At 63.1% G+C, this 105,646-nt stretch carries 95 protein-coding genes, 1 tRNA gene and 3 pseudogenes; 61 read left to right on the forward strand and 38 right to left on the reverse strand.

Translation table 11 applies throughout. From position 1 onward, the window contains the following. Window positions 1-138: 138 nt before the first annotated feature. Together ACN2XU_RS20030 and ACN2XU_RS20035 are read right to left on the reverse strand one after the other, a co-directional pair. The gene (locus ACN2XU_RS20030; protein WP_419412124.1) at window positions 139-1,206 is read right to left on the reverse strand and encodes an ABC transporter permease; all 1,068 of its coding nucleotides are present in this window, start codon (window positions 1,204-1,206) and stop codon (window positions 139-141) included. A 212-nt stretch (window positions 1,207-1,418) separates the two neighbouring features. Further along, on the reverse strand, window positions 1,419-2,444 hold the full coding sequence (locus ACN2XU_RS20035; RefSeq protein ID WP_419412217.1) for a sugar ABC transporter substrate-binding protein: 1,026 nt from the start codon (window positions 2,442-2,444) through the stop codon (window positions 1,419-1,421). A 268-nt stretch (window positions 2,445-2,712) separates the two neighbouring features. Between ACN2XU_RS20035 and ACN2XU_RS20040 the strand changes: the two genes are divergently transcribed. The 6 genes from ACN2XU_RS20040 to ACN2XU_RS20065 all read left to right on the forward strand — a co-directional run bounded on the left by ACN2XU_RS20040 (window position 2,713) and on the right by ACN2XU_RS20065 (window position 9,732). After that, entirely contained in the window at window positions 2,713-3,837 is a 1,125-nt protein-coding gene (locus ACN2XU_RS20040) for an ROK family transcriptional regulator (protein WP_419412125.1), read from the forward strand. Window positions 3,838-3,967: 130 nt separating this feature from the next. Next, entirely contained in the window at window positions 3,968-5,320 is a 1,353-nt protein-coding gene (gene hmgA, locus ACN2XU_RS20045) for a homogentisate 1,2-dioxygenase (RefSeq protein ID WP_419412126.1), read from the forward strand. Between the two features lie 16 nt (window positions 5,321-5,336). Further along, window positions 5,337-6,599 (forward strand): fumarylacetoacetase, encoded by a 1,263-nt coding sequence (fahA, locus tag ACN2XU_RS20050; protein ID WP_419412127.1) that lies wholly within the window; start codon window positions 5,337-5,339, stop codon window positions 6,597-6,599. A 55-nt stretch (window positions 6,600-6,654) separates the two neighbouring features. Beyond that, a complete protein-coding gene (locus tag ACN2XU_RS20055) occupies window positions 6,655-7,605 on the forward strand; it encodes an MBL fold metallo-hydrolase (protein WP_419412128.1) in 951 nt (316 codons plus the stop codon). 304 nt (window positions 7,606-7,909) lie between these two features. Continuing rightward, a complete protein-coding gene (locus ACN2XU_RS20060; protein ID WP_419412129.1) occupies window positions 7,910-9,529 on the forward strand; it encodes an FAD-dependent oxidoreductase in 1,620 nt (539 codons plus the stop codon). Window positions 9,530-9,531: 2 nt separating this feature from the next. Continuing rightward, window positions 9,532-9,732, forward strand: coding sequence for a DUF2783 domain-containing protein (locus ACN2XU_RS20065; protein ID WP_419412130.1), 201 nt, complete (start codon window positions 9,532-9,534; stop codon window positions 9,730-9,732). Between the two features lie 65 nt (window positions 9,733-9,797). Here ACN2XU_RS20065 and ACN2XU_RS20070 read toward each other — a convergent pair whose 3' ends face one another. Next, window positions 9,798-10,829: an alpha/beta fold hydrolase gene (locus ACN2XU_RS20070; protein WP_419412131.1), complete on the reverse strand. Its 1,032-nt coding sequence runs from the start codon at window positions 10,827-10,829 to the stop codon at window positions 9,798-9,800. A gap of 104 nt (window positions 10,830-10,933) precedes the next feature. Between ACN2XU_RS20070 and ACN2XU_RS20075 the strand changes: the two genes are divergently transcribed. Next, window positions 10,934-12,778 (forward strand): hypothetical protein, encoded by a 1,845-nt coding sequence (locus ACN2XU_RS20075; RefSeq protein ID WP_419412132.1) that lies wholly within the window; start codon window positions 10,934-10,936, stop codon window positions 12,776-12,778. Between the two features lie 48 nt (window positions 12,779-12,826). After that, entirely contained in the window at window positions 12,827-15,139 is a 2,313-nt protein-coding gene (locus ACN2XU_RS20080; protein WP_419412133.1) for a GMC oxidoreductase, read from the forward strand. Between the two features lie 136 nt (window positions 15,140-15,275). Here ACN2XU_RS20080 and ACN2XU_RS20085 read toward each other — a convergent pair whose 3' ends face one another. From ACN2XU_RS20085 to ACN2XU_RS20110, 6 genes are all read right to left on the reverse strand, one after another. Beyond that, the gene (locus ACN2XU_RS20085) at window positions 15,276-16,001 is read right to left on the reverse strand and encodes a hypothetical protein (protein ID WP_419412134.1); all 726 of its coding nucleotides are present in this window, start codon (window positions 15,999-16,001) and stop codon (window positions 15,276-15,278) included. Continuing rightward, complete coding sequence (locus ACN2XU_RS20090) at window positions 15,998-16,888, reverse strand: SDR family oxidoreductase (protein WP_419412135.1); 891 nt, start codon at window positions 16,886-16,888, stop codon at window positions 15,998-16,000. The genes ACN2XU_RS20085 and ACN2XU_RS20090 overlap by 4 nt, the downstream gene beginning before the upstream one ends. Before the next feature lie 29 nt (window positions 16,889-16,917). Next, a complete protein-coding gene (locus ACN2XU_RS20095) occupies window positions 16,918-17,115 on the reverse strand; it encodes a hypothetical protein (RefSeq protein WP_419412136.1) in 198 nt (65 codons plus the stop codon). Window positions 17,116-17,125: 10 nt separating this feature from the next. Then, window positions 17,126-17,488 carry a glycine zipper family protein gene (locus ACN2XU_RS20100; protein WP_419412137.1) on the reverse strand — a complete coding sequence of 121 codons (363 nt, stop codon included), beginning with the start codon at window positions 17,486-17,488 and terminating at the stop codon, window positions 17,126-17,128. A gap of 106 nt (window positions 17,489-17,594) precedes the next feature. Continuing rightward, on the reverse strand, window positions 17,595-18,620 hold the full coding sequence (locus ACN2XU_RS20105; protein ID WP_419412138.1) for an AraC family transcriptional regulator: 1,026 nt from the start codon (window positions 18,618-18,620) through the stop codon (window positions 17,595-17,597). A 634-nt stretch (window positions 18,621-19,254) separates the two neighbouring features. Next, window positions 19,255-19,497, reverse strand: a complete 243-nt coding sequence (locus ACN2XU_RS20110; RefSeq protein ID WP_419412139.1) for a hypothetical protein — start codon at window positions 19,495-19,497, stop codon at window positions 19,255-19,257. A gap of 150 nt (window positions 19,498-19,647) precedes the next feature. Here ACN2XU_RS20110 and ACN2XU_RS20115 point away from each other — a divergent pair, with 150 nt between their 5' ends. Continuing rightward, window positions 19,648-20,382, forward strand: coding sequence for a Crp/Fnr family transcriptional regulator (locus ACN2XU_RS20115; RefSeq protein ID WP_419412140.1), 735 nt, complete (start codon window positions 19,648-19,650; stop codon window positions 20,380-20,382). Between the two features lie 59 nt (window positions 20,383-20,441). Here the strand turns inward: ACN2XU_RS20115 and ACN2XU_RS20120 are convergent, their stop codons facing one another. From ACN2XU_RS20120 to ACN2XU_RS20130, 3 genes are all read right to left on the reverse strand, one after another. Continuing rightward, window positions 20,442-20,630, reverse strand: a complete 189-nt coding sequence (locus ACN2XU_RS20120; RefSeq protein ID WP_419412141.1) for a hypothetical protein — start codon at window positions 20,628-20,630, stop codon at window positions 20,442-20,444. Window positions 20,631-20,804: 174 nt separating this feature from the next. Further along, complete coding sequence (locus tag ACN2XU_RS20125) at window positions 20,805-21,179, reverse strand: hypothetical protein (protein WP_419412142.1); 375 nt, start codon at window positions 21,177-21,179, stop codon at window positions 20,805-20,807. Between the two features lie 77 nt (window positions 21,180-21,256). After that, complete coding sequence (locus ACN2XU_RS20130; RefSeq protein WP_419412143.1) at window positions 21,257-21,682, reverse strand: hypothetical protein; 426 nt, start codon at window positions 21,680-21,682, stop codon at window positions 21,257-21,259. Window positions 21,683-21,951: 269 nt separating this feature from the next. On the opposite strand from ACN2XU_RS20130, the gene ACN2XU_RS20135 reads away from it, so the two are divergent. From ACN2XU_RS20135 to ACN2XU_RS20170, 8 genes and pseudogenes are all read left to right on the forward strand, one after another. Further along, window positions 21,952-22,266 (forward strand): hypothetical protein, encoded by a 315-nt coding sequence (locus ACN2XU_RS20135; RefSeq protein WP_419412144.1) that lies wholly within the window; start codon window positions 21,952-21,954, stop codon window positions 22,264-22,266. Next, entirely contained in the window at window positions 22,263-22,607 is a 345-nt protein-coding gene (locus ACN2XU_RS20140; RefSeq protein WP_419412145.1) for a hypothetical protein, read from the forward strand. Before ACN2XU_RS20135 ends, ACN2XU_RS20140 begins: the two co-directional genes overlap by 4 nt. A gap of 107 nt (window positions 22,608-22,714) precedes the next feature. Next, window positions 22,715-23,782, forward strand: coding sequence for an FtsH protease activity modulator HflK (hflK, locus tag ACN2XU_RS20145; protein WP_419412146.1), 1,068 nt, complete (start codon window positions 22,715-22,717; stop codon window positions 23,780-23,782). Beyond that, window positions 23,779-24,858 (forward strand): protease modulator HflC, encoded by a 1,080-nt coding sequence (gene hflC / locus ACN2XU_RS20150; RefSeq protein WP_419412147.1) that lies wholly within the window; start codon window positions 23,779-23,781, stop codon window positions 24,856-24,858. The genes hflK and hflC overlap by 4 nt, the downstream gene beginning before the upstream one ends. A gap of 1,122 nt (window positions 24,859-25,980) precedes the next feature. Next, entirely contained in the window at window positions 25,981-26,364 is a 384-nt protein-coding gene (locus ACN2XU_RS20155) for a transposase (protein WP_419412148.1), read from the forward strand. A 26-nt stretch (window positions 26,365-26,390) separates the two neighbouring features. Further along, a pseudogene (tnpB, locus tag ACN2XU_RS20160) lies at window positions 26,391-26,549 on the forward strand (IS66 family insertion sequence element accessory protein TnpB); the annotation flags it as partial. Window positions 26,550-26,819: 270 nt separating this feature from the next. Continuing rightward, window positions 26,820-28,500, forward strand: a pseudogene (tnpC, locus tag ACN2XU_RS20165) (IS66 family transposase). A 305-nt stretch (window positions 28,501-28,805) separates the two neighbouring features. Beyond that, window positions 28,806-29,078 (forward strand): hypothetical protein, encoded by a 273-nt coding sequence (locus tag ACN2XU_RS20170; protein ID WP_419412149.1) that lies wholly within the window; start codon window positions 28,806-28,808, stop codon window positions 29,076-29,078. A 177-nt stretch (window positions 29,079-29,255) separates the two neighbouring features. Here ACN2XU_RS20170 and ACN2XU_RS20175 read toward each other — a convergent pair whose 3' ends face one another. Genes ACN2XU_RS20175 through ACN2XU_RS20185 form a run of 3 tightly spaced genes read right to left on the reverse strand, consistent with a single transcriptional unit; the run spans window position 29,256 to window position 31,684 of the window. Then, window positions 29,256-30,470 (reverse strand): CaiB/BaiF CoA transferase family protein, encoded by a 1,215-nt coding sequence (locus ACN2XU_RS20175; protein WP_419412150.1) that lies wholly within the window; start codon window positions 30,468-30,470, stop codon window positions 29,256-29,258. After that, the gene (locus ACN2XU_RS20180; protein WP_419412151.1) at window positions 30,467-30,895 is read right to left on the reverse strand and encodes a PaaI family thioesterase; all 429 of its coding nucleotides are present in this window, start codon (window positions 30,893-30,895) and stop codon (window positions 30,467-30,469) included. The genes ACN2XU_RS20175 and ACN2XU_RS20180 overlap by 4 nt, the downstream gene beginning before the upstream one ends. Before the next feature lie 3 nt (window positions 30,896-30,898). Continuing rightward, entirely contained in the window at window positions 30,899-31,684 is a 786-nt protein-coding gene (locus tag ACN2XU_RS20185) for an IclR family transcriptional regulator (protein ID WP_419412152.1), read from the reverse strand. 148 nt (window positions 31,685-31,832) lie between these two features. On the opposite strand from ACN2XU_RS20185, the gene ACN2XU_RS20190 reads away from it, so the two are divergent. The 10 genes from ACN2XU_RS20190 (at window position 31,833) to ACN2XU_RS20235 (ending at window position 43,467) form a co-directional block, all read left to right on the forward strand. Beyond that, window positions 31,833-33,392 (forward strand): acetate--CoA ligase, encoded by a 1,560-nt coding sequence (locus ACN2XU_RS20190; RefSeq protein WP_419412153.1) that lies wholly within the window; start codon window positions 31,833-31,835, stop codon window positions 33,390-33,392. Window positions 33,393-33,428: 36 nt separating this feature from the next. After that, window positions 33,429-34,568, forward strand: coding sequence for an FAS1-like dehydratase domain-containing protein (locus ACN2XU_RS20195; RefSeq protein ID WP_419412154.1), 1,140 nt, complete (start codon window positions 33,429-33,431; stop codon window positions 34,566-34,568). Between the two features lie 36 nt (window positions 34,569-34,604). Next, window positions 34,605-35,090: a TRAP transporter small permease gene (locus ACN2XU_RS20200; RefSeq protein WP_419412155.1), complete on the forward strand. Its 486-nt coding sequence runs from the start codon at window positions 34,605-34,607 to the stop codon at window positions 35,088-35,090. Between the two features lie 25 nt (window positions 35,091-35,115). Continuing rightward, window positions 35,116-36,117, forward strand: coding sequence for a TRAP transporter substrate-binding protein (locus ACN2XU_RS20205; RefSeq protein WP_419412156.1), 1,002 nt, complete (start codon window positions 35,116-35,118; stop codon window positions 36,115-36,117). A gap of 81 nt (window positions 36,118-36,198) precedes the next feature. Then, entirely contained in the window at window positions 36,199-37,491 is a 1,293-nt protein-coding gene (locus ACN2XU_RS20210; RefSeq protein ID WP_419412157.1) for a TRAP transporter large permease, read from the forward strand. Between the two features lie 156 nt (window positions 37,492-37,647). Next, window positions 37,648-39,192, forward strand: a complete 1,545-nt coding sequence (locus ACN2XU_RS20215) for a carboxyl transferase domain-containing protein (RefSeq protein WP_419412218.1) — start codon at window positions 37,648-37,650, stop codon at window positions 39,190-39,192. A 2-nt stretch (window positions 39,193-39,194) separates the two neighbouring features. Continuing rightward, window positions 39,195-41,189, forward strand: coding sequence for an acetyl/propionyl/methylcrotonyl-CoA carboxylase subunit alpha (locus ACN2XU_RS20220; RefSeq protein WP_419412158.1), 1,995 nt, complete (start codon window positions 39,195-39,197; stop codon window positions 41,187-41,189). After that, window positions 41,186-42,067, forward strand: coding sequence for a hydroxymethylglutaryl-CoA lyase (locus ACN2XU_RS20225; protein ID WP_419412159.1), 882 nt, complete (start codon window positions 41,186-41,188; stop codon window positions 42,065-42,067). Before ACN2XU_RS20220 ends, ACN2XU_RS20225 begins: the two co-directional genes overlap by 4 nt. Continuing rightward, a complete protein-coding gene (locus ACN2XU_RS20230; protein ID WP_419412160.1) occupies window positions 42,064-42,855 on the forward strand; it encodes a crotonase/enoyl-CoA hydratase family protein in 792 nt (263 codons plus the stop codon). The genes ACN2XU_RS20225 and ACN2XU_RS20230 overlap by 4 nt, the downstream gene beginning before the upstream one ends. Window positions 42,856-42,864: 9 nt before the next feature. Next, window positions 42,865-43,467 (forward strand): biotin transporter BioY, encoded by a 603-nt coding sequence (locus ACN2XU_RS20235; RefSeq protein ID WP_419412161.1) that lies wholly within the window; start codon window positions 42,865-42,867, stop codon window positions 43,465-43,467. Between the two features lie 17 nt (window positions 43,468-43,484). Here ACN2XU_RS20235 and ACN2XU_RS20240 read toward each other — a convergent pair whose 3' ends face one another. Together ACN2XU_RS20240 and ACN2XU_RS20245 are read right to left on the reverse strand one after the other, a co-directional pair. Next, on the reverse strand, window positions 43,485-44,369 hold the full coding sequence (locus ACN2XU_RS20240; RefSeq protein WP_419412162.1) for an aldose epimerase family protein: 885 nt from the start codon (window positions 44,367-44,369) through the stop codon (window positions 43,485-43,487). Continuing rightward, window positions 44,366-45,244, reverse strand: a complete 879-nt coding sequence (locus ACN2XU_RS20245) for an NAD-dependent epimerase/dehydratase family protein (protein WP_419412163.1) — start codon at window positions 45,242-45,244, stop codon at window positions 44,366-44,368. Before ACN2XU_RS20245 ends, ACN2XU_RS20240 begins: the two co-directional genes overlap by 4 nt. 323 nt (window positions 45,245-45,567) lie before the next feature. On the opposite strand from ACN2XU_RS20245, the gene ACN2XU_RS20250 reads away from it, so the two are divergent. From ACN2XU_RS20250 to ACN2XU_RS20300, 11 genes are all read left to right on the forward strand, one after another. After that, window positions 45,568-47,514: an ABC transporter substrate-binding protein gene (locus ACN2XU_RS20250; protein ID WP_419412164.1), complete on the forward strand. Its 1,947-nt coding sequence runs from the start codon at window positions 45,568-45,570 to the stop codon at window positions 47,512-47,514. Window positions 47,515-47,590: 76 nt separating this feature from the next. Beyond that, the gene (locus tag ACN2XU_RS20255; protein ID WP_419412165.1) at window positions 47,591-48,577 is read left to right on the forward strand and encodes an ABC transporter permease; all 987 of its coding nucleotides are present in this window, start codon (window positions 47,591-47,593) and stop codon (window positions 48,575-48,577) included. 5 nt (window positions 48,578-48,582) lie between these two features. Next, window positions 48,583-49,728: an ABC transporter permease gene (locus ACN2XU_RS20260; protein ID WP_419412166.1), complete on the forward strand. Its 1,146-nt coding sequence runs from the start codon at window positions 48,583-48,585 to the stop codon at window positions 49,726-49,728. Next, complete coding sequence (locus ACN2XU_RS20265) at window positions 49,728-51,470, forward strand: dipeptide ABC transporter ATP-binding protein (RefSeq protein WP_419412167.1); 1,743 nt, start codon at window positions 49,728-49,730, stop codon at window positions 51,468-51,470. The genes ACN2XU_RS20260 and ACN2XU_RS20265 overlap by 1 nt, the downstream gene beginning before the upstream one ends. 9 nt (window positions 51,471-51,479) lie before the next feature. Further along, the gene (locus tag ACN2XU_RS20270) at window positions 51,480-52,688 is read left to right on the forward strand and encodes a mandelate racemase/muconate lactonizing enzyme family protein (protein ID WP_419412168.1); all 1,209 of its coding nucleotides are present in this window, start codon (window positions 51,480-51,482) and stop codon (window positions 52,686-52,688) included. A 6-nt stretch (window positions 52,689-52,694) separates the two neighbouring features. Continuing rightward, window positions 52,695-53,708 carry a lactonase family protein gene (locus ACN2XU_RS20275; protein WP_419412169.1) on the forward strand — a complete coding sequence of 338 codons (1,014 nt, stop codon included), beginning with the start codon at window positions 52,695-52,697 and terminating at the stop codon, window positions 53,706-53,708. Window positions 53,709-53,735: 27 nt separating this feature from the next. Further along, on the forward strand, window positions 53,736-54,479 hold the full coding sequence (locus ACN2XU_RS20280; RefSeq protein ID WP_419412170.1) for a ribonuclease activity regulator RraA: 744 nt from the start codon (window positions 53,736-53,738) through the stop codon (window positions 54,477-54,479). Then, window positions 54,472-55,539, forward strand: coding sequence for a DUF475 domain-containing protein (locus ACN2XU_RS20285; RefSeq protein ID WP_419412171.1), 1,068 nt, complete (start codon window positions 54,472-54,474; stop codon window positions 55,537-55,539). Before ACN2XU_RS20280 ends, ACN2XU_RS20285 begins: the two co-directional genes overlap by 8 nt. 84 nt (window positions 55,540-55,623) lie before the next feature. Further along, a complete protein-coding gene (locus ACN2XU_RS20290) occupies window positions 55,624-56,343 on the forward strand; it encodes a GntR family transcriptional regulator (protein WP_419412172.1) in 720 nt (239 codons plus the stop codon). A gap of 216 nt (window positions 56,344-56,559) precedes the next feature. Continuing rightward, window positions 56,560-57,552 (forward strand): D-2-hydroxyacid dehydrogenase, encoded by a 993-nt coding sequence (locus ACN2XU_RS20295; RefSeq protein ID WP_419412173.1) that lies wholly within the window; start codon window positions 56,560-56,562, stop codon window positions 57,550-57,552. Between the two features lie 46 nt (window positions 57,553-57,598). Continuing rightward, entirely contained in the window at window positions 57,599-58,480 is an 882-nt protein-coding gene (locus tag ACN2XU_RS20300) for a 2-hydroxy-3-oxopropionate reductase (protein ID WP_419412174.1), read from the forward strand. A 288-nt stretch (window positions 58,481-58,768) separates the two neighbouring features. Here ACN2XU_RS20300 and ACN2XU_RS20305 read toward each other — a convergent pair. Both ACN2XU_RS20305 and ACN2XU_RS20310 read right to left on the reverse strand, forming a co-directional pair. After that, window positions 58,769-59,931, reverse strand: a pseudogene (locus ACN2XU_RS20305) (IS3 family transposase). Between the two features lie 368 nt (window positions 59,932-60,299). Then, window positions 60,300-61,397, reverse strand: a complete 1,098-nt coding sequence (locus ACN2XU_RS20310) for a tyrosine-type recombinase/integrase (protein WP_419412175.1) — start codon at window positions 61,395-61,397, stop codon at window positions 60,300-60,302. A gap of 56 nt (window positions 61,398-61,453) precedes the next feature. Between ACN2XU_RS20310 and dusA the strand changes: the two genes are divergently transcribed. The 3 genes from dusA to ACN2XU_RS20325 all read left to right on the forward strand — a co-directional run bounded on the left by dusA (window position 61,454) and on the right by ACN2XU_RS20325 (window position 64,618). After that, entirely contained in the window at window positions 61,454-62,470 is a 1,017-nt protein-coding gene (dusA, locus tag ACN2XU_RS20315; protein ID WP_419412176.1) for a tRNA dihydrouridine(20/20a) synthase DusA, read from the forward strand. Further along, entirely contained in the window at window positions 62,467-63,288 is an 822-nt protein-coding gene (locus tag ACN2XU_RS20320) for a sulfite exporter TauE/SafE family protein (RefSeq protein WP_419412177.1), read from the forward strand. Before dusA ends, ACN2XU_RS20320 begins: the two co-directional genes overlap by 4 nt. Before the next feature lie 118 nt (window positions 63,289-63,406). Then, window positions 63,407-64,618 (forward strand): calcium-binding protein, encoded by a 1,212-nt coding sequence (locus ACN2XU_RS20325; protein WP_419412178.1) that lies wholly within the window; start codon window positions 63,407-63,409, stop codon window positions 64,616-64,618. Between the two features lie 2 nt (window positions 64,619-64,620). Here the strand turns inward: ACN2XU_RS20325 and ACN2XU_RS20330 are convergent, their stop codons facing one another. The 3 genes from ACN2XU_RS20330 to ccmI are packed head-to-tail and all read right to left on the reverse strand — an operon-like array spanning window position 64,621 to window position 66,590. Next, complete coding sequence (locus ACN2XU_RS20330) at window positions 64,621-64,863, reverse strand: DUF1289 domain-containing protein (RefSeq protein ID WP_419412179.1); 243 nt, start codon at window positions 64,861-64,863, stop codon at window positions 64,621-64,623. Between the two features lie 9 nt (window positions 64,864-64,872). Then, entirely contained in the window at window positions 64,873-65,340 is a 468-nt protein-coding gene (ruvX, locus tag ACN2XU_RS20335; RefSeq protein WP_419412180.1) for a Holliday junction resolvase RuvX, read from the reverse strand. A 20-nt stretch (window positions 65,341-65,360) separates the two neighbouring features. After that, window positions 65,361-66,590, reverse strand: coding sequence for a c-type cytochrome biogenesis protein CcmI (gene ccmI / locus ACN2XU_RS20340; protein ID WP_419412181.1), 1,230 nt, complete (start codon window positions 66,588-66,590; stop codon window positions 65,361-65,363). A 183-nt stretch (window positions 66,591-66,773) separates the two neighbouring features. On the opposite strand from ccmI, the gene ACN2XU_RS20345 reads away from it, so the two are divergent. From ACN2XU_RS20345 to ACN2XU_RS20370, 6 genes are all read left to right on the forward strand, one after another. Next, window positions 66,774-68,039 (forward strand): sarcosine oxidase subunit beta family protein, encoded by a 1,266-nt coding sequence (locus ACN2XU_RS20345; RefSeq protein ID WP_419412182.1) that lies wholly within the window; start codon window positions 66,774-66,776, stop codon window positions 68,037-68,039. 133 nt (window positions 68,040-68,172) lie between these two features. Next, the gene (locus ACN2XU_RS20350; RefSeq protein ID WP_419412183.1) at window positions 68,173-68,502 is read left to right on the forward strand and encodes a sarcosine oxidase subunit delta; all 330 of its coding nucleotides are present in this window, start codon (window positions 68,173-68,175) and stop codon (window positions 68,500-68,502) included. A gap of 76 nt (window positions 68,503-68,578) precedes the next feature. Further along, window positions 68,579-71,602 carry a sarcosine oxidase subunit alpha family protein gene (locus tag ACN2XU_RS20355; RefSeq protein ID WP_419412184.1) on the forward strand — a complete coding sequence of 1,008 codons (3,024 nt, stop codon included), beginning with the start codon at window positions 68,579-68,581 and terminating at the stop codon, window positions 71,600-71,602. After that, a complete protein-coding gene (locus ACN2XU_RS20360) occupies window positions 71,595-72,161 on the forward strand; it encodes a sarcosine oxidase subunit gamma (RefSeq protein ID WP_419412185.1) in 567 nt (188 codons plus the stop codon). Before ACN2XU_RS20355 ends, ACN2XU_RS20360 begins: the two co-directional genes overlap by 8 nt. 148 nt (window positions 72,162-72,309) lie before the next feature. Next, entirely contained in the window at window positions 72,310-72,732 is a 423-nt protein-coding gene (locus ACN2XU_RS20365) for a hypothetical protein (RefSeq protein ID WP_419412186.1), read from the forward strand. 143 nt (window positions 72,733-72,875) lie between these two features. After that, window positions 72,876-73,475: a superoxide dismutase gene (locus ACN2XU_RS20370; RefSeq protein WP_419412187.1), complete on the forward strand. Its 600-nt coding sequence runs from the start codon at window positions 72,876-72,878 to the stop codon at window positions 73,473-73,475. An 89-nt stretch (window positions 73,476-73,564) separates the two neighbouring features. Here ACN2XU_RS20370 and ACN2XU_RS20375 read toward each other — a convergent pair whose 3' ends face one another. Together ACN2XU_RS20375 and ACN2XU_RS20380 are read right to left on the reverse strand one after the other, a co-directional pair. Beyond that, window positions 73,565-74,041, reverse strand: a complete 477-nt coding sequence (locus tag ACN2XU_RS20375) for a VPLPA-CTERM sorting domain-containing protein (protein ID WP_419412188.1) — start codon at window positions 74,039-74,041, stop codon at window positions 73,565-73,567. Beyond that, window positions 74,025-74,426, reverse strand: coding sequence for a hypothetical protein (locus ACN2XU_RS20380; protein ID WP_419412189.1), 402 nt, complete (start codon window positions 74,424-74,426; stop codon window positions 74,025-74,027). The genes ACN2XU_RS20375 and ACN2XU_RS20380 overlap by 17 nt, the downstream gene beginning before the upstream one ends. 174 nt (window positions 74,427-74,600) lie before the next feature. Here ACN2XU_RS20380 and ACN2XU_RS20385 point away from each other — a divergent pair, with 174 nt between their 5' ends. From ACN2XU_RS20385 to rarD, 3 genes are all read left to right on the forward strand, one after another. After that, window positions 74,601-74,831, forward strand: coding sequence for a hypothetical protein (locus ACN2XU_RS20385; protein WP_419412190.1), 231 nt, complete (start codon window positions 74,601-74,603; stop codon window positions 74,829-74,831). After that, window positions 74,831-75,280 carry a host attachment family protein gene (locus ACN2XU_RS20390; RefSeq protein ID WP_419412191.1) on the forward strand — a complete coding sequence of 150 codons (450 nt, stop codon included), beginning with the start codon at window positions 74,831-74,833 and terminating at the stop codon, window positions 75,278-75,280. Before ACN2XU_RS20385 ends, ACN2XU_RS20390 begins: the two co-directional genes overlap by 1 nt. Window positions 75,281-75,550: 270 nt before the next feature. After that, window positions 75,551-76,465, forward strand: a complete 915-nt coding sequence (gene rarD / locus ACN2XU_RS20395; protein WP_419412192.1) for an EamA family transporter RarD — start codon at window positions 75,551-75,553, stop codon at window positions 76,463-76,465. Here rarD and ACN2XU_RS20400 read toward each other — a convergent pair. Then, complete coding sequence (locus ACN2XU_RS20400; protein WP_419412193.1) at window positions 76,408-76,959, reverse strand: LOG family protein; 552 nt, start codon at window positions 76,957-76,959, stop codon at window positions 76,408-76,410. The two genes, rarD and ACN2XU_RS20400, sit on opposite strands and share 58 nt — an antisense overlap. A gap of 137 nt (window positions 76,960-77,096) precedes the next feature. Between ACN2XU_RS20400 and ACN2XU_RS20405 the strand changes: the two genes are divergently transcribed. Continuing rightward, the gene (locus tag ACN2XU_RS20405) at window positions 77,097-78,683 is read left to right on the forward strand and encodes a LysM peptidoglycan-binding domain-containing protein (RefSeq protein ID WP_419412194.1); all 1,587 of its coding nucleotides are present in this window, start codon (window positions 77,097-77,099) and stop codon (window positions 78,681-78,683) included. Between the two features lie 74 nt (window positions 78,684-78,757). Continuing rightward, window positions 78,758-80,572, forward strand: a complete 1,815-nt coding sequence (locus ACN2XU_RS20410; protein ID WP_419412195.1) for an ABCB family ABC transporter ATP-binding protein/permease — start codon at window positions 78,758-78,760, stop codon at window positions 80,570-80,572. Between the two features lie 138 nt (window positions 80,573-80,710). Here the strand turns inward: ACN2XU_RS20410 and ACN2XU_RS20415 are convergent, their stop codons facing one another. The 3 genes from ACN2XU_RS20415 to ACN2XU_RS20425 form a co-directional block, all read right to left on the reverse strand. Next, window positions 80,711-83,263, reverse strand: coding sequence for a Hint domain-containing protein (locus ACN2XU_RS20415; protein ID WP_419412196.1), 2,553 nt, complete (start codon window positions 83,261-83,263; stop codon window positions 80,711-80,713). A gap of 255 nt (window positions 83,264-83,518) precedes the next feature. Then, entirely contained in the window at window positions 83,519-85,753 is a 2,235-nt protein-coding gene (locus ACN2XU_RS20420) for a xanthine dehydrogenase family protein molybdopterin-binding subunit (RefSeq protein ID WP_419412197.1), read from the reverse strand. Window positions 85,754-85,756: 3 nt separating this feature from the next. Next, entirely contained in the window at window positions 85,757-86,209 is a 453-nt protein-coding gene (locus ACN2XU_RS20425) for a (2Fe-2S)-binding protein (protein ID WP_419412198.1), read from the reverse strand. A 90-nt stretch (window positions 86,210-86,299) separates the two neighbouring features. On the opposite strand from ACN2XU_RS20425, the gene ACN2XU_RS20430 reads away from it, so the two are divergent. Next, the gene (locus ACN2XU_RS20430) at window positions 86,300-86,896 is read left to right on the forward strand and encodes a TetR/AcrR family transcriptional regulator (RefSeq protein ID WP_419412199.1); all 597 of its coding nucleotides are present in this window, start codon (window positions 86,300-86,302) and stop codon (window positions 86,894-86,896) included. Window positions 86,897-87,046: 150 nt separating this feature from the next. Here ACN2XU_RS20430 and ACN2XU_RS20435 read toward each other — a convergent pair whose 3' ends face one another. Then, a complete protein-coding gene (locus ACN2XU_RS20435) occupies window positions 87,047-87,796 on the reverse strand; it encodes an SDR family NAD(P)-dependent oxidoreductase (protein ID WP_419412200.1) in 750 nt (249 codons plus the stop codon). Between the two features lie 146 nt (window positions 87,797-87,942). Here ACN2XU_RS20435 and ACN2XU_RS20440 point away from each other — a divergent pair, with 146 nt between their 5' ends. From ACN2XU_RS20440 to ACN2XU_RS20455, 4 genes are all read left to right on the forward strand, one after another. Next, the gene (locus tag ACN2XU_RS20440) at window positions 87,943-88,893 is read left to right on the forward strand and encodes an MBL fold metallo-hydrolase (protein ID WP_419412201.1); all 951 of its coding nucleotides are present in this window, start codon (window positions 87,943-87,945) and stop codon (window positions 88,891-88,893) included. Window positions 88,894-89,051: 158 nt separating this feature from the next. Further along, on the forward strand, window positions 89,052-89,501 hold the full coding sequence (locus tag ACN2XU_RS20445) for a methyltransferase family protein (RefSeq protein ID WP_419412202.1): 450 nt from the start codon (window positions 89,052-89,054) through the stop codon (window positions 89,499-89,501). A 141-nt stretch (window positions 89,502-89,642) separates the two neighbouring features. Further along, a complete protein-coding gene (locus ACN2XU_RS20450) occupies window positions 89,643-91,214 on the forward strand; it encodes a Re/Si-specific NAD(P)(+) transhydrogenase subunit alpha (RefSeq protein ID WP_419412203.1) in 1,572 nt (523 codons plus the stop codon). 15 nt (window positions 91,215-91,229) lie between these two features. Beyond that, window positions 91,230-92,660, forward strand: a complete 1,431-nt coding sequence (locus ACN2XU_RS20455; protein ID WP_419412204.1) for an NAD(P)(+) transhydrogenase (Re/Si-specific) subunit beta — start codon at window positions 91,230-91,232, stop codon at window positions 92,658-92,660. 93 nt (window positions 92,661-92,753) lie between these two features. Here ACN2XU_RS20455 and ACN2XU_RS20460 read toward each other — a convergent pair whose 3' ends face one another. Then, window positions 92,754-93,224, reverse strand: a complete 471-nt coding sequence (locus ACN2XU_RS20460; protein WP_419412205.1) for a hypothetical protein — start codon at window positions 93,222-93,224, stop codon at window positions 92,754-92,756. 302 nt (window positions 93,225-93,526) lie between these two features. Between ACN2XU_RS20460 and ACN2XU_RS20465 the strand changes: the two genes are divergently transcribed. After that, the gene (locus ACN2XU_RS20465; RefSeq protein WP_419412206.1) at window positions 93,527-94,132 is read left to right on the forward strand and encodes a biotin transporter BioY; all 606 of its coding nucleotides are present in this window, start codon (window positions 93,527-93,529) and stop codon (window positions 94,130-94,132) included. 99 nt (window positions 94,133-94,231) lie between these two features. Here ACN2XU_RS20465 and ACN2XU_RS20470 read toward each other — a convergent pair whose 3' ends face one another. Next, window positions 94,232-95,455 carry a bifunctional alpha/beta hydrolase/OsmC family protein gene (locus ACN2XU_RS20470; protein WP_419412207.1) on the reverse strand — a complete coding sequence of 408 codons (1,224 nt, stop codon included), beginning with the start codon at window positions 95,453-95,455 and terminating at the stop codon, window positions 94,232-94,234. 97 nt (window positions 95,456-95,552) lie between these two features. Here ACN2XU_RS20470 and ACN2XU_RS20475 point away from each other — a divergent pair, with 97 nt between their 5' ends. Continuing rightward, a complete protein-coding gene (locus ACN2XU_RS20475) occupies window positions 95,553-96,434 on the forward strand; it encodes an endonuclease/exonuclease/phosphatase family protein (protein ID WP_419412208.1) in 882 nt (293 codons plus the stop codon). Here ACN2XU_RS20475 and ACN2XU_RS20480 read toward each other — a convergent pair. The 6 genes from ACN2XU_RS20480 to ACN2XU_RS20505 form a co-directional block, all read right to left on the reverse strand. Beyond that, complete coding sequence (locus ACN2XU_RS20480) at window positions 96,419-97,183, reverse strand: heme-dependent oxidative N-demethylase family protein (protein WP_419412209.1); 765 nt, start codon at window positions 97,181-97,183, stop codon at window positions 96,419-96,421. The two genes, ACN2XU_RS20475 and ACN2XU_RS20480, sit on opposite strands and share 16 nt — an antisense overlap. 58 nt (window positions 97,184-97,241) lie before the next feature. Continuing rightward, window positions 97,242-98,108, reverse strand: coding sequence for a hypothetical protein (locus ACN2XU_RS20485; protein WP_419412210.1), 867 nt, complete (start codon window positions 98,106-98,108; stop codon window positions 97,242-97,244). Between the two features lie 283 nt (window positions 98,109-98,391). After that, on the reverse strand, window positions 98,392-99,216 hold the full coding sequence (locus ACN2XU_RS20490; RefSeq protein ID WP_419412211.1) for a lytic murein transglycosylase: 825 nt from the start codon (window positions 99,214-99,216) through the stop codon (window positions 98,392-98,394). Between the two features lie 118 nt (window positions 99,217-99,334). Beyond that, window positions 99,335-100,108 carry a hypothetical protein gene (locus tag ACN2XU_RS20495; RefSeq protein WP_419412212.1) on the reverse strand — a complete coding sequence of 258 codons (774 nt, stop codon included), beginning with the start codon at window positions 100,106-100,108 and terminating at the stop codon, window positions 99,335-99,337. Between the two features lie 271 nt (window positions 100,109-100,379). Further along, a complete protein-coding gene (gene glnA / locus ACN2XU_RS20500; protein WP_419412213.1) occupies window positions 100,380-101,786 on the reverse strand; it encodes a type I glutamate--ammonia ligase in 1,407 nt (468 codons plus the stop codon). 102 nt (window positions 101,787-101,888) lie between these two features. Continuing rightward, window positions 101,889-102,227 (reverse strand): P-II family nitrogen regulator, encoded by a 339-nt coding sequence (locus ACN2XU_RS20505; protein ID WP_419412214.1) that lies wholly within the window; start codon window positions 102,225-102,227, stop codon window positions 101,889-101,891. 174 nt (window positions 102,228-102,401) lie between these two features. Between ACN2XU_RS20505 and ACN2XU_RS20510 the strand changes: the two genes are divergently transcribed. Further along, window positions 102,402-104,015, forward strand: a complete 1,614-nt coding sequence (locus ACN2XU_RS20510) for an NAD(P)H-hydrate dehydratase (protein WP_419412215.1) — start codon at window positions 102,402-102,404, stop codon at window positions 104,013-104,015. Window positions 104,016-104,096: 81 nt separating this feature from the next. On the opposite strand, the gene ACN2XU_RS20515 is transcribed toward ACN2XU_RS20510, so the two are convergent. Continuing rightward, a complete protein-coding gene (locus ACN2XU_RS20515) occupies window positions 104,097-104,606 on the reverse strand; it encodes a Hint domain-containing protein (protein WP_419412216.1) in 510 nt (169 codons plus the stop codon). A 404-nt stretch (window positions 104,607-105,010) separates the two neighbouring features. Between ACN2XU_RS20515 and ACN2XU_RS20520 the strand changes: the two genes are divergently transcribed. Beyond that, window positions 105,011-105,094: transfer RNA gene (locus tag ACN2XU_RS20520), tRNA-Leu, on the forward strand. The last annotated feature ends 552 nt before the right edge of the window (window positions 105,095-105,646 follow it).

Consider the following 105,646-nt stretch of genomic DNA (forward strand, 5'->3'; position numbering starts at 1 on the left):
CCCCGCGTGCGGTGTCGTCCGCATTCGGCAGGAGATCGTTCATGCAGGTCATGCGGAGACCTTTCTGATCCATTGGTCTCCCGCGGGTTTCCCCGCGTGCGGTGTCGTCTGCATTCGGCAGGAGATCGTTCATGCAGGTCATGCGGAGACCTTTCTGATCCATTGGTCAACGGCGACTGCGGCAATGATCAGTGTTCCGATGAGCAGAAACGTCCATTGGGGGTCGGCGCCGGCCATACGCAGGCCAAGCTCGAACACGCCCACGATCAGCGCTCCGAAGAATGCCCCGACGATGGAGCCGCGTCCGCCAAAGAGCGAGATGCCCCCGATGACCACGGCCGTGATGGCCTGGATGTTGCCGATGACACCCGTGGTTGCGGAGGGGGAGACGGAGCCATAGCGCCCGATCATCACCCATCCCGCCAGAGCGCAGATGAAGCCGACAAGCATGTACACCGACATAAGCGTCTTGTGCACGTTCACGCCGGCCAGTTTTGCGGCCTCGGGATCATCCCCCACGGCATACACGTGGCGGCCCCATGCAGTCGAGCGCAGCGCGTAGGCAAGGCCAAAGACAAGCGCGATCATCAGGACCACGCCAAGCGTCAGGGTGGCGCCGCCGATCTGCATCTTGGTCCCGAGGAACTGCAGGAACGGCGCATCGGCTTCGATGTCCTGGCTGCGGATGGTTTCGTTGGACGAGTAAAGGTAGTTCGCGGCCAGAACGATCTGCCACATGCCGAGCGTCACGATGAAGGGCGGTAGCTTGACCCGGCTGACGAGCCAGCCGTTGACCGCGCCAATGGCGGTGCCGATGGCAAGGCCACAGGCCACGGCGACCACGGGGGGCAGGCCGTATCGGAAGGAGAATTGCCCCATGATCACCGAGCACAGAACCGCAATGGCACCGACCGACAGGTCGATGCCGGCGGTCAGGATGATCAGCGATTGCGCCGCTGCGAGCACGCCCACGATCTGAACCTGTTGCAGGATCAGCGTCAGGGCAAAAGGAGAGAAAAACCGCGATCCGAGAACAAGCCCGAAGACGATGATGGCACTGACCAGAACGATCAGCGGTATGAGCGCCGGGTTCACATGCAGCAGGTGCTGCATCTTGCCGAGCATTCCCTTGCCGTCATCGGCGAAGGATGCCACCTCGCTGGTGGCCCCGCTGGCGGCGGATTCGTAATTGTCCGTCTGGGACATGATCCTCTCCCTTTTTGGAATAGGTCCGCGCACTCCCCGACGCGGAATACATTGGGCGCGGATGGACAAGCGCCCGCCGCATACCGGGAGTGTGGTGTTTCTGATTGGGCTTGGTCAACCGGGAGCACGGATGCGCATCGCATCGCGCCGTGAAGGCGGGCCCCGGGAATCAGGAGGTCCGGGGCGCATCTGGTGCGCCCCGGTTGATCAGATCAGCCCCAGCAGAGGTCCGTGCCTTCGGCCGTGTCGATGGACTCGACACCATCGACAGGCTTGTCAGTGACCAGCGCCACGCCCGTGTCAAAGAAGTCCTTGCCGTCGGTTGCGGAGGGCTTCACGCCGTCCTTGGCCCATGCCGCGATCGCTTCGATGCCCTTGGAGGCCATCAGGAGCGGGTACTGCTGCGAGGTCGCGCCAATCACGCCTTCCTTGACGTTCTGCACGCCGGGGCAGCCGCCGTCGACAGACACGATCAGTACATCGTTCTCACGGCCAATGTCCTTCAGCGCCTCATAGGCACCGGCGGCGGCAGGTTCGTTGATCGTGTAGACCACGTTGATGTTCATGTCCTTGGCAAGCAGGTTCTCCATCGCCTTGCGACCACCTTCTTCGTTGCCCGAGGTCACGTCGTTGCCGACGATGCGCGGATCGGTCTCGTCGCCCCACTTGCTCGGATCTTTGACGTCGATGCCAAAGCCGGTCAGGAAACCTTGATCGCGCAGAACGCCGACGGTCGGCTGGCTGATGCCCAGGTCGAGCATGCCGATCTTGGCGTCTGCGGCAGCATCGCCCAGCTGGGCCGCGGCCCATTGACCGATCAGCTCACCGGCAAGGAAGTTGTCGGTGGCAAAGGTCATGTCGGCGGCGTCAATCGGGTTCAGCGGCGTATCAAGCGCGATCACCAGAAGACCGGCGTCGCGGGCCTGCTGGACGGAGGGCACGATGGCGGAGGTGTCGGAGGCGGTGATCAGGATGCCCTTTGCACCGTTGGCGATGCATGTCTCGATGGCCTGAACCTGGGTCTCGTTGTCGCCGTCAACCTTGCCGGCATAGCTGTTGAGCGAAATGCCCAGCTCTTCGGCCTTGGCCTCGGCGCCTTCGCGCATCTTGACGAAGAACGGGTTGGTGTCGGTCTTGGTGATCAGGCACGCGCTGATCGAATGGCTGGCTGCGGAGGCGGCACCTGCGAGGGCAGTAAAGGCCAGTGCGGATGCGCCAACAGTCAGCGTTTTCTTCAATGTGGTCACGTTTTTTCCTCCCTAAGGTCGTTTGAAAGTTTGCGACCGGATCGTCCTCCGGACCGTTTGATCGCGTCTCTCAACCCAGACAAAACCGGGATTCGCCGCCAGAGTCAATAAATAAATAACCATGATTTATTTATTGACAGACGCCGCCCGCCACGCACATTCTCGCCCTCAGGGAGGACACGTTTTGGAGAACGAGACGTCGACGCAAGCGGTTGAAAATACGCTTGAAGTTTTGTCAAAGGGATCAAATCAGAGCGGTATGCGTGCGCATAACGAACGGTTGGTCCTGACGATTCTGCGCCGCCATGGCCCGATGGCCAAGGCAGAAATTGCGCGGGCGACAGGCCTTTCTGCCCAGACGGTCTCCGTGATGATGCGGCGGCTGGAGGAGGAGGGCTTTCTACGCCGGGGCGAGCCGCAACGCGGCAAGGTCGGTCAGCCGTCGGTGCCGATGCGCCTTGCTGGATCGGGGGCCTATTTCGGCGGTCTCAAGATCGGGCGCCGAAGTGCGGATCTCGTGCTGACCGATTTTCTCGGCCGCATCCTGTCGCGCGCGCGGATAACCTATGATTTCCCGCGCCCCGAGGCGACGGTGCGCTTTGCCCGTGACAGTTTCGAGCAATTCACCGCACAGCTGAGCCCGGAGCAGGCGTCGCGCATTGCCGGGCTTGGGGTTGCGATGCCGTTCCGGCTTTGGGACTGGGCGGTGCCGCTGGGGCTCAAGCCGGAAGAAATGGAGGGTTGGCGCAAATTCGACATCGCACAGGAACTGCACAATGATCTGGGCTTGCCGGTCTTCATGCAGAACGATGCCTCCTCGGCCTGCGGGGCGGAGCTCGTCTTTGGTGCGGATGACCGGGCGAGTGATTTCCTTTACTTCTATCTCGGTTACTTCGCTGGCGGTGGCGTGGTGCTGAACAATCAACTCTACACCGGGCGCAGCGGCAATGCCGGGGCGCTTGGCTCGATGCCGGTGCCGGATGGCAAAGGCGGGCAGGTGCAGCTGATCGACCGCGCCTCCCTGTGCGTTCTGGAGCGCGCGATGCGCGCGGCGGGCTATGCTACGGACAGCCTCTGGGAGCCGCCCGCCGCCTGGCAGGTGCCTGATGACATCCTTACGACCTGGATTGCGGAGGCGGGGCGCGGGTTGGCCCATGCGATTGTCTCGGCGGTTTGTGTTCTGGACCTGCCGGAAGTGATGATCGACGGCTGGCTGCCGCCGCAGGTGCGCGCGGCGCTTGTCGAGGCGACCAATGCCGAGCTTGATCGTATGGACCTGTCCGGGGTGCAAAGGCCGCTGGTCCGGCCTGGGCACGTGGGGCATGACGCGCGGGTGATGGGCGCGGTCAGCCTGCCGTTGTCGCATCGTTTCCTGATCGAATAGGGTTTCCGCGCCGCCGCTGCCGGACCGGGAAAAGACAATTCTCCTTGACATCATTGCAAGTGCAACGTTTATTCGGCCCGAGGAATTGCAGCGGGTTTCGGCCCGTTTCAGGCTGGTGAGGAGAGATCGCATGACCCGTTTCGCGCTGCCGCAAGGCATGGTGCGTGCGCCGCAAGCTGTCGGGGCACATGAGGGCTATATGCCCGGATTTGCTAATGATTTCGAAACCGAGGCACTGCCGGACGCGTTGCCCCAAGGGATGAACTCGCCGCAAAAGTGCAACTATGGCCTCTATGGCGAGCAACTGTCCGGAACCGCGTTCACCGCCAATCCCCCAGAGCGCACCTGGACGTATCGCATCCGCCCATCGGTCAAGCATTCGACACGTTACACGAAAATTGTTCTGCCCTATTGGAAGAGTGCGCCCAATGTCGATCCGGACGCGATCAGCCTTGGGCAGTATCGCTGGGATCCGATCGAGACGGCTGGAGAGAGCACCTGGTTGACTGGCATGCGCACCATGACCACGGCGGGGGATGTGAATACGCAGGTCGGCATGGCGAGCCATGTCTACCTGGTGACCCAGTCCATGGTGGACAGTTATTTTTTTAGCGCTGACAGTGAGTTGCTGGTCGTTCCGCAAGAGGGTCGCCTGCGGTTCTGTACCGAACTCGGCATCATCGACCTGGAGCCAAAGGAGATCGCCATCCTGCCGCGCGGGCTGGTTTATCGGGTGGAGGTTCTGGAGGGGCCGTGTCGCGGGTTCGTCTGCGAGAACTATGGCCAGAAATTCGAGTTGCCGGGACGCGGACCGATTGGGGCGAATTGCATGGCCAACCCGCGTGACTTCAAGGCGCCGGTCGCGGCCTTCGAGGATCGCGAGGTGGCGTCAACCCTCACGGTGAAATGGTGCGGGCAGTTTCACGAAACCAGGATTGGGCAGTCGCCGCTCGACGTGGTCGCCTGGCATGGCAACTACGCCCCCTACAAGTATGATTTGCGGACATATTGTCCGGTGGGGGCCGTGCTGTTCGATCATCCGGACCCGTCGATCTTTACCGTTCTGACCGCGCCCTCCGGCGTGCCGGGGACTGCGAATATCGACTTCGTTCTGTTCCGGGAGCGGTGGATGGTGGCGGAGAACACGTTCCGCCCGCCATGGTATCACAAGAACATCATGTCCGAGCTGATGGGTAACATCTATGGCCAGTACGATGCAAAGCCGAAGGGGTTCATTCCCGGCGGTATGAGCCTGCACAACATGATGTTGCCGCACGGACCCGATCGGAACGCTTTCGAAGGGGCCTCGAACGCGAATTTGACAGCGGAGAAGCTGGACAACACGATGTCCTTCATGTTCGAGACGAGGTTCCCGCAGCATCTTACTGAATTTGCTGCGAAAGAAGCGCCTTTGCAGGATGACTACATCGATTGTTGGGAGAGCCTCGAAAAGAAGTTCGACGGCACACCGGGCAAGAAATAACCGCAGGAGACACTCCATGCCGCTCATGCGCAGCTGGGTTGAGACCGCCAATTCGTCGGACACGGATTTTCCTTTGAATAATCTGCCTTACGGCTCGTTCCTTACGGAAGACGGGGAGCAGCGATGCGGCGTCGCCATTGGTGACATGATCCTCGACGTGACCGAGATGGAGGCCGATGGCCTGCTTGTCGTCGCGCCGGATGAGGACGAAGTGCTGTTTTTCGGGGATTGGACGGAATTCATGGCGCTTGGCCCGGCCGTTTGGGAGAGTTTCCGCGCAGAGCTTACAGAGCTGTTGTCAGAAGGGAACGGCGCGGCGGAGGAGCTTGTGCCCTATATGGTGCCACAGGTCGGCACGCGGATGTTGATGCCGTTTTCGGTTGCGGAATACACCGATTTCTACGCCAGCAAACATCACGCCAGCAACGTAGGAACCATGTTCCGCGGACCGGAAAATGCCTTGCCGCCCAATTGGTTGTCGATGCCGATCGGGTATAATGGCCGGGCGTCCTCGGTTGTGGTTTCGGGGACTGACATCCGGCGGCCCTGGGGGCAGCTCAAGGCGCCGGACGCGGACCTGCCGCGCTTTGCGCCCTGCGACCGGTTTGATTTCGAGCTGGAGCTTGGCGCTATCGTGGGTCAGCCGTCGGATGGCCCGGTGAGTGTCGCGCAGGCGGATGCGATGATATTCGGCTATGTCCTGCTAAATGACTGGTCTGCAAGAGATATTCAAGCCTGGGAGTATCAGCCGCTGGGACCGTTTCAATCGAAGGCGACCGCGACGGGGATCAGCCCTTGGATCGTTCCAAAGGCCGCGCTGGAGCCGTTCCGATGCGACACCCCGGAGCGGGAGCGGCCCTTGCTGGACCATCTCAAAGCGCCGCGGCCGATGCTCTATGACATTGACCTCGATGTTGGGCTGGCGCCAGACGGACGTGAGGAAACGATCATAACCCGCACAAATTACAAGGAAATGTACTACTCCTCAGCGCAGCAGTTGGCGCATCACACCACCTCCGGGTGCCCGATGCGCGTGGGTGATCTGCTCGGGTCCGGAACAATTTCCGGGCCGGAAAAACACCAGCGTGGCGCGCTGCTGGAGCTGAGCTGGAGTGGGAAAGAGCCGATCACCCTCGACACGGGTGAGACGCGTTCGTTTCTGAAAGATGGCGACACCGTAACGTTGCGCGGTGCGGCGCGGGGTGATGGCTATCAAGTGGGCTTCGGAGCGTGTAGCGGCACGGTGTTGCCCGCGCTCGATGATCCTTACGCGAACTGATGAATGAAAGTGAAACGCACCGTGCGAACCGGGGCGATGACAGGAAGGAAACGCAATGAGCAAGGCATTTGCCTCCGCAGGCGACATGGCGGAAAAAACCATAAGTTTCAGTGAGGTCGGAGATGGTCTTTATGCGTTCACCGCAGAGGGTGACCCGAATACGGGGGTGATTGTCGGCGACGAGAGCGTGATGATCGTGGAGGCGCAGGCCACTCCGCGTCTGGCGCGCAAGGTGATCGACTGCGTGCGCAGCGTGACGGACAAGCCGATCAGCCACCTTGTCCTGACGCACTATCACGCCGTGCGCGTTCTGGGCGCGAGTGCCTATGGCGCGAAGGAAATCATCATGTCCGACACCGCCCGTGCCATGGTGGCCGAGCGTGGGCAGGAAGATTGGGACAGCGAGTTCGACCGCTTTCCGCGGCTGTTCCAGGGACATGAAGAAATCCCCGGACTGACCTGGCCTACAACGACTTTTTCGGATTCCATGACCGTTTATCTCGGCAATCGCCGGGTGGATATCATGCATCTTGGCCGGGCGCATACTGCAGGCGACGCGGTGGTTTGGGTGCCGGATCAGGAGGTCATGTTTACCGGCGATATCGTTGAATATCACAGCGCTTGTTACTGCGGTGACGGCCATTTCGCCGACTGGGAAGACACGCTTGCCAATATCGCGGCGTTCGAGCCGAAGAGCATTGCGCCCGGCCGGGGTGATGCGCTTGTTGGTGAAGACATGGTTGCGCAAGCCATTGCGAATACGGCGGATTTCGTCAATTCCACCTACAAGCCGATTGCCCGCGTCGTGGCGCGGGGCGGCAGCCTGAAGGAGGCTTGGGAGGCCTGCCGGGCGGAATGTGATCCGAAATTCAAGGAGTATGCCATCTACGAGCATTGCCTGCCGTTCAACGTCGCGCGGGCCTATGACGAAGCGCGGGGCATCGAGACGCCGCGGATCTGGACGGCGCAGCGGGACAAGGAAATGTGGGCCAGCTTGCAAGGTTGATACAGCGCGCGGTGGGGTTAACGCACCGCGCGGCACTAGATCCTGTGGCGCGGCGGTTTGCGCATACAAGGGCAAACCGCGATCAGGCCGGCGGGGACAGGGTGCGGAGCGGAGTTTGGTACGATTCTCGCCGAGTTTGGTACAAAACCCGTTTTCATCCCGTCTCCGGGCGGCTCTCATTTGGACGATCTGCGAAAAACACGGGGTTTTTTGGTTAATGGCGGGGTGACGCGGTGTCATCGCGCCGTGAGCGGAGGAGCGGGCGCGGCGCTGGAGGGCGCGGCCCGGTTTGGGAGGCAAGGCGATGATTCACGACCGATACCAATTGGCGTTCCGGCTTTATCCGTATGAGCGGTCCGCCGACCAGGACGCCGCGCAGCCGGTGCGCCATCCGGTGGTGATCATGGGCGGCGGTCCGGTTGGCATCGCCGCCGCGCTCGACCTTGGCTTGCAGGGCATTCCGGTTGTGGTGCTCGACGATCACGAGGGCATCGGGCAGGGCAGCCGCGCGATCTGTTTCGCGAAACGCTCTCTGGAGATCGCGGATCGCTATGGCGCGGCGGCGCCGATGGTCGAGAAGGGCGTGGTCTGGAGCCTTGGCAAGGTGTTCCACGATGACCGCAAGGTCTATGACTTCAACCTGCTGCCGGAGGCGGGCCACAAGTTTCCGGCCTTCATCAATCTGCAACAGCCCTATTTCGAGCGGTTCCTGGTGGAGCGTGTGCGGGCGGCGCAGGCGGATGGCGCGCCGATCGAGATCCGGGGCCGCAACCGGGTGGACGGCGTCGAGGTCACGGATGCCGGGGCGCGGCTGGAGATCAGCACACCGGAGGGGCCCTATGCGATCGAAGCCGATTGGCTGATCGGCTGTGACGGGGCGGGCAGCCCCTTGCGCGGGATGATGGGTCTGGATTTCGAAGGCCGGGTCTTCGAGGACAGCTTTCTGATCGCCGACATTCGCATGACCAATGACGATTTCCCGACGGAGCGCTGGTTCTGGTTCGAGCCGCATTTCAAATCCGGGGCGTCGACGCTGCTGCACCGGCAGCCGGATGGCATTTGGCGGGTGGATTTCCAGATCGGCTGGGACGTGGATCGCAAGGAAGAGCTGAAGGAAGAGAATGTGCGCGCGCGGCTCGATGCGATGCTCGGCGATGTGGATTATGAGATCGTCTGGACATCGATCTACACGTTCCAGTGCCGCCGGATGCAGAAGTTCCGCCATGGCCGGGTGCTGTTCGCCGGGGATTCGGCGCATCAGGTCTCGCCCTTCGGGGCACGGGGCGCGAATTCGGGGATGCAGGACGTCGACAACCTGGGCTGGAAGCTGGGGATGGTGATCCGGGGCGAGGCGCCGGAGCGGCTGCTGGACAGCTATCACGAAGAGCGGGCGTATGGTGCGGATGAGAATATCCTGAACTCCACGCGCGCCACCGATTTCATCACGCCGAAGTCGACGGTCAGCCATGTGTTTCGCAATGCGGTTCTGGACCTGGCGGAGCATCACGCCTTTGCGCGGCCTTTGGTGAACAGCGGTCGGCTGTCGGTGCCTTGCGTCTATGACGGGCTGTCCCTGACCGGGGCGGATGCGCTGCATGCGGGGCCCGGGCGGAGCCGTCCGGGCGCGCCCTGTCCCGATGCGCCGCTTGGCGCGGGGTTCTTGCTGGAGCAACTCGGCGGAGGCTTTGTGTTGCTCGGGCTGGGCGTTTCGGTGCCGTCGGCGTTGGATGTCGGCGGTGTTGCGGTGGCAGGGCTGTGTGTGGAGGCGGAGACCTCCGCCGCCCTGGCGGAGCGATACCTGGGGGTGGAGCCTTCGGCGGTCTATCTGATCCGGCCGGATCAGCATGTGGTGGCCCGCTGGCCGGGCTTTGATGACGATGCGGTGCGGGCGGCGGTGCGGCTGGCCTGCGGATGGGAGGAGTAGGCATGGCGGATCTGGTGCTGGAGCCGAATATTGCCGACCCGGATGGGTTCTATGCGGAGCTGATCGCGGTGCATGACGGGCTGGACGATGCGGCGAGCGCGGCGCTCAATGCGCGGCTGATCCTGCTTCTGGCGAACCACGTTGGGGACCGGGTGGTCCTGCGGGCGGCGCTTGATGAGGCGCGCCGCTGCGCATCCGGCTGAGGCTTTGCGGGTCTCGCCTTGCCGCGATCAGCGATTTGGTCAAGCGGCCGCGCCGTGGCCGCGCCTCAGGACAAGGCGGCGATCATGCGCGGAAAGACGTCCCGCGCGGCGGATTTGCCCATGAACATGTCGAGGTGGCTATAGCCGGGCAGGATCTGCAGGCCGTGTTTGCCGGGGGCGTGGCGGTCGAACCAGGCAAAGCTGGCCGCCTGGCTTTCGGGGAGGAAGCACTTGTTCTCGCGTCCGGCGAAGAAGGTCCAGCGCGCGTCGGTTTGCGGCGGCTGGGCGGTGAAGTCCCGAGGCAGCGTGCCATGGGTTTGCAGGCTGACGAGGTGCCCCGCCGCCTCGCAGGCGCGGATATGGCGAAAGAAGCTGAGTGGCACATGGCCGAATTCGGCCTGGATGAACCGCGCGTGCGTCTCCTCGTTCAGGTTGTCATGTTCCCAGAGCGCGGGCGCCCCGGCGCCGTAGGTGAAGCTGACCAGCCTGCAGGCGGTATTGTCGCATTCGCGGTGCGTGGCCCGGGTCAGCAAAGCCAGCAGGCGGGGCAGGCCGCGCGGCGTCTCATCGCCCCAACCGGGGTTCATCGACCGCATCAGCCGGGACAGAAGCGGCACCGCGAGGCGCAGTTTCAGCCGCGACAAGGGCGGCACGATCGGATGCAGCGAAACGGCGTTGGAGACGATGGTGTCGACCTGCGGCACCAGCCCGGCAAGCGCGGACATGGTGAAGGAGGTGCTGCCCTGGCAATGGATGATCGCCTTGATCGTCTCGGCGCCGGTCTCGCGCAGGACGGTCTGGACGGCGGCGGGGTGATCGTAGACGGCGGCCTGATCCAGCGTCCAGTCGCAGAGCGGGAAGTCGATGCTGGCGCGCCAGTTCTCCAGCCAGACATCGAAACCGGCGGCCAGCAGCGCATCGATGATCGTGGTTTCGACCGGGGCATTGAAGATATTGCCGCGCACACCGGCGCCATGGACCAGCAGCACGGGCGATCGCGTCGGGGGCGTGGGGCCGCGCAGGTTCGTGACGCTGAGCGTGAGGCCATCGGCGGTGCGGAAGGGAATGGTGCGGGTGTCGTAGTGGCTGGAATTCATGAGGGGCCTGTTGAATGACGGGAAAGAGACCGCGAAGGGTTGAAAGACTGTGTTGAGTTCGCCTTAAAGTAACCGTGTTGTTCCCAAAGTCATAGTGATCCGCCATGGCCCGCCCCGAGATGACCCACTGGTATACCCCGAAGCTGGCGTTGAAGACGGGGGTGCGTGTTCTGCTGTCGTCGATTTTCGGCAATTTCGCGGACCGGCGCGAGATCATGGCGCTCGATGCGCCGGTCTCTGACGCCGCACTGGATCCGGCGATGGATTACAGCGCGGAGGGGGGCGCGGCGGGGTTCTGGTTCGACTATATGTCCGACACTGGCGATGGCTATGACGCCACCTATGCCATGGCGCGGCTGCTGAGCGATCCGGCCTTGCTGGTGCGCGGGCTGGATGCGCCGCTGCCGCAGGCGCGGGTTGTGGTTCTGGGCGGGGACGAGGTTTACCCTGATCCCTCGCAGCAGGCCTATCAGGAGCGGTTCATCGCGCCGCTGGAGCAGGCGACGGCGGATGAGTTGCCGTATCGGGAGCGTGATTACGGAACCGAAGGGCCGGACCTTTATGCGCTGCCGGGGAACCATGATTGGTATGATGGTCTGATCGCTTTTGGCCATTTGTTCTGTCGTCGGCGTCTTGCCATCGACGGGCAGGCGACGGTGCCGCGTCCGGGGCGCATCATCGGCAATTGGAGCACGCAGCAGACCCGCAGTTATTTCGCGCTGAAGCTGCCGGGGAACTGGTGGCTCTGGGCGGTGGATTCGCAACTGGCGGGGTATCTGGACAAGGCGCAGGTGGAGTATTTCGCCTATGTCGGGCGAAACTGGATGCCGCCGGCGGCGCAGGTGATTGTGGCCGTGGCCAGCCCGGGATGGATCGGCGCCGCGCAGGCGGTGGATCAGACGGCGTTCGAGCAATTCGATTATGTCTCGACGCTGGCGGAGCGTATCCGCGACGGTGCGGGCACTCCGATGGGGCACCGGGTCCGGCTGATCCTGACCGGCGACCACCACCATTATGTGCGCCATGAGGAAGAGGGCACCGGGGGGACGGCGGAGAGCGCGAGCAGCGTGCAGCCACGTGCGCGCACGCTGATCGTGGCGGGCGGCGGCGGCGCGTTCCTGCATCCGACGCACCACCTCAACCCGGTCGAGCGCCATCCGCTCGGCCGCCGCGCCGAAGAGCGCAACGGTCTGCGCGAACGGGTGTTCCGGATCGCGGCGCAGGACGGGCAGGAGGCGGTTTACCCGCCCCGCGACGTCTCGCGCGCGATGACATGGAGCGCGCTGGGGTTTGCGGCGCTGAACCCGGGATTCACCGGGGCGATCTTTGGCATCTACCTGCTGTTCATCTGGACGCTCTCGCTGTGGAGCGAGGCGCTGCAGGACAGGACGCTCTTGGCCCATATCGCACAGTTCGATGGCTGGTGGCCGGCGTTGAAGGGCTATGGCGCGCTGCTCGTCGATGCGCCGCTGCACCTCGGGATCGTGTTGGTGAGTTTTGCCGCCTATTTCTATTTTGCCGGACGCGTGCGGCCCATGGTGCGCTGGCTCAGCGGCGGGGCGCATTGGGCGGCGCAGTCGATCGGGGCGCTGCTGTCGGGATGGATGACGGTGCGGGTGATGGCGCCGCCTTCGGTGATGGATGGGTCTGCCGGTGCGGGCTGGGAGGCGGCGACGCTGGTGCTTGGGGCCGGGGTGGCGGCGGTGGTCTCGGGGACGATCTTCGGCGCCTATCTGCTGATCCAACTCAATGGCTTCGGGCGACATTTCAACGAGGCCTTCTCGGCGATCCGCATCGACCGCTATCGCAATTTCCTGCGGATGAGGATCGACGCGGACGGCGGTCTGACGCTGTATCCCATCGGCCTGCGCGAGGTGCCGGCGACCGTCGGCAGCCGCGTCCCGCTCGACCCGGAACTGATTGAAAAACCGATTTATTTCGAGCCATAGGCGGGCACGCTGCCGCGCCGGTTCACACCTGCACAGGAGGATGCCGATTTGCAAGGATTGTCACAGCCGTTGACGGCGCTGGAGGGGCAGTACGATGCCATCGTGATCGGGTCGGGGTATGGCGGCGGTGTCGCGGCGTCCCGGCTGGCGCGCATGGGGTTTCGGGTTGCGGTGCTGGAGCGCGGGCGGGAGTATCTGCCCGGCGAATTTCCCGACACCGCATTGGAGGCGGCGCGGGCGTTTCAGGCGACATCGCGGCTGGGCCAGGTGGGCGATCGCGCGGGCCTGTTCGATCTGCATGTGAGTGATGATATTTCGGTGCTGGTGGGCTGCGGCCTTGGCGGCACGTCCCTGATCAATGCCAACGTGTCGTTGCAGCCCGACCCAAGGGTGTTTGACGATCCGGTCTGGCCTGCGGCGCTGCGGGCGGAGGCGGGCAGTGGGGCGCTGGCCGAGGGGTTCAGGCGCGCGGAGGCGATGCTGCAGCCGACGCGCTATCCGGAGGACTGGCCGTCCCTTGCCAAGTTCGAGTCGCTGAAGACCTCGGGCCGGGCCATGGGTACAGAGGCGGAGCGGGTGCCGATCAATGTGCGCTTCGAGAGCGGGCCGAATGCGGCGGGTGTGGAGCAGGCGGCCTGCACCCTTTGCGGGGATTGCTGTTCGGGCTGCAACATAGGGGCCAAGAACACCACGGCGATGAACTACCTTGCCGATGCGGTGGCCCATGGCGCTCAGGTGTTTTGCGGGGTCGCTGTGGATCATGTCAGCCAAAGCGGCGCGCGGTGGTGCGTGCATTGGACCATGACGGAGGGCGCGCGCGGGCGGCTGGCCGATGCGCCGCTGCACATCCATGCGGACCGGGTGGTTCTGGCTGCCGGTGCGCTGGGTTCGACGCGCGTCCTGTTGCGATCGCGCGAGGAGGGGCTTGGGCTTTCGCCGGAGCTTGGCGCGCGGTTCTCCGGCAACGGGGATGTGCTGGGATTTGGCTACAACAACGACGTGGCAATCAACGGGATCGGGCAGGGGGAATGGGCGATGGGCGGCGATCCGCGCGGCCATGACCGCCCGCCCGTCGGGCCGACCATCGTGGGCGCCATCGACCGGCGCGACAGGCCGGAGCGCGACGATGGCATGATCATCGAGGAGGGGGCGATCCCCGGCGCGCTTGCCGGGTTGTTGCCAGCGGTGATGGCCGCCGCGGCGGCGGGGCTGGGCGAGGATACGGACAGCGGCGATTGGGCGCCGGAGCGGCTGCGCGAGCTGGTCAGCCTGCTGCGCGGGGGGCATCATGGCGCGGTGGCGCATACGCAGACCTATCTGGTCATGTCGCATGACGGAGCGGACGGGCGGCTGGCGCTGGATGGCGGGCGGCTGGCCATTCACTGGCCGCAGGTCGGGCACCGCCCGCAATTCGAGAGCGTGGCCAAGGCCCTGCGCGCCGCAACGGCGGCGACGGGCGGGACCTATGTGCCCAATCCGGTCTGGACCGATCTGATGGACAAGGCGCTGATCACCGTGCATCCGCTGGGCGGCTGCCCGATGGGAGAGAGCGCCGGGAGCGGTGTTGTCGACGGCGATTGCCGGGTTTTCGACGGGCTGGGCGGGGTACATGACGGATTGTTCGTTTGTGATGGTTCGGTGTTGCCGCGCTCTGTCGGGGTCAACCCATTGTTCACCATCAGCGCCGTGGCGGAGCGGGCGATGATGCGGCTGGCGCAGGCCGAGGGGCGGGCTTTGGATACGGATGCGCCGACGCCGACCCTTCCGGCGCGCGCGCCTGCGCCCATCGGACTGCGCTTTACCGAGAAGATGGCGGGACAGATGACCCCGGCCGGGAGCACCACACCGGTCGACTGCCACTTCGTGGCGACGATCACCATGCCCAACGCGCAGGCGTTCTTTGCCGATCGCGATGCGGCGGCGGAGATGACTGCGACGCTTGTCGCGCCGTGGGTGTCAGAGCGGGCCATGGCGGCGGTGGACGGGCGGTTCCGGCTGTTTTCCCGTCATCCGGAGGTGCCGGGGGCGCGGGCGATGGAATACAGCATGCCGCTTGTCACCGGCGATGGGCGCGCGGTTTTGTTTGTCGGGCGCAAGACCCTTCGCGATGATCCGGGCTTTGACGTCTGGGCCGATACGACCACCCTGTCGTGCCGCATCATCGACGGGCATGATCCCGGAGGCGCGGTGCTGGCCACGGGAACGCTGGGCATCGCCATCCCGGATTTCATCCGGCAGTTGTCGACCATGGAGGTGCTTCATGCGCCGAGCGTGGCGGCGCGGCTGAAGACCATGGGCGGCTTTGCGCGGCTGTTCGGCGGCCATCTTGTGGCGGCGTACGGGCCTGACGGGCTGCGCTGAGGGGCAAAGCGCGGTGGGTGCAAGCAGGGCTGATGCTTGCGATCGTCCGGTGCGGCGGCGGCGGCACTGCCGTTGACACCGGCCTGATTTACCCCGGCTTGCCCCTGCGGGATCCCATGTGGCCGGGCGCTTTGGCCTAGTCTGCCTTGATCAGGCTTTGCGGGTCTTGCGGGGGTCTGTTCCTGCGTCTTGTTGCGGGCGCGGCTGTGCCGGTTTTCAGGATCAGCCTCAGACCGACCGCGATGAACCAGGCAATCGCGCCGAGGCCAAAAACGCTGCCTGCAAGCTCACCCAGCGGCGGCAGGATCGTCAGCATCCCGCTCACCCCGGTGAGCAGCCCAAGCGCGACCACGGCTTTGCCGAACGCAGGGCGCACCCTCCCCGCAAGGCTCACGCAGAGGATCCAGACGCCACCGGCGATTTCATTGCCGCCGCCAAGGCCAAGCTCGACGGCATGCAGGATGTCCCATGTCTGCACGGCCCTGTCGAAATCCCGTTCGGCCAGCGAGACCGCGCGTTCGGTGGCCACATTGGCAATCATGCCAGCCGCGAGAACAAGCGTGCTCCAGATCAGGCCGAACGCGCGTGTCAGGGCGGACCAATGCGGGGCGCGCGATTTCAACCGGCCCGCCAAGGTGACGACCAGGACCGCGAGGGCCACTGCGTTGACGATATAGATGACGGTGTTCCAGGTGATCATGATTGCCGTGTGGTCCACGCTGAAACGCACCACGGCGGCGGCGTCGACCTCGTTTGTGCCGAAACCCAGCCCGGACAGCACCGTGACAAGAAGAGCAAAGCCGAAGATATAGGTGCCGGCGCATGTCAGGGCCGCAATGCCGCCGATGTGGTCCAGTCTCATGATCCGCTCCGATCTGTCTGACGGGGGGCGCGGGGCGGCGTACCGGAGGCGGCCAGGAGGGTATCAAAGTGCTCCTTCAGATGACGGGTGCCATGGCGCGTTCCGACCATGTCGATCGCCAGGGCGCGCAGAAAAAAGCGGGCGGGGCCGCTGATGCGGCGCGGCGCACAGGGCAGAAGCCACAGGGCCATCCGTCGGAAGACATCCGGCAGAAAGGTAATCCTCGGGGGGTTTCCCAGACTGGCAAACGCCAATTGCGCCAGCGCCGTGTGGGTGAACACGTCCGGGCCGCCGACATCACGCCATGCGTCCTGCGCCTCGACCGCATCGGCCGTCGCGACGGCAAGATCGGCGCCATGGATCGGGTTTATCCGTTTCTCGCCGTCCCCGAAGAGCCAGACACGCCCTGACTGTGCCATGGTCAGAAAGTCGCCCATGTCGGAGAAATAGCCGGTGGGAGCGACGATCGTGGCGGCAACCGGGCTGCGCTTCAGCTCCGCCACAAAGGCCGATTTTGCGGCGACCATCGGCACATCGGCCAGTTCGGCGGCGCGCAGCACGTGAACATAGGCAAATCGTTCGACGCCCGCGCGCTCTGCCTCGCGCACCAGGTTGAGGTTGGCCTGATAGTCCACGTCCCAATAGCCAAGCCCGTCCACCTGCCGGGTGATGCCAAGGCAGGAGACCACCAGATCGACCCCGTCCATGATACCTTTGAGTGTCGCGGGTTCGGTCGCTTGCGCCGTGACCAGTTGGTCGGCCGCAATCGGGTCGGCATGGGGCGTCTTGCGGACAAGCGCGATCACATACCATCCGCGCCTTTGATACTCGGCGCAAAGGTGGCGCCCGAGGTAGCCGGTCGCACCGGCGATGAAGACACGTTTCATGGAAGGGGCTCCTTCTTTCAGGCCAGCGGCTATGATCCGGCCCGGTTGCCGCAAAGGTTGGGTGACCTGTCGGGGCGTTCGGGGTGTGATGATCCCGGCAGGCTCATGGTCCGATGCAAGACATCGGGATTTCCCGGCTGACCGGGGCGCTCCGGGAAGGCGCGACCGGTCAGCAGGGCGTAAAGGGCGTCAAACCGCCGTGCGCGATAGCGAATGATGTCCGTCATTGCCGCCCCCTCAACCAACGACCCGATGGCCGCGACCACGCAGGCATTCGATGATGATGGCTTCTCTACGTTCGCTGGCATCAACGGTGCCCGCGATCCCGCCGGCGAGGGCACCCGCCGCGGCGCCGCCCAGGGCATCACCACTCTCGGCTTCGCCAACGGCGGCACCGATGCCCGCGCCAAGAACCGTTGCGCCCATGGTTTCGCGATCGAACTGGTCCTGATTGCGGGCAAGTGCCTGACAGGCCGCCAGATCGGCCTGATACGCGGGTGTCGGCGTGCCATCGAGGATCGGTGTGTATTTGGCACCGCTGTTGCCACAGGCTGCCATGAGGACCAACCCGGCGGCGGAAACAAAAGCTGCTGTTTTCATTGTCTGACCTTTCTCGTTTCATTGTCGAGAAAGCAGATAGTCCGTCGCGCCCCGTCCCGGCATGACCGCAGGTATCAATCAATTGACACTTCGTACCACAGGGCCGTCAGGCGGCCTGATTGAGGTAGGCGGTCGGGCTTGACCCGGTCCAGCGCTTGAACGCCCGGACAAAAGAGGAGGCTTCGGAAAACCCCAGCAGATAGGCGGTTTCATTCACGGTGACTTTCTGACTTTCGAGGTAGTCCATCGCCATGCGCTGGCGCAGGTCATCATGGATTTCGGCGAATGTGATGTTCTCCTGCTTGAGCCTGCGATAGAGGGTCTGGCGGCTCATCCCGATCTCTCTGGCCACGCGATCCATGGAAATACTGCCCTCGTGCAGTTTGGGCAGGATGCGGGACTCTATTTGAGCACGGATCGAAGGATCGGCCTGCAGCTTTGCCAGCATGGCATCGGCATGGCGGGTAAAGACGCCAAAGGCATATGCGTTGCCCGGCTCGAAGCGGGTTTCGGGGCTGTCCCAAACGGGGTCGATCTGCAGCGCGTTGCGGCTGGCATTGAACTGCACCGGCACGCGGAAAAGCTCGGGGTAGGCGTTGGCGTGGGGCGGGGGAGGAAATGTGACCTCCATTCCAATCTCGAATGTCGCATCCGGGAAAGACCTGCGAAATTCACTGATAAAGCGTGCAAAAGACGCCTCGATCCCCAAATACTCGCCCTGTGGGACGACCAGATGATCAATGATCCACAGGCCCGCGTCGGTATGCTTCAATTCGAACCGGTCAACGCCCGGCGGCAGATTGACATCGGCCATCAGGCGCAAATAGCGGTTCAACTGGTCTATGGAGTGACCAAGCGACGCCGAAGAATGGACGATCTGCCCAACCACGGACATGGTCTCCAGCCGCGAGTCCAATGTCTGTCTGAGCAGCAAGGCCGTATCCCCGGTCTGCCGGATCGCGGCTCCGATCAGCGCCTGATAGGAGGCCACGGGAATGCGATTGTCCTGATCCGACAGATCGTCCTCGGTCAGGCCGCTGTGCTGCAGCAAGGTGTCGCGAGTGGCCCCCTTGCCGCAGGCGTAGTCCGCAAATGCCGCCGCAAACCCGGCGGCCATGGTCTGTTCCGCCACGAATGGCCCCTCGATCCTGTGTCGTGGGCGCAGTATAGGTCCACGGTCCGGTTGCGATCAACCGCTGCCGGACGCGCTTGTGAGCTTGGATCAAACCGGCGGTGCTTGATGTCGCATCACACGGGGTGCTCGATCAAAGGTTGTGCGGCGGTAATTCCGGATCTGCGGTTCGCCGGAGACATCCGCCCTGTCAGATCCGGTCAGGTCAGGCGGCGTCCCGGCACGCAACGGGCTTCGGATCGGTGCGGCTGACGCGCGCGGCGCCGCGCGGCAAGCGACAAGAGGCAGCGGCGCCTCCCGTGCCGGAGGTGGCGCTGGGCGGAGGGGCGCGTTGGCCGATGCAGCTTGCGTTTGCTCCGTGCCGGGATCGAGTGATCCCCTATGCCCATGGCCCGGTGATGAAACGCAATTCGACCGGCCAAATGACGGGCAGGGTGGATGCCGATATTACCGGCCGCGCAGCGTAGAGCGCTGCTTCGTGACGTTTCCGGTCCTGTTCGTGCTGCTGGCCGGGCTCTTGAATTGAGGCCGGATAAGGCGGAAGCACGGGCTGGGGCTCTCGCCGCAGGCGGGTCCTGTTGGACGCAGGGGACGAAAGCTTCGCCTGGTAAGGTGATCCCGTGTGGCGGAGCGTTTACGCCTGCGGCCTCCGCACGGAGTTGCCGCCTGCGATGATCTGGTTGATCAGGGCCGCAACGGCGCGGTGCGTTTGCGTTTCGGCCTCCGATCCCCTGGCGTTCTCATGGGTTGCCGCAGCGTCGCGAAGAACACCCACGATCTCGTGCTCCGGCAGCACGCCGCGATCGTTCATGGCCAGCAGAAGGGCCTCGCAGATCGTAAGGGCAGCCAGTCCTGAATACTCGTTCACCATAGACATTCCCGGGTTTCCCTTCTCGTTTCGTGATCCGGCCCGAATTCGCTGCGAACCTTTGCGTACATCTGGCAGAAACCACGCTATGCTGGACTGATCGAGAGCAGTCGAAGACTGGATTTGAATGTGGCGGCAAGACCTGTCAGGGAAAAAACGATGACATCCTTCGCGACCAGCCCTCTTACCCGAAAGCTGTCGGCTTTTGTCGCTTTGTCAAAGACAGAGCTGGATGTTCTGGACCGCCTGCACCAGCGCCGCCGCTCCTTCGTCGCCGGGCGCGATATGGTGCATCAGGGGCAGTCGGATCAGGCGGCCTATATCCTGTCCGAAGGGTGGGTGTGTTCCTACAAGCTCCAGCCCGACGGGACGCGGCAGGTTGTCGATTTTCAGATCCCCGGTGATTTCCTCGGCTTGCGCAGCGTGCTGTTGCGCACCTCGGATCACAGTTTCGAACCCATCGTCCCGATCGAGGCCGCCGAAGTGTTCAAGAGCGATCTTCTGACGGCTTTCGCGCAGACGCCGCGGCTTGCGGCGGCCATCTTCTGGGCGGCATCGCGGGACGAGGCGATGGTGGTCGAACATCTGGTCGGGATCGGCCGGCGTGACGCGGATGCCCGCATGGCGCATTTCCTGTTGGAAATGGGTTCGCGGCTGGCTCTGGTGAGTCTGGGCACGAAGGAGGGATACGACTGCCCGCTGACCCAGTATCACCTCGCCGATGCGCTGGGGCTCAGTGCCATCCATGTGAACCGCGTCCTGCGACAGCTGCGCGAAAGTGGGCTGGTGACCTTTCGGGACGGTCGCGTGTCCTTTGAAGATCATGCCGGGCTGGTAGATCTGGCGGAGTTCGATCCAGCCTATCTGGATCAGACCGGGCCGCTCTTGAAATAGAAAGGGCCGCCGGCCAAGGATTGGCGGGCGACCCCGGTGGTCAGCTCAGACGCTGGATATCAAGCGAGCGCGTGGCTCGCCGCATCGAGTTCCTTGTTCGTTTCCGCGTCGTTCTTGGCCTTGTGGGCCGTCTCGGCCGCGCGGTAATGCTTCAGGGCCGCATCTTTTTTCGGACCGGACGGTGCCTTGTCCCAGGCGGCTTTGACGGATGTCATCTTTTCGGCGGTCTTGGTTTGATCGGGTGTCATTGGATTTGTCCTTTCATGGACTTTCCGAGAAATAAAAAGCGTGTGGGCGGGCCGGTCTGTTGGGGATCAACACGCCCACACGCTTTTCAGGAACTTGGAAATGTATTGTGCCGCCAAATATTCGGCGGGTACTCATGACCTAGCCAATCTCGGGCCGCACCGCACTGACGCAGGTTAGCCCACGCGTTTTTGGCGGATTGGTTGCGCCGTCGGCTTACCAGTCACCGCCGTTTGCTGATGGGAAATCCGCAGCCATGTGGCATCATCGCGAAGGTACGTCGATGCGCAGAGCGCCTTGTAGATCGGCACGTCGGTTTTTTCAGCCGAGACCCGGTAAGTGAGGATCGCGATGTCATCGCATCGGGTTACGCGCCGCTCGGCCATGACGATGGAACGCCAGCCGGTCCTCTGGCGCAGCTGCCGCCAGATGAGTTCCCCCTGGAGGATGCCGGGCGGATAGGGAAAAATCATCACGGCGTTGCTCGCTGTCGTTGCGCGCGCGTTTTCGGCGCCACTGGTCCAGAAATGCTCTTCCATGTCCCAGAGCACGCCCTGTTCGTCCGGAGAAGGGGGTCCGGATCTGTGCGCGGCATGGGCCTGTCTGTGCGCTGTCACGGTTGAGACGCTCATTCGCCCGACCCCGACCCGCCAACAAGCAAGAATTGAAACAGCACGAAGATGATCGCGAGCACTGCCCAGATCGCGCCGCTTGTTCCCAGGTGGCTGTCCGCTTCGGACGAGGCCGCCTGTTTCGCGCGTCCCGGCGTCCGGCCTTCGGGCAGCAACTGGCTCAGGTTCCGTGCGATCCTGCCGTGATCGCTGGCGAGAGCGGGAACATCCCGAGAGCGGGCAAGCAGGTTCGCCAACCGCGCCCGGGCCGCGTCGTGTCCCAGCGTCACCAGTTCAGCGGTTTCCTTCCAGGGATCAAGGCCGAGCCGTGCCAGCGTGGAGAGCACGGTCACGGCATAGCCGTTTCGATCCTCGCCGACGAAGGCATAGAGAAACCGGTCGAACTCGGGGGGGTGCGGGTTGAGTACATTGGATTTGGCCATTGTCATTCCAGTCCTTTTGCCGGGGCGCAGATCGCCCCTTTTGCCAAAGGATACGCGCGGGCCGATCTCACCGCCCTTACACAGGTCAGTGTTGGCGGCTGCCGCCGGGACGGGGCGAAACCGGTTCGGTGTCCGGGACTAACATGTATCAGCCCTGGTCGGATGATCGCTATGTAGAACAGGGGCGATCGTTCGGCTGGTCAGCTCCGCATCCCAAGGGGCCGCATCAGTGGTGAGCGACGGATTTGCCAATATCGCGGAGACCAGAGATGACCATGCGGTCGACCAGATCGACGGTGACGTTTTCAAACCCGTTCACCGTGCCGGGATATCCGGGCGAACTGCCCGCGGGCAGTTACGAGCTTCTCGTCGAAGAGGAGCTGCTCCAGGGGCTGAGCTTCGAGGCCTACAGGCGGACGGCGACCTACCTGAGGGTGCGCGGACAGGACGGTCAGGCGGGGCGAAGTGAGCTTCGGGAGACAACCGAGGCCGACCTGAAGGCGGCGCTCCGCCGGGACGCGGACACAGCCGAAGCGAACAAAAATAGCGAAGCGGCGCTTTCTCCGCAGGAGGACTTGGAATGAATACTCCCGAATGGCTCAAACCCGGCATCTTTGGTGCCGTGATCGGTGCCGTCGTTGTCGGCATCGTCGGCTTCACCTGGGGCGGCTGGGTGACCGGCGGGACGTCGAATGACAGGGCGATGGCGATGTCCCGCGACGAGGTCGTGGCCTCGATGGTGCCTGTCTGCCTCGACATGGCGCGATCAGACCCGGCGCGGGCGGACAAGCTTGCAACGATCCGGGCCGCCTCAACCTACCAGAGGCGCGACGCTCTGATGACGGCCGGCTGGGCGACGATGCCAGGAGCCGATGCCCCCGACCGGGACATTGCACAGGCCTGCCTGAAGGAGCTGGACCTCTGAGGTGATGCAGTTCGAAGCCGACGACATGATGGTGCAAAACGGGTCGCATCGTCCAACCCGCGAGCCAGGCACTGCCCCGAGTGCCCCAACCAGGATAGGCGCGTGCGATGTCTTCTGATGACACTGGGCCGGAGGATCGCGGCCCCTGGAAAAACAAGCAGAACCGTGGTCGCCCCGAGGCCGGCGCAATTCTCAGGCGGGGCCGGACCCGGCTGCAGGGTATTCTGCCGGACGGTCTGCCGCCGGTGAGGCGTCTTGCCATCGGGGCCGCCATCGCGCTTGCGGTGCTTGGGGCGTGGTCCTCCTACTACACGGTGCCGAGCGATTCTGTCGCGATTGTGCAACGGTTCGGGAAGTACCGCGCCGAGGTCCCTCCGGGGCTGCACTTCAAGATCCCGTTCGGGATCGACGCGACCACGCTGGTGCCGGTCAAGCGCCAGCTGAAACAGGAATTCGGCTTCACGACTCCGGGTGCCACCGATCCCTATCAGAGCCCGACGGACGGTCGCCGCGAGACCGAGATGGTGACGGGCGATCTCAATGCCGCGCTCGTGGAGTGGGTGGTGCAGTACCGGATTTCCGAACCCAGGAAGTTCCTGTTCGAAGTGCGCGAGCCGAGCGCGACCCTGCGCTACGTGTCGGTGTCCGTCATGCGCGAAGTCGTGGGAGACCGCACGGTCGACGAGGTGATCACCGTCGGGCGTCAGGAAATCGAAAGCGAAGCCCTGCTGAAGATGCAGGCGCTCGCGATCAAATACGCGATGGGCATCAGCATCGACCAGGTGCAGTTGAAGAACATCAATCCGCCCCAGCCGGTTCAAGCCTTGTTCAACGAGGTCAACCAGGCGCAGCAAGAGAAGGAGCGGATCATCAACGAGGCCCGCCGCGAATACAACCGCGTCATCCCCCTGGCCGAAGGCGAAAAGGATCAGCGCATCCGCGAAGCCGATGGCTATCGCCTGCGGCGGATCAATGAAGCCGAGGGCGATGCGGCCCGGTTCACCGCCTTGCTGACGGAATTCCGTCTGGCTCCCGAAGTGACCCGGCGCCGAATCTATATCGAAACCCTTCAGGATGTTCTTCCGGGAATTGGCTCCAAGATCATCGTCGACGGATCCACGGCAAGCATCCTGCCGCTTTTGAGCCTGGATCGCCGGACAGGAGAGCAACGATGAAGACCCTTACGTTTATTGCCGCCGGGGTCGCGGTTGCCGGGCTCGTCGCGGCATCCTCCGCCGTCTACACGATCGGCGAGGTCGAACAGGCCATCATCACCCAGTTCGGCAAGCCGGTCGGCGCGCCGATCACCGAGGCGGGCCTCAAGTTGAAACTGCCCTTCGTTCAGGCGGTCAACCGGATCGACAGCCGGGTTCTGGAGTGGGATGGCTCGCCATCGGACATGCCCACCAAGGACAAGCTCTATATCTCGGTCGATCTCTTTGCGCGCTGGACGATCACCGATCCTTTGCAGTATTTCTTGCGCCTGCGCGACGAGCGCAGCGCCCAGTCGCGCCTTGACGATATCCTCGGCAGCGAGACGCGCAACGCCGTCGCCAAACACGAACTCATCGAGATCGTGCGCACGACAAGGGGGCGGACGCCGCTTCGGGACACGCTCCTGACCGATCAGGAGCTTGCGCAGGACATTGGCGCATTGGTTCCCATCACGAAGGGGCGGGCACTGGTCGAGCAGCAGATCTTCGAGGCGGCGGCCGAGAAGGTGCGCGTCTTCGGGATCGAGCTTCTCGACATTCGTTTCAAGCGCATAAACTACAACGAAAGCGTGCGGCCCAAGATCTATGACCGCATGATCTCGGAGCGGCGGCAGATCGCCGAACGGTTCCTGTCCGAAGGCAACGGTGAGGCGGCCCGTATTCAAGGCAACAGGGTGCGGGATCTGAACAAGATCCAGTCTGAAGCCTATCGCGCCGTCGAAGAAATTCGCGGCACCGCCGATGCCGCAGCGGCAGCAATCTACGCGGGCGCCTACAATGTCGATGCTGTCTCGGTTGAGTTCTACGGTTTCACCCGGACCATGCAGGCCTACGGCGACATGATCTCCGATGACACGACGCTTGTCCTGACGACGGACAGCGATCTGTTCCGGTTCCTGCGCGGCATGCAGCGCGCGCCAGACCCGGCCCGCGAGCCCGGCAGCGATGCGGGCGAGGCGGCTGGTGTGGCCGCAACCGGCAGGGCCCGACTTGCGCAAGACGTCGCGCGTTTTTGGCGGCCTTTGTTCCGGGAGTGACGCCCCTTGCTCCGAAGGCGGACAGGCATTGCCCTGTCGCACCGGTCGCAGGCACAGGACCCATTCAGAGCCGGGTCATGACGGCGGGATGCCGTGCCGGGCGATGGATGCCACCTCTCTCACGCCGCATCGCGGGACTTCTGGCTGATCGGGGCTGTGATGCCGAGTGATCCCGCGAACCTGTCCCGGACAGGGCGGGGCACGCCTGCCTGCCCGGCCATCGCCCTGGCGGCAATCCTGATCTTCTGGCGATGAATGGCAGTGTGTCCCGCCTGCTGGGTCGCGGGCTTTCTTCTGCGTTGTGGTTTCCCGCCGGCGCAGAAGTCGTCTATTGGCCGGCGCGCGGCGGATGACTTGTCCGGTGACGGGCCCTGATCGACACGCGTCCGCGCCAGCGCGAGCCGCCCTTGCGTCTGCTCCGGACTCGGTTTCCACCGAATGAAGGCTTGCCTGTAGTGGCCAAATCGCGCGTGCTGAGTGGTCGACGAGGGGCAATTCAGGGGATGTTGCGGCGTATTCCGGCGCAGCGGCATCCACCGTCAAGAGTTTGAAGATACACGAAAAATGCAAACAGATCAAAACGCCAAACTCTCTGCCGCGCCGATCATGGATCGTGGAGGCGTGATTTTATCGTTAAATGTCAGGGGTTTGCAGTAAATTCTGGGTCGAATTAGCCCGCTTGTGGCTCAGGGCAAAGACCAATTGTCATAGATTGGTGTTCGTTTGCGCCCGGTTTCATGATTGTACTTTGGCACCGGCGGAAGGGGGCTCTCCGCGCAGCCAAGCATTCTTGTTTCCAAAGGAAATTCCGCCGCCACCGTGCGCCGGTTCGAGCCCGACACCAGAATGGGCCAGGAGACGTGCCGTACATCGGGCATCAATTCAAGCACGGACTATCGCGAAATTTCGTAGATTGTGGATGCCCTCTGCCAAGTAAGATTTTTTGAGTGAGTTCGGGGTCCGCCTTTTCCGCCGCCGAAGCGACGTGTCCATCTTTGAACCATGGCTGTGAGGTTTTGCTGGTTCGCCGAACGGTCGTGACCGATGTTTTTTCCCCATCTGCCGCGCGGCTTCCTGATCTGAGATCGGCTCCTTCGAAGAGGATCAAGACGGCGTTGCTCCATGGATGCTACATTCGAGGTTCTCACGGAGGATGGAGGCGATCGGCGCAATCGCAAGTTGCCTGATATCGTGAAGGCGCGGATCGTGGCCGAGACCTTTGCGCCCGGTGCGACGGTTGCTGCTGCTGCGCAGTTACACGGGGTCAAGGCAAACCATTTGCCGGCATGGCGAAGGCTGGCCCGCAAGGGCAAGCCGGTGTTGCCTGAGCCGGAAGACGAGGTTGAGTTCGCGGCGATGGTGATGGCGGCCCCATTGGCGGATGCCGAGCCAAGCGTGGACGAGCCCGTAGATATCATCGTGGGCGCGGTCACGATCCGGCTGGACGCAGCGACGTCGGCAGCGCGTATCGCGGCGATCGCCCATGCGCTGGCACAGACGGCATGATCTTTCCGTCGAGCCGGGTGCGGATCATGGTCGCGACCAAGCCCGTGGACTTCCGCAATGGGTACAACGGTTTGGCGGCGTTGGGGGCGAACGCGTTGCGCAAGGAGCCGTACACCGGAACCGCCTTCGTGTTCAGGGTCAAGCGGGCGGATCGGCTGAAGCTGCTGTTCTGGGACGGCACCGGGTTGGTCTTCGCCATCGGTCTCGAACGCATGGCGACGTGCTGGCTAACCCTACTAGAGGCTGGAGGAGCACAACTTTATTTGGCCCGCGATCCGGGACGGGTTGATGACGCGGAGCCATACCCAGTGCGAGGCGCTGTTCTCGGGGCTCGACTGGCGCCGCGTCCGCGCCATCGAAGCCCGCGCGCCCGAGGCGGTGGAATGACTGCGGCAGGATGACTCGGGCGTGGGTTTGCGCGGGTAGCCAGATGGCCGATCTTGTAGGTCGCGGCCATGCTGAACGACGCCGATCTTCCTGACGATATTGCCGCTCTGAAGCCACTGTGGTTGCCGCCGAGGCGCGCAATTTGCGCAAGGATGATCGCATTGAGCGTCTGGAAAAGCTGGTAGATGCGTTCCGGCGGGCCGCCTTTGGACACAAGTCCAAGAAGCGTGACCCCGAACAGTCCGAACTGGCGTTCGAGGACCTCGAGACTGCCATCGCATCGGTCCATGCCGAGGAAAAGGCGGACGCACCGGTCAGGAAACGCCACACCCGCCCGCGTGCTGCCAATCGCGGATCACTGCTCAGGCATCTGCCACGCATCGAAGAGGTGATCGAGCCCGAGCGCCTGGTCTGTGCCTGTGGTGGCTGCCTGCACTGTATCGGCAGAGCGGCGGGACGTGATCCCGGCGCAGCTCCGCGTGATCCCTTGCCCGGCAGTGCATTCCGAAGGCCTGTCACGAGAGGGTTCCCCGCAGCCCGAAATACGCCTGCCGCGCCTGCACCGACGGGGCAGTCCATTGTGGCGCCTGTTCTGGTCAGCAAGCCTAAGGGAACCGTGGCTCTGGTGGGGCAGCGTAAGCCCCGAAGACACCGACCACCGTCCCCAGTATCGCCAGGCACAGACCTACAGCCGTCAGGGCTTCGATCTCGAGCGCTCCACCTTGGCCGACTGGGGCGAAAACCGGTCCCGAAGGGATTGAACCGTCCAGTGGAGGGTTCAAAGGGATGAACGCGCGAAGCGCCGGACGGACGGGCCGCCTTCAAGTTGCGGCCGGTCTTCAATGCGCTGATCGCGGATCTGAAGCGCTCGACCAAGCTGTTCATGCCCTCCCGGCAGCATCGGGTCGCGATGCGCCTGCCGGGTGGTCGATGAGACCTGTGCCCCGGTGCGCGACCCCGGGCGGCCGAAGAGGAAGACCGGTTACTTCCGGGCGTTGGCGCGGGATGATCGTCCCTGGGGTGGCGGCGCGCACCCTGGTGTCGCCTTCAGCTATGCGCCCGGGCGCGGCGGTCAGCACGCCGAGCAGATCCTGCGTGGCTTCAGGGGCATCCTGCAGGTGCCCTCTCATGGTTTGCAGGCAAACCACTGCCGGGTGACAGACAGCTATGCCGGATACAATCGCCTTCTCAAGCCGGAGCAGGACATCAGGCTGGCCTGCTTTTGGGCGCACGCAAGGCGTAAATCAGTGGAGATCACCCGGACCGGCCCCGCGCCGATCGCGAAAGACGGCGTGAAACGCATCGGTGAACTCTATCGCATCGAAGCTGACATCCGAGGCGTCGATCCTGCTGCACGCCTTGCCGCGCGACGGGACCGTTCGGCGTCCATCATCGGCGACTTCGAGGCGTGGCCTGGCCAGCACCGCGCCCGTGGATCGAGAAAGTCTCCCCTCGGCGAAGCGCTTACCTACATCGCCAAATTCCGGGATGGCCTCTGCCTGTTTCTGACCGATGGCAGGGTCGAGCTCGACAACAACACCGTCGAACGCACCATCCGCCCCATCGCGCTGAACCGGAAGTACGCCCTTTTTGCAGGGCACGATGCCGGGGGCCAAGAACTGGGCCGTCATCGTATCGCTGATCGAGACCTGCAAGCTGAACGCCGTCGATCCGCATGCTTGGCTGGCAACAACCCTGTCAGCCATCGCTGGAGATCGCATGCAAAGCAAGATCGGCCGAAGAAATTGATCGCATCGTTTCTCACGGCGAAAGTTCCGCAGTCGCCCGTCTTGCGACCGGGTGTAGCGGTTGCCGCCGCAAGCTGGGTGGGTATTCATCCGGAGATTACGCCGCCCTCAACATTCCACCACGTCCGAGATACGATCCCTTGAAGTCGAAGCTGTCCACTTCCCGGGCAGCAATGTCAGGAGAGGGGAGGCTCTTGGTGGCCGGGAATTTGGCCGCGTTCTGCGCCTTCAAATGGTCCCCCGGACCCTTTGATCTGCCGGCGCGAACCAGCTTGAACTGCGGCGCTCGACCATCCGTGGTTCGCGATGGATCAACTCCTATTCGACCGGGCGCGTCCGGCACTGGACATGGTTCAAGCCTTCTGCGGTGCATTGGCGTGCCACCTTCTGTTACTGGCACAGGAATGCCGGTCGCTTCAGCCTCTTGAGGTGATGCTCCAGCAGGATCTCGGGGGCATGCGCTTTGACACCGAGGAAGCAGCCATCGCGCTGGGCAATGACAGCGGCTACGGCCTTGGCTCCGGCGTGTCCACCCGCGATCTGGTCCGGGCATCTTACGGATTACAACCGACCGTGTGATCTCGCCCATCGCCTCGTTCGGCAGCTTTGGCCAGTCGGGCTATGGGCGTGAGGCGGGGATGCAGGCCATCCTCGACAATACCCGCACCCCGCACCACATGGATCGACACCACCGGCGAGCCGATGGTCAACCCGTTCATCATGCGCTGACGGTGCAAGGTTTGTGGCGCCCGCGCTTCATGTCGGATCTGCGATGGCGCCCTGTGCCCGGAGGCGTTCGATCTCGGTTTCTTCATAGCCGAGAGCATGCAGGATGCTGTGCGTATCTTGTCCGAGAAGGCTTGGCGCTTCCGCCGGTGAGGGACCTTTGCCGTCGAAGCGGATCGGACCACGCACCATGCGAAGATCGCCTTCGGTCGGGTGCCGGGCGGTTTCAACCAGGCCGCGCGCCGCGACATGGGGCTGCTCCAGTGCGTCGCCAATCGAAAGTATCGGGGCGTTGGGCACGTCGAACTCGCTGAGACGTTGCAGCCAGAAGTCCGTCGTGTCGCAGGACATCCGTGCGTGGATGATCTCCTGCAAGGCATCCCGGTTGGCAAGCCGGGCCTCGTAGAGGGCGAAACGCGGATCCTCGATCAATTCTTCATGGCCGAGGCAGCGCGCGAAATTGTGCCAGAACCGTTCCGTCAGGCAGGCAACGATCACGTGGCCATCCGATGTCGGAAAGGAGCCGTAGGGCACGATGCTGGGATGTTGGGTTCCGACGGGCTGCGGACTTTGGCCCGTCACGAAGTAGATTTGCGACAGGTAGCCTTGCAACGCAATGAGGCTGTCCAGCATGGCGACCTCGACGTGACGACCCTTGCCGGTGGCGTTGCGCTCATGCAGGGCGGCGAGCAGGCCGAACAGGGAAAAGATGCTGCCGGCCATGTCGCCCAAGGGGACGCCCAGCTTGTTCGGCGCCTGACCTGGTTCGCAATTGACGCTCATCACACCGGATAGGGCCTGCGCCACGATGTCGAAGGCGGGCTTGTCGCCCAGTGGACTGTCCTGACCGAATCCGGTGATCGAGCAATAGATCAGGCGCGGGTTGTCCTGCCGCAGGGTTTCGTAACCGATGCCCAGACGGTCCATGACGCCGGGGCGAAAGTTTTCCAGCACGATGTCGCTTTGTCCTGCAAGGTCGCGCGCGATCTGGACGCCTTCGGGCGATTTGAGGTTCAGCGCGATGCTCTGCTTGGAGCGGTTCAGCGCGATGTAGTAATGGCTGAGTTTGCCGTGGAACGGTGGAAAACTACGGGTTTCGTCGCCCTTTTCCAACGGTTCGATCTTGATCACCTCGGCGCCGAGGTCGGCCAGCACCATGCTGGCATAGGGTCCGGAGAGGATCCTGGAGAAATCCAGAACCTTGACCCCGGCCAGCGGCCCCGAACGCGTGTTTGTAGAAGTCATGCTGTTTGCCCCGTTTGTGACGATATTTTCATGATGGCCGATGCGGATGCGACCGGCCCGTTGGCGGACGTGATGTCGGCATCGACAAAGATCAGGGATCGCGTGCCGTGGCGGATCGTGGCGCGCGTTTCAAGAAAGTCTCCCGCACGGGCTGCCCCCAGGAACCTGGTATCCATCTGGACCGTGACCGTCGGCTGACGATCGGCAGAATTCCACGCAACAAGAGCGATCACCTGGTCCAGTAGGCTGGTCAGAACACCGCCATGCACAAGGCCGATATGGTTCTTGTGCCCTTCGTTTGTCTGCAAACCGTAGGTATTTCGGTCCTCGATCCTGGTCGAGCGCAGAAGGGGCCCGATCTGCCCCATGAAGCCCTCGATCCGGATGGGCTTCCAGCCGTCCGGTGGAATGTCCTGATCTGTCAATTCTCAACTCCCTGTGTCGATTTGAAGGTCCTGAATGTGGTCGCGGACCGATTGCATGGCTTTTGCGAGCTTCGGGATTTCCTTGTCTTTCAGCCGCTCCGAAATGCCGATGGCGACGATGGACCGCGTCATCGTGCCCTTCAGGCCAAAGACCGGGACCGCGACCACGGTCACCCCCGAAATGTATGTCCCCTGATCGACGGAATAGCCGCGTTCCCGCGCCTCACGGACTTCGTCCTGCCATGTCTCAAAGGCGGGCGGGTGATCCCATACCAGCTTGTCGAACCCGCTCCGAAGTTCCGATCCGTCGGATAGGTTGAAGGCCGCGAACAGGCGGCCCGTCGCGCTGATGAGCGCGGGAAAGCGGCTTCCCAAATCGACCTGAAGGCGGAACGGCAGGTTCGATTGCGACAGGGCCACCACGATCATCTGGTTCGGCTCAGCCAGTTGCGTGGCGATGCTGGTGACACCGAATTTCTCTGAGAGGTTTGACAGTCGCGGCTGGATCAGGGTCGAGAACGTATTGCGCTGTAGCGCCGATCTGGCCAGCGGCAGGATGCCGATTCCGATCGAGTAGCGCTTGGTGTTCGAATCGAAATCCACGAGACCCTCATCCTGCAAGACGCGCAGGATGTGAAGACAGGTGCTGGGCACCAGGTCCAGTTCGCGCGCCATCGGATTCACGCCGACCGGTTCCGGCGAACGTGCCAGAAATCTGAGTATTGCCAAGGCCCTGGATACGGCCGGGACCTGTCGCTTGGTCGATGAGCTGGTTTCATTTGTGGTCATTTTTTGCCTCGGTCACGCTGAAATTCATTGTCTATATACAATAAGTTTAGCGTATTGACAATACTTGCCTGCGATCCTTACCGTTGTCAACGAACCGGATGACCGCCCCGCGGCAAACCGGAAGACGAGACTTGGGAGGCAGACCGGAATGACCCGCCTGACGGATTTCACATCCTACGCAGACGCACAGAAGCACTATTCGAAGGAGGGTCTGTGGGCGCTTTTCGACGGCACGAAAGAGCGCTTCAATATCGCCCATGAATGCATTGACCGGCACGTGAACGGCGATGCCGTGGCCCTGAGGGTCGCGCATTCGGACGGTGCGGACGAGATCGTCACGTTCGAGGAAATCTCGCGCCGATCCTCGCAGATCGCGCATTTCCTGAAGGGCAGGGGGATCGGCAAGGGCGACCGGGTCGCCGTCATGATCGACCCGTCGCTGGCGTTTTATTGCGCGCTTTTCGGCGTGATCAAGGCCGGGGCCGTCGCGGTGCCGATGTTCTCCCTCTTCGGTCCGGACGGCATCCGGCTGCGGGTCGGCGACTGCAAGCCCGAGATCTTTTTCACCAATGCCGAGAAGGCCCCCGAAGCCGTCGAAGGCGGCGCGAAGAGCGTCATCGTGGTCGACCATGACTTCCTGACCGGGCTGGACGATCTTCCCGCGACGTTCGACTGGGACAGCGCGGGGCGCGACCTTGCGGTGCTGCAATACACCTCGGGCACGACCCGCGCGCTGCCTGCCGCGGTCGAACACAGCCATCAATCCATCGTCACGCTGATGGTGGCGGCGCTTTATGCCACCGGCATCCGGCCGGGCGACCGTTTCTTCTGTCCGTCCTCCCCGGCCTGGGGCCACGGGTTGTGGCACGGGACGCTTGCGCCGCTGGCAATGGGTGTCTCGACCGGCACCTTCAGCGGCAAGTTCGATCCGGTCCGCCTGCTCAAGGCCTTGCAGGATTTCAGGATCACCAACCTGACCGCCGCCGCCACGCATTACCGCATGATGCGCAATTCCGGCGAGGCCGAGAAATTCACCTATTGCTTCGACAAGCTGTCCTTCACCGGCGAGCCCATCGATTCAGAGACCGCCGCCTATGTCGAAAGCCTGTTCGGCACCAAGGTTCGCTCGATGTACGGCACGACCGAGATCGGCGTAATCATCGCGAATTACCCCGGTGCGGATGATCTGGACGTGCGCGATGGCGCGATGGGCAAGGCCGTACCCGGCGTCGAGGTCGAGGTGCAGCGTGCCGACGGCACCCCGGCAGATCCCGGCGAAACCGGTGAGCTGATGGTCAAGAAACGCGGCGAATGGTTCCCGACCAAGGATCTCGGCCGTGTCGACGAGGACGGGTATTTCTATCACGGCGGCCGCGCCGATGACGTGATCATTTCGGCCGGCTGGACGATCGGCGCGGTCGAGGTCGAGGATGCGCTTTTGAGCCACCCGGCGGTGGCCGAATGCGGCGTGGTCGGATCCCCCGACGCCGTGCGCGGTCTGGTGGTGAAGGCCTTCATCATTCTCAAACAGCCCGAGACCGACGGATTGGTAGAGGACATCCAGAACCACGTCCGCGCCCGCCTCGCGCGGCACGAATACCCCCGTCAGATCGAGTTCGTCACCGAGCTGCCGAAGACACCAGCCGGCAAGGTCAATCGCAAGATCCTGCGCGACCGCGAAGCCGAGAAATCCCACGCCGCGGAATGATCCGCGCCGAATAAAGAATCCGAGGAGAAGAAGACCATGAACGACATGACCCACAAGAAATTCCCCAAGATCACGCAGGAGGGGCTGGACGATCTGCGCCAGCGCATCGGCGTGAAGATCGAAAAGACGGTCGAGCCCTGGTGCTACGAGGCGACCCGCGACAATATTCGCCACTACGCCCACGGCATCGGCGACGACAACCCGCTGTGGTGTGATCCCGAATACGCCAAGACCACGAAATACGGCGATGTTGTCGCGCTGCCCAGCTTCCTGTTTGCGACCAACCGGATCATTTCCGGCTATGTTGGCGGTTTGCCGGGTGTGCACGCGATGTGGTCGGGGGCCAACTGGAACTGGCACAAGACCATCACGCGCAACATGGAATTCCGCACCGAAGCCGTGCTGAAGGACCTGATCGAGCACGAGACCCGCTTTGCCGGCAAAGCCGTGCAGCAGATCTATCATGTGGATTTCTATGACGCGGCGACCGGCGATCTTGTGGCCGACGCGGACAGCTGGTGCTTCCGCACCGACCGGGATCAGGCCCGTGAGAACGGCACGAAGTACACCGAGGCCAAGGCCAAGGGCCGCAAGGTCTGGACCGAGGAAGAGCTTCAGGAATACTACAAGTATTACGAGCAGGAGACGATCCGCGGCGCCGAGACCCGCTATTGGGACGACGTGGCCGAGGGCGAAGAACTGCCCACCATGGTCAAGGGGCCGATGACCGCGACTGGCTTTATCGCCTATGCACAAGGCTGGGGTGGTCTGTACATCCGCGCCAACAAGCTGGCCTGGCAGCTTCAGCAAAAGCATCCCAGCGCCGGTCCGAAGAACAAATTCGGCATTCCCGACTGCCCCGAGCGCGTTCATTGGGAAGAGGAATTCGCTCTCGAAGTCGGCGCACCGGGCGCCTATGACTATGGCCCGGAGCGGACCTCTTGGCTGACACACCAGATCACCAACTGGATGGGCGATGACGGTTTCCTGCGTCAGGCAAAGTGCCAGGTCCGCCGGCACAATCCCGAAGGCGATATCATTTTGATCAATGGCACCGTTGTACGGAAATTCGAGGAAGACGGTCGTTACCTGCTGGAGATCCAGCAGCGCGCGGAACAGCAGGACGGCGAGTTCTCGGCCATGGGCTCGGCCATCGTCGAGCTGCCAAAGCGCTGAGACCGGCAACTGCAACGGCAAGGGGAGGCAAGGCCGATGCTTGAAAAGGTTCTGAGCAAGGTGGAGGACGCGCTGCATCTCGCGGGGTGTCTCAGCCTCGTCGCGGTGGCAGTTCTGATCAACGGCGACATCCTGTTGCGTCTGATCGCCAACCGTCCGGTGCAGATCCAGTTCGAATTGACCGAACTGTACCTGATGCCAGCGCTTGCCACCCTGTCGCTGTCGCGGGTCTTCCGCGATGGCGGCCACCTGGCGCTGGAATTCACGCCCGAACGCCTTCCGGGCGCGTTCGGTGCGGTGATTTCGAAACTGCGCCTTTTGCTGCCGGCGGCCTTTTTTGCCGCCGTCACCATCATGTCCGGAAAGTTCGCCTTTGGCGCCATTGCCCACGGGGACGTGGAATATGGCGTGGTCGACTGGCCGCTTGGGTGGGCCTATGCCCTCATCCCGCTGGGATGTGGCGTTCTGGTCCTGCGGCTCCTGCACGATGCGCTGAACCCGCGCGTTGCGGCGGACACCTGAAAAATTCCATGGGAGGAGAAACACAATGAAGACGATGAATACATTCGTCGCGGCGCTGACGGCCGCGGTTGCGCTGGGAACCACGGGCCTGCAGGCGGAAACCCTGCGGCTGGGCGATTTCCAATCCACCAGCCATATCGTGTCAATCGAGGGGACGTCGAAGTGGATGGCCGCTGTCGAAGAGGCGACCGGTGGAGAGATCACGTTCCAGCATTTCCCGTCACAACAGGCGGCCAAGTCCAAGGCGCAGCTTGACGCGGTGAATAACGGCATTCTCGACGCGGCGCTGCTCGGCACGCCCTATCATGCCGACGTGCTGCCGCTGAATTCTGTCGTGGCGCTGCCCGGTTACTATGGCTCCGCTGTCGAGGGCACGGAGGCGCTTCAGTCCATGCTGGAAGAAGGCCCGCTGCGCGAAGAGATCCTCGCCACCGGCGTCACGCCGATTTTCGGATTTGTTCTGCCGCCGTACCAGGTGCTGGCCAAGTCGCGGCTGGGCGCGCCCGCCGATTGGAACGCACAGGATATCCGCACCTCCGGCTCGACACAGGCGATGACAGCGCGTGCGCTTGGTGGCGTCGGAATCTCGATCCCCGGCCCCGAAGTCTATACCGCCGTGGAACGTGGTCGGCTTGATGCGGTTCTGTTCCCGCTGGCCTCCGTGCCGGGATACAAGCTGAACGAAGTGGTCAGCCACATTTCGACCAACGGCTCTTTCGGCGGCTACAGCTTTGTCATGGTGGTCCGCAGTGCGCTGTTCGACAGCCTGCCCGAGGACACGCAAGCCACGTTGCTCAAGCTGGGTTCCGAAACCGCGACGCATGTGGCCGAGGTGCAGGATGAATCCGTGGCTGGCCTGATCGAGGAATGGAAGGCAGAGGGCATCGACACCTACACCTTCACCGATGAGGAACTGGCCGCAATCTCGGAGCAGCTGACAGCGGTCAGCACCGATTGGGTCGAGCGCATCGGCAACGATAACGCGGAGGCCGTCCTCGAAAGCTACGGCGCTCTCACCCGCAAGTAAGCCCGCCCTTGTATCCGAACGTGCAGGCAGCCGCTTACCCGGGCGGCTGTCCCCTCATCCAATATAGCGCAAAGGCCACATATGCTGACCTTCATTGCCATTCTTGTCCTGTTGGCCGTTCTCATGGCGTTTCGCGTGCCCATCGCCTTTGCCATGGGGATCGCCGGAACGCTCGGACTTGCGGCTCAACTGGGCATGCGCCCGGCCCTCGCGGTGCTCGAGAGGACATTCTTCGACACCTCCGCATCGTTCATACTTGTCGCCATCCCGCTGTTCATCCTGATGGCCGAGCTTCTGACTGCCGGTGATGTCACGCGCCGTGCCATCGTGGCCTGCCAGTCCTGGATCGGCCATGTCAGGGGCGGTTTGGCCATGGCCACCGTCGCCGCGTCGGTGCTCCTTGCGGCGCTGGTCGGCAGTTCCACGGCGTCGACCGCAGCCATGTCGGCATCGGCCTTCCCCGAAATGCGGGCGCACCGTTATTCCGACCGTCTCGCTGCGGCGGTGGTCAGCGTCGGCGGCACACTTGCCGTGGTCGTCCCGCCCTCGATCGTGCTCGTGGTCTATGGCGTGCTGACGGAAACCTCCATCGGCAAGCTGTTCATCGCCGGGATCATTCCCGGCCTGCTGACCGCGACCGGCCTCGCCGTTGTGATCAAGGTCATCGCGCATACCACCGATCAGGCCCCCAAGGGCGAGCCCTTTGTCCTGAAGACGGCGGTCAAGCAAAGCCGCCACGTCATCCCGATGGTGGTGCTGATGGTGGCGGTGATCGGGGCGATCTACGGCGGTATCGCTTCACCGTCGGAGGCGGCAGCGCTGGGGGTTATGGGATCGCTGATCATCGTTCTGATGCAGCGCACGCTGAGCTTCGTGCAGCTGAACAAGTCGATCAGCAGCGCGATCCGCGCCACGGTGATGATCGTCGCCATCGTGGCCTGCTCGGCGATTTTCTCGAACTACCTCGCCTTCACGCGCATCACGCATGCGATGCTGGAATTCGTCGCAACGACGGAAATGCGGCGCGAGGTGATCATGGGGATCATCATTTTGGTGCTGCTGGTCATGGGCATGTTCATGGACCAGCTTGCGATCCTGTCACTCGCAATGCCGCTGGCCTTTCCGACAGCAATGGCCCTGGATTACGACCCGGTCTGGTTCGGCATCGTCGTGACCAAGACGGTCGAGATCGGATTGCTCACACCGCCTCTGGGGTTGAACGTCTATGTTGCCGCAGCCCAGACACGGGTTCCCCTTGGCACGATCTTTCGCGGCATCCTGCCCTTCCTCGGGATGGAGATCATCGTGCTGATCCTGCTGCTGTCCTTCCCACAGATCACGCTGTTCCTGCCCGACCTGATGATGGCTCGGTAACGGCGCTTACCCGACCACGGCGCGCACCTTTTCACCCTTCTCGGAAGGGCACGGGGCAGTTGCGCGCAGACCAGATACGGAGACCGAAGACAGATGAGCATCTTGCAAAGCAGCCTTGGCCCCAACGCGCCCGGCTTTGTTGAAAACGCCGCCTCGATGGAGGCGCAGTACGCGGCTGTCGCAGAAACAGCTGCGCAGATCATGATGGGCGGCTCGGAAGGATCACGCCAACGCCATGTCTCGCGCGGGAAACTTCTGCCGCGCGACCGGATCGAGGGGCTTCTGGACCCCGGGTCGCCATTCTTGGAGGTCGGGCTGTTCGCCGCGTCGGGCATGTACGGGGACGAGGTGCCCTCTGCGGGGGCCATCGCCGGGATCGGTCGGGTCGAAGGGCGCGACTGCATGATCCTGTGCAATGATGCCACGGTGAAGGGCGGCACCTATTTCCCGATGACGGTGAAAAAGCACCTGCGCGCACAGGAAATCGCCGAGGAAAACCATCTGCCCTGCATCTACCTTGTCGATAGCGGCGGGGCGAACCTGAACAATCAGGACGAAGTCTTTCCCGATCGCGACCACTTCGGGCGGATCTTCTTCAATCAGGCGCGGATGTCGGCCAAGGGCATTGCCCAGATCGCCGTCGTCATGGGATCGTGCACCGCTGGCGGCGCCTATGTGCCCGCGATGAGCGACCAGACCATCATCGTGCGCGAACAGGGCACGATCTTCCTCGCGGGTCCGCCGCTGGTCAAGGTGGCCACCGGCGAGATCGTCGATGCCGAAACGCTGGGCGGCGGGGACACCCATACGCGTCTGTCGGGGGTCGCTGACTACCTTGCCGATGATGACCGGCACGCGTTGGCGCTGGCGCGCGAGATCGTCAGCCATCTTGGCCCTGCGCCCCGGCCCGACGTGGATTTCCGCGCATCCAAGGCGCCTCTGTTTCCGGCAGAGGACATCATGGGCATCGTGCCCGCCAGCGAAAAGACCCCCTATGACGCGCGCGAGCTGATCGCGCGGCTGGTGGACGGTTCGGACTTTGCCGAGTTCAAGCCGCGCTACGGCACCACGCTGGTGACCGGCTTTGCCCATATCGACGGGGTGCCGGTGGGGATCATCGCCAATAACGGCGTGCTGTTCTCCGAAAGCTCGACCAAGGGCGCGCATTTCATCGAACTGTGCTGCCAGCGCAAGATCCCGCTGCTGTTCCTGCAGAACATCACCGGTTTCATGGTTGGCTCGAAGTACGAGGCTGGCGGTATCGCCAAGGACGGGGCCAAGCTGGTCACGGCTGTCTCGACGGCCTCTGTGCCCAAGGTCACGGTGATCGTCGGCGGATCTTATGGCGCGGGCAATTACGGCATGTGCGGGCGCGCCTTTGGCCCTCGTTTCGTCTGGATGTGGCCCAATGCGCGCATTGCCGTCATGGGCGGCGCGCAGGCCTCAGGCGTGCTGGCGGACGTGCGTCGCGCCGCGATCGAGGCCAAGGGCGGCACTTGGTCAGCCGAAGACGAGGCTGCCTTCAAGCAACCCACGCTCGACATGTTCGAGCAGCAGTCCAAACCGATCTATGGCTCGGCAAGATTGTGGGATGACGGGATCATCGACCCGCGCAAGACCCGCGACGTGGTCGCCCTGTCGCTGCGCGCGGCGCTGAATGCGCCCATCGAGGATACGAAATTCGGCTTGTTCAGGATGTGATGATGACCCAGACCTTCTCCAAGATACTGATCGCCAACCGTGGCGAAATCGCTTGCCGGATCATCCGCACCGCCCGTGACATGGGGATTGCAACGGTGGCCGTGTATTCCGACGCCGACGCCCTGTCATTGCATGTCGAAATGGCCGACGAGTCGGTCCATATCGGGCCGTCCCCCGCAGCGGACAGCTATTTGCTGGCCGATCGGATCATCGCGGCGGCGCAGCAGACCGGCGCGCAGGCAATCCACCCCGGCTATGGCTTCCTGTCGGAAAACCCGGATTTCGTCGAGGCCGTGCAGGCGGCCGGGCTGGCCTTTATCGGGCCGTCGGCACAGGCGATCCGCGCCATGGGGCTGAAGGATGCCGCGAAGGATCTGATGCTTCAAGCCGGTGTCCCGGTCGTGCCGGGTTATCAGGGCGACAGCCAGGACCCGGCGTTCCTGGCTGATGAGGCCGAGCGCATCGGCTATCCTGTGTTGATCAAGGCCCGCGCCGGGGGCGGCGGCAAAGGCATGCGCAAGGTCGATCGGCCCGAGGATTTCGCCGATGCGCTGGCGTCTGCACGCCGCGAAGGGCAGGGGGCCTTTGCCGATCCACATGTGCTGATCGAGAAATACATCACCACCCCGCGCCATATCGAGGTGCAGGTCTTTGGTGACAGTCACGGGCAGGTGGTGCACCTGTTCGAGCGAGACTGCTCCCTGCAACGCCGCCATCAGAAAGTGATCGAGGAAGCCCCGGCGCCCGGCATGACCGATGACGTCCGCCGGGCGATGACAGATGCGGCGGTGAAGGCCGCGCAGGCCATCGACTATACTGGAGCAGGCACCATCGAGTTCATTGCCGACGGGTCGGGCCCGCTGCGTGCCGACGGATTCTGGTTCATGGAGATGAACACCCGCCTTCAGGTCGAACACCCCGTGACCGAGGCGATCACCGGCGTCGATCTTGTCGAATGGCAAATCCGGGTGGCGGCGGGCGAGCCGCTTCCGCTGCGGCAGGAAGACCTTTCGATCACGGGCCATGCCTTCGAGGCGAGGCTTTATGCCGAGGACCCGGCAAACGGATTCTTGCCCGCCACGGGCAAGCTGGAATACCTGTCGTTCAGCGCCCGCGCCCGCAATGATACCGGCGTGCGCAGCGGCGACACGATCAGCCCGTTCTACGATCCGATGATCGCCAAGATCATCACTCATGGGCCGGACCGCAACAGCGCCCGGACCTCGCTGGCATCGGCGCTGCGCGAAACGCATGTTGTGGGTACGGTCAGCAACGCCGCGTTCCTCGCGGCCCTGACGGACCATGCGGGCTTTGCCGCCGGACAGTTTGATACTGGCCTGATCGAGCGCGACCAAGCGCAATTGGTGACCACAGACGACCCAAGCGGCCTGCATATCGCCATCGCGGCTTACGCTGCATTGGGGATCGATCCATCCGCCCCGCATGGCGGCTGGCGGCTTTGGGGGAATGCGGCGCATGAACTGACCGTCCTGCATGACGGCGCTCCTTTGGCGTGCCGATTGACAGTGTTGCCCGATGGCCGGGCGAGCCTGTTTCTGGACGGGCAATCCATCGCCGACCTGAGGAACATTTCCTTCGATGGCGTGGCCTTCTCTGCCCGCACCGGCACAACGCAAGCGCAGGTCGACGCCTCTGTGCGTCTCGCCCACCGGGACGCAGCCTTGTTGATCTCTGTTCTGACCGAAGGATCCACCCGCGAGTTCCTCCTCCCGGATCCACGGTCGGGCAGCGCCGCGCTCGTCGATACCAGCGACAGCGTGGTGGCGCCCATGACGGGCATGATCGTCGCGTTGAACGTGACGGTCGGGGATCGCGTGGCCGAAGGCGCGCGGCTGGGCGTGATGGAAGCGATGAAGATGGAAACGGCCCTGATCGCTCCGCGCGCCGGAACGGTGGCCGAGGTCCTGTGCGCCGCCGGGGATGCCGTCGAGGGCGGTTCGATCCTTGTCAATCTCGAGGCGGAGGCCACCGCATGACCCGCGATGTCCGCATCTTCGAGGTCGGGCCGCGCGACGGGTTGCAGAACGAAAAGGTCCTGATTCCGACGCAAGACAAGATTGCGCTGATCGACATACTGTCTTCCGCCGGGTTCGACCGGATCGAGGCGACGAGCTTTGTCTCGCCCAAATGGGTGCCGCAGTTGGCCGACGCGGCCGACGTCATGGCAGGCATCACCCGCAGGCGGGGCGTCGGTTATGCCGTGTTGACGCCGAACATGAAAGGCTTCGAACGGGCGGTCGCGGCCGGGGCGGACGAAGTCGCGGTGTTTGCCTCGGCCTCCGAGGCATTCAGCCAGAAGAACATCAACTGCTCGATCGCAGAAAGCCTTGACCGGTTCGCCCCGTTGATGGCTTCGGCTCGCGATGCTGGCTTGCTCGTACGGGGCTATGTGTCCTGTGCGGTAGACTGTCCCTATTCCGGCGCAGTGGACCCCGAACGGGTCCGCGACGTGGCGGCGATGCTGGACGAGATGGGCTGCTACGAGATCTCGCTGGCCGACACCCTCGGGCGGGCGAGGCCTGACGCGGTGTTTGCCATGCTCGAAACCGTTGTCGATGTCATCCCGGCTGAACGCCTCGCCGGGCATTTCCACGACACGGGCGGGCAGGCGCTGGCGAACGTGGCTGTCGCGCTGGATCTCGGGCTGCGGACATTTGACAGCGCAGTTGGCGGTCTGGGCGGTTGCCCCTATGCCCCCGGCGCAAAGGGTAACCTGTCGACGCGCGCGCTTGTCACTATGCTCGAAGAGCGCGGATTGCGTACCGGCATCGACCTGCGGCGCCTGTCACAGGCCGAGCAGCTGGTCGCTGGAGTGACCCGCAATCCTGTCCTTTCAACGGAGTATTCGACATGAGTCATGAGACCATTCGCATCACCCATGATGTGCGCGGCGTGGCAACCGTGACATTGGCGCGGCCAGACAAGCACAACGCCATGAACGCCGCGATGATCGCCGAACTGACCGAGGCGGCCTTGTCGCTGGGGGCGGATGCGTCTGTCCGTGCCGTGATTTTGACCGGCAAGGGCCGCAGCTTTTGCGCGGGCGGCGACCTTGGATGGATGCGCGCGCAGGCCGAAAAGGACCGTGCGGGCAAGATGCAGGAGGCAAAGTCGCTTGCCCGGATGCTGGGCCTGTGGGACGCGCTGCCCAAGCCGGTGATCGGGCAGGTGCACGGTGCGGCCTATGGTGGTGGCATTGGCCTCGTCGCGGTCTGCGATGTGGTCATCGCCGAGGAAAGCACCCGCTTTGCGCTCACGGAAACCCGGCTTGGTCTGATCCCGGCGACCATCGGCCCCTTCGTCGTGCGCCGCATGGGCGAGGCCTTTGCCCGGCAGGTGTTCTTTACCGCGCGCCCCTTCGATGCGGCGTTTCTGATGCGCGCCGGTCTGGTTGCGCGGATCTGCACGTTGGACGGCATGGCCGACGCGATCGAAGAAGAGGTGGCCGCCATCCTCGACTGCGCGCCGCGCGCGGTGGCCGCCGCCAAGGCGCTGTGCCGAGACCTGGCCGGGCAGGACCCGATGCAAGCGGCGGACATGACGGCCAATGCCTTGGCCGACCGCTGGGAAACCGCCGAAACGCAAGAAGGCATCGCCGCCTTCTTTGCCAGGGAAACGCCGTCCTGGCGCACCAAGTTTTAGGAGCAGACGATGCTGACAACGAACAAACGCGCCGTTTTGGCTGAAGAGATGCTGACCCATGCGTCCGCCAACGTGACGCCGCACCGGCTGGCGCTTGTCTTGGCGGGGGTGCTGGTCCTGACGCTGAGCGCAAAGGTGGTCGTACCGATGTGGCCCGTGCCCATGACCATGGGTACCTTCGCGGTTCTGACCTTGGGTGCGGTCTACGGACCGGGGCTGGGGCTTGCGACGATTGGTGTCTACATTCTGTGTGGCGCGCTGGGGCTGGACGTCTTTGCCGGATCCTCGGCCACGACCAGCGGGCTGGCCTACATGGCCGGGCCGACCGGCGGATATCTCGCGGGCTACGTCCTTGCGGTGCTGACACTGGGCGTGGCCGCGCGGGCGGGGTGGGACAGGTCGCCTTTGCGTATGGGGCTGGCCCTGCTGGCGGGCAACCTCGTCATCTATCTGCCGGGTGTGCTGTGGCTGGGAGTGCTGCTGGGCTGGGATAAGCCGTTGCTGGAATGGGGCCTTTTGCCCTTCCTGCTGGGCGACGTGCTGAAGCTGGGGCTGGCCGCCTTTGCAGTTCCGCTGGCGTGGCGCGTATGCGGCGTCTTGTCGAGCCGTTGACCGGGTTTGCTGTCGCTTCAGATCACCGACAAGATGGCCGACCCTTGCAGGCTTTCGCCTGGTGCCAAATGACGCACGCCGGTTTCGCGCTGGGGCAGCTCCAATGCCCCGGCGACATGGGAGACGGGTTCCAGACAAAGGTATTCCTCTTTGTGCAGGGCGGCAAAACACGTCAAGGCGCCCGTTCCCGTCAACCTGATCCGCGCGCCGTCGCCGATGACCGCCGTGGCTTGCGTCCAGCCGGAATAATGCAGGGTGAGGCCGGTCTTCAGTCGGGCACGGGGCGGAACCGGGCCATCCTGGACCAAGCCGGTCGGACCAAAGGGGGACCATCGTTGCGCGGCCTCAATGCCGATCACACCGTCGACAGAGGCGCGGAAATACGGGTGCCAGCCCAGCCCGCCGGGCATGATCTCGTGCCCGGTGTTGGTCAGGCGAAGGGTGACGGTCAGCCGATCCTGGTGCAGTTCGAACCGCTGCGTCGCGCAGAAGTCAAAGGGCCAATCCGCGTCCGCACGATACTCCAAAGCCAAGGTGATCTGGTTTTCTTCGTGATTGGTGACGATCCACGCGCGGCGATGGGCGGGGCCGTGCATCACACCGGAACCGTCCGACATGTTGGGCCGCAGGTGGACCTGTCGGCCATTGTGGTCGAACGTCGCCTGCCGGAGCTTGTTGTGGAACGGAAACAGGGGGAAGGCGCCGGATTTGGGCCAGGCGGACGGGTCGAAACCGACGGGCGTAAAGGGCACGATCAGGTCGCCGTGGCGCACGTGCCGCAGGCATCCGAGGCGCCCCCCGGCCGCAGGATGGAACACGGCTTCGAAAGTGTCGTTCCGGATCGAGAAACTCGGCGCGTCGGGGTCCAATGAGGTCGGCCGGGACGCACCCTGCGTCGTCATTTCAAGCGGTCCCGCAGCGTGCCATCGTGCTCGATCACGCAAAATCGCCCCCCCTGGAAGAACTCGGCGATATGCGGCATGCGCGAGGGACGCTCCTGTGCGTTGTCCGGCCCGGCCATCGCCTTGGCGCTGTCAGCGGGACGGTATCCCAGGGCGATTGCCGTGTTGTTGTCCAGCCAGCCGGATTCGATCTCGGATATCCCGTAGACGGTCGTGCAGGTGATGTCGGGATGGTCCAGCCCGATCTTGACCAGCTGCGCAAGGTCGCGCGCGCTGACCCAGATCCGCAACGCACGGGCATCCGTGGGCCGGTCTCCGGCGTTGCCGATGCGGATGTTCAGCGTGCGGATGCCGAACTTGTCGAAGTAAAGCCCGGCCTCAAGCTCGCCCCAGCATTTGCTCAGCCCGTAAAGCGAATCCGGGCGCATGGGATCCGTGTCGGACACGACCGTCTGACGAGGATAGAAGCCGACCGCGTGGTTGGACGATCCGAACACAACTCGCCCGATGTTGTTGCGCCGGGCCGCCTCCAGCACATTGTGGGTTCCAAGGACATTGACGCGCAGGATATCGTCGATGCTGCGTTCGTTCGGGTAGCCCGCAAGGTGCACGATCGCATCTACGTCCCTCATGCAGGCAGACAGGGCTTCTCCATCCGAGATATCCACCCGTTCCCATGTCTGATTGTCGCCAAGAGGTCCGGGGTCCACCGTGTCGACGATCTTGATGCTGGCGACTTGTCCTGCAAGAGCGCTGCGCAGCGCCGTTCCGACCCGACCGGACCCGCCTGTGATCGCGATCCGCTTTGCCGACAGGTCGCGCGGGCCGTCCGGCGCGGTCCGTTGACGAGGATCATGCGGTTGCTGCGTCGTCATACCCGTAGACCCTCAATCCGATTCGACGCCGCAGAGCGGCCGAATTCAGGCCGGGTGCCGCTTTTGATGCATGAAATAGTGTGCGATGCTTTCCGGTCGGTCGCGCGCAGCCTCTTTCGCGAAATTATCATTGTTTTCCCTGTCATATTTTCGCCATCCGGCCAACGTGATCCAAGTTTTGTCTGCACCGAAACGGTCTCGATCCTGAAATAATGTATAATCTGTATTGAAAAATGTAAACTGAGATTATACGGTTTTGCCAGTGCTGCAGCAGGTCGGCGGGAGGAGCCGTTGCCCACCGCAGCAAAAACAGGGAGGAATCGATGGAAAGAGGTACAAACAACGTGCCGGTGAGGTCTGGTCGCGGTCTGGCTGGCCTGATGCTGGGTGTTGCGATCACGCCGCTGATGGCGCTGTCCGTTGTCGCGCAAGAGGCGACTGGCGAAGCGCCGACCCTTGCTGAAAAGGTCGCTGCCGGAGAATTGCCCCCGGTGTCCGAGCGGGTCGGCAGCGCGCCAGAGGTTGTGCAGCCGCTGGACTCGGTCGGGACCTACGGTGGTGCGCTGAGGACCGGTCTGCGCGGCAGTTCGGACCATAACGGGATCCTGAGGGTCGTGGGACCGCAGGGGCTTGTACGCTGGGATCCGCAATACACCGAAGTCGTTCCGAACCTCGCCAGGAGCTTTGAGGTCAGTGACGAGGGCAGGACCTTTACCTTCCATCTGCGCGAGGGAATGAAGTGGTCGGACGGCACGCCGTTTACCGCAGACGACGTCATGTTCAACGTGGCAGATGTGATCCTGAACAACGAATTCGCTCCAACGCCCGCGCGCTATACCGCCGGCGGCGAGCCGCTGAAGGCAGAGAAGATCGACGACTACACCGTCAAATTCTCGTTCACCCAGCCCTATGGCGACTTCCTTGCGGAATTGGCCGCGCCTCTGGGCCAGAACCCGGTGCTGTATTCCAAGAAATACTGCAGCCAGTTCATGCCCAAGTACAACGACGACATCGACGCGTTGATCGAAGCGGAAAACGCTGCCGACTGGCAGAACCTGTTCCTGCAAAAATGCGGCGACCTTGAAATCCCGGCGCGCTGGGGCAACCCTGACCGGCCGACCATGGACCCTTGGATCGTGACCGAGCCGTATACCGGCGGCGCAACGCGCGTCGTGATGGAGCGCAACCCGTATTTCTGGCAGATCGACACCGAGGGCAACCAGTTGCCTTATATCGATGAGCTCGTCATGCCGATCGGTGCCGATACCGAAAGCCTGATCCTGGCGATCATCGGCGGCAGGATCGACTATGGCCTGCGCCACATCGACGCCGCAGCCAACCGGCCCGTGCTGGCCGAAAACCGCGAGGCCGGGGATTACAGGTTCTTTGCAGCCGAGAGCCCGGGTGGCTCGAACATGATTTTCGACTTGAACCTGACCAGCAAGAACCCCGAGTTGCGGAAAGTCTTCAACGAGAAAGACTTCCGGGTTGCGCTGTCGCTTGGTCTGGACCGTCAGGCGATCATCGACACGGTGATGCTGGGCGAAGGCGAGCCGTGGCAGCAAGGCCCGTTCGAGGATCATCCCAACTTCCACGAACAGCTTTCTACGCAATATCTCGAACATGATCCGGCCAAGGCGAACGAACTGCTGGACGGTCTCGGGCTCGAGCGCGGGTCAGACGGCGTCCGCCGCTTGCCGAACGGCGAACCGCTGACCTTCAAGGTTGACGTCATCCCGACCTTCGATCCGACATGGGTCGACGCGCTGCAACTTTTCGAACAGCAATGGGCCGAGATCGGCGTTGACATGGAGATCAACGCAATGGAGCGCACCTTCTTCTATCAGCGTACCTCCGAGAGCAACGACCACGATGCGGCGATCTGGAACGCCACGTCCAGTTGGGTTCCGGGGCAATTGCCGCATCAGATCGTGCCGGTCAGCCACGACAGCCGCTACGGAATTCCGTGGAAAGAGTGGTACGAAAGCGGTGGCGAACGCGGCGAGGAGCCGCCTGCCAATGTCAAGAAGCGTCTCGAGCTGTATGATCAGGCTCGCGGTCTGGCCGACCCCGAACAGCGCCGCGCCAAGATTCTGGAAATCGCCTCCATCGCGGCGGAGGAGTTCGAGGTTTTCGGCCTGTCGAAAGCGTTGCCGACCTATGGCATCGTCAAGAACGGCCTGAGAAACGTGCCGGAAGCGATGCCGAGGTCGTGGGCCTACGCGACCCCGTCGCCCACCTTGCTGCAGACCTGGTACTGGGCCGACTGAAGCACTGCGATCAATCAGCAGCGCCGAACAAACGCGGCGCTGCTTTGCCAAAACACTTCGGACCTGGTGGCCCTCCATGCTTTTCCTCTACATTTTGCGGCGCATCGCGTGGTCAATCCCGCTCTTGTTTGCGGTTTCCCTCATCGCCTTTGCCTTGATCACGGCGCCGCCCGGTGACTACATTACCAGCTTCGCCGCGACGCTTTCCGAATCCGGGGATATCGTCGATCAGGTGCGACTGGACGCCATGCGCGAACGCTACGGATTGGATCAGCCTTTCCTGATCCAGTACTGGTACTGGATCATCAACGCCGTCCAAGGCGATTTCGGTATCTCCTTTGAATGGCAACAGCCCGTATCCACGCTGATCTGGGAGCGTATGTCCCTGTCCGTGACGCTGGCACTTGCGACGCTCATGTTCACCTGGGCGGTGGCGCTGCCCATCGGGATCTATTCCGCGGTGCGCAAGTATTCGATCGGCGACTACCTTGTTACCACGATCGGGTTCCTTGGCCTTGCGACACCCAACTTTCTCTTTGCGCTTGTGCTGATGTACATTGCAGTGGTGTATTTCGGTGCCGACGTATCCGGCCTGTTCTCGGATGAATATCAGGACGCGCCGTGGTCCTGGGCGAAGTTCGTCGATCTGGCGAAACACATCTGGATCCCGGTGGTCATCCTCGGAACCAGCGCGACGGCCAGCCTTGTGCGCATCATGCGCGCCAACCTGCTGGACGAGTTGCACCGCCCCTACGTGACGACGGCCCGCGCCAAGGGGCTATCCGAATTCCGTCTGATCATGAAATACCCCGTGCGCATCGCCATCAACCCGTTCGTGTCGACCATCGGCTGGGCTTTCCCGCAGCTGATTTCGGGCGCCGTGATCACCGCTGTCGTGCTGTCGCTGCCGACGGCGGGCCCGCTCATGCTGCAAGCGCTTTTGGCGCAGGACATGTACCTCGCCGGGGCATTCATCCTTCTGCTCTGCTGCCTTTCGATCATCGGCATGCTGGTATCAGACATTCTTCTTGCGGTGATCGATCCGCGCATCCGCTTCCGGTGACAACAATGACTTCCAAGACAGAAACAGACCCGCGCGCGCTCGACCAATCGCCTCAGGATTTTGCGTCCCAGTGGCGCCTGATCTGGATCGCCTTCCGCAGACATCGTCTGGCCATGACCGGTGCGATCATCGTGCTGTCGCTGTACGTGGTTGCCGCGTTCTCCGAGTTCCTCGCGCCCTTCGATCCGAATGCGACGTCGTCGACAGATGTCTATCACCCGCCGCAGATGATCCGGTTCATCGACCATGCCCCGGATGGGGGCTGGTCGATCCGGCCCCATGTCCGCGCGATGACGATGGAGCGTGACAAGTTCACGCTGAAGACCACCTTCACGTCGAACCCCGACCAGAAGATCTATCTTCGGTTCTTCGGCAAGGGCGATCCCTACAGGCTTTGGGGCCTGATCCCGATGGAGCGTCACCTGCTGACGACCGCCAACCCCGACGAACGGTTCTACCTGTTCGGCGCCGACCGCCTCGGGCGCGACATGTTCAGCCGCACGATCTATGGTACCCGGATTTCCATGTCGATCGGCCTTGTCGGTGTGACTCTGAGCCTTGCGCTTGGCCTCATCCTAGGCGGCATATCCGGGTTCTACGGTGGCCGGGTCGACATGTTCATCCAGCGGATCGTCGAATTGGTGATCTCGCTGCCGACGATCCCGATCTGGTTGGGGCTGAGCGCCGCATTGCCGCAGGACTGGTCCCCGCTGACGCGCTACTTCGCGATCACGGTGATCCTGTCGCTGGTGGCCTGGACGGAACTCGCCCGCGTGGTGCGGGGGCGTTTCCTTGCGCTGCGAACCGAGGACTTCGTCACCGCCGCGCGACTGGATGGCTGTTCGCGCAAGCGCGTGATCTTTCGCCACATGATGCCGTCGATGGTCAGCCACATCATCGCATCGGTCACGCTGGCGATCCCGGTGATGATCATCGCCGAGACGTCGCTGTCCTTCCTTGGCCTTGGTCTGACGCCACCGATTATCTCCTGGGGGGTGTTGCTGAAGGAAGCGCAGAACGTGCGATCTATCGCTCAGGCGCCGTGGCTTTTCATTCCGGGTGGGGCCGTGTTCCTGGCCGTGCTTGCCCTGAACTTTCTTGGTGACGGCCTGCGTGATGCCGCCGATCCCTATGCACAGGATTCACACTGATGACCGTATCCCCCAAGACCACTGATACCACGGTTCTGGAACTCAGGAACCTGACGACCGAATTCGTGACCCAGCGCGGCAGCTTTCGCGCGGTGGATGACGTGTCGCTGGAGCTGCACGCCGGCAAGACCCTGTGTGTGGTCGGCGAAAGCGGGTCTGGCAAGAGTGTGATGTCGCGCTCGATCCTGCAGATCGTCGACCCGCCGGGCCGCGTGACCGGGGGGCAGGCGCTGCTGCACCGTCACCGTACCGCACGCGGCGGCGGTTTCGACGAAACGGTCGATCTGCTGCAACTGCACCCAAAGTCAAAGGCCATCCGCAACCTGCGCGGCCGCGACATCGCGATGATCTTTCAGGAACCGATGAGCTCGCTGTCGCCGGTGCATCGGATCGGCGATCAGGTCGGCGAGGCGATCCGCCTGCACGAGGCCGTATCCAAGAAAGAGGCCCGCGACCGCACGCTGGAATTGCTGCGCAAGGTGGAAATCCCCAACCCCGGCAAGGCCATCGACCAGTTCCCGTTCGAATTCTCGGGCGGGATGCGGCAGCGGGCGATGATCGCCATGGCGCTGGCCTGCAACCCGACTGTGCTGATCGCGGACGAGCCGACCACGGCGCTGGATGTGACCATTCAGGCCGAAATCCTCGACCTGATCCGCTCGATCCAGGACGAAAGCGACATGGCCGTGTTGTTCATCACCCATGACATGGGCGTGGTCGCCGAGATCGCGGATGAAATCGCCGTCATGCGGTTTGGCAAGGTCGTCGAGACCGGCGATGTCTACGAGATCTTCGAAAACCCGCAGCATTCCTACACTCAGCGTCTGTTGAATTCGGTCCGCGAGCTGGACCACCCGTCAGAACGGCGCCTTGCAATGCGCGACACCCGGCCTGTCGGCGAACCGATCCTTGTCTCGAAGGGCGTCACCAAGGTTTTTGGTGCCAAGAAGAGTTGGTTCGGCGAGGCCAAGGGCTTCAAGGCGGTCAACGCGGCAAATCTGGAACTGCGCAAGGGCGAAAATCTGGGCATCGTGGGAGAAAGCGGTTCGGGCAAGACGACCTTCGGGCGCTGCCTGCAACGGGTGCACGAGGTGACCGAGGGGCGCATCCTCTATACCGACGGGGGCGGGCAGGAACGTGACCTTGCCGGTCTGACCGAGGACCAGCTTGAAAAGCCATGGCGCGACATCCGCACGGTGTTCCAGGATCCGTTTTCGTCGCTCAACCCGCGCATGACGATCGGGCAGATCATCGGCGAACCGCTTGTGGTCGAAGGACTGCTGACCCCGGAACAGATCCGCCACCGGGTGCACGAACTGCTGGAACTGGTCGGTCTGCCCACCTCTGCCTACATGCGCTACCCGCATGCCTTTTCGGGCGGCCAGCGCCAGCGCGTGTCCATCGCCCGGGCCATCGCCCCGAACCCGCGGGTCATCATCGCGGACGAGGCAACCTCGGCGCTGGATGTCAGCCTGCGGACGCAGGTGCTCGACCTGTTGCTCGACCTTCAGGAGCGGCTTGATCTGAGCTTTATCCTGATCAGCCACGACATCGCCGTGATACGCTATTTCTGCGACCGTATCGCCGTTATGTATCGCGGGCAGATCGTCGAGACCGGTGACACCGAAACCGTCTGTCAAGACCCGCAGCACGCCTACACGCAATCGCTGCTGTCTGCCGTACCTGTCGCCGATCCGCGCGTGCGCGGCCAGAAACAGCGCGTGCGCTATCAACCAGCCTGAGGACGTCCCGTGAAGATTACAGATATCAAGACATTCCTGATGCAGGTCGGATCGCGGCCGGGCATGCCGGCCGGAGAGGGCTCGTTTCGCGGATCGCGCAACTGGCTTTTCGTGAAGGTCGAAACCGACGAAGGCGTGTACGGCATCGGCGAATGCTCCGGCTGGCCGCGCGTGATCGAGCGGGCGGTGCAGGACCTGACCAACGTCCTGTTGGGCGAGGACCCGCGCGACATCGACCGGCTGTGGCAAAGGCTCTACGTCGCCACGATGGGCCATGGCATGACCGGCACGGTCGGCGGCGGGGCCTTGACCGGGCTGGAGATGGCGCTGTGGGACATCAAGGGCAAGGTGCTGGGCCAGCCGGTCTGGAACCTGCTGGGCGGCAAATTTCGCGATACGATCCCGGTCTATGGCCATGCCAAGACGCCGGAGCGCGCGCGCGAACTGATGGATCGCGGCTACAGCGCGGTGAAGGTCGGTTTTACCGGCGCGGTGGACATCGATCTCGTGGCCTCGATCCGCGACACGGTGGGCGCGGATGTCGACGTCATGGTCGACGCGCATGGGCCGTCCTGGATGACCGCTGCCGACGCCATCGCCGTGGGGCGCGAGATGGAGCAGCTTGACTTGTTGTTCTACGAGGACCCGGTGGCGCCCGAGAACCTCGACGCGCTGCAACGGGTGCGTGACGCGGTGGACATTCCCCTTGCTGCGGGTGAACGCGTCAGCACGATCTGGGGCATCCGCCCCTATATCGAGCGCGACCTCGTCGACGTGATCCAGCCCGACACCGGCCGGGCAGGGGGGATCACCCAGATGCGCAAGATGGCCGCGATGGCGGAATCCCACTTCATCACCCTTGCACCGCATTCCGGTTCGCTTGGCCCGGTGGCGGAATTCGCGGCGCTGCACGTCATGGCAACCGTGCCCAACATTCTGATGCTCGAACGGGTCGAGTTCGATTGGGAGGGGCGCTATGAGGTCGTCACGCCGGTGCTGAAGGCCGAAAACGGCGCGCTGCCCTTGCCGACTGCACCCGGGTTGGGGGTGGAGCTGGTCGAAGAGGAAATCGAGAAGTATCCCAGCAGCCGCAACGTCGCCGAGATGCCTGGCAACGAGGGTGCATACGAGCCCGGCACTTTCGGCGAATGCGTCTATTTCCAGCCGCGCCTGCGCCGCCGGTCGCGCCTGCGGCTCAAGCGGACGGACGAGGCGTGAGATCCGATGGACCAGCCGACGTTGCCCATGAAAGAGCTTGTCCTGATCGCCCTCGCGGGCGAGGCGGCACTGGCGCTCTGTTCCTTCGATCCAGAGATCGGGTCGCTTGAGGTCATCGACAAGCTGTCCCTGCCGGGCGCCGAGGGCGCTTGTCGTGGTGTGCCCATGGCCGCGAACGCGGCAGGTGATCGCATCTACCTTGCATGGCGCGGCGATGACTTCCGCCTGTTCAGTCTTGCGCTGGACCGCCCCACGCGGCGCTTAACCTGTCTCGGTAGCGCCAGCTTGCCCGCCAGCATGTGCTATCTGGCCATGTCGCCCTGCGGGCGGCGTGTGCTGTCCTCATCCAATACCGGCAGTGTCGTCGCAGTCAACCCGGTTGACGACGCCGGATATGCGGGTGATCCTGTCCTGACGTTTGATGCGTTCAAGGCGCATTGCGTCCGGCCCGCCCCGAACGGGTTGGTCTATGCCACCAGCCTGCGCGGGGATTTCGTACAGGGATACCGCTTTGACGCGTCTTCTGGTGGGCTTACGCCACTGTCCCGGCTGAACCTGTCCGAAGGATCCGGGCCCCGGCATATCTGTTTCACCTCGGATGGTCGGCACGCCTACCTTCTGTCGGAGTTCAAGGGGCTGCTGATGTTGCTGGACGTCGACGGCGCGACCGGCGCGCTGTCCGTGCGCCAGACCGTCGCGATGTTGCCCGAGGTCGACACGGCCTGGGCCGCGGAGCTACGGCTCTCGATGCATGAGTCCCGTCTTTATGCCTCGGAACGCCTCACATCGCAGATATTCAGCTATCGCCTCGACGAAATGGGTCGGATGCAGGCCATCGAAGCTGTGCCGGGGCCTGATTGCCCGACGGCCTTTGGCCTGAACCGCTCCGGCAGCCACCTGATCGCATTGGGTGAAAAGAATGGCGAGGCATGGACCTATCGGCTCGACAGCGACGGTCGGCCCAAGTTGACCTCACGGTTCGAGATTGGCGCGGTGCCCAGTTGGGTGCTGACGGTCTGACTGGCCAAATACATCAAGGATCTGAACATGAAAGAGAACACCAAGGCCAAGTTTCAGCATGTGTCCGTCGCGACCATCGCCACTGCGCTGTACAAGCGGGGCCTGCGTCATCAGGTGATACAGGGCGTGCATCCGGTTGGCTGGAAGGGCGCGAACATGGTCGGCCCGGCCTTTACCCTTCGCTACATGCCCGCCCGCGAGGATCGCAACGGGATCGAGGTCTTTCGCAACCCGGACCACAAGCAGCGCGTCGCCATCGAAACTTGCCCCGAAGGCCATGTGCTGGTCATGGACAGCCGAAAGCAGGCCGATGCGGCCTCGGCCGGAGATATTCTAATCACCCGGCTGATGAAGCGCGGCGCAGCTGGTGTGGTCACTGATGGAGGGTTCCGCGACGCGATGAACATCGCCGAGCTGGATATCCCGGCCTATCACACGCGCCCGTCCAGCCCGACGAACCTGACCAACAACGAGGCCATCGCCATCAACGAACCGATCGGTTGCGGCGATGCCCCGGTCTTTCCCGGTGACGTGATCGTGGGCGATGCCGACTGCGTGATCGTGGTGCCCGCCGAAATCGCCGACGCGGTCGCGGATGAATGCATCGAAATGACCGCTTACGAGGACTTCGCGCTGGAACAGGTGGAGAAGGGCAACACCATCATCGGCCTGTATCCCTGCACCAAGGACGAACACCGCACGGCCTTCGAGGCGTGGCTTGCCGCGCGGGACGGCGATCATTTCTATCGTCGGGTCAAGCAAGATGCGTAGCGACGTGACCGGGCAAACTGGTGGCACCTTGCTCCTCCATTTTCGCGGGGCATTTCTGGTCACCGCTGTCGGTTTGGTGCTTGGCGGGGTGGTCGGCTGGAACGCGACCGGAACCGTGCAGGGTACACTGTCGATCTTCTTCATCTGTGCGGTTCTCGCCATGCTGGAAATCAGCCTGTCCTTCGACAACGCTATCGTGAACGCCAACAAGCTCAAGTCGATGTCGCCCGTCTGGCAGCGTCGCTTTCTGACCTGGGGCATCCTCATCGCGGTCTTCGGCATGCGCATCGTCTTTCCGCTGGCGATCGTGGCCATTGCTGCCAATGTCGGCCCTTGGCAGGCGCTGGTCTTGGCGGTGGCGGCACCCGACGACTATGCGCGGATCATGAATGAAGCGCACTTGTCCATCGCGGCCTTTGGCGGGGCATTTCTGCTGATGGTGGGCTTGAGTTTTTTCTTCGATGCCGGGAAGGATGACCACTGGGTCCGCTGGATCGAAACGCGCATGGCCCGCGCCGCGGGGATACGGGGTTTCGAGATCATGCTGGTCCTTGCCCTGATCCTTGCCTTCGCCGGGCTGCAAGGGACGGCGGCCGACAGCCACGCGTTTTTCGGGGCTGCGGTATGGGGCCTGCTGACCTTCCTTATGGTCGAGGCCCTGGGCGCGTTTCTGGACAGCACGAAGGGGATGCTTGAAGGTGCGGCGAAAGGCGGGCTGGGGGCGTTCCTCTACCTCGAAGTTCTGGATGCGTCATTTTCCTTTGACGGTGTGATCGGGGCATTTGCGCTGTCGCAGAACCTTCTCGTGATTGCCATTGGACTGGGTATCGGGGCGATGTATGTGCGGTCGATGACCATCATGCTGGTCGAAGCGGGCACACTGAAACAGTACTGCTATCTCGAACATGGGGCCTTCTATGCGGTCATTATCCTGTCGGTGCTGATGTTCGCGCAGTCCATATTGCACGTGCCGGAGCTGATCACCGGGCTGGGCGGGTGCGCCATGATCGGTCTTGCGCTCTGGTCATCGGTGCGGCGCAATCGGGCGCTCAACTGCTGACGGCGGCCCAGCCATTTGTGTATGAACATAGTTTGATCGTATATTAAATTCCTGAAGACCAACGCGGCGAGGCAAGGAAGAGTGATGGACAAAATCGTCAAGAGCCCAAGCGGCAAAACAACGACTCCATCGAAGACCAGGAAAGTCCGCGAGCCAGGCTACAGCCGCATTGCACAACTGATCCGCGAAGAGATTTTCGACGGGCGTCTTGGCGCCGGGGCGCGTCTCAAGGTCTCTGAAATTGCAAAGCGTTTTGGCACCAGCACGAACCCCGCGCGCGAGGCGCTTCAGGTGCTGGAGGGCGAGGGGCTGGTCACCATCGAGCCCAATCGCGGTGCCAGCGTGCGAGAAATCAGCGAGGACATGCTGCAGAACGTTTTCGATCTGAAAATCGTTCTGTGGGAATATGTTGCGAAGGGGTTCGTCGAAACCGCAACCGCCGACGAAATCGCGCAACTCCGGCGCCATCAGGAAGATTGCGAACACGCGGTCGAGGCCGGCGACGAGGTGGCGTTTCGTCAGGCCAATCTCGCGTTTCACGGCTGTATCGTGGAGAACCACCACAATTCCGAAGCAGTTTCGATCATCCGCAAACACGACGGTTGGCTGCAGGCCCTGTCCAAATCGGACCCGCCGACGCTTGCCCAGATGCGGAGGTCCAGTGCCGAGCATTGGGGCATCGTCGAAGCCGTGGAAAAAGGCGAGGCCGAAGAAGCCGGACGCATGATCAAAGAGCATCTCGTCAACACGCAGACGGCCTTTCTGGATCGACTGCGCCGCAAACGTCTCAAGGCCAACAACTGACCGGTCGGCCCGGTTCGTCATCCACACCCAGCGTACTGCGATGGTGATCCGTGATCTGCAAATCCTTTGCGGTTGGTCGACCGCCTTTTTCAATGCACTTCCATCGCGTTCAGCCATCCATCTGGCTTCGGACACGATTTTCGGTTGTGGATTGTACATTATAATATAAAGATAATGTGTAAATATGGCTGTGGCAAAAAGAACGGAAACTTGCAAATGAAAGATACGGCAACCTTCCTTTCCAGCAACTTGCCCTTCGACCCGGACCAATGGGTCCGGCTTGAAGCCGCGCTTCCGCCGGGGCGGATCCTGCGCGTCGATCCCGGCGACGATGCGGCCGTTGCCGCCGCGCTGGCCGAGGCCGAAATTGCCATCCTGCAAAGCGATCTCGATCCGCGTTTCATCGAGGCGCCGCGGCTGAAATGGGTACATTGCGACCATGCAGGTCTCACCAAGTCGGCCCGCCCAGAGGTGTTTGAAAAGGGCCTGATCGTAACCGGGTCGGCTGGACGGTCGGGGCCTGCGCTGGCCGAACATGTCATGATGTTCTCGCTCATGCTTTGCGCGAGATATCCGGAATTCTACGAGGCGCAAAAGCGGCACCAATGGCGCGGTTTGAACGACATGGACAATATCTTTGCGCTCAAGGGGCGCACCATGGGCATCATCGGCATGGGTAACACCGGCAAGGCACTGGCCGTTCGCGCCAAGGCGTTTGGCATGACAGTTCTGGGCTATCGCCGCCGCGACGAGCCGCCCCCCGAGGGCGTCGACCGGATGTATTGCAGCGACCGGGGCGAGGGGATCGACGCAATTCTCGAACAATCCGACATCGTCGCGCTGGTCATCAACCTGTCTGATGCGACGCGCCACATGATCGCGGCAGACCAGTTCGCTCGGATGAAAAAGTCTGCCTACCTCGTGAATTTGGCGCGCGGCGCGGTCGTCGACCAAGAGGCGCTGATCGATGCCCTGACAACCGGACAGATCGCCGGGGCCGGGATCGACGTGATGATCCCGGAACCCCTGCCGCCCGAGCACCCGCTTTGGGACACGCCGAACTTGCTCATCACGCCGCATTTCTCGGCCAAGCTGCCGGATCGGTCCGAACGGTCGTTGCAAGTGATCCTCGAAAATGTCCGGCGGTACCGCGCCGGTGAGGAAATGCTCAACCAGATCAGCAAAGAGGATCTGTGGTCCGAGGCGTGACCGGGCCTCCCCAGATCACCAACGTTCAAACAAGAAGGATATCACCATGAAAATCGGTTTCATCGGTCTCGGCGTCATGGGGCGACCCATGGCAGGACACCTGATCGCGGCTGGCCACGACCTTGTTCTGCACCGTGTCAAGGACGTGTCCCGGCACCTTGTCGACCAAGGCGCGCAGGCGGCAGATACCGCCAAGGACGTCGCGCAAAGCGCCGACATCATCATCCTGATGGTCCCGGATACGCCCGACGTCGAGGCCGTGCTGTTCGGTGAAGACGGCGTTGCCGCCGGGCTGAGCGAGGGCAAGACCGTCATCGACATGAGCTCGATCTCGCCCGTGGCCACGCGCGAGTTTGCGGACCGCATCGCCGGGCTGGGCTGTGCCTATCTGGACGCGCCGGTTTCGGGCGGCGAGGCGGGCGCCAAGGCGGCGTCGCTGTCGATCATGGTTGGCGGCGCGCCGGCGGATTTCGACCGCGTGTTGCCGATCTTCGAAGTCATGGGCAAGAACATCACGCTGGTGGGGGAGGTCGGTGCCGGTCAGACGGCCAAGATCGCCAACCAGATCATCGTCGCCCTGACCATCGGCGCGGTCTCCGAAGGGTTGGTCTTTGCGTCCAAGGCTGGGGCCGATCCGGCCAAGGTGCGCGACGCGATCATGGGCGGACTTGCTTCGTCGCGGATCCTGGAACTACACGGCAAGCGGATGATCGACCGCACGTTCGAGCCGGGCTTCCGCATCTCGCTGCATCAAAAGGACCTGAACAACGCGCTGGATTCGGCACGCAGCCTGAAGATGGCTCTGCCCGCAACCGCTCAGGCACAGGAATTGTTCAATGCCTGCGCAAGTATGGGCCATGGCGAGCTGGACCATTCCGCCCTTGTCCGGGCCATCGAGGCGATTTCTGGCCACGAAATCGGGGTTTGAGGACCGCGCAGGGGAATAGATGACCGCCTTACCCAAAACCTCCGCGGGACTGGTTCTGCGGAGGTTAATGGATGCAGCCCGCTCTGCGGATGTGCTTGCGGACCCTCTGCCGGAAAACCCGAAGCGGCGGTGCATCATCGTCGGGGCAGGAACGGCCCCGGCAATCATGGCACAGACCTTCGAGGCGGCATGGCCCATGTCGATCTGTCGGGCATCATTGTCACGCGGTTTGGTCATGCGGTGCCGGCCGGTAATCCCCGCGTTATTACGGGGGCTTGGTCGTAGAATTTACGCGGCCATCTTCAGTTTCTGGGCGGGTGTCATCCCGCCGTTGCCCATGTTGGGGCGTTCGTGGTTGTAGGACCAGAGCCACTCAGTGGCAATCTGCTGGACCTCCTCGATGCTGTCGAAAATGTACAGGTCCAGCCATTCGTGCCAGACCGTCCGGTTGTAGCGCTCGAGATAGGCGTCTTGCTGGGGCTTGCCGGGCTGAATGTAGATCTGGGAGATGCCCAGCTTTTCGGCCCAGATCGTCAGCGTTGAACTGACATACTCGGGGCCATTGTCGGCTCTGATCACCAATGGCTTTCCCCGCCACTCGATAATCCGGTTCAATGCCCTGACGACCCGTTCTGCAGGCAGTGAGAAATCGATCTCGATGCCCAAGCCCTCGCGGTTGAAGTCGTTCAGGACGTTCAGCAGCCGAAACTGACGACCATCGCCGAGGCGATCCGCCATGAAATCCATGGACCAGACCTTATTCGGGGCCTCTGGCACGGCCAGCTCGTCGGGCTTCTCCCGCTTCAGGCGCTTGCGCGGCTTGATCCGCAGGTTCAGCTCCTGCTCGCGATAAATCCGCTAGACGCGCTTGTGGTTCCAGCCATGGCCCTGGACGTTGCGCAGGTACGGAAAGCACAGGCCGAACTCCCAGGTCTTCTTTGCCGTTGTCCGCCCCAGAAGCAGATCAGCGATCTGCTCATTCTCGTCGTCCAGCTTGGGACTGTACCTGTAGCAGGTCTCACTGACGTCGAACGCCCGGCACGCCAGCGAAATGCTGACGCCGTTCATCGCCACCGCTTTCACCGCCAACTCCCGGCGTTGAGTTGGCCGTGTCATTTTTTTCCCAAAGCCTCCTTGAGCAGGTCGTTCTGCATGCTGACGTCAGCATACATGCGCTTCAGGCGCCGGTTCTCCTCCGCCATCGCGCTCGCCATTGTCCTCGGACCAATGGCGGACAAGGCTCGCTCTCGCTGATGAAGCTGGCATTCATGCCGCCATACTTCGCTCGCCATTTGTATAGCGTCGCGCTGCCCCCTCTCGCACATTGCTGCGCAATATGCTGCCGGTCAGTGCATGCCATGTTCGCGGCACAACTCCGCAGCAGGCACATCGCCCTCCATCTGGCGCAGCACACCCATGATCTGGGCTTCCGTAAAACGTGCCTTCTTCATCGGAATCTCCTCGTTCATCCTGCGAGAATATTCTACGTCCGCATCCCCTTAGTTTTGGGGAGGATTACCGACGCAGCGAATGGCAGTACACCGCCTACTGGACAGCCAGCACTATTGTTCCTTTGCGTGGCGTGTTGGCCGAAAGGTGCGAAATGTGCACATGACTGCCTATCCACGTCTGAAATAGAAGAACAAACCGTTAGACCTCTTCCGCAAAGAGAATCCCAGCCTGACTGGCGCACCCAAGCCGATGCTGATGAGCCGTCGCGCTGGGCGGGTCAGGACAAAGGCTGTGCCGGTCGAAGGGGAGAGGCCCTCACGGCTCTCTAGGGCGAAGGGAGAGGCCCCGCGTCAGCGGGGCAGGGGCCTCATGCTCCCTCGCCCGTGACCTTAGCGATCCACTTCCACCCCGCATATTTGTCGCCGATCTGACGGACGTGGGTGTAGCGCTCCAAGCTCTTCCATGATTTGTGCCCGGTCACAGCGGCGAGCTGAGGCACGGTGCGCCCCATCTCCGCCAGTCTGGAAGCCCCTTCGTGGCGGAGGTCGTGAAAGCGCAGGTCGTCGATCTCCAGAAACTTGCAGGCATCGGTGAAGCGTCTGCTGACCGCGTCCGTGCTGAAAGGGAAGATGTGCTCATCCACCTTCGGCATGGCCGCGATGATGACGCAGCAGGGGTCAGGCAGTTCCACCATCGTGTCCACGCCCTTCTTTTTGCCGGGGTTCTTCATTCCGCGAACCATGATGCGCTGGGCGTCCGGGTCGTAGTCGGCCCATGTGATCCGGCATATCTCCGCCTGACGGCGGTTACTGAACAACGCGAAGGCGGTCACGATGTGCATGGGCAGCGTGCGCTTGTCCGCCAGTGTGGCGCGCTGGAAGTGGTCCATGAGCCGGTCCAGCTCGTCCCGCGTATGACGCCGGGACCGCTCGTCGGATTTGCTGACGATACCCATCTTCGAGCAGACCGTATGTGCATCCTTGATGGCCTGCTGGTCCAGCGGGAATCCCCACAACGGGCGTGCCACCGCGAAGACGCTGGAGAGGTGCGACAGGTAGTTCCCTGCCGTTGAGGGGGAGTTCAGTCCGGGGCGGTCGTAGAGCGACTGGACGAAGCTCACGATGTGCTTGGACTCGTTTTCGTCGCAGCGCAACTCCGCGATGTCATACTCGGTCTTGATCGTCCGCAGGACTTGGGTCTTCGTGTCGCCGATCTCCTGCATGGACTCTTTCTCGTATCGGTCGATGGCATCCCCCAGCGTGACGCGCTTCTCCTTCCGCGTCCTGACCGCCCGCCCCGCCTTGATGTCCTCGTCGATCTCTCGCTCGCGGTTCTTGGCCCACGTCTCTGCCGTCTTCTTCTTGTCGAACTGCCGGGATTCGAAAACCCCCGCCTTGCGCCGGGTGATCTGAACAAGGTATGCCTTCGACCCATCCCCGAGGGTACGTTCTCTGATGCTCGCCATCTCGTATGACTAAACGGGGGTAAGTGGGCCAAAATGGGCAGAAATGGTAAGACTCGGTGACGCAGGAAAATCAAACAAAAACAGATGTTTTAAGGGCTTCTCGCCTATCTGTCGCCCCGATGATGGACTGGACCGATCGGCATTGCCGGTATTTTCATCGGCTGATGTCGGGCGCCACGTTGCTTTATACGGAGATGGTCACCGCGCCGGCGTTGGTGCGTGGGGGGGCGCTGCATTTGCTTGAGTTCAACGCCGAGGAGCATCCCGTCGCGTTGCAGCTTGGCGGGTCGGACCCGGTGGAGCTGGCACAGGCGGCGCGGCTGGGCGTGGATGCCGGATATGACGAGATCAACCTCAATTGTGGGTGCCCAAGCGACCGGGTGCAATCCGGCACCTTTGGTGCGATCCTGATGAAGACGCCGACGCTGGTTGCCGACTGTGCCCGGGCGATGATGGATGCGGTGGGGTGCGAGATCACTGTGAAGTGCCGGATCGGGGTGGATGATCAGGACCCGGAGGCCGTCTTGCCCGCGTTTCTTGAGGCGGTTCGGGAGGCCGGGGTGCGCCGGGTTCAGATCCACGCGCGCAAGGCGTGGCTGCAGGGGTTATCGCCCAAGGAAAACCGCGATATTCCGCCGCTGGATTATGATCTTGTGCTGCGGATGCGCTCGCGTTTTCCCGACCTCCATCTGAGCGTGAATGGCGGGATCGAAAGCCTTGAACAGGCGGAAGATTTTCTGAATGCCGGTCTGGATGGGGTGATGATCGGCCGGGCCGCCTACCACCGGCCGTGGGATATTCTGGGTGAGGCCGACAGCCGCATCCATGGTGCCGCGCCATCGGGCCAGTCAGCCGAAGACATTGCGCGCGCCATGCTGCCGTATATCGAAGCGCACTTGACCTCTGGGGGCAAACTGCATCAGGTGACGCGCCATATGCTGGGTCTCTTCGCGGGGCGCCCTGGTGCGCGCGTCTGGCGGCGGGTCCTGTCCGAAGGAGCGAGCCGTGCGGGGGCCGGACCGGCGCTTGTCGAAGAGGCTTTGGCGCAAGTAGACCAAGGACAGGCTGCATGACCTACGATCTTTCCACCCTCGTTCCCCTCATCCTTCTGATGATGGCCTCTTCTGCCTTTGCCGGCGTTCTTGCCGGTCTTTTTGGCGTGGGCGGCGGGATTGTCCTGGTGCCGGTTTTTTACTTCGTGTTCTCGGGGCTGGGCTATGGCGGGCCGATGCTGATGCAGGTGTGCCTTGCCACGTCGCTTGCCTCGATCATCGTGACTTCGATCCGGTCGGTGCATTCGCACAACAAGAAGGGCGCGGTGGATTGGGATGTGCTCAAGACCTGGGCCCCCGGGATCGTCATCGGCGCGGTCATCGGCATGTTGATCGCGGCGGGGCTGCGCTCTGCCGTGCTTGCGGTGATCTTCGGCGTGCTCGCCGGGCTGGTGGGCCTTTACATGGCCTTTGGCAAGCAGCACTGGCGGCTGGGGCAGGCGATGCCAACCGGCCTGTCGCGGGCGGTTCTGTCGCCGCTTGTCGGGTTCCTGTCGGTGCTGATGGGGATCGGCGGGGGCAGCTTTGGCGTGCCGCTGATGACCCTGTATAACATGCCGATGCACCGGGCCGTGGCCACCGCCGCGGGCTTTGGCCTGCTGATCGCGGTGCCGTCGGTCATCGGGTTCCTGATGCTTTCGGTTGACGCCGCGCCGCCCTATACCATCGGCGCGGTGAACCTGCCGGCATTTCTGATCGCGGTGTCCATGACGCTGATCACCACGCCGTGGGGCGCAAAGCTTGCCCACGCGCTTCCGGCGCTGACCCTGCGCCGGACCTTCGCCGTGTTCATCCTGATCGTGGCCGTGAACATGCTGCGCAAGGCGCTCTGGGGGTGATGGCAACAATCCCGCCTTTTGCGCCCGACTGTTTCGGCACTGCTTAAAAGCTTAAAAGGTTCTTGGCAAAAATCCGGCATTAAGGAATTGTTCACCAACTGTGTTTGGAGAACGCGTGATGCTGTTGTTTCTGAGTCTCTTGCCCCTGCTGGTCCTGGGCTCTTTGGTCGATTTCGGCTCCGGGTCTGACGACGATGACGATTTGCCCCACGGATCACCGGCGATGACCTCGGGCACACCCGGGGATGATGTCGAAGACCTTGGCGCATCGAACGCGCTGTTCGACGCGATGGCGGGCAACGATCTGATCTATGCGGGCGCGGGAAACGACACGGTGGATGGCGGCGCGGGCGACGACACCCTGCATGGAGAAGCGGGCAGAGACAGCCTGTCCGGGGGCATTGGCGACGACAAGCTGCTTGGTGGCGACGGAAACGACTGGTTGGACGGCGAGGACGGCAACGACAAGCTGCTGGGCGGCAATGGCGACGACACGCTCCTTGGCCGGGCTGGAAACGACCGGCTTGTTGGCGGGGGTGGTCAGAACGTCTTTGATGGCGAAGCGGGCGATGACACGCTGGTTGGCGGCGATGACGGTGACCAGATGTTTGGCGGCGACGGCAACGACAGCATCCGTACCGGTGACGGTGATGATTCCGTCTTTGGCGGCGGCGGCGATGATACCATCCGGCTTGAGCAGGGCGCGGATGCTGCCTTTGGTCAGGATGGGAACGACTTTATCGTGGTCAACACCTATGGCTCCGGCGATACCGATGGCGATACGATCAATGGTGGCGCGGGCAATGACACGCTCTGGGCCGGACGCAACGACGACATCGTCGAAGGCGGCAGCGGCGATGACAGCATTCTCGGCGGGGACGGGACGGACAGGCTATTCGGGGACGACGGCGACGATCTTCTCTTTGGCGGTGCGGGGAATGATGCGATCTTCGGCGGCGCGGGGGCCGATACCATCGACGCCGGGGCAGGGGACAATGAAGTCAGCGGCGGTGCGGGGGCGGACATTTTCGTGGTCGAGATCGCCGAGCGCGGCGATCTGGCGTCGCGTCCGCCGGGGTCTGAGGCTCCGTTCGGCGCAACCATTGTCGATTTCCAAACCACCGGCCCAGAGCAGGATGTCCTGCAGATCGAGCTGGGTTCGAGCGACTCGCCCATGGATGTCTCCGTTGTACCGCTGGCGGGCACCGCGGACATGGTGGTCCTTATCGATATAAACGGCGAAGCGTTGGAGATCGCGCGGATCACGGACGGTGTCGCGAATGGCTTCTCCGCCGACAATATCGTGTTTATCGAAGCGCCTTCGGCGTAAGCCTAGCCCTCGACGCGCCGTTTCAGACGGGCCGCGCGTCCCCCCCGGCGCTGAGACAGCAGGGTTGCCCGTTCTGGCAGCTCTGCCATCACGGCGCGGCGCGTCTCCGGGGTCATGCGCGACCAGGCGGTGATTTCGTCGATGGAGCGGTAGCAGCCCGTGCAGAGCCGCGCCTCCGGATGGATGACGCAGACCTTTGTGCAGGGGCTGTCGATCTCGTTGCGTTTCCAGATTTCGTCAGTCATGTCGGGTCTTTATCCAAGGTGGCGCAGGCGGTCCAGCGCGCCCTGCAGAATGTATCCGGCCGCCACGTGGTCAATGACCTCGGAGCGACGTTTTCGTGACGTATCCGCCTCCAGAAGCGCGCGCTCGGCGGCCACGGTGCTGAGGCGCTCATCCCAGAAGGTGATCTGCCCGTTCCACAGCCGTTCGAAATTGCGCGCGAAGGCGCGGGTCGATTGGCAGCGCGGGCCTTCGCTGCCGTCCATGTTGCGTGGCAGTCCAAGCACGATGCCGCTGATCCGGCGGTTGTGCAGAATGGCCAGCAGCGCCTCTGCGTCCTGCGTGAATTTCTTGCGGCGGATGGTTTGGAGCGGCGTCGCGATGCTGCGCAGCCCGTCCGAAACCGCCACGCCAATCGTCTTGGTGCCCAGGTCGAGCCCCGCAAGCGCCGTCATCGGCGGCAGGGCCGTTCTGAACGCGGCGATGTCGTCGTGAATCATGCGTGCTCCGCTCCGCCCATTCAGTCCAGCAGTCCGGCGCGTTCGGCCGCGGCGCGGATCGTTTGCAGGGCCTCCGGCTGCTCGGCAAAGCGCTCCTGTGCCTCGGTCCAGATCGCCGTCGCCTGCTCGGCATCGCCCAGTACCATGAGCGAGGAGATCAGCCGCGCCCATTCCGGCGGGGTGCCCCCCTCCGTTGCAAGCCGGTCGGAGAGCTGCGCGACCATGCCACGGATCATGTCCATGCGCTCGTCTGGTGTCATGTCGGATGCGGCATTGATGTCGCCTTCGCTCGGGCCACGCAGGGGCGCAGCGACCTCGGGCAGCTCGTAGCCGGACACCCCGGCGCGGAACGCCAGTTCCTCGATCTGGCCACGGATCGGGGGCAGCCAGGGCGCATCCGCCTCGCTTTCGCGCAGCAATTGATCCCACATGCGGAAGGCGACATCAGGCCGTCCGGTCTGGGCCATCATCAGGCCGCCGTAATAGCGCGCGACGCCATTGCGCGGATCGCGGGCGAGGGCGGCTTCCAAGGCCTTTTGGGCCTCCGGCGAGACATAGCCGCCCGCCGCGATCACCATCATGTCGGCGAGATCGGCATAATCCTTGGCGGTGGCCGCCTCGCCCTTGAGTTCGATGATGCGGGCGAGCGCCTTGTGCGCCTGCGCGTAATTGCCAAGCGCGGCCTCGGAACGCGCCAGCAGGGTCAACCCGCGCATGTCATCGGGCCGTTCGGCCACGGCGGTGCGCAGCCGCGCCACGAGGTCGCTGTAATCGTCCGGCGCGTCCAGCGCCGGGGCCGGTGGCAGGCTCGCTTCGGCGGTGGCCTGATCCGGGCGGTTGTCCCGGGCGTCCTTGGCGGCTTCGATGCGGCCTGCCAGCGGCAAATCCGGATAGCCGGGCGCGCCGATGAGCCAATAGGTGCCGAAGCCGCCGCCCAGCACGACAAGGGCGATCAGTGCGGCCAGAATCGTGTTGCCCCGGGCCGATGCAACGGCGCTCTGCTCGCCGGTTTTCGCCTTGGCGTCGGTGGCCAGAATCCGGCGGGAGACCTCGGTGCGCAGGCGGTCTGCCTCTTCGGCAGGGATGACCCCGCGCTCGGCGTCGCGTTCAATCTCGCTGAGCTGGTCGCGGTAGACTTGCAGGTCGAAGGCCGAGGCCGGGGTCGCGGTCGTGCGGCCAGCCATCAACCCCCGCGCAATCAGCGCGGCAACTGCAAGGCACAGGCCGAAGGCGACGATCCAGAAAACCATGGTCTCTCTACTCCCATTCTATACCCAGCATCTATGGCAGGAAGGCGCTGGAAAAAAGAGCAAATGGCGTCTGGTGGGCGTCCATGTCGCAACTGCCCCGAATTGTGACGGTTGCGAGCGCCGCCCGGTGCGCTATCACCATTACTCAGAACCCCAGACAGGCCACACTCCGGATTCGACGTCATGCCCCTCAATACCTCTCCGAAGAAACGCTACTCGGTTTTTGCCGTCGCCCGCGAAGCGATGCGCCATCACACCGGCTGGGACAGGGCGTGGCGCAAGGCGACGCCGAAGAAACGCTATGACGTGGTGATCGTCGGTGCCGGTGGGCATGGTCTTGCCACGGCTTACTACCTCGGGCGCAATTTCGGCATCACCAATGTGGCGGTGATCGAAAAGGGCTGGCTTGGCGGTGGCAACACGGGCCGCAACACGACCATCATCCGCTCCAACTATCTGCAGGACCCCTCGGCGGCGATTTATGAGAAATCGCGCTCGCTCTATGAGACGATGTCGCAGGATCTGAACTACAATGTGATGTTCAGCCCGCGCGGCGTCATCATGCTCGCGCAGACCGAACACGAAGTGCGCGGCTATCAGCGCACCGCCCATGCCAATGCCCTGCAGGGGGTCACAACCGAGTTCATCTCGCCCGCCCGCGTCAAGGAGATCGTACCGATCATCAACCTTGATGGTCCGCGCTATCCCGTGCTCGGCGGTCTGTGGCAGGCGCGCGGCGGAACCGCGCGGCATGATGCCGTGGCCTGGGGCTATGCCCGGGCCTGCAGCGATATGGGCATGGACATCATCCAGAAATGCGAAGTCACCGGCATCCGCCAGCACGGCGGCGAGGTGCGCGGCGTCAACACCACCCAGGGCGAGATCGACTGCGACAAGCTCGGCATCGTCGTGGCGGGGCATTCCGGCGTGCTGGCGGAGATGGCGGGCTTCCGCCTGCCGGTCGAGAGCGTGGCGTTGCAGGCGCTGGTCTCCGAGCCGATCAAGCCGGTCATGGACTGCGTCGTGATGGCCAACACCGTGCACGGCTACATGAGCCAGTCCGACAAGGGCGAAATGGTCATCGGCGGCGGCGCGGACGGTTTCAACAACTACACCCAGCGCGGCAGTTTTCACCACATCGAAGAAACCGTGCGCGCGCTGATCGAAACCTTTCCGATGGTGTCCCGCCTCAAGATGCTGCGGCAATGGGGCGGCATCGTGGACATGACCGGCGACCGCTCGCCGATCCTGTCGAAGACCCCGGTCGAAAACATCTTCATCAACTGCGGCTGGGGGACAGGCGGGTTCAAGGCGATCCCCGGCTCCGGCTGGGGCTTTGCCGAGCTGATGGCACGCGGGCAATCGCCGCTGACCGACGAATTCAGCATGTTCCGCTTCCGCGAAGGCAAGTTCATTGATGAAAGCGTCGCGGCGGGGGTGGCGCATTGATGGGCTTCGCTCAAATCTTCCGCCCGGCGGCAACGCCGGGCAGCGCCGGGCCTGCCCCCCGGGGCGGGCGCCTCACGCCCACCCACGGACCGGGCGCCGCCCTTGAACACCTGACCAGCCAGAGGGTCCAATCATGCTAACTCTCCAATGCCCCTGCTGCGGCGTGCAGGCCGATGAAACCGAACTCAGCCCCGGCGGCGAGGCGCACCTCAAACGCTTCGGACCCGGCTCCGATGAGGCCGATTTCGAAGGCTATCTCTTCATGCGCGAGAACCAGCGCGGCGTGCATTTTGAGCGCTGGCGGCATGCCTATGGCTGCGGTAAGTGGTTCCTCGCCGCGCGCGACACCGCCACGCTTGAAGTCTTTGGCACATATCCGGCGCAAACCACAGAGCCGCCGCAACACATCAGGGACGCCGTCTCTGCCCGCCATCCCGGCTGGTCCTGGCGCGGCTTTTCCTGATGATCCCTCTGGCCCGAAATACCGCGATGACCCGGGGCGGCGCCCCGCGATCCGACCTTAGCGAAGGCTCCATATCATGAGCACACGTCTTGCCAAATCCGGCCGTCTGATTGACCGCTCCAAGCAGGTCCAGTTTACCTTCAACGGCAAACGCCTGACGGGGCATGCCGGGGATACGCTGGCCTCCGCGCTTCTGGCCAATGACCAGATGCTGATGGGCCGCAGCTTCAAGTACCACCGTCCGCGCGGTGTGGTTGCCTCCGGCGCGGAAGAGCCGAACGCGCTGGTGAATCTCGGAGAGGGCAACACCCACGAGCCCAACGCCCGCGCCACCACGACCGAGTTGTTCGATGGTCTCAAGGCGAGCTCGCAGAACCACTGGCCCAGCCTTGAGTTCGACGTCGGCGCGATCAACCAGAGCGTCGCACGGTTCCTGCCTGCGGGCTTTTATTACAAGATGTTCATCCACCCTCGCAGCTTCTGGAAGCACATCTATGAGCCGTTCATCCGCAAGTCCGCCGGTCTTGGCATGGCGCCGGATGCGGAGACGCGCGATCCTGACACCTATGAGCATTTCTATGCGCATGTAGATGTGCTGGTGGTCGGCGGCGGCGTTGCCGGTCTGCAGGCGGCGAAGGCGGCCGGGGAGAGTGGCGTCAAGGTTCTGTTGATCGAGCAAACCGCCCATTGGGGCGGGCGCACGCCGGTTGATGGCGGTGAGATCGACGGCAAAGCGGCCGAGGACTGGATCGCGGAGACCGTCGCCGCGCTGGACGCGATGCCCAACGTCACGCTGCGGGCGCGCTGCATGGGGGCCGGGGTCTATGATCATGGCTATGTTCTGGCCTATGAGCGGCTGACCGACCACGATCCGAAGGCAGGCGGCCCGCGCCACCGTCTTTGGCGGGTCCGGGCCGGGCAGGTGGTCACGGCGACCGGCGCGATCGAGCGTCCGCTTTCCTTTGCCGGCAACGACATTCCGGGTGTCATGCTGGCCTCTGCGGTGCGCGATTATGCCGTCGATTACGGTGTTTCCATTGGCGATCGCACGGTGATTGTCACCAACAACGATGACGCCTACCGCACGGCGCTGGTACTCAAGGCCGCCGGTCTGAGTGTTCCGGCAATCGTTGATGTGCGCGTGCACGTCATCGCGCCGCCGCTGGTTGAACAGGCCAAGGCAGCGGGCATTCGCGTGCTCGAAGGGCAGGGCATTGCCAAGGTGCAAGGCGGCAAGCGCGTCACCGGCGTTGTCGTTTGTTCGCAGGCGGGTGAAGGCGCGATGGTCGAGGAAATCGCCTGCGACTGTGTCGCCATGTCCGGCGGCTGGTCCCCGGTGGTGCACCTGTGGTCGCATTGCGGCGGCAAGCTGGTCTGGGACGACGAGCATGCCTTCTTCCGCCCCGACGCGGATCGCGCGCCCACCGGCGCCGATGGCAAACCCTTTGTCACCACCGCAGGCACCGCAACTGGCCATCTTGGCCTGAACGATGCCCTGACAGATGCCCATGAGGCGGGCCAGCGCGCCGCCGGGCGTTCTGGCGGCACCGGCTCTGCCGGAGTGGCCGCGACCGCGAAGGTCGTCGAAGAGGCACCGATGACGCCAGTCTGGCTCATGCCACAGGGCGCGGGTTATGAGTTCAGATCGAAAGCCTGGCTGGATTACCAGAACGACGTCAAGGTTTCAGACGTTCAGCTCGCCGCCCGCGAGGGGTACGAGAGCGTCGAACACACCAAGCGCTACACCACGCTCGGCATGGCGACGGATCAGGGGAAGCTTAGCAATATCAACGGTCTTGCGACGCTTTCTCATGCTTTGGGTGAAGAGATTCCGCATGTCGGAACCACCACCTTCCGTCCGCCCTACACACCCATTTCCATGGGAGCGATCGCAGGTGAGGCACGGGGGGAGATATTCCAGCCGCTACGCAAGACGCCGATGCACGCCTGGCACGAGAAAAACGGGGCTGAATTCGAGCCGGTCGGCCACTGGCGCCGGCCCTACTGCTTCCCAAAGGCGGGCGAGAGCAAGCACGACGCGGTGATGCGCGAAGTGAAGAGCACCCGCGAAAGCCTTGGTCTGCTGGACGCCTCCACGCTTGGCAAGATCATCGTCAAAGGGCCGGACGCGGGCCGTTTCCTCGACATGATGTACACCAACATGATGAGCACGCTGAAGCCGGGCAAATGCCGCTACGGGCTGATGTGTTCGGAGAACGGCTTCCTGATGGATGACGGCGTGGTGGCGCGGATCGACGAAGACACGTTCCTGTGCCACACCACCACCGGCGGCGCGGATCACATCCACGCCCATATGGAAGACTGGCTGCAGTGCGAGTGGTGGGACTGGAAGGTCTATACCGCCAATGTCACCGAGCAATACGCCCAGATCGCCGTGGTCGGCCCCAACGCCCGCAAGCTGCTCGAAGCGCTTGGCGGTATGGATGTCTCCAAGGAGGCGCTGGCCTTCATGGAGTGGAAAGACGGCGAACTGGCGGGCATTCCCTGCCGCGCTTATCGCATCTCTTTCTCCGGCGAGCTGAGCTATGAGATTGCCGTGCCTGCCAGCCATGGTCAGGCCTTCTGGGATCTGTGCATGCAGATCGGGGCGCAGTGGAACATCACGCCCTACGGCACCGAATGTCTGCACATCATGCGGGCCGAGAAGGGCTTTATCATGATCGGGGACGAAACCGACGGCACGGTGATTCCGCAGGATCTTGGCCTGCACTGGGCGATCTCGAAGAAGAAAGAGGATTTCCTGGGCAAGCGGGCGCAGCAGCGCAGCCATATGACCGATCCCACACGCTGGCAGCTTGTCGGGCTGGAGACGGTGGATGGCTCGGTGCTGCCCGATGGCGCTTATGCGATCATGGATGGCCGCAACGCCAACCGCCAGCGCAACACGCAAGGCCGCGTGACCTCGACCTACCATTCGCCGACGCTCGGCAAGGGGATTGCCATGGGTCTGGTCCTGAACGGGCCGGAGCGGATGGGGGAAATCATCCATTTCATGAAGGACGATGGCGAAACGCTCGTGGCCGCCAAGATCGTCAATCCGGTCTTCTTTGACCCGGAAGGGGAGAAACAGAATGTCTGAACCCGTCAGCCCCCTGATGCACGCCAGCTATGATGGCCTCGTGAAGATCGAAGAAATCGGCCCGATGGGCATGATCACGCTGCGCGGCGATCTTTCGGCGTCGGACATTCGCCGGGCCGCGACCGATGTCACATCCGTGGACATCCCGTCGCAGCGCCGTGCCAGCATCGACGCAGAGCGCGGCATTCTGTGGATGGCGCCCGATGAGCTGCTGGTTCTGTGCGCCTATGCAGAGGCGCCAGAAGCTGTCGAGCGTATGACCGCGGCGCTCACGGGCACGCACGCGCTTGTCGCCAACGTCTCGGATGCGCGCGCCGTATTCCGCATCACCGGGCCGCAGGTGCGCGAGGTGCTGGCCAAGCTTTCGCCTGCGGACCTCTCGCCCGAGGGGCTGCCGGTCGGCCAGGTCAAGCGCACACGGCTCGCCCAGGTCGCGGCGGCGTTCTGGCTGAATACCGAGGAAGAGGCGCAACTGATCTGCTTCCGTTCGGTGGCGGATTACGTGATGGGTCTGCTCAAGACGTCAGCGCATCCCGCAAGCGCGGTCGATTTCTTCTGATACCGTAATCGTGCGAAAAAATAGGCGCGGGTGCGATACAGCGCCCGCGCCGTTTTTTTTGACGCCAATCATCGGCTGCATGGATTGTATTCCGTTGCGATAAATCGTTAACCTGCCTCGGCAAGTGAATCCGAAGGTAAGGGACAATATGCGTTTTCTTTTCAATGTGGTTGCCGCAGCGGCCTGTATTTTCAGCATAGGCGGCGCTGCAAACGCCGGGAGGCTCGGCTATGAATGCCAGGTCAAGGAATCCGGTGGGATTGGGTATGTCCCGGAAGTGATCTTTATCGGCGTCGAAGAAGGTTCCAAGGAAATTGTCGTCTCGGACCCTGTCATTTTGTATTACAACGATGGTCAGCCGCTGCGTGGCCGGATCAAGACCGACAACGCCAAGCGCACGACCTTTGCCTGGGATCTCAAGTTCAAGAACCGGGCGAACCAGACTGGCACGATCCAGTATCGCGCGACCTATATCAAGGCCAGCGGTGACCTGAACGTCTCGGCGCTGCCGCTCGGCTATGCCGATACATTCCGTGGCAAGGGCAAGTGCGAAATCAAGCCTATCAAATAAGGGTTTGAGGGATATTTCGCAGGCAAGGGCGCAGAGGGCCGTGCATTTTTGCACCATTCCCTGCGCCGCTAGCCCTTGACGCCCCCCCGGTCCCGCGACAGGTATAGTGGCAAGAAAACGCAGCTAACATGGAGGGCTACATAATGGCTTTCGAACTTCCCGATCTTCCCTATGCTCACGACGCTTTGGCCAGCAAGGGCATGAGCCAGGAAACGCTGGAGTACCACCACGACATCCACCACAAGGCCTATGTCGACAATGGCAGCAAGCTGATTGCCGGCACCGAGTGGGAAGGCAAGTCCGTTGAAGAGATCATCAAGGGCAGCTACGACGCGAACGCGGTTGCTCAGAACGGCATCTTCAACAACGCCTCGCAGCACTGGAACCACACCCAGTTCTGGGAAATGATGGGTCCCGACGTCAGCGCCATGCCGTCCGAGCTGGAAGCGGCCATCAAGGAAAGCTTTGGCACCGTCGACAAGTTCAAGGAAGATTTCTCCGCCGCAGGCGCCGGTCAATTCGGCTCCGGCTGGGCGTGGCTGGTCAAGGATACCGATGGCGGCCTGAAGGTCACCAAGACCGAAAACGGCGTCAACCCGCTGTGCTTCGGCCAGACCGCTCTGCTGGGTTGCGATGTGTGGGAGCACTCCTACTACATCGACTTCCGCAACAAGCGTCCCGCCTACCTGTCGAACTTCCTCGACAACCTGGTGAACTGGGAAAACGTGGCCTCGCGCCTCTGATCTCCCTCACACCGGACTATCGAAAGGCCCGCCAATTTGGCGGGCCTTTTTGTTTGCGCCTTGTTACGGGGCCTGACCCCGATCCGGTCTCACTGCGCCTGCGCGCCGCGTCCGCGTCGCCGGATCCCGGCAAGGCCGCCAATCGCCCCGATCATCAACCAGAGCGAGGCCGGCAGCGGAACGGGAGAGAGCAGGCTGTCGACCGCGTTGGCATTGGCATTGGCTTCGACTGTGTTGAACGACAGATCAATGCGGCCGCCGTCGACAAACGGAACGCCTATGCCGCCGCTGGAAATGGCGTATGCAGACAACTCGACCGTAAAGCGATAGGTCGTCCCGGCAAGCAGGTTGACGAAGCCGGTATCGTCACCGGCGGCGGCGATCTCGCCGGTGCCGTTGGTGGAATAGCCGTGCAGATTGATATAGCCGGACCCGTTGAAACGGGAAATGGAGTAGTCAACGTAATCGACGATGCTGACCCCGGTGGCCTCATTGCCACCCGCCCAGTTCACATCATAATACAAGATGGTCGCGACATCGGGAACGAATTCAAGCGTGAAATCCATCTGGCTGCGGATAAAGGGGGGGGCAGGTCGCTGCCGTGGGATTTGCAACGCATACGACTTCCGTCGTTACGTCAGAGCTGAAGGCGAAACCGGTGCTGGTCATCTGTCCAAAGGTATGGCCGGTGGCGGTGCCGGTTCCGACTCGCCCGGCCGATATTTCGCCGCCATAACTGTCAGAGACCGTATCAAAGACATAGCCAGCGCCGTTCGGGCCAAAGGCGGAGGTGCGATCCGCAACGGTGGTTGCGATATAGCCGGTGCCGATATTGCCGCCTGAATGATAATGCTCACCCGTGAAACTGGTATAGGTCAGCGACGCGGCAACAAGCGTACACGGGATCATGGATGCGCCAAGCGCGATCACTGACAGTTGAAATGCTCGCATATGAACTCCTGAAGAAAATTGGGTTTGATAATATACCCACAATACACGTTTTGCGGAAAAACGAAGTGTTGTTTCGATCCGGGGCAAAGCGCAGGGGGCAAGAATGCAAGATGCAGGCCGGAACACAATTGCTTTGAAACCGTTGGTTTTTCAGACAGACGAAAGGAGCCTGCCATGACTGAGCGAAATCGTTCCAAAGATAGCCGCCGCGAAACTGAAGAGGTTCTTGGGGTGACTCCTGAGAACCTGAACAAAGCGCCCTCCGGCGCTGGCCGGTCCGGTGGCGAGATTGCCCGCAAGACCGGCACCCGCGACGAGGAAAAGCGCTATGACGAAACCTCTGCGGGCGCGACACGTCCGCTTGCGCAGGATCAGGACAAAAGCGGTGACAAGGAGGGCGTGTGATGGCCATCCTGACCAAGGGCACATGGGTTCTGGTTGCCGACGGCGAAAAGGCCCTGTTCCTGCGCAATGACGTCGATGCACAGGACCCGGATCTGAACGTTGTGCGGATCGAGGAGCAGGACAACCCGTCCGATTACGATCAATCCGCCAATCGTCCGGGCCGGATGCACGACGGCGGGCCGGGGCAGAAGTCAGCGGTGGATGACACCGACTGGCACGAGCTGGCGAAAGAACGGTTCGCCGACGATCTGGCGGACATTCTCTACAAGCAGGCGCACAAGGGGGCCTTTGAGCGGCTTGTCCTCGTCGCGCCGCCCGCAACCTTGGGCGAGTTACGCGACAAGATGCACAAGGAGGTTTCGGACAAGGTGGTGGCTGAGGTCGACAAGACCCTGACGAACCACCCCATCGACAAGATCGAAGCCCTGCTCAAAAAGGAGCTGGCGTGATTCCGGTGGCCAGGCGGGGCCTCCGACCGAGGGGGCCTCGTCGGAGCGTTTGACCGCGCTGACCATTGCGGCCCGCGACACGCTCGACCATGTCGCCGGGCGTGAGGCATCCCGCTGATCTTCGGGGCATCGCCCTGCCGCCGCCTTGATGACGGTATTTCGCGCAGGCGGCAATGCCTCCCGCCCGCCCGTCAATGCGCGCGCCTGCTGATCGCTTGCCGCTCCGGTGCTACAGGCGTAGACCGTCCGGGGACGGCTTGGAGCGACGTGATGACAGACAGCAAGGCAGGCATTTTGCTAATGATCGGAGCCTGTTCGATCTGGGGTCTGTCCCCGATCTACTACAAACTTCTGGTCCATGTTCCCCCGCTGGAGCTGCTGGCGCATCGCACGCTTTGGTCGCTTGTCGTCTTTGCCGGGCTGCTGGCGGTGCAGGGCCGGCTTGGGCAATTGCGCAAGGCGCTCTCGACCGGACGCAACGTGGCGATTCTCAGCTTTGCGGCGGTGATGATCTCGGCCAACTGGTTCCTCTTCATCTTTTCGGTCCAGGCGGGGCATGTCACGGAAACCTCGCTCGGCTATTACATGTTTCCGCTGGTGTCGGTTCTGCTGGGCGTGATCGTGATGAAGGAGCGGCTGGCCTTGTTGCAATGGGCGGCTGTGCTGCTGGCTGCGGTCGGCGTGGTTCAGCTCACCTGGGGCCTCGGCGCCGCGCCCTGGATTTCGCTTGTCCTGGCCAGCTCATTCGGCCTTTACGGTCTCGTCAAACGACGCCTGAGCACAGGACCGGTCGTCTCCGTCACCGGTGAGGTCGCGCTGCTCGCCGGGCCTGCCGCGCTCTATCTGCTGTGGTTGCATACCCATGGGGCAGGGGTGTTTGGCGCGGATGTTTCGACCTCCGGCCTTCTGGTCTTTTCCGGACTGTTGACCGCCTTGCCGCTGGTGCTGTTCTCCGCCGCCGCGCAGAAACTCAGCATGGCGACGGTCGGGCTGATGCAGTACCTCAACCCGACGCTGCAGTTCTTTTGTGCCGTGGTGCTCTTTGGCGAGGCGTTGCCCGGGTATCATGTCATCGCTTTTGGCATGATCTGGCTGGCGCTGGCGCTGTATTCCGGCACGAGCCTCGCTCAGGACAGGGCGCGCCGCAAAAGGCTGGCCACCTCGGTTGCCGAAGCGCCGCTCTGAACGAAATCGAGCAGACTTTCGTCGGCAAAGCCATGATCGACGGTGTGCTGCAACAACGCCTTGAGCGGCGCCCAGTAGCCCGCCACGTCCAGCAGGACCATGGGTTTGGCGTGCAGCCCAAGCTGCCGCCAGGTGAGCACCTCGAAGAATTCGTCGAGCGATCCCGCGCCGCCGGGCATCACCACAACCGCATCGGCATTCATCAGCATGACCTTCTTGCGCTCGTGCATGGTCTCGGTGATCACGAAGGTGGTCAGGTCACGCTTGCCCACTTCCCAGGCCAGCAAATGCGTCGGAATCACCCCGAAGGTCTCGCCCCCGGCGGCCTGGGCCGCTCGTGCCACGGCGCCCATCAGCCCGACATCCCCCGCGCCATAGACCAGCCGCCAGCCTTCCTCGGCGATCAGCCGGCCCATGATCTCGGCCTGCTCGGTATAGGCCGGGTCGTTGCCGAAGCGGGAGCCGCAATAGACACAGATGGATTTTTTTGACATTTCAGGCTCCGGATTCGGGTATACTGGGCTTTTGACCCTCGCTAAGGCACTTGATATACACGCTCAATCGCGCCTGCCAGCGCGGAGACCTGGGGAAAGAACAAGATCTTGGACAAGCGATGAGGAACTCGGCTGTCATGACCGCGATCGGCGGTCTGGCCATCGTGGGGGTCGCCGTTGCGGCCTTCAACGGCGGTTGGTTCGACCGTGCGCCAGAGGTGACGCCAGAAAGCGCACCGGAGCAGACCGCGCTGCTTGCGCCGCAGGTGGAGAGCGCCGCGCCGGATGGTCTCATGAACCCGCCGGAGACGGATACGGCGCTGACGCTGGCTCCCGGAGGGGGCGCGGCGCCGAGCATCCGGGCGCCCTCCGATCTGAGCCCCGGTGCAGATCCGGATCGCGATGCGGGGATCGCCACTGCCTCGGCGCCGGAGCCCCGGGCCAGCAGCGCCGCGCCGCAGATCGCGGGCAATCCCGAAGCGCCCAGTTTCGATCTGGTGCGCCCCGATCCGGCGGGTGGCACGATGGTGGCCGGTGTCGGCGCGCCGGGCGCCATGGTCACGGTGATCGTGGATGGGGCGCGTCTGGCCGATACGCAGATCGCCTCCGATGGCACTTTCGCGCTGTTCCTGGATCTGGACGCCAGCGAGCGCGCGCATGTCCTGAGTTTGCTGCAAACCCTCGATGGCAAGGAGACGCCGTCGGAGGAAGAGGCGATCGTGGCTCCGGCCCCAGTCCCCCAAACGATTGCCGCCGAACCGGAAGCAACGGCCACCCCTGATGACGCGCGGATCGCCAGTGCAGGCACCGCTGGTTTGTCACAGGACGGGTTGGCCGCTGCGCCCGGCGGCGAAACCATGGCAGAGCCGGAGACCGATCTCCAGCCGGAGGCAAAAGTCAACGTCGAGACAGAGACCGAGGCCAAGACCGAGACTGAGCGGTCCGCGGGGATGACGCCAGAGGCCGAAGACCCGGCCCCTGCGATGGCAAAGGCAGAGCCCGCGTCCGATCCCGCCGGATTGCCAGACGAGCAGGCCGTGGAACTGGCCGCTGCCGAGAGTGATGCGCGCCGTGGTGTCGACGGCGGTTCGCCCCTTCAGGCGCCGAGCGACGACGCCTCCGCCGAGCAGGGCGCCGCATCCGCACCGGCGGAGCCGCAGACCACCGGGACCGCGCAAACCCGTGCGACCGCTGCCGCGCAGGCGCCGGCCGTGCTTGTCTCCGGCCCGAACGGGATCGAGGTCATGCAAACCGCACCGCTGGCCCCCGGCGCCGTGGCGCTGGACTCGATCAGCTATGACGCCGCCGGCGAGGTGCTGATCAGCGGGCGCGGCGACGAGGACGGCTTCATTCGGGTCTATCTCGACAATGCGCCGCTGACGACCTCCCGCATTCAGGCCGATGGCCGCTGGCGCATCACGCTGCCGCAGGTCGACACCGGCACCTACACACTGCGTGTCGATCAGATCGACGCGGGCGGCGGCGTGACGGCGCGGGTCGAAAGCCCGTTCCTGCGCGAGAGCCCGGAGACGCTGGCTGCGGCGGCGAATGACGGGCCGGTGACCGCGATCACCGTGCAGCCCGGGCATACGCTCTGGGCGATCGCGCGGGATCGCTATGGCGAGGGGCTCGACTACGTCAAGGTTTACGAGGCCAACAGTGACCGCATCCGCGATCCCGATCTGATCTATCCCGGCCAGATTTTCGACCTGCCCCAGGACTGAGACGAATTCGGCGCGGGCTGGTGTTTCCGGCGTAGGGCTCTTAAGTCAGGGACACTGACCAGAAGGATGTGCCCATGCCCCCTGATACCTCTGCCGCCGAGATCGCAGCCGAAGAACGCCGCTCCGGCCTGCGCACCATTCGCAAGGTTGGTCCCTACCTCTGGCCGGATGGCAAGTCATGGGTAAAGCGGCGTGTCGTGATCGCGCTTGGCCTGCTGGTGATTGCCAAGCTGATCGCCGTTGGCACCCCGATCCTGTACAAACGGGCAGTGGACAGCCTCTCCGGCGAGGTGCCGGACCTGATGCTGGGCGCCGTCGGACTGACCGTGGCCTATGGCATGGCGCGGCTGATGACCGTCGGATTCCAGCAGCTCCGCGATGGAGTCTTTGCCAAGGTCGGCCAGCGCGCGCTGCGGCAACTCGCGCTGGAAACCTTCTCGCACATCCACCGGCTTTCCCTGCGCTATCACATCACGCGCAAGACCGGCGGCCTCAGCCGTATCATCGAGCGGGGGGTGAAGGGCGTGGACTTCCTGCTGCGCTTCATGCTGTTCAGCGTCGGGCCGCTGGTGCTGGAGCTTCTGCTGGTCGGGGGCATTCTCTTCTTCCTTTTCGACATCTGGTATCTGGCCGTCGTCGCGCTGGTCATTGCGCTCTATGTCTGGTTCACCTTCGCGGTGACCGAATGGCGGGTGAAGCTGCGCCGCGAGATGAACAAGCAGGACACCGACGCCAACCAGAAGGCCATCGACAGCCTGCTGAACTTTGAAACGGTGAAGTACTTCGGCGCCGAGCAGCGCGAGGCCGCGCGCTATGACAGGGCGATGCAGGCCTATGAGGGCGCGGCGGTGAAGACCGCAACCTCGCTGGCCTTCCTCAACTTTGGCCAAAGCTTCCTGATCACCACCGGTCTCGTGGCGGTGATGGTGATGGCGGCGCTTGGTGTGCAGGCGGGCAGCCTCACCGTGGGCGATTTCGTAATGGTCAATGCCTACATGATCCAGATCACCATGCCGCTGAACTTCCTTGGAACCGTGTATCGCGAAATCCGGCAGAGCCTTGTGGATATGGGCGAGATGTTCGAACTGCTGGAACAGCCGCAGGAGGTCTCGGACAAGCCGGGCGCGCCGGCGCTGACGGTCTCCGGGGGCGTGGTCGAGCTTGACGACGTGCGCTTTGGCTACGATCCGGCGCGGCCGATCCTCAAGGGTGTCTCCGTGACGGTCGGGGCCGGGCAGAACGTGGCGCTGGTCGGGCCGTCCGGCTCGGGCAAATCGACGATCGGACGGCTGCTCTTCCGGTTTTATGACGTGGGCGGCGGCGCCATCCGCATCGACGGTCAGGACATTCGCGATGTCACGCAGGAGAGCCTGCATGCGGCCATCGGCGTTGTGCCGCAGGATACGGTGCTCTTCAACGACAGCATCCGCTACAACATCGCCTATGGGCGCGACGGGGCGAGCGACGAAGAGATCATCGCCGCCGCCCGCGCCGCCCAGATCCATGATTTCATCCAGTCCCTGCCGGAAGGCTACGACACGGCCGTGGGGGAGCGGGGGCTGAAACTCTCAGGCGGTGAAAAACAGCGCGTGGGTATCGCCCGCACCTTGCTCAAGAATCCGCCGGTGCTGCTGCTCGACGAGGCCACCTCGGCGCTCGATACGGAGACCGAAGCCTCGATCCAGGAGGCGCTGCGCCGGGCAGGCGAGGGGCGTACGGTGATCACCATCGCGCACCGTCTGTCGACCATCGCCGATGCCGATCGCATCGTCGTCCTGCAGGATGGCGAGGTCATCGAAGAGGGCAGCCACGACGCGCTTCTGGCCAAGCAGGGCCGCTATGCGGCGCTCTGGGCGCGGCAGCAGTCGGAAGACGACGAAGCCGCCTGAAACAGGTGCGGGGCATAGCCCCGCCCTACGCCGTGTTGTGCGGGTGGGTCAGGCCGGGCGAGCGGTGATCGGCCGGGCGTGCGCGCGCTCCGGAGCGCCACGGCCACCCAAGGTCCGATCAGGGCCAGAACCCCGGCCTCACGCCACGGAGGCGATGCGGTGGGCCAGTCTGTCGCGCAACATGCGCGCCTCGAACCCGCGCAGGCAGAGCCGCGCCGAAGAGCCGTAGCTGCCCGGATCGCTGCGCAGAGCGGGCAGGGCGGTGAACAAGGCCTGGAGCGAGGCCGCATCCAGAGCCTCAAGCCCCGCAGGCCCGGCAAAGAAACTCTCGGTCGCCATGCCCTCCGCATAGATCACCTCGTGACGCGGCAAGAGCAGGTGGTGATAGGTGATCACGCCCGCCGCAGCCTGCCGCACCGCTCCGCCATCAACCAGATGCCGCGCGGCGGCAAAGACCTCGCGGGCGCCGAACAGCAACTCCGCCTGGGCGCTCTCGATCAGCATCCGATGCTGCGGCGAGACGACCAGCGGCCGCGCCCCGCCGAACAAATGCGGCGCGATGGCAATCGGCGCATGCTCGCCCCGCGCAATCATCCGCCGCGCGCCGGTCCAGACCAGCGGTTGCAATCCGTGATCGCGTGTCATGATCAGATCGCCGGGCACAAGGCTTTCGACCGGGCGCGGGCCGGTGTCCGTCAGGATGCGCGTACCGGGGGTGAAGCAGATCACGCTGTCGATGTTGGAAAAATTTACCACAGTGCCGTCGAGCAATGTCACCGTGCCGGTCAGCTCGCCATCCGTATCGTCGGTGATTGTGATCGTCGAGCGATCCGCCAGCCCGTTCAGATCCAGCGTATCGCCCCCGGACTGGCCGGTGGTGTTGCCTTCAACAGTGATGATGCCCGGCGCGTCGCCGGTGTTGACGATGCGAATGACGTCATCGCCATCCCCGCCGATCACCGTATCACCAGCCCCGGCAAGAATGGTGTCGTCACCCTCGCCGCCGTCGAGCCTGTCCGCGCCTGCGCCGCCCGTGAGCGTATCATTGCCGCTGCCGCCAAGCATCGTATCGCTGCCGGTGCCGCCCGACAGGCTGTCATCTTCGCTGCCGCCGTCGATATAATCGTTACCGGCGCCACCAAGGATCGAATCCATACCTTGCTCGCCAAACAGGGAATCGTCGCCGCCCGCGCCATCGAGCGTATCGGCCCCCAGCCCGCCGTAGAACACATTGGTCCAGTCCGGTCCCTGACCGTCATATCCGGTCAGGCTGTCGCCGAAGTCCGAACCGATCAGGCCGTCGATCCCGCCACCGTTGACATCGCCAGTGGCATGGCCGCCGCTGAAGGCGTTGGTGGCAAGGTTGACGGTCACCGCCGCATCGGAGTCTTCGTAGCTCGCAAAGTCCATACCCGCGCCGCCAAAAAGCGTATCGGCGCCCGCCCCCCCGTTCAGCGTGTCGTTTCCGACGCCCCCGTCGACACTGTCGTCGCCGATGCCCCCGTTCAGACTGTCGTCGTCATCCTGACCAAGCAGCGTGTCATCGCCGCCCTGACCAAACAGCGTGTCATTGCCAAGCCCGCCAAGCAAACTGTCGTCGCCCGCCGCGATCGGCACCGCTTCAAAGCTGATATCGGTGATCCAGATGCCTTGGGTGTTGGTCTGACCATTGGCATAGATGACCTCGATCGACGCAACAGGCCCCGCGATTTCCACAAGAACCGATCCGCCAAGTTGATTGGGGCTCTCGGCTACGGCCTCGGCGGTGATGGTATTGCCCGACAGGCTATCGCCGCCGCCCAAAGTAAAGCTGACCGGAACCGGATTGCCGTCCGCGTCATAGGCGTTGACCGTGACGATGTCGGTGTGATTGGCGTTGCCCCAGTCGATGTCGTTGATGCGGAACTGGACGTTTTCCACCGCGTCCTCCGCTGTGCCTTCGGCGCTTGGCGCGAAGTCGATGGTGGTGGTCGAGGTCGGCCCGTCGCCCTGTCCGTACAGATACAGCGAGGAATTTGGATCGAAGGCGCCGCCGGTATACTGCGCCGTGGCGGTATCGACCTGAAACGTCGGTGCGTTGTTGCCGTTATTGGTGAACCCGACGGTTACATTGACGGTGCCGGTGTCCTGGGTAAAGCCGCCCGCAAGGCTCGTTCCGTTCGGACCCTGTGCCGCCCAGTCGAGTGTTTCGGACACGGCGGCGGGCGAATAACTGCCGTAGTCGCCATAGACCAGATCGTCGCCGTCGCCGGCATCGACGGTGTCGTTGCCCTGTCCGGCGGTGACCGTATCGTTGCCCGCGCCGGATCGGATGTCGTCCGAAACATCGCCACCATCAGGCCGGTCGCCGTCGCCGTCTACGAAATCGGGATCAATGGCATCGCCGCCGCTGTCGCCCGTGACAATGCCGTCGGAGGGGGCGCTGTAGCTCGGGGCGCTGACCACGGAGGAGGAGGCAAGCGCATCGACCGGACCGTAGTTCGGGACGAAATACACGTTGCCGTTCGTCGCAAGGTGATAGACACCCGGCTCTTGCACGTTGGTGTAGCTGTTGCCACCCCAGGTTCCGGACCAGACCCATTGCCCGGCCCCAAGGGTGGTATCGGTGGTGAAGGAGATCAGCCCGCCGCTGATCGCATCGCCGGAATCCAGACTGGTGTCACCCAAGGTGACAAGATACCCGTTGGGCATGCCGCTACTCCTGCCTCGTCACATCCGGTCTTGGTGCCGGTGATTGCGTCTGCGTCGGGTCGGACCCGCGCGACGATCGTCTCAGTTCATCCAGTGTGCCAGACCGTCCTGACCTTGGCAGCCGGACAGCTTTGTTAACGGAGTATTAACCATGGATTGTGGCAAATTTGCGGGAAATTCTTAGCATCACGCCAAAAAAACGCCCGGCCGTTGAAAGGGCCGGGCGGTGCTGGATCGGGGGCCGCGCGGGCCAGGTCAGACGAAGAAGTCGACGTGCTTTTTCAGCGGCAGATCGCGAAAGCGCGTGCCGGTCAGATCAAACAGCGCATTGGCCAGCGCGGGGGCGGCGGGCGGTGTGCCCGGCTCGCCAATACCGCTCAGACGGTCCTGATTTTGCAGGATTTTCACGGTCACGGGTGGCATCTGGCTCAGGCGCAGAGGCTCGTAATCCGGGAAGTTCCGCTGCTGGGCAATGCCATCGGCGAAGGTGATCTCCTCCCCGATCGCCGCCGACAGGCCATAGGCCAGCGCGCCTGTCAGCTGCGCTTCGATATTGCCAGGGTCGAGCGCAACGCCCACATCCGCCGCCATCCATGCACCGGTCAGGCGAATGCCGCCTTCGGTGCTTTGAAGCTCGATCACCACCGCAACCGGCGTGCCAAAGCTGTAGACCATGGCCAGCCCGCGCCCGGTGCCCTCCGGCGTCGTGCCGGTCCAGCCGGACATGTCACGCACCGCCTCCAGGCAGTAGAAGGCAGGCAGCCATTCGTCGCGGGTCAGCTTCAGACGCATCTCCAACGGGTCCGCGCCCGCCGCCTGCGCCAGTTCATCCATGAAGCATTCGTGGAAAAAGCCGTTATAGCTCGCCCCGACCGAGCGCCAGAAGCCAAGCGGCGGCTCGATCATCGCGCGATGGCCTCGAACGCGGTAGTTCGGGATGCCGTAAGGCTGGTTGAACAGACCGTCGACGATGCCGCGGTCCGGTCCCGACGGCGCAAACCCAATCCAACGGCCCAGCGCCTGCGCCGCGATTGACGGCGAGGCGACCTGCGCGTCGAACACCACCGGCAGCCCGTCCCGGACCGCACCTTTCATGCGCGCAACGGCGGGCGGGCGGTAGAAGTCATGCGTCATGTCCTCTTCGCGCGACCAGGTGACATTGATCGGTGTGCCGGGCATGGCGGCTGCGACTTTCGTGGCGATCACCGCGTAATCCAATTCGCCCCGGCGGCCAAAGCTGCCGCCCATCAGGGTGACAGTGACCTCCACATCCTCTTCGGCAAGGCCCGCCGCCTCGGCGCAGCGCGCGCGCAGGAAGGTGGGCCCCTGATTGCCACACCAGATCCGCAGTTTATCGCCATCGAACCAGGCGGTTGCATTCATCGGTTCCAGCGGGGCGTGCGACAGGAACGGCACACGGTACTCGGCCTCGATCATCTCCGAGCCCTGCATCTGCAGGCTGTCGCCATCGTCGCGCATGGTTGAATTCGGCGCGTCCTCGAAGGCGGCGTCCAGCGCGGCAAAGGCTTCTTCGGTGGTCTTGGGATAGCGGGCTTCCTGCCATTCGACCTCGATCGCCTGCACGGCCTGCATTGCCAGCCATGTGTTGCTGGCAATGACGGCCAGCCCATCGTCGAGATCCACGACCTTCTCGACCCCGGGCATCCGGCCCGCTTCGAACCCGTCGAAGCGTTTCATCCCGGCGCGGGTCGGGGCCATGCGCACAGCGGCGAACTTCATGCCGGGCAGGCGGGTGTCGATGCCGAATTGCGCGGTGCCGGTGGACTTTGCGGGCACGTCGATGCGCGGCTGGGTCTTGCCGAGGATGCGCCACTCGTCCGGGCGCTTGAGTTGAACGTTCGGCGGCGCAATGCCCTCAAGGTCGCTGGCGAGATCGGTATAGGCGATCTGTGTCCCGTCGGGGGCGATGACCATTCCGGCCTCGGTGCTCAGGGAGGCGCGATCCACGTCCAGCCGCCGTGCCGCCGCCTCCTTCAGCATCTCGCGCGCGCCCGCGCCCATCACCCGCATCCGCTCGAAGCCGTCCTTCATGGCGGTGGAGCCGCCGGTGACCTGCATGTCGAACACCTTGCCCAGCACGCCCATGGCCTCGCCCAGCGAATGCATGAAACCGCTGGCGTCATAGCCCTTGTTCGGCAGGCCTTCGGCAAGCAGCGCGGTGTTGTAATACGCCTTGGCCGGCGGGCCGTGGATCACGGTCACCTGATCGAGGTCCACGTCCAGCTCTTCGGCGAGAAGCGCAGCCCATGTGGTGTGCGTGCCCTGGCCCATCTCGGCGCGGGGCGCGATAAGCTGAATGCCGTCCTGAGTGATCATCACAAAGGGATTGAGGCTGGCTTCGCCGTCACCGGTCCGCAACGGATTCGGGGCCGGACGGGCGACATACCAGGCGCCAAAGGCGGCCCCGCCAACCACGGCCAGCGATCCGAACAAAAAGCTGCGTCGGGCGATTTTTCCAATGCTGGCCATGCCTTATGATCCCTTGCTGACGGATTTTATCGCGGAGCGAATGCGCGGGTACGTGCCGCAGCGGCACAGGTTTCCATTCATCGCCGCGTCGATGTCATCGTCGGTCGGCGCGGGGTTTTCCGCCAGAAGGGCCGCCGCCTGCATGATCTGACCGGACTGACAATAGCCGCATTGCGCAACCTGGTGGTCGATCCACGCCTGCTGCAGCCGGTGCAGATTGTCCGGCTGGCCGATCCCTTCGATCGTGGTCACATCACCCCAGACATCGGAGAGCGCCACCTGGCAGGAGCGCACCGCCTCGCCGTCGATCTGCACGGTGCAGGCCCCGCAGGACGCCACGCCGCATCCGTATTTCGTGCCGGTCAGGTTGAGCTGATCGCGCAGCACCCAGAGCAGGGGCACCTCACCTGGGAGATCGACATCGTGCTGGGTTCCGTTCACGGTAATCCTGGCCATGGGGCATCCTTTCTCTGGGTTCTGACACTATTGCCCCAATGTGTCAGCGTGTCAATTGACAGTTTGATGCCAGTTTGTCAGAGTGTCACAATGAAAGACGACGCGGGCAAGGATCAGGGCAAACGGCAGGCGGTTCTTGAAGCCGCCTTTGGCGTTTTTGCGCAATATGGCTTTCGCCGGGCGTCGATGGGAGACATCGCCCGGGCGGCCGGGATGTCGCGCCCGGCACTGTACCAGTATTTCGAGGGCAAGGAAGACATCGCGCGCTCGCTTGTGACTGGGTTCTATGACGAAGCCTGCGCAACGATCAGCGCGGCGCTCGGAGCGCCGGGGCCCGTGTCGGAGCAACTGCGGTCCGCCTTCCGCGCCAAGTCCGGCCGGGCCATGGAGATCCTGCTGCGCAGCCCGCATGGCGCCGATATGCTGGATGTTGGCAACGCCATCGCGGCGCATGAAGCGGCCGAGGGGCGCGCCCGGATGGTTGCCGTCTTTGCCGACTGGCTGGAGGGGCAGGCGCGAGCCGGGTGCATCCGTCTCGACGATCCTCCCGAGGCGCTGGCCGACAGCATGATTGCCGCGCTCGAAGGCGCCAAGGCGGCGGGACGATCCCCGGATTATGACAGCTATCTTGCGCATCTCGACCGCATGGCGCGGATCTTTGCGGCGGCGCTGACTGTTCCGGACTAGGGGTGTCGGATCGCTTCGCGATCCGACAGCGGGCGCGTTTTCTGCGAAAACGCGCCCGAAGCGCGCCGTTGGCGCGCGTGGGGGCGCTGCCCCCGTCCTTTCAGGACTCCCCCGAGGTATTTCAGGACCAAAGACGCAATGGGCGCGCGCTCAGATTTCGCCGCCCGCAATTTGAAGTGCATGTCCATTGACGCTGCCGGAGTGGGGCCCGCAGAGGAAGAGGGCGGCCTCGGCGACCTCCTGGGGGGTGACGAGGCGGCCATGGGGGTTCAGGTCCGTCATCAGCTTACGCGCCTCGTCCTCGGGCAGGCCGGTGCGCTGCATGATGGAGCTTGTGTTTTGAATGACGATGTCGGTGTCCACATAGGCAGGGCAGAGCGCGTTGAAGGTGTAGGGCCTGGTGGCATAATCGGCCGAGAGCGCCCGGATCAGGCCGATCAGCGCGTGTTTCGAGGCGCTGTAGGCGGGCGCACCTTGCAAGCCCCTCAGCCCGGCGATGGAGGAGACCGCGATCACCCGGCCCCAATCGGTCTTTGTCATGGTTTTCAGGCATTCGCGGATCGTGACGAAAGCGCCATCGAGATTCGTTGCCATCATGTTTCGCCAGAAGTCCATGTCGGTTTTCAGAAGCGAGCGGCCTTCCGCGATGCCGGCATTCGGCACGCAGATCTGGATCGGGCCGCGTGCGGCGACCGCGGCAGCCACGCCATCCACCACGGAGGAATCCTTGCTCACGTCCATGACCAGCCCGTGGATGCGCTGGCTCTCGGCCGCTTGCAGCGTGCCTTCGCGGCGTCCCGTGATCGTGACCTCTGCGCCGTGACTGGCCAGCGTTTGCGCAATCGCAAGGCCGATCCCTGTGCCGCCGCCGGTGACCAGCGCGTGTTTGCCTGTTAGCATGGTGTTTTCCTCCCGTGGATTGCCGACTCCTGGCTTTGGCGCCAGCCTATCGTGATGCTGCGCGGTGGCAAGCGGGCGAGCTGGGGTGCTTGGCATCTGAATTCAAACATGCGAATGTGTTTTTGCACTGTCAGGAGGATGTGGGAATGAAGATCTTGGGTTCGATGCTGGCGCTGGTGGCGGTCGCCTCTGCCGCGGCTGCGCATGAGGATATCGCGGATCTTTATCCGCAGTCCGAGCTTTACAGCAAACCCGTGCAGGTGATCCCCGGTGTCTGGTCGGCGATCGGGGCGACCGCCCCTCCGACATATGAAAATGCCGGTCACAACAACAACCTGTCCTTCATCGTCACCGGGGATGGCGTGGTGGTGATCAATGGCGGCGCGAGCGTACGGCTGGCATCGGCGCTGCATGACGAAATCAAGGCGGTCACCGATCAGCCGGTCAAGCTGGTGATCAATGAAAACGGGCAAGGGCATGCGATGCTTGGCAATGCCTATTGGGCCGATCTCGGGGTGGATATCCTGGCGCATGAGGACGCGATTGCCGAGGTCGAGGAAAACGGCGATTTCATCCTGATGGGCATGCAGGGGTACAACGGCGACAAGGCCGAGGGCACGCGGGTGGTGCCGGCAAACCTGTCGTTTTCCGAGAGCCACGACGCCAGCATGGGCGGCCTGACGATCACCGCGTTGCACCTCGGTCCGGCGCATGATCCGGGCGACGTGCAGGTCTGGCTACCGGAAAAGGGATTGGTGATCGCAGGCGACATCGCCTTTCACGAGCGCATGCCGCCGATTTTCGAGGGAACCTGCACAAGCTGCTGGATCGAAACCTTTGAAGGACCGTTCACCGACCTGGGCGCGACCTATGTCATTCCCGGCCATGGCCATCCGACGAACATGGAGATGGTGACGATCGAAACGGTTGGCTACCTGAGCGATCTGCGGGAGAAGATCGGTGCGCATATCGACGAGGGCGGCGATCTGGCCGGGGCCTACTATGTGGATCAGTCGCGCTGGACGTATCTCGATACCTTCGAGGAGCTGGCGACGAAGAATGCCGGACGGGTCTTCGAGGAAATGGAATGGGAATGAGAGCGCGGGGCGCGTATGCCCGGCGACCGCTGCAGCCCGGCACACGCCCTAATCCCGCTTCGCGATGGTGTGGTGAGTGTGTCGCGGCCCTGACCTCTGGGCCGGGGCGGCTTCCGCGCCTATCATAGGGCAGAGAATCCGCGAAGGAGTATTCGGAGATGAAATGGATCGACATGCCGCCGGTTTGGTTACTGGCTTGCCTGTCGCTGGCATGGTGGCAGAAGACGTTCCATTCCATGGGGCTGAGCTTCGGGCCGGTCTGGGCGGATCTGATTGGCGGGGTGCTCGTCGGGGGCGGGCTCGTCCTGATCGCGCTGGCCGCGTACGAGATGCGCCGCCATCGCACCACGATCATCCCGCATGAGCAGGCCGACCGCCTCGTCACCTCCGGTATCTTCAAGCGCACACGCAATCCGATCTATCTGGGCGATTCGCTCATCCTGACCGGGCTGATCCTCTATTGGGATGCCGTTCTTGCACTGCCGTTGATTCCGGTCTTCGTCTGGATCCTCGAAAAGCGCTTTATCGTGCCGGAAGAGCTGCGACTAAAGGGTAAGTTTCTTGCTGATTTCCACAGATACACGCAACAAACGAGAAGGTGGCTTTAACTCTCGCCTTTCATGTGGTCTATGACACCTCAGCCGATGGATGGGCCATGCTGCTTGTGGTAGCTAGGTCAGCAATGTAGACCATTCAGCGATCAACGCCCCATAAGGGCGAGACCGAGAACCTGACCAAGGGGGACAAACGTGAAAATTGGGACGCCAAAGGAAGTCGAAGCGGGAGAAGCGCGTGTCGCGATGACCCCGGATTCGGCGGCTCAGCTGCAGAAGCTGGGCTATGAGTGCTTGATTGAAGCCGGGGCAGGGGCCAAGGCTGACTTCGCCGACGCGGATTACGAAGCGGCCGGTGTCACTGTCGTCGGCTCTGCCGATGACCTGTGGAGCCAGTCCGACATCATCGCCAAGGTGCGCATCCCCACGGATGCCGAGCTGGACCAGCTGACGGCCGACAAAACGCTGATCACCTTCTTCAATCCCGGCGGGAACGAAGCAGGCCTGAACAAGGCCAAGGAAAAAGGCGCAAACGTCATCGCCATGGAAATGGTGCCGCGCATTTCCCGCGCGCAGAAGATGGACGCATTGTCGTCGATGGCCAATATCGCCGGCTATCGCGCCGTGATCGAGGCCGGCAACAACTTTGGCCGTTTCTTTACCGGTCAGATCACCGCCGCGGGCAAGGTGCCCCCGGCAAAGGTTCTGGTTGTCGGGGCTGGCGTTGCCGGCCTTGCCGCGATCGGCACCTCCACCTCGCTGGGCGCGATCACCTATGCCTTTGACGTGCGCCCCGAAGTGGCGGAGCAGGTCGAGAGCATGGGCGCAGAGTTCGTCTATCTCGACTTCGAGGAAGAGCAGCAGGACGGCGCGGCCACGGGCGGTTATGCCTCCGTCTCCAGCCCCGAGTTCCGAGAAGCGCAGCTGGCCAAGTTCCGCGAGTTGGCCCCGGAAGTCGACATTGTCATCACCACCGCCCTGATCCCCAACCGCGAGGCGCCCAAGCTCTGGCTTGAGGATATGGTCAAGGCGATGAAGCCCGGCTCCGTGATCATCGACCTCGCCGCCGAGAAGGGCGGCAACGTCGAAGGCACGGTGATGGATGAGAAGGTCGTCACGGACAACGGCGTCACCATCATCGGCTATACCGACTTCCCGTCGCGCATGGCGCGGCAGTCCTCAACGCTTTACGCTACGAACATCCGTCACATGATGACCGATCTGACGCCCGAGAAGGACGGCAAGGTCAACCACAACATGGAAGACGATGTCATTCGCGGCGCGACGGTAACGCATCAGGGCGAAATCACCTTCCCGCCGCCGCCGCCGAAAGTCGCGGCCATCGCGGCAAAGCCGAAGGAAAAGGTCAAGGAGCTGACCGCCGAAGAAAAGCGCGCGGCAGAGGTCGCCGCCTTCAAGGCGCAGACCAAGCAGCAGGTGACCCTGCTGGCCGTGGGCGGGGCGCTGCTTCTGGCCGTGGGGCTCGTCGCTCCGGCGAGCTTCATGCAGCACTTCATCGTCTTCGTGTTGTCGGTCTTTGTCGGCTTCCAGGTGATCTGGAACGTGTCGCACAGCTTGCACACGCCGCTGATGGCCGTCACCAACGCGATCTCTTCGATCATCATCCTTGGCGCGCTGATGCAGATCGGCTCGGGGAGTTTCCTCGTGATCCTGCTCGCGGCGCTGTCGGTCTTCATGACCGGGATCAACATCTTCGGCGGCTTCATGGTGACACGGCGTATGCTCGCCATGTTCCAGAAGTCGTAAAGGGGGACAAACACAATGGAATTCGGATTCACAACGGCGGCCTACGTGGTCGCGGCTGTCCTCTTCATCCTCTCCCTCGGCGGCCTTTCGGGCCAGGAGAGCGCGAAGCGGGCGGTATGGTATGGCATCGTCGGCATGGCGCTGGCGGTCTTTGCAACGCTGATCGGCCCGGGCTCGGGCCTTTGGCTGCTGTCGATCGTGCTCATCGCCGCAGGCGGAATCATCGGCTGGTACGTGGCCACAAAGGTCGAAATGACCGAAATGCCGCAGCTTGTCGCGGCGATGCACAGCCTCGTCGGTCTTGCGGCGGTCTTCGTGGGCTTCAACGCGCACTTTGAGCTGAACAATGTGCTGTCGATGACGCCGGAGGAGCGCGCAGGCCTGCACGGCTTTGCCGAGCTGCTGGCGCACAAGACCAACGTCGAACAGAACATCCTGCGCGTTGAGCTCTATCTTGGCATCCTGATCGGGGCGATCACCTTCACCGGCTCCGTGGTGGCCTATGGCAAGCTTGCGGGCAAGGTGACCTCGGCGGCGAAAAAGCTGCCCGGCGGTCATATGCTGAACATCGCCGCGGCGGTGATCTCTGTGCTCTGCCTGATCTGGTATTTCTCCTCGGGTGGCTTCCTGCCGCTGTTCATCATGACGCTGGCGGCGCTGTTCATCGGCTATCACCTGATCATGGGCATCGGCGGCGCCGACATGCCGGTCGTGGTTTCGATGCTCAACAGCTACTCGGGCTGGGCGGCGGCGGCCATCGGCTTCAGTCTTGGCAACGATCTGCTGATCGTGGTCGGCGCGCTGGTTGGCTCTTCCGGTGCGATCCTGTCCTACATCATGTGCAAGGCCATGAACCGCAGCTTCATCTCCGTCATTCTCGGCGGCTTTGGCGGCACTTCGGGTCCGGCGATGGAAGTCGAGGGCGAGCAGGTGGCGATCGACGTCGATGGTGTGGCCTCCGCACTGGATGAGGCGGACAGCGTCATCATCGTGCCGGGCTATGGCATGGCGGTGGCACAGGCGCAGCAGAACGTGGCGGAGCTGACCTCCAAGCTGCGCGCCAAGGGAAAAAACGTGCGCTTTGCAATCCACCCGGTGGCGGGCCGTCTGCCCGGGCACATGAACGTGCTGCTGGCCGAAGCCAAGGTGCCTTATGACATCGTGATGGAGATGGACGAGATCAACGACGACTTCCCGGATACGGATGTGGTTATCGTGATCGGCTCCAATGACATCGTGAACCCGGCGGCGCAGGATGATCCCAACTCGCCCATCGCGGGCATGCCGGTCCTCGAAGTCTGGAAAGCCAAGCAGGTCTTCGTGTCCAAGCGCGGGCAGGGCACCGGCTACTCGGGCATCGAAAACCCGCTGTTCTACAAGGACAACACGCGGATGTATTACGGCGACGCCAAGCAGTCGATCGGCGATCTTCTACAGAAAATCTGATTGCCCATGACATGAAAAAAGGCCCGTCCCGGGAGACCGGGGCGGGCCTTCTGTTTTGGTGGGGCCAGCGGCGGGACGCCCGGGCCGCCGGGATCAAAGGCCGCAGGCCGCGGTTTCGGGAGGAAGCGGGCCGATACGGTCATAGCCTTCGAGATGTTCAAAGCATGTCTCCGGCAGCTCGTGAAACGAAAGCGCTTCAGCCGCGGTTCGACAGGGCATAGCCTCGACATTCGCATTCTTGAGCTCGAGCAGGCTCGTATAAACCCTGGCCATGCCATAGATCGTGTCCGATGGCGCATAGATGGCGACCCGCTTCTTTTCCGCAGGGGCGGGCGGCTCGATATGGCGCAGGATGGCGTCGGTCACGGTGTTTGAAGACCTGAATTCCATCTCTGTTCCCGTCAGCTCCGAGAGATCGACGATTTCCGGCAACGCTGCGTGATTGGAAAAGGTCTGCACGACGCGCAGAATCTCGCGCTGCATTGCGGCTGGGGTATGCAGACCAATATGCCGCGTGAACAGGATTGTACCGTTTGCGACGAGACCGCCATGAATTTCAAGCATACTAAACTCTCTTACCTGCGAGGAAATGCGGATTCATCTTTTGCAGGCTCCACCCAACATACTATAATTGGTTGAGTTAACCAATGGGAACAACGTGTTTATGGTGTGCCTATGGCCTGTGCACACTGCAACGCCGTGATTTGCCCCTGCGGCGTCAGTCAATTGTTTCCCTGATTTTTGGTTTGCAGATGCAAAGTTCACTTTGCAAATTTACCGCTGCCACGCAGCAATGGAGACTTGCGGTAGCATTGGGCTTGAGGCACAAATGAGGCAAGGAAACAAGTTTTGAACGGGGGCTCGATATGAACCTTACGATGGATCGCAACGTGCTGGCGGAAGCCTTTGGCGCGAATGAAGGCGCGGCACGGCGCGTCAAGCAGGTGGCTCTTGTTGTGCTCGGCATCGCCTTTCTGGCGGTCATGGCCAAGATCAAGGTGCCGGTGCCGGGCTCGCCCGTTGCCATGGGCATGGGGACCTTTGCCGTCCTGACCGTCGGTGCGGCCTATGGGGCGCGTCTCGGTCTCGTGACGATCATGGGCTACATGATCCTCGGCATGCTGGGCATGGACATTTTCCAAAGCTCGACCGCCGACCTCAACGGCATTGAATACATGATGGGCGGCACCGGTGGCTATCTTCTCGGCTATGTCATCGCGGTTGGCGTGATGGGCATGCTCGCGCGCCGTGGTTGGGACCGCTCGGCGCCGAAGATGGCCGGCGCCATGCTGATCGGCAACGTGATCCTCTATGTGCCGGGTCTGATCTGGCTGGGTATGCTCTATGGCTTCGACAAGCCGATCCTGGCATGGGGCCTGACACCGTTCCTGCTGGGTGATGCGATCAAGCTGGCTCTGGCCGCCGTGATCCTGCCCGCCGCATGGGCGCTTGTCGGCCGCGCCCGCGACTGACCCCGGAGGGGTGCGGGGCACAGCCCCGCCCTACGCCCTGTTGCACAAAAGGCCGGACCCGCAAGGGCCCGGCCTTTTTCGTGGACGCGGCGCACAGGCTCAGGCGAGCTCTGTTCGGATGTTCGCGCCGGTTTCCAGTGTCTTGTGCACCGGGCAGGCGTCCGCGATTTCCATGAGCCGCGCCCGCTGCTTCGGGCTCAGATTGCCCTCCAGCGTGATCCGCCGGGTGAAACTGTCGATGCGCGAGCTGGCCCCGGTGCCCGCGTCCTGCGCATGGAGTTTGTCGTGGGTCACATCCACAGACACATGCCGCAGCGGCCAGCCCTTGCGTCGCGCATACATCCGGATCGTCATCGACGTGCAAGCGCCAAGCCCTGCGGCAAGGAAGCCATACGGCGACATGCCCCGGTTGCTGCCGCCATAGGCCTTCGGCTCATCGGCAAGCGCGTGGTGCCATGGCCCGTTCTGAATATCTTGCAAGAACCCTTTCGGATCGGCCTCCGAAACCCGCGTCACCCCCTCCGGCGCACCGATCGGTGGGGCGGGCGGCGCAAGGTCCAGATAGCGCGACACCCAAGCCGCGATCACCTCCGCGACATACTCCGCATCGTCGGCATCGCTGATCAGGTGATCGGCGTCGCCCAGCGTGACAAAGCTCTTGGGATGGCGCGCGGCGGTAAAGATCCTTGTGGCGTTCGAGATGTCGACGACGGCGTCGCGCGGCGCGTGCAGAACGAGCAGAGCGGCCTTCATCGCGGCCAGATCGGTCCCTCGATCGCCCTGGGTTACATCCTCAAGGAAGTCGGCGCCGATGGTCACCGGGCGCCCGCCAAGCTGAACTTCGGCGCGGCCATGCGCGCGGATGTCATCCAGATGCTCTTCGAAATGGCTTGTGACATGCGCCGGATCGAAGGGCGCGCCGATGGTCGCCACCGCCTTGACGGAGGGCAGGCGTGGCGCGGCGCGCAGCACCGCCAGACCGCCAAGCGAATGCCCGATAAGCAGCGAAGGCGCCATTCCGAGGCTCTCAAGATGCGCGGCGGCGGCTTCGAGGTCTGCGCCATTCGACGATAGGCTGGTGTTGCCAAACTCGCCCTCCGAATGGCCCAGCCCGGTGAAATCAAACCGCAGCACGGCGATTCCCATCCCGGCAAGCCGCGCGGCAATGCGCCTGGCGGCTGGAATGTCCTTGCCGCAGGTGAAGCAATGGGCAAAAAGCGCCGTGGCCAGATGCGGCCCCGCCGGTCGGTCCAGCCGCGCCGACAGCATGGCGCCGGAATGGCCGGGAAAGGTGAGACGGTCTGTGGAGCGATCAAGGGGCATGGCGTGACACGGTGTTAACGGCGGTTTCCCTATAGGTGACGGGCAGCAGCCCATTGAACAAGGTCTGGTGGCCCCGCGTCACGGCAAGGTGAGAGACATGGGCGTTTTCTTGAGGGTTATTGCAGCGGCGCTCGGGTTGGCGCTGCTTGCCGGTTTTGCCGGGGCGCTGCATCCGGCGGGGGATTCGCTTGCGGTGTTCCGCGTGCCGCTGCTTGTGCTTTTAGCGCTCGCGGTGCTGTGGAGCGATCTGACGCGCCGCCTGCGCTGGCCGCTGGTGGCGCTGGCCCTTGCCGGACTTGCCCCGCATCTGCCCATGCCGAAACAGACCCCGCCCGCGGCGCACCCCGGCGATCTGACCATCGTGCAGCAAAACCTGCTCTGGAACCGGACGGAGTGGGATGACTGGCTGGAAATGATCACCCGGATCCCCCCCGATGTACTGCTGCTACAGGAGGTCTCGTCGGCGAATCTTGTCATGCTGGACCGGCTTGCCGAACTCTATCCGTACCGGCTGCATTGCCCCGCATTTCAAGTCGGCGAAGCGGTGCTCACCCGCCTGCCGCCGGTTGCGGGCCGCGCGCTGTGCTCGAAGCCGGACGGCATTGCCGCGCTGCAGGTCGAGACGTCGGCGGGGCCGGTCTGGATGGTCAGCCTGCATATCCCCTGGCCGTGGCCCTACCCGCAGGCCGAGCAGGTGACAGGTATCCTGCCGGATCTGCGGCGGCTGGACGGGCCGGTGGTGCTTGGCGGTGATTTCAACTCCGTGGGCTGGTCGCATACGCTGCGCCGCATCGAGGCTGCCACTGGCTCGCGGCGGATCGGTCCCTACACGCACACGTTTTCGCTGCCCTACCTGGGTTTGCCGATTGGCATCGACCACATCCTGGCACCGCCCGGAAGCGGTTTCGATCTCCGGGTAACGCCGCGGCTTGGCTCGGATCATCGCGGGCAGTGGGTGCGGCTTCAGCTGCCGAACTGATCCGTGACCGTCGCGCGCGGCAAGACGAATGTGTGGATGGAAAACACCACCGCGCCGCTCTGCGGCAGCCGGTAGAGGCCCTGCCGCTCGCTGCGCAAGAAGGGGGGCGCGGCGCTGGTTTTGCCATGGCGCGGGTCGTCTTCGCGGCGCGGCTGAAACAGGGCCGGATCGTCATACCACAGGGCATTGAACCGCCAGAGCGGACGCCCCGGGCGAATGCCGTCGAACAAGCGCTGCACCCGCCTGCCCAGATCTGCGTCATAGGACGCGACGGGCGTGTGGATGCCGAGCAGCGGCTTGCCGGCCTTCTGAGCGAGCGTCCAACTTGCCGGAAAGCACAAGAGTGCGCCGCGCAGCACGTGCTCCGACCCCTCTTTGACAAGCAAGCATAGATCTTCCTGAATCAGCGCCCCGATCGAGCCAAGCGGGTCCGCCGCGTCCGGCACAACGCGGCGGCCATCGGGACAGACCACACCATCGTCCGTGTCAATGAACCCCTCCGGCAGTTGGAGCAGAACCTCCGCGAGCATTTCCCGCGCAGGCTCCATATACGCCGGATCCAGCCACAGAACCTCGCTGCGCCGCTCGCGCAGCAGGCGGGCCTTTTCCAAAAGTTGCGCGGTATAGGCGTCATTTGCCATGAGCCAGCCTTCCGGACCGACCGGCGCAACCCCGGGCAGGGGGCGGGGGCGCAGGGGGTCATAGGGAAGCGTTTGGTTCAGGATCGGCGAAGCAAGGGATGCGGGCATGTCCGCAAGGTGACCGCCGTGCGCGGCGGCGGCAAGCCCCGTTTTGCGGCCTTTGCAATCAGTTCAATACATTGCCCAGCAGAACGTGCAGACGATTGCTGTTGGCCAGTGCCACGAACAATATGGTCACCGACAGGACCTGCGTGGTCAGACGGAAATCCATGCCGCGCCAAAGCGCGGTGATCCACAGGAAAACGGCTGCCGGAAAAAACACCACGGCGAGCACGCCCGACATCAGCCAACCGGCGAAGCTGAGCCGCTTTTCCTCCGGTTCGGCTTCGGCCATACGCGCTTTCATGCGGGCCAGCGGGTTATAGGCTTCCTTCGGATCGCGTACGTCGTCTTCGGAGAGTAGGTCGCGCAGGTCTTGCGTGGCCACTTGCTCCTCAGAAGGCATTGCTGTCTGCGCATTGTCCAGATCGTACACGGGATCGCAAAGGGCCTGATCCTGAAACAGCTCTTGAACCGCGAGAGCCGCAGCCGTCTCGACGTCCTGCTCATGTGTCGGCGCACGCCGGGCGCGCTGCGGCGAGGTGTAGTTGCGCAGCCGGACAAAGTCCGCTGTGTCGAGCAGCGTATCAGGCGAAAACCATTCGATCATGTCCGCATGGGAGTGTTCGAGGGAAGCCAGAACCGTATCGGAGAGCAACCGCGCGGCGGTCTCCTCATCCGGGGCGGCCCCGTCGCGGGTAATCACTTCAATCAGGATGCGCGGGCCATAGTCGCTGTCGGCCTCGGCGGTGACGCGCAGTCCGAAATAATGGCCCAGCACGGCCTGGCGTTTGGCCGAGCGCTTGGGAACACCGACCGGACGAGGGTCCAGCCTGGCCAGAACCTGCTGGCAGCTATCGAGATATGGCGCGATCGAAAGGCCCCGTTCATCGGGAAGGATCAGGCCAGCGTAAGCATACTCTTGAATAGACATTGTCGGTCCTCGCTCAGGCAGAAAACACTCCTGATAGGCAACACTGTGCTTGGCAATTCTGGATATTTTTAGGCATGGTTAAGGAGAATTGTCGCCAATTCGTGGCGGATCGCCGGTGTTTGGCGGCATTGGCTGACAAAGCGAAACCCCGATCATCCTGTTTCGGCGAAACATGGCCGAACAGGTTAACCGCTTGTCCCGAGTCGTGATTGACCTTGTCCAACGAAAAGGGGCGCAGCCTGTGCTGCGCCCCGGTCTGTTCCGTGGTGTGGGCGGTGCCGGATCAGTTGCCGATGCGGGCCGCGGAATAGGCGATGGCGCGCTGGTAGTTGCCGCTGTCGTTCCAGGCCGACAACGCCCGGAAGTTGGCGGTGCCTTCGCCGAACGGCTGACCGGCCTTCCAGCCATTGCGGCGCAGCATGTTGGCCGCCGAGGCCAGCGCATCAGCCGCGTTGTAAGGATCGGCCCGGCCGTCGCCATTGCCATCGACCCCATAGCGCAGCCAGTTTCCGGCGAGGAACTGCATGTGGCCTAATTCACCGGACGGACCGCCGCGCGTGGCCGCCGAGATCACGCCCCGGTCGACAAGCTGCAGCGCCGACATGGCATGTGGCTCAAAGCGGGGGTGGCGGCGGCAGTAGGACGCGAGCGTGACGGCGCCGTCCACGATCGGCGTCTTACCGGTATACCCGCCCCAGGACGTCTCAAGCCCCCAGATCGTGGCAAGAATGGTTCCCGGCACGCCGTAGGTGCGCTCGATGGAGGCAAACAGGCCTGCATTCTTCTGCATCCGCGAGGCGGCCATGTTGATAAAGTTCTGCGCCGTGCTGCCCGAGCGTTTGGCAAGGAATTGGGCCGGATCGCCGTGCGAGACGCCGGTCTGACTGCTGGGGCTCGATTCGAATTTCCAGGTGATGTTGGACAGGTTCGCTGCCGAGAGCGCCTGCATCCCGCGCTGGCCGATACCGGCCTTTGCGGCTTCCTGGCCAAAGTTGGCCTTGTACTGGCCGAAGGCACCCTTTTGCGTGATGCAACTGGCCGACCAGACCGGCGCGGCGGTGGTGACGCTCAGGGCGGTCAGGCAAAGGGCGGTAAAAAGGCGGCGCATGGATGTCTCCAAAAAATCCCGGAACGTATTCCAAAGGGTAGCGCCTTGCTGCCCGTCGTCCAAGTGGGAATTCCTGACTTGCATGCCGCTTGTGTGGCGCGCTCCGTGCCGTCCGGCCTCAGAGCATAGGCAGAGTGGACATCGCGCCGAGCGTCGTGAAGAGCCCGCCCGCCGTTATCGCCAGAGAGGCGAGGCGAAATCCCTCGCCCTTCACGGGGTGATGAAGGAACAGCGGCGCCGGGGTGATGTTTGCGCGCGTCTGCGCGGTGAGACCGGCCAACGTGCCCTTGTGCGCGCCGCAAAGCAGATCCGCGTCGCAGATCGACATATGCGCGTCGCTGTACATCGTGGTCGGGATTCCAATGATGTTCCCGCCTACGTCGCGGGGCAGAGAGGCGCGCGGTGCCTTGCGGCGGTCGATGTGGACCGGGCCGCGTCCGCTACGCGGTTTGCCCGAGGTGGCGCAGCGCACACGGCGCGGAGTGATCGGCGCAGGATCTTCGCCTGGCGGCATCAATGCGGCGCCAAGCTCTGTGACGAATGTCTGTCGCGGAATCCGAACCGTGGTGCCCGGCCAGATCACCGCATCCACGGGCAGGGCCGCGGCGAGTGTAAAAACCAGCCGTGCCAGGAGCGCCTGGGCGGCGGCCTCATCCCTGCACCCGCTGCCGTCGATCCCGACAGAGGTCACTTTCTCTTCGCCTTCGAAGCCGACCGCGATGCGTGCGTCGTAGGCGCCGGACACCACGCGCACGGAGGTCAGCGCCGGATCCTTCATCTCGAATCCGGTGCCGGTGATCGCGCTCAGCGCCGTTCCGAGCTGTTCGGCCAGGGTATAGACGGCAATGAATCCGGTGCCGTCCATGATCAATTTTGCGGTGGTCTGAGTCATTGTCTCTCCTGGTCCCCTTGCCGGAGCTCTTTGCGTCAGGGTCAGACTGCCGGGCGAATGCGTTCAGAAGTGGGACGAATTTCGGCCAAAATGGAATTCTGTGGCAACAATGGGACGGCTTCGCCAAAGTCTTGCCAGACTATGCCGAAGGCCGTGAAGGTTCGGACCATTGTCCATGATGCCGAGGGCATATCCGTCGGTGTCCTGACCCGTCCAAGCAAAAGGGGCGCCCGACTGGACGCCCCTTCGCATGTCTTCAGGTGCCGAGGGATCAGCAGCTGTAGTAGAGACCGTATTCGACCGGGTGCGGAGTATGCTCGTAGGCAATCACCTCTTCCATCTTCAGCTCGATGTAGCCTTCGATCTGGCTCTTGGTGAAGACGTCACCGGCCAGCAGGAACTCGTGATCGGCGGCCAGGCAGTCCAGGGCTTCGCGCAGCGAGCCACAGACCGTCGGGATGCCGGCCAGCTCTTCTGCGGGCAGGTCGTACAGGTTCTTGTCCATGGCTTCGCCCGGATCGATCTTGTTCTTGATGCCGTCGAGACCGGCCATCAGAAGCGCCGCAAAGCACAGGTAGGGGTTTGCCGCCGGATCGGGGAAACGGGCCTCGACACGCTTTGCCTTCGGGTTCTCGGTCCACGGAATACGCACGCAGCCCGAGCGGTTGCGCGCGGAGTAGGCGCGCAGAACCGGGGCTTCGAAGCCGGGGATCAGACGCTTGTAGCTGTTGGTCGACGGGTTGGTGAAGGCGTTCAGCGTCTTCGCGTGCTTCAGGATGCCGCCGATGAAATACAGCGCTTCCTGAGACAGATCGGCATACTTGTCGCCGGCAAAGAGCGGCTTGCCGTCTTTCCAGATCGACATGTTCACGTGCATGCCCGAGCCGTTGTCGCCGGCCATCGGCTTCGGCATGAAGGTGGCCGAACGGCCATAGGCGTGCGCCACGTTGTGAATGACGTATTTGTACTTCTGCAGATGGTCGGCCTGCTCGGTGAGCGAGCCGAACACGAGGCCAAGCTCATGCTGCGAGGTCGCCACTTCGTGGTGGTGCTTGTCGACCTTCATGCCAATGCGCTTCATGGTCGAAAGCATCTCGGAGCGGATGTCCTGACCGTCGTCCATCGGGTTCACCGGGAAGTAACCGCCCTTGTAGGTCGGACGATGGCCAAGGTTGCCCATCTCGAACTCGGCGTCGGTGTTCCACGCGGCGTGGTCGGCGTCGATCTCGAAGCTCACCTTGTTCGGCGCGACGGAGTATTTCACGTCGTCGAACAGGAAGAATTCCGCTTCCGGACCCCAGAAGGAGGTATCGCCGATGCCGGAGGACTTCAGGTAAGCCTCGGCCTTCTGCGCGGTGCCGCGCGGGTCGCGGTCATAGGGCTCGTTGGTGTCGGGCTCGACGACCGAGCAATGCACACAAACGGTCTTCTCGGCATAGAAGGGGTCGATGTAGGCGCTGTCGCAATCGGGCATCAGCTTCATGTCGGAGGCTTCGATGGACTTCCAGCCGGCGATCGACGAGCCGTCGAACATAAAGCCTTCTTCGAGGAAATCCTCATCGACTTCGCTCTCCATCACGGTCACGTGCTGCAGCTTGCCACGCGGATCGGTGAAGCGGATATCGACGTAGGCGACGTCCTCGTCCTTGATCAGTTTGAGCAGATCTTTTGCGCTCATTTTGCTATTCCCCTGATTGGTTATGATTGGGTTCGTGTGTCAGCCACGGCAGGTCCCGCGGCTGACGGTGTCCTCGGCGTCCGGTCTGTGACCGGACCGATGTTAGAGGGCGTCCGAGCCGGATTCACCGGTCCGAATGCGGATGGCCTGCTCGACCGGGCTGACAAAGATCTTTCCGTCGCCGATCTTGTCGGTCTTGGCCGCACCGATGATTGCTTCGATAGCGCCTTCGACCTGGTCATCATCCAGAACGGTTTCGATCTTCACCTTGGGCAGGAAATCCACGACGTATTCTGCGCCGCGATACAGCTCCGTGTGGCCCTTCTGACGGCCGAAGCCCTTGACCTCGACAACGCTCAGACCCTGGATGCCCGCGTCCTGCAGGGCTTCCTTGACCTCGTCGAGCTTGAACGGCTTGATGATCGCCTCGATCTTTTTCATGGGCTTCCCGTCTCCTCGTAATTCGTTTGGACCCGTGCAGAACATTTCTGTCTGGCAGCCACAATCGGATAGGGCCATTCTGGGCGCAAGGGAAGTGCTGAAAAAATCGGCAAGATTAAAAACTGTGCTTAACGCACAAAAAATGATCTAAATTGAATCGCGAGGACGTTAACCATGACCGAACTGCTCACCGCGGCGCAGATGCGGGCGATTGAAAAGGCGGCGATCGACTCCGGCGCGGTCACCGGACTGGAGCTGATGGAGCGCGCCGGGCGGGGGGTGGTTGAGGCCGTTCTTGAAGAATGGCCGGAGCTTGTGGAGGGCGCGCACCGCGCCGTTGTGCTCTGCGGTCCGGGCAATAACGGCGGCGACGGCTTTGTCGTGGCGCGATTGCTGAAGGCGCGGGGCTGGGCGGTTGAGGTGTTTCTCTACGGCGATGCTTTGAGGCTGCCGCCGGATGCGAAGGTGAATTACGAGCGGTGGTGCGGATTGGGGGAGGTCTCCCCGGCACCGAACCGGGACTTCGAAGATTATTTCGAAGACCACCCCGATACCGTTCTGGCGGTCGATGCTCTCTTCGGGACCGGCCTGTCGCGCCCCTTCGATGAGTTGGGCTTTGTTCAGGATGAATTGAACGACTGGTCCTCGGCGATTGAGACATACAGAACGCCAAGGGTGGTATCGGTCGATGTGCCGAGTGGGATGTGTGCAGATAGTGGTCTGTACCTCGGTGTTGAAGACAGTCCTTTTGATCAGTCTGTCGTCCCTAACCTCACAGTCACGTTTCACAGGCGTAAATTGGGGCATGTGCTTGCAGATGGCGGAACAGCCTGCGGCAAGGTTGTGGTGAAGTCGATTGGTTTGGAAGATGGCAAAAAGCCGACTGGCGCCGTTCGATTGGCATCTGAGCCTTGCGAGAAGGGGTTTTACAGTGGATACGAACTGGCCTCACGAAAGGCGTCACCTGGGCATAAATTCAGCCACGGCCACGCCCTGATCCTCTCCGGCGGTTTTGGCCGCACCGGCGCTGCCCGCCTTGCCGCGCGAGGGGCTTTGCGGATCGGCGCGGGGCTGGTGACGCTTGGTGTGCCGGGGGCGGCGCAGATGGAGGTGGCGTCTCAGATCACCGCGTTGATGCTCCGGCGGGTGGAGGGGGGCGATGACTTGGTAGAGATGCTGGGCGACGCCCGGCTGAACGCCCTCTGCCTTGGACCGGGACTCGGGGTGGAGCGGGCGCGGGATTTGGTGCACGCGGCTTTGAGCGGGAGCGGGGTAAAACCCCGCCCTACGGTGCTGGACGCGGATGCTCTGAGCGCCTTCTCAGAGAAGCCCGACGCGTTGTTCGAGATTCTCCATCCGTCGTGCGTCATCACCCCGCATATGGGCGAGTTTGCGCGTCTTTTTCCCGATATCGCGCAGAAATTGACCGAGACGCCCACGAAAGGCCCCGCCTATTCCAAGGTCGATGCCACCCGGGACGCGGCCAAACGCGCCGGATGTGTCGTTCTTCTCAAAGGCCCGGATACCGTCATCGCCGCCCTCGATGGCCGAGCCGCCATCAACGCCGCCGTCTATGAACGCGCAGCGCCCTGGCTCGCCACCGCCGGCTCCGGCGATGTGCTGGCCGGTTTCATCACCGGGCTTCTGGCGCGGGGCTTTGATCCCATGCAGGCCGCCGAGACCGCCGCCTGGTTGCATGTCGACTGCGCACTCAGCTTTGGTCCCGGCCTGATCGCCGAGGACCTCCCCGAAGCGCTGCCCGGTGTCTTTCGCGCTTTGGCTTCGTAGGGCGGGGCTGCGCCCCGCACCCCCGGCAAGACAAAAGGCGGCCCACTTGGACCGCCCTCAAGACATCGGCAGAAATCGGTATCAGCCCGCAGGGACGACCGCATCGGCGGAGGCCAGCTCCAGTCCATCGGCATAAAGGATGTGCGGTGCATCGAAAATCAGCGCCACAGTCTCGACCTCGCGGGTCGCAACCTCCCGCACGAACTCGCCATCCACCATCCGCTCCACCGGGACCAGCGCCTGCGACGCGCCAAACAGCGCCATGGCCCGCCAATCGCGAACAAGGATTTCCTGTCCCGCGACGAGGATCACGTCGCGGTCGGGGCGGGCCTTGCCCAGCGAACCGGCCTTTATCAATATCGTACGCAGGACTTCGCGCGAGCGGCGCACCGCTCGGACCGTGGCAACGCCGCTGTCACGGGTGATCACCCGATCACCTTCAGAGATGAATTCGACGGGCAAAGCGCCGTCCAGCGTCAGAACCACTGTTCCCGAGGTCAGGGCATTGCGCCGTGTGCTGGCCGAAACGTGGCGGGCACGTCGCGCGCGCGATGCGCAATCCGTGTCCTTTTTGGCGCTTCCGGTGTCCATGGCTTCGGGCCTTGCTTTGTTTTCTGCTTCGATTTTGCGCCGAGAATACGGGTAGAATTCGGCAGCTGTCCTGTCGTTTTCGTGCGGAAGATGCCGATTGCAGACCGATTGAGTCTTTCCCGCATCACAGCCCCGACAGCCCTCCGCCGTGTCCGGGCAAACGCGGTCTTCCGCGCCGCAGGAGGGCGTGGGTCTGCACCGTGCAGGAGGCTGGACTGTCTGTCGTTCCATGCGGCCACTCGTGGATTGCTCCACGCCATCATCGGCAAGATTTCGCAATTTGGGGTGAACGCGCAGGCCGTCACCGCCAGGCGTTTCGCAGCAATTTGAAATGATTTTTCCTCTCGCGCTTGCGTTCGGGCTTTGATAGAAAACGCCACGCCCGGTTTTGCGCCGGGCCGGATGCGGGTGTGGCGGAATTGGTAGACGCACCAGATTTAGGTTCTGGCGCCTATGGCGTGGGGGTTCGAGTCCCTTCACCCGCACCAAAATAATTCCTTGATCATGAAATTTTATCCTGAAATCAGGGCGTTGGTCCGTTCTGTGTTTCCGATCGCGGTCACAAAAGGCGCAGAAAATAGCTGGCAAAATTCGGAATTTTATGAATCGTAACGGCCGGTTTCATGCCCATATCGGTGTGCCAATGCGACTGCAGGCCGTAGTCGGTTCATCAAGGCCTCGCGCAGCATTGGGTGGCGATCAACGGACAGCATTGAAATTGTCCTGTGCCGTCGCGCGATTGCAGTCCAAAATCGCCATGAACAAGTCACAAGCGCGCGCGGCGGGCAAATCCCCTGTGGCGCTTTTTCCGCATTGACCAAGACATCTGGGCTATCGTGACGACACGTGGAGGAAAAGCTGGCCGACAGGATCGCGACCGACATCGGTGTCGCGTTTTCAAAGCGTGATCAGGGATCGACCCTTGCCACGACTTTGGTGTTTCTCTCGCCCGAAGAGCGGGCGCTAGGGTCAGGATGCATTGATTTTCGAAGCGCTGCGTGATTCACGGCTCTAAAAACGGAGCGGTGACATGAGCGACC

The organism is Pacificoceanicola niger, from assembly GCF_048553275.1.
Taxonomy (GTDB): domain Bacteria; phylum Pseudomonadota; class Alphaproteobacteria; order Rhodobacterales; family Rhodobacteraceae; genus Pacificoceanicola.

Bases quoted from the DNA above. Each gene is read 5' to 3' on its own strand.
- ACN2XU_RS20030 (WP_419412124.1), bottom strand. From the start codon at position 1,206: ATGTCCCAGACGGACAATTACGAATCCGCCGCCAGCGGGGCCACCAGC.
- ACN2XU_RS20040 (WP_419412125.1), top strand. From the start codon at position 2,713: ATGCGTGCGCATAACGAACGGTTGGTCCTGACGATTCTGCGCCGCCAT.
- hmgA (WP_419412126.1), top strand. From the start codon at position 3,968: ATGACCCGTTTCGCGCTGCCGCAAGGCATGGTGCGTGCGCCGCAAGCT.
- fahA (WP_419412127.1), top strand. From the start codon at position 5,337: ATGCCGCTCATGCGCAGCTGGGTTGAGACCGCCAATTCGTCGGACACG.
- ACN2XU_RS20055 (WP_419412128.1), top strand. From the start codon at position 6,655: ATGAGCAAGGCATTTGCCTCCGCAGGCGACATGGCGGAAAAAACCATA.
- ACN2XU_RS20060 (WP_419412129.1), top strand. From the start codon at position 7,910: ATGATTCACGACCGATACCAATTGGCGTTCCGGCTTTATCCGTATGAG.
- ACN2XU_RS20065 (WP_419412130.1), top strand. From the start codon at position 9,532: ATGGCGGATCTGGTGCTGGAGCCGAATATTGCCGACCCGGATGGGTTC.
- ACN2XU_RS20070 (WP_419412131.1), bottom strand. From the start codon at position 10,829: ATGAATTCCAGCCACTACGACACCCGCACCATTCCCTTCCGCACCGCC.
- ACN2XU_RS20075 (WP_419412132.1), top strand. From the start codon at position 10,934: ATGGCCCGCCCCGAGATGACCCACTGGTATACCCCGAAGCTGGCGTTG.
- ACN2XU_RS20085 (WP_419412134.1), bottom strand. From the start codon at position 16,001: ATGAGACTGGACCACATCGGCGGCATTGCGGCCCTGACATGCGCCGGC.
- ACN2XU_RS20090 (WP_419412135.1), bottom strand. From the start codon at position 16,888: ATGAAACGTGTCTTCATCGCCGGTGCGACCGGCTACCTCGGGCGCCAC.
- ACN2XU_RS20095 (WP_419412136.1), bottom strand. From the start codon at position 17,115: ATGACGGACATCATTCGCTATCGCGCACGGCGGTTTGACGCCCTTTAC.
- ACN2XU_RS20100 (WP_419412137.1), bottom strand. From the start codon at position 17,488: ATGAAAACAGCAGCTTTTGTTTCCGCCGCCGGGTTGGTCCTCATGGCA.
- ACN2XU_RS20110 (WP_419412139.1), bottom strand. From the start codon at position 19,497: ATGTCTATGGTGAACGAGTATTCAGGACTGGCTGCCCTTACGATCTGC.
- ACN2XU_RS20115 (WP_419412140.1), top strand. From the start codon at position 19,648: ATGACATCCTTCGCGACCAGCCCTCTTACCCGAAAGCTGTCGGCTTTT.
- ACN2XU_RS20120 (WP_419412141.1), bottom strand. From the start codon at position 20,630: ATGACACCCGATCAAACCAAGACCGCCGAAAAGATGACATCCGTCAAA.
- ACN2XU_RS20130 (WP_419412143.1), bottom strand. From the start codon at position 21,682: ATGGCCAAATCCAATGTACTCAACCCGCACCCCCCCGAGTTCGACCGG.
- ACN2XU_RS20135 (WP_419412144.1), top strand. From the start codon at position 21,952: ATGACCATGCGGTCGACCAGATCGACGGTGACGTTTTCAAACCCGTTC.
- ACN2XU_RS20140 (WP_419412145.1), top strand. From the start codon at position 22,263: ATGAATACTCCCGAATGGCTCAAACCCGGCATCTTTGGTGCCGTGATC.
- hflK (WP_419412146.1), top strand. From the start codon at position 22,715: ATGTCTTCTGATGACACTGGGCCGGAGGATCGCGGCCCCTGGAAAAAC.
- hflC (WP_419412147.1), top strand. From the start codon at position 23,779: ATGAAGACCCTTACGTTTATTGCCGCCGGGGTCGCGGTTGCCGGGCTC.
- ACN2XU_RS20155 (WP_419412148.1), top strand. From the start codon at position 25,981: ATGGATGCTACATTCGAGGTTCTCACGGAGGATGGAGGCGATCGGCGC.
- ACN2XU_RS20170 (WP_419412149.1), top strand. From the start codon at position 28,806: ATGGATCAACTCCTATTCGACCGGGCGCGTCCGGCACTGGACATGGTT.
- ACN2XU_RS20175 (WP_419412150.1), bottom strand. From the start codon at position 30,470: ATGACTTCTACAAACACGCGTTCGGGGCCGCTGGCCGGGGTCAAGGTT.
- ACN2XU_RS20185 (WP_419412152.1), bottom strand. From the start codon at position 31,684: ATGACCACAAATGAAACCAGCTCATCGACCAAGCGACAGGTCCCGGCC.
- ACN2XU_RS20190 (WP_419412153.1), top strand. From the start codon at position 31,833: ATGACCCGCCTGACGGATTTCACATCCTACGCAGACGCACAGAAGCAC.
- ACN2XU_RS20195 (WP_419412154.1), top strand. From the start codon at position 33,429: ATGAACGACATGACCCACAAGAAATTCCCCAAGATCACGCAGGAGGGG.
- ACN2XU_RS20200 (WP_419412155.1), top strand. From the start codon at position 34,605: ATGCTTGAAAAGGTTCTGAGCAAGGTGGAGGACGCGCTGCATCTCGCG.
- ACN2XU_RS20205 (WP_419412156.1), top strand. From the start codon at position 35,116: ATGAAGACGATGAATACATTCGTCGCGGCGCTGACGGCCGCGGTTGCG.
- ACN2XU_RS20210 (WP_419412157.1), top strand. From the start codon at position 36,199: ATGCTGACCTTCATTGCCATTCTTGTCCTGTTGGCCGTTCTCATGGCG.
- ACN2XU_RS20215 (WP_419412218.1), top strand. From the start codon at position 37,648: ATGGAGGCGCAGTACGCGGCTGTCGCAGAAACAGCTGCGCAGATCATG.
- ACN2XU_RS20220 (WP_419412158.1), top strand. From the start codon at position 39,195: ATGACCCAGACCTTCTCCAAGATACTGATCGCCAACCGTGGCGAAATC.
- ACN2XU_RS20225 (WP_419412159.1), top strand. From the start codon at position 41,186: ATGACCCGCGATGTCCGCATCTTCGAGGTCGGGCCGCGCGACGGGTTG.
- ACN2XU_RS20230 (WP_419412160.1), top strand. From the start codon at position 42,064: ATGAGTCATGAGACCATTCGCATCACCCATGATGTGCGCGGCGTGGCA.
- ACN2XU_RS20235 (WP_419412161.1), top strand. From the start codon at position 42,865: ATGCTGACAACGAACAAACGCGCCGTTTTGGCTGAAGAGATGCTGACC.
- ACN2XU_RS20240 (WP_419412162.1), bottom strand. From the start codon at position 44,369: ATGACGACGCAGGGTGCGTCCCGGCCGACCTCATTGGACCCCGACGCG.
- ACN2XU_RS20245 (WP_419412163.1), bottom strand. From the start codon at position 45,244: ATGACGACGCAGCAACCGCATGATCCTCGTCAACGGACCGCGCCGGAC.
- ACN2XU_RS20250 (WP_419412164.1), top strand. From the start codon at position 45,568: ATGGAAAGAGGTACAAACAACGTGCCGGTGAGGTCTGGTCGCGGTCTG.
- ACN2XU_RS20255 (WP_419412165.1), top strand. From the start codon at position 47,591: ATGCTTTTCCTCTACATTTTGCGGCGCATCGCGTGGTCAATCCCGCTC.
- ACN2XU_RS20260 (WP_419412166.1), top strand. From the start codon at position 48,583: ATGACTTCCAAGACAGAAACAGACCCGCGCGCGCTCGACCAATCGCCT.
- ACN2XU_RS20265 (WP_419412167.1), top strand. From the start codon at position 49,728: ATGACCGTATCCCCCAAGACCACTGATACCACGGTTCTGGAACTCAGG.
- ACN2XU_RS20275 (WP_419412169.1), top strand. From the start codon at position 52,695: ATGGACCAGCCGACGTTGCCCATGAAAGAGCTTGTCCTGATCGCCCTC.
- ACN2XU_RS20280 (WP_419412170.1), top strand. From the start codon at position 53,736: ATGAAAGAGAACACCAAGGCCAAGTTTCAGCATGTGTCCGTCGCGACC.
- ACN2XU_RS20285 (WP_419412171.1), top strand. From the start codon at position 54,472: ATGCGTAGCGACGTGACCGGGCAAACTGGTGGCACCTTGCTCCTCCAT.
- ACN2XU_RS20290 (WP_419412172.1), top strand. From the start codon at position 55,624: ATGGACAAAATCGTCAAGAGCCCAAGCGGCAAAACAACGACTCCATCG.
- ACN2XU_RS20295 (WP_419412173.1), top strand. From the start codon at position 56,560: ATGAAAGATACGGCAACCTTCCTTTCCAGCAACTTGCCCTTCGACCCG.
- ACN2XU_RS20300 (WP_419412174.1), top strand. From the start codon at position 57,599: ATGAAAATCGGTTTCATCGGTCTCGGCGTCATGGGGCGACCCATGGCA.
- ACN2XU_RS20310 (WP_419412175.1), bottom strand. From the start codon at position 61,397: ATGGCGAGCATCAGAGAACGTACCCTCGGGGATGGGTCGAAGGCATAC.
- ACN2XU_RS20320 (WP_419412177.1), top strand. From the start codon at position 62,467: ATGACCTACGATCTTTCCACCCTCGTTCCCCTCATCCTTCTGATGATG.
- ACN2XU_RS20325 (WP_419412178.1), top strand. From the start codon at position 63,407: ATGCTGTTGTTTCTGAGTCTCTTGCCCCTGCTGGTCCTGGGCTCTTTG.
- ACN2XU_RS20330 (WP_419412179.1), bottom strand. From the start codon at position 64,863: ATGACTGACGAAATCTGGAAACGCAACGAGATCGACAGCCCCTGCACA.
- ruvX (WP_419412180.1), bottom strand. From the start codon at position 65,340: ATGATTCACGACGACATCGCCGCGTTCAGAACGGCCCTGCCGCCGATG.
- ccmI (WP_419412181.1), bottom strand. From the start codon at position 66,590: ATGGTTTTCTGGATCGTCGCCTTCGGCCTGTGCCTTGCAGTTGCCGCG.
- ACN2XU_RS20345 (WP_419412182.1), top strand. From the start codon at position 66,774: ATGCCCCTCAATACCTCTCCGAAGAAACGCTACTCGGTTTTTGCCGTC.
- ACN2XU_RS20350 (WP_419412183.1), top strand. From the start codon at position 68,173: ATGCTAACTCTCCAATGCCCCTGCTGCGGCGTGCAGGCCGATGAAACC.
- ACN2XU_RS20355 (WP_419412184.1), top strand. From the start codon at position 68,579: ATGAGCACACGTCTTGCCAAATCCGGCCGTCTGATTGACCGCTCCAAG.
- ACN2XU_RS20360 (WP_419412185.1), top strand. From the start codon at position 71,595: ATGTCTGAACCCGTCAGCCCCCTGATGCACGCCAGCTATGATGGCCTC.
- ACN2XU_RS20365 (WP_419412186.1), top strand. From the start codon at position 72,310: ATGCGTTTTCTTTTCAATGTGGTTGCCGCAGCGGCCTGTATTTTCAGC.
- ACN2XU_RS20370 (WP_419412187.1), top strand. From the start codon at position 72,876: ATGGCTTTCGAACTTCCCGATCTTCCCTATGCTCACGACGCTTTGGCC.
- ACN2XU_RS20375 (WP_419412188.1), bottom strand. From the start codon at position 74,041: ATGGATTTCACGCTTGAATTCGTTCCCGATGTCGCGACCATCTTGTAT.
- ACN2XU_RS20380 (WP_419412189.1), bottom strand. From the start codon at position 74,426: ATGCGAGCATTTCAACTGTCAGTGATCGCGCTTGGCGCATCCATGATC.
- ACN2XU_RS20385 (WP_419412190.1), top strand. From the start codon at position 74,601: ATGACTGAGCGAAATCGTTCCAAAGATAGCCGCCGCGAAACTGAAGAG.
- ACN2XU_RS20390 (WP_419412191.1), top strand. From the start codon at position 74,831: ATGGCCATCCTGACCAAGGGCACATGGGTTCTGGTTGCCGACGGCGAA.
- rarD (WP_419412192.1), top strand. From the start codon at position 75,551: ATGACAGACAGCAAGGCAGGCATTTTGCTAATGATCGGAGCCTGTTCG.
- ACN2XU_RS20400 (WP_419412193.1), bottom strand. From the start codon at position 76,959: ATGTCAAAAAAATCCATCTGTGTCTATTGCGGCTCCCGCTTCGGCAAC.
- ACN2XU_RS20405 (WP_419412194.1), top strand. From the start codon at position 77,097: ATGACCGCGATCGGCGGTCTGGCCATCGTGGGGGTCGCCGTTGCGGCC.
- ACN2XU_RS20410 (WP_419412195.1), top strand. From the start codon at position 78,758: ATGCCCCCTGATACCTCTGCCGCCGAGATCGCAGCCGAAGAACGCCGC.
- ACN2XU_RS20415 (WP_419412196.1), bottom strand. From the start codon at position 83,263: ATGCCCAACGGGTATCTTGTCACCTTGGGTGACACCAGTCTGGATTCC.
- ACN2XU_RS20420 (WP_419412197.1), bottom strand. From the start codon at position 85,753: ATGGCCAGCATTGGAAAAATCGCCCGACGCAGCTTTTTGTTCGGATCG.
- ACN2XU_RS20425 (WP_419412198.1), bottom strand. From the start codon at position 86,209: ATGGCCAGGATTACCGTGAACGGAACCCAGCACGATGTCGATCTCCCA.
- ACN2XU_RS20430 (WP_419412199.1), top strand. From the start codon at position 86,300: ATGAAAGACGACGCGGGCAAGGATCAGGGCAAACGGCAGGCGGTTCTT.
- ACN2XU_RS20435 (WP_419412200.1), bottom strand. From the start codon at position 87,796: ATGCTAACAGGCAAACACGCGCTGGTCACCGGCGGCGGCACAGGGATC.
- ACN2XU_RS20440 (WP_419412201.1), top strand. From the start codon at position 87,943: ATGAAGATCTTGGGTTCGATGCTGGCGCTGGTGGCGGTCGCCTCTGCC.
- ACN2XU_RS20445 (WP_419412202.1), top strand. From the start codon at position 89,052: ATGAAATGGATCGACATGCCGCCGGTTTGGTTACTGGCTTGCCTGTCG.
- ACN2XU_RS20455 (WP_419412204.1), top strand. From the start codon at position 91,230: ATGGAATTCGGATTCACAACGGCGGCCTACGTGGTCGCGGCTGTCCTC.
- ACN2XU_RS20460 (WP_419412205.1), bottom strand. From the start codon at position 93,224: ATGCTTGAAATTCATGGCGGTCTCGTCGCAAACGGTACAATCCTGTTC.
- ACN2XU_RS20465 (WP_419412206.1), top strand. From the start codon at position 93,527: ATGAACCTTACGATGGATCGCAACGTGCTGGCGGAAGCCTTTGGCGCG.
- ACN2XU_RS20470 (WP_419412207.1), bottom strand. From the start codon at position 95,455: ATGCCCCTTGATCGCTCCACAGACCGTCTCACCTTTCCCGGCCATTCC.
- ACN2XU_RS20475 (WP_419412208.1), top strand. From the start codon at position 95,553: ATGGGCGTTTTCTTGAGGGTTATTGCAGCGGCGCTCGGGTTGGCGCTG.
- ACN2XU_RS20480 (WP_419412209.1), bottom strand. From the start codon at position 97,183: ATGCCCGCATCCCTTGCTTCGCCGATCCTGAACCAAACGCTTCCCTAT.
- ACN2XU_RS20485 (WP_419412210.1), bottom strand. From the start codon at position 98,108: ATGTCTATTCAAGAGTATGCTTACGCTGGCCTGATCCTTCCCGATGAA.
- ACN2XU_RS20490 (WP_419412211.1), bottom strand. From the start codon at position 99,216: ATGCGCCGCCTTTTTACCGCCCTTTGCCTGACCGCCCTGAGCGTCACC.
- ACN2XU_RS20495 (WP_419412212.1), bottom strand. From the start codon at position 100,108: ATGACTCAGACCACCGCAAAATTGATCATGGACGGCACCGGATTCATT.
- glnA (WP_419412213.1), bottom strand. From the start codon at position 101,786: ATGAGCGCAAAAGATCTGCTCAAACTGATCAAGGACGAGGACGTCGCC.
- ACN2XU_RS20505 (WP_419412214.1), bottom strand. From the start codon at position 102,227: ATGAAAAAGATCGAGGCGATCATCAAGCCGTTCAAGCTCGACGAGGTC.
- ACN2XU_RS20510 (WP_419412215.1), top strand. From the start codon at position 102,402: ATGACCGAACTGCTCACCGCGGCGCAGATGCGGGCGATTGAAAAGGCG.
- ACN2XU_RS20515 (WP_419412216.1), bottom strand. From the start codon at position 104,606: ATGGACACCGGAAGCGCCAAAAAGGACACGGATTGCGCATCGCGCGCG.